84 protein-coding genes, 6 tRNA genes, 2 rRNA genes, 1 pseudogene and 1 riboswitch are annotated in these 95,467 nt (G+C 39.1%); of the genes and pseudogenes, 35 read left to right on the top strand and 58 right to left on the bottom strand.

What is annotated here, in order from left to right; all coding sequences use genetic code 11:
• Nucleotides 1–476: 476 nt before the first annotated feature.
• Nucleotides 477–959 carry an RNA-binding protein gene (locus tag A6E03_RS07690; RefSeq protein ID WP_065593324.1) on the top strand — a complete coding sequence of 161 codons (483 nt, stop codon included), beginning with the start codon at nucleotides 477–479 and terminating at the stop codon, nucleotides 957–959.
• Here A6E03_RS07690 and murI read toward each other — a convergent pair.
• The 3 genes from murI to A6E03_RS07675 form a co-directional block, all read right to left on the bottom strand.
• A complete protein-coding gene (murI, locus tag A6E03_RS07685) occupies nucleotides 922–1,710 on the bottom strand; it encodes a glutamate racemase (protein ID WP_065593323.1) in 789 nt (262 codons plus the stop codon). The two genes, A6E03_RS07690 and murI, sit on opposite strands and share 38 nt — an antisense overlap.
• 65 nt (nucleotides 1,711–1,775) lie before the next feature.
• Nucleotides 1,776–2,447, bottom strand: a complete 672-nt coding sequence (locus tag A6E03_RS07680; RefSeq protein ID WP_065593322.1) for an ATPase — start codon at nucleotides 2,445–2,447, stop codon at nucleotides 1,776–1,778.
• Between the two features lie 57 nt (nucleotides 2,448–2,504).
• The gene (locus tag A6E03_RS07675; RefSeq protein ID WP_065600549.1) at nucleotides 2,505–4,349 is read right to left on the bottom strand and encodes a TonB-dependent receptor domain-containing protein; all 1,845 of its coding nucleotides are present in this window, start codon (nucleotides 4,347–4,349) and stop codon (nucleotides 2,505–2,507) included.
• A 45-nt stretch (nucleotides 4,350–4,394) separates the two neighbouring features.
• Nucleotides 4,395–4,620: riboswitch (cobalamin riboswitch) on the bottom strand.
• A 148-nt stretch (nucleotides 4,621–4,768) separates the two neighbouring features.
• On the opposite strand from A6E03_RS07675, the gene trmA reads away from it, so the two are divergent.
• Nucleotides 4,769–5,875 carry a tRNA (uridine(54)-C5)-methyltransferase TrmA gene (gene trmA, locus A6E03_RS07670; protein WP_065600547.1) on the top strand — a complete coding sequence of 369 codons (1,107 nt, stop codon included), beginning with the start codon at nucleotides 4,769–4,771 and terminating at the stop codon, nucleotides 5,873–5,875.
• 97 nt (nucleotides 5,876–5,972) lie between these two features.
• Here trmA and A6E03_RS07665 read toward each other — a convergent pair whose 3' ends face one another.
• Nucleotides 5,973–6,347 carry a YijD family membrane protein gene (locus A6E03_RS07665; RefSeq protein ID WP_065600546.1) on the bottom strand — a complete coding sequence of 125 codons (375 nt, stop codon included), beginning with the start codon at nucleotides 6,345–6,347 and terminating at the stop codon, nucleotides 5,973–5,975.
• Nucleotides 6,348–6,405: 58 nt separating this feature from the next.
• Nucleotides 6,406–7,077 carry an HTH-type transcriptional repressor FabR gene (fabR, locus tag A6E03_RS07660; protein ID WP_083201851.1) on the bottom strand — a complete coding sequence of 224 codons (672 nt, stop codon included), beginning with the start codon at nucleotides 7,075–7,077 and terminating at the stop codon, nucleotides 6,406–6,408.
• A gap of 233 nt (nucleotides 7,078–7,310) precedes the next feature.
• Between fabR and sthA the strand changes: the two genes are divergently transcribed.
• Nucleotides 7,311–8,726 (top strand): Si-specific NAD(P)(+) transhydrogenase, encoded by a 1,416-nt coding sequence (gene sthA, locus A6E03_RS07655; protein ID WP_065600545.1) that lies wholly within the window; start codon nucleotides 7,311–7,313, stop codon nucleotides 8,724–8,726.
• 210 nt (nucleotides 8,727–8,936) lie between these two features.
• Here sthA and A6E03_RS07650 read toward each other — a convergent pair.
• The 3 genes and pseudogenes from A6E03_RS07650 to lexA form a co-directional block, all read right to left on the bottom strand.
• A pseudogene (locus A6E03_RS07650) lies at nucleotides 8,937–9,406 on the bottom strand (MATE family efflux transporter); the annotation flags it as partial.
• A 161-nt stretch (nucleotides 9,407–9,567) separates the two neighbouring features.
• Nucleotides 9,568–10,362 carry a class I SAM-dependent methyltransferase gene (locus tag A6E03_RS07645; protein WP_065593317.1) on the bottom strand — a complete coding sequence of 265 codons (795 nt, stop codon included), beginning with the start codon at nucleotides 10,360–10,362 and terminating at the stop codon, nucleotides 9,568–9,570.
• A 138-nt stretch (nucleotides 10,363–10,500) separates the two neighbouring features.
• Nucleotides 10,501–11,121, bottom strand: coding sequence for a transcriptional repressor LexA (lexA, locus tag A6E03_RS07640; RefSeq protein WP_065593316.1), 621 nt, complete (start codon nucleotides 11,119–11,121; stop codon nucleotides 10,501–10,503).
• Between the two features lie 241 nt (nucleotides 11,122–11,362).
• Here lexA and plsB point away from each other — a divergent pair, with 241 nt between their 5' ends.
• Entirely contained in the window at nucleotides 11,363–13,786 is a 2,424-nt protein-coding gene (gene plsB / locus A6E03_RS07635; protein ID WP_065593315.1) for a glycerol-3-phosphate 1-O-acyltransferase PlsB, read from the top strand.
• An 82-nt stretch (nucleotides 13,787–13,868) separates the two neighbouring features.
• Here plsB and ubiA read toward each other — a convergent pair whose 3' ends face one another.
• Together ubiA and A6E03_RS07625 are read right to left on the bottom strand one after the other, a co-directional pair.
• Nucleotides 13,869–14,726, bottom strand: a complete 858-nt coding sequence (ubiA, locus tag A6E03_RS07630) for a 4-hydroxybenzoate octaprenyltransferase (protein ID WP_065593314.1) — start codon at nucleotides 14,724–14,726, stop codon at nucleotides 13,869–13,871.
• A complete protein-coding gene (locus A6E03_RS07625; RefSeq protein WP_065593313.1) occupies nucleotides 14,726–15,265 on the bottom strand; it encodes a chorismate lyase in 540 nt (179 codons plus the stop codon). The genes ubiA and A6E03_RS07625 overlap by 1 nt, the downstream gene beginning before the upstream one ends.
• A 121-nt stretch (nucleotides 15,266–15,386) precedes the next feature.
• Between A6E03_RS07625 and A6E03_RS07620 the strand changes: the two genes are divergently transcribed.
• Nucleotides 15,387–15,797, top strand: a complete 411-nt coding sequence (locus A6E03_RS07620; protein ID WP_065593312.1) for a flagellar basal body-associated protein FliL — start codon at nucleotides 15,387–15,389, stop codon at nucleotides 15,795–15,797.
• A gap of 68 nt (nucleotides 15,798–15,865) precedes the next feature.
• Here the strand turns inward: A6E03_RS07620 and glpG are convergent, their stop codons facing one another.
• The 6 genes from glpG to ftsY all read right to left on the bottom strand — a co-directional run bounded on the left by glpG (nucleotide 15,866) and on the right by ftsY (nucleotide 21,404).
• Entirely contained in the window at nucleotides 15,866–16,699 is an 834-nt protein-coding gene (gene glpG, locus A6E03_RS07615) for a rhomboid family intramembrane serine protease GlpG (protein WP_065593311.1), read from the bottom strand.
• Between the two features lie 9 nt (nucleotides 16,700–16,708).
• The gene (glpE, locus tag A6E03_RS07610; RefSeq protein ID WP_065593310.1) at nucleotides 16,709–17,029 is read right to left on the bottom strand and encodes a thiosulfate sulfurtransferase GlpE; all 321 of its coding nucleotides are present in this window, start codon (nucleotides 17,027–17,029) and stop codon (nucleotides 16,709–16,711) included.
• Between the two features lie 423 nt (nucleotides 17,030–17,452).
• Complete coding sequence (gene rpoH, locus A6E03_RS07605; RefSeq protein WP_065593309.1) at nucleotides 17,453–18,313, bottom strand: RNA polymerase sigma factor RpoH; 861 nt, start codon at nucleotides 18,311–18,313, stop codon at nucleotides 17,453–17,455.
• A 219-nt stretch (nucleotides 18,314–18,532) separates the two neighbouring features.
• A complete protein-coding gene (ftsX, locus tag A6E03_RS07600; RefSeq protein ID WP_065600543.1) occupies nucleotides 18,533–19,486 on the bottom strand; it encodes a permease-like cell division protein FtsX in 954 nt (317 codons plus the stop codon).
• Complete coding sequence (ftsE, locus tag A6E03_RS07595) at nucleotides 19,479–20,147, bottom strand: cell division ATP-binding protein FtsE (protein ID WP_060993993.1); 669 nt, start codon at nucleotides 20,145–20,147, stop codon at nucleotides 19,479–19,481. The genes ftsX and ftsE overlap by 8 nt, the downstream gene beginning before the upstream one ends.
• A gap of 3 nt (nucleotides 20,148–20,150) precedes the next feature.
• On the bottom strand, nucleotides 20,151–21,404 hold the full coding sequence (gene ftsY / locus A6E03_RS07590; protein ID WP_065593307.1) for a signal recognition particle-docking protein FtsY: 1,254 nt from the start codon (nucleotides 21,402–21,404) through the stop codon (nucleotides 20,151–20,153).
• A gap of 70 nt (nucleotides 21,405–21,474) precedes the next feature.
• On the opposite strand from ftsY, the gene rsmD reads away from it, so the two are divergent.
• The 3 genes from rsmD (at nucleotide 21,475) to A6E03_RS07575 (ending at nucleotide 23,081) form a co-directional block, all read left to right on the top strand.
• A complete protein-coding gene (rsmD, locus tag A6E03_RS07585; protein ID WP_065593306.1) occupies nucleotides 21,475–22,077 on the top strand; it encodes a 16S rRNA (guanine(966)-N(2))-methyltransferase RsmD in 603 nt (200 codons plus the stop codon).
• Nucleotides 22,078–22,350 carry a DUF1145 domain-containing protein gene (locus A6E03_RS07580; RefSeq protein ID WP_045103140.1) on the top strand — a complete coding sequence of 91 codons (273 nt, stop codon included), beginning with the start codon at nucleotides 22,078–22,080 and terminating at the stop codon, nucleotides 22,348–22,350.
• A gap of 137 nt (nucleotides 22,351–22,487) precedes the next feature.
• The gene (locus A6E03_RS07575; RefSeq protein ID WP_065593305.1) at nucleotides 22,488–23,081 is read left to right on the top strand and encodes a YhgN family NAAT transporter; all 594 of its coding nucleotides are present in this window, start codon (nucleotides 22,488–22,490) and stop codon (nucleotides 23,079–23,081) included.
• A gap of 51 nt (nucleotides 23,082–23,132) precedes the next feature.
• Here the strand turns inward: A6E03_RS07575 and A6E03_RS07570 are convergent, their stop codons facing one another.
• Together A6E03_RS07570 and A6E03_RS07565 are read right to left on the bottom strand one after the other, a co-directional pair.
• Nucleotides 23,133–23,375, bottom strand: a complete 243-nt coding sequence (locus A6E03_RS07570) for a YecH family metal-binding protein (RefSeq protein ID WP_065600542.1) — start codon at nucleotides 23,373–23,375, stop codon at nucleotides 23,133–23,135.
• 842 nt (nucleotides 23,376–24,217) lie between these two features.
• A complete protein-coding gene (locus A6E03_RS07565) occupies nucleotides 24,218–24,583 on the bottom strand; it encodes a DUF4145 domain-containing protein (RefSeq protein ID WP_065593303.1) in 366 nt (121 codons plus the stop codon).
• A gap of 340 nt (nucleotides 24,584–24,923) precedes the next feature.
• Between A6E03_RS07565 and A6E03_RS07560 the strand changes: the two genes are divergently transcribed.
• Both A6E03_RS07560 and recG read left to right on the top strand, forming a co-directional pair.
• The gene (locus tag A6E03_RS07560) at nucleotides 24,924–25,256 is read left to right on the top strand and encodes a DUF2500 domain-containing protein (RefSeq protein ID WP_065593302.1); all 333 of its coding nucleotides are present in this window, start codon (nucleotides 24,924–24,926) and stop codon (nucleotides 25,254–25,256) included.
• 16 nt (nucleotides 25,257–25,272) lie between these two features.
• Nucleotides 25,273–27,354, top strand: a complete 2,082-nt coding sequence (gene recG, locus A6E03_RS07555; RefSeq protein WP_065600541.1) for an ATP-dependent DNA helicase RecG — start codon at nucleotides 25,273–25,275, stop codon at nucleotides 27,352–27,354.
• 77 nt (nucleotides 27,355–27,431) lie between these two features.
• Here recG and nfuA read toward each other — a convergent pair whose 3' ends face one another.
• The 15 genes from nfuA to gspC all read right to left on the bottom strand — a co-directional run bounded on the left by nfuA (nucleotide 27,432) and on the right by gspC (nucleotide 40,905).
• Nucleotides 27,432–28,016: a Fe-S biogenesis protein NfuA gene (gene nfuA / locus A6E03_RS07550; RefSeq protein ID WP_065593300.1), complete on the bottom strand. Its 585-nt coding sequence runs from the start codon at nucleotides 28,014–28,016 to the stop codon at nucleotides 27,432–27,434.
• 118 nt (nucleotides 28,017–28,134) lie between these two features.
• On the bottom strand, nucleotides 28,135–28,953 hold the full coding sequence (gene cysQ, locus A6E03_RS07545) for a 3'(2'),5'-bisphosphate nucleotidase CysQ (RefSeq protein ID WP_065593299.1): 819 nt from the start codon (nucleotides 28,951–28,953) through the stop codon (nucleotides 28,135–28,137).
• Between the two features lie 5 nt (nucleotides 28,954–28,958).
• Complete coding sequence (gene nudE / locus A6E03_RS07540) at nucleotides 28,959–29,510, bottom strand: ADP compounds hydrolase NudE (protein ID WP_065593298.1); 552 nt, start codon at nucleotides 29,508–29,510, stop codon at nucleotides 28,959–28,961.
• Between the two features lie 9 nt (nucleotides 29,511–29,519).
• A complete protein-coding gene (locus A6E03_RS07535; RefSeq protein ID WP_065600540.1) occupies nucleotides 29,520–30,281 on the bottom strand; it encodes a type II secretion system protein N in 762 nt (253 codons plus the stop codon).
• Nucleotides 30,278–30,769, bottom strand: a complete 492-nt coding sequence (locus tag A6E03_RS07530) for a type II secretion system protein M (RefSeq protein WP_065593296.1) — start codon at nucleotides 30,767–30,769, stop codon at nucleotides 30,278–30,280. The genes A6E03_RS07535 and A6E03_RS07530 overlap by 4 nt, the downstream gene beginning before the upstream one ends.
• Entirely contained in the window at nucleotides 30,769–32,049 is a 1,281-nt protein-coding gene (gene gspL / locus A6E03_RS07525; protein WP_141676921.1) for a type II secretion system protein GspL, read from the bottom strand. Before gspL ends, A6E03_RS07530 begins: the two co-directional genes overlap by 1 nt.
• The gene (gspK, locus tag A6E03_RS07520) at nucleotides 32,018–33,046 is read right to left on the bottom strand and encodes a type II secretion system minor pseudopilin GspK (protein WP_065593295.1); all 1,029 of its coding nucleotides are present in this window, start codon (nucleotides 33,044–33,046) and stop codon (nucleotides 32,018–32,020) included. Before gspK ends, gspL begins: the two co-directional genes overlap by 32 nt.
• Entirely contained in the window at nucleotides 33,046–33,714 is a 669-nt protein-coding gene (gene gspJ, locus A6E03_RS07515; RefSeq protein WP_065593294.1) for a type II secretion system minor pseudopilin GspJ, read from the bottom strand. The genes gspK and gspJ overlap by 1 nt, the downstream gene beginning before the upstream one ends.
• On the bottom strand, nucleotides 33,701–34,081 hold the full coding sequence (gspI, locus tag A6E03_RS07510; protein WP_065593293.1) for a type II secretion system minor pseudopilin GspI: 381 nt from the start codon (nucleotides 34,079–34,081) through the stop codon (nucleotides 33,701–33,703). The genes gspJ and gspI overlap by 14 nt, the downstream gene beginning before the upstream one ends.
• On the bottom strand, nucleotides 34,074–34,667 hold the full coding sequence (locus A6E03_RS07505) for a prepilin-type N-terminal cleavage/methylation domain-containing protein (RefSeq protein WP_065600539.1): 594 nt from the start codon (nucleotides 34,665–34,667) through the stop codon (nucleotides 34,074–34,076). Before A6E03_RS07505 ends, gspI begins: the two co-directional genes overlap by 8 nt.
• A 30-nt stretch (nucleotides 34,668–34,697) precedes the next feature.
• Nucleotides 34,698–35,150 carry a type II secretion system major pseudopilin GspG gene (gspG, locus tag A6E03_RS07500; protein ID WP_045103155.1) on the bottom strand — a complete coding sequence of 151 codons (453 nt, stop codon included), beginning with the start codon at nucleotides 35,148–35,150 and terminating at the stop codon, nucleotides 34,698–34,700.
• A gap of 63 nt (nucleotides 35,151–35,213) precedes the next feature.
• The gene (gspF, locus tag A6E03_RS07495; protein WP_065593291.1) at nucleotides 35,214–36,431 is read right to left on the bottom strand and encodes a type II secretion system inner membrane protein GspF; all 1,218 of its coding nucleotides are present in this window, start codon (nucleotides 36,429–36,431) and stop codon (nucleotides 35,214–35,216) included.
• Entirely contained in the window at nucleotides 36,432–37,931 is a 1,500-nt protein-coding gene (gspE, locus tag A6E03_RS07490; protein WP_065593290.1) for a type II secretion system ATPase GspE, read from the bottom strand.
• Nucleotides 37,931–39,964 (bottom strand): type II secretion system secretin GspD, encoded by a 2,034-nt coding sequence (gspD, locus tag A6E03_RS07485; RefSeq protein ID WP_065600538.1) that lies wholly within the window; start codon nucleotides 39,962–39,964, stop codon nucleotides 37,931–37,933. Before gspD ends, gspE begins: the two co-directional genes overlap by 1 nt.
• 32 nt (nucleotides 39,965–39,996) lie before the next feature.
• On the bottom strand, nucleotides 39,997–40,905 hold the full coding sequence (gene gspC, locus A6E03_RS07480; RefSeq protein WP_065600537.1) for a type II secretion system protein GspC: 909 nt from the start codon (nucleotides 40,903–40,905) through the stop codon (nucleotides 39,997–39,999).
• A gap of 278 nt (nucleotides 40,906–41,183) precedes the next feature.
• Between gspC and hslR the strand changes: the two genes are divergently transcribed.
• The 4 genes from hslR (at nucleotide 41,184) to A6E03_RS07460 (ending at nucleotide 46,672) form a co-directional block, all read left to right on the top strand.
• On the top strand, nucleotides 41,184–41,585 hold the full coding sequence (gene hslR, locus A6E03_RS07475) for a ribosome-associated heat shock protein Hsp15 (protein ID WP_065593287.1): 402 nt from the start codon (nucleotides 41,184–41,186) through the stop codon (nucleotides 41,583–41,585).
• A 93-nt stretch (nucleotides 41,586–41,678) separates the two neighbouring features.
• Nucleotides 41,679–42,554, top strand: coding sequence for an Hsp33 family molecular chaperone HslO (hslO, locus tag A6E03_RS07470; RefSeq protein ID WP_065593286.1), 876 nt, complete (start codon nucleotides 41,679–41,681; stop codon nucleotides 42,552–42,554).
• Between the two features lie 344 nt (nucleotides 42,555–42,898).
• Nucleotides 42,899–44,524 carry a phosphoenolpyruvate carboxykinase (ATP) gene (gene pckA, locus A6E03_RS07465; RefSeq protein ID WP_065593285.1) on the top strand — a complete coding sequence of 542 codons (1,626 nt, stop codon included), beginning with the start codon at nucleotides 42,899–42,901 and terminating at the stop codon, nucleotides 44,522–44,524.
• Nucleotides 44,525–44,701: 177 nt separating this feature from the next.
• Nucleotides 44,702–46,672 carry an AsmA family protein gene (locus A6E03_RS07460; protein ID WP_065600536.1) on the top strand — a complete coding sequence of 657 codons (1,971 nt, stop codon included), beginning with the start codon at nucleotides 44,702–44,704 and terminating at the stop codon, nucleotides 46,670–46,672.
• An 83-nt stretch (nucleotides 46,673–46,755) separates the two neighbouring features.
• On the opposite strand, the gene A6E03_RS07455 is transcribed toward A6E03_RS07460, so the two are convergent.
• Nucleotides 46,756–47,973, bottom strand: a complete 1,218-nt coding sequence (locus tag A6E03_RS07455; protein ID WP_065593283.1) for an EAL and HDOD domain-containing protein — start codon at nucleotides 47,971–47,973, stop codon at nucleotides 46,756–46,758.
• A gap of 245 nt (nucleotides 47,974–48,218) precedes the next feature.
• Between A6E03_RS07455 and A6E03_RS07450 the strand changes: the two genes are divergently transcribed.
• On the top strand, nucleotides 48,219–49,184 hold the full coding sequence (locus A6E03_RS07450) for an alpha/beta fold hydrolase (protein WP_065593282.1): 966 nt from the start codon (nucleotides 48,219–48,221) through the stop codon (nucleotides 49,182–49,184).
• Nucleotides 49,185–49,321: 137 nt separating this feature from the next.
• Entirely contained in the window at nucleotides 49,322–50,119 is a 798-nt protein-coding gene (locus A6E03_RS07445; RefSeq protein ID WP_065600535.1) for a Cof-type HAD-IIB family hydrolase, read from the top strand.
• 146 nt (nucleotides 50,120–50,265) lie between these two features.
• Here the strand turns inward: A6E03_RS07445 and xerC are convergent, their stop codons facing one another.
• The 5 genes from xerC to A6E03_RS19800 form a co-directional block, all read right to left on the bottom strand.
• Nucleotides 50,266–51,177: a tyrosine recombinase XerC gene (xerC, locus tag A6E03_RS07440; RefSeq protein WP_065593280.1), complete on the bottom strand. Its 912-nt coding sequence runs from the start codon at nucleotides 51,175–51,177 to the stop codon at nucleotides 50,266–50,268.
• A complete protein-coding gene (locus A6E03_RS07435) occupies nucleotides 51,170–51,871 on the bottom strand; it encodes a DUF484 family protein (protein ID WP_065593279.1) in 702 nt (233 codons plus the stop codon). The genes xerC and A6E03_RS07435 overlap by 8 nt, the downstream gene beginning before the upstream one ends.
• Nucleotides 51,868–52,698 carry a diaminopimelate epimerase gene (dapF, locus tag A6E03_RS07430; protein ID WP_065600534.1) on the bottom strand — a complete coding sequence of 277 codons (831 nt, stop codon included), beginning with the start codon at nucleotides 52,696–52,698 and terminating at the stop codon, nucleotides 51,868–51,870. The genes A6E03_RS07435 and dapF overlap by 4 nt, the downstream gene beginning before the upstream one ends.
• A 78-nt stretch (nucleotides 52,699–52,776) precedes the next feature.
• Nucleotides 52,777–54,030, bottom strand: coding sequence for a diaminopimelate decarboxylase (gene lysA, locus A6E03_RS07425; protein WP_065593277.1), 1,254 nt, complete (start codon nucleotides 54,028–54,030; stop codon nucleotides 52,777–52,779).
• A gap of 68 nt (nucleotides 54,031–54,098) precedes the next feature.
• Nucleotides 54,099–54,218, bottom strand: a complete 120-nt coding sequence (locus tag A6E03_RS19800; RefSeq protein WP_080889821.1) for a lipoprotein — start codon at nucleotides 54,216–54,218, stop codon at nucleotides 54,099–54,101.
• 81 nt (nucleotides 54,219–54,299) lie between these two features.
• Between A6E03_RS19800 and cyaY the strand changes: the two genes are divergently transcribed.
• Together cyaY and A6E03_RS07415 are read left to right on the top strand one after the other, a co-directional pair.
• Complete coding sequence (gene cyaY, locus A6E03_RS07420; protein ID WP_065593276.1) at nucleotides 54,300–54,614, top strand: iron donor protein CyaY; 315 nt, start codon at nucleotides 54,300–54,302, stop codon at nucleotides 54,612–54,614.
• 127 nt (nucleotides 54,615–54,741) lie between these two features.
• A complete protein-coding gene (locus tag A6E03_RS07415) occupies nucleotides 54,742–56,175 on the top strand; it encodes a M48 family metalloprotease (RefSeq protein ID WP_083201850.1) in 1,434 nt (477 codons plus the stop codon).
• A gap of 236 nt (nucleotides 56,176–56,411) precedes the next feature.
• Here the strand turns inward: A6E03_RS07415 and prlC are convergent, their stop codons facing one another.
• Complete coding sequence (gene prlC / locus A6E03_RS07410; protein WP_065600532.1) at nucleotides 56,412–58,454, bottom strand: oligopeptidase A; 2,043 nt, start codon at nucleotides 58,452–58,454, stop codon at nucleotides 56,412–56,414.
• A 152-nt stretch (nucleotides 58,455–58,606) separates the two neighbouring features.
• Between prlC and A6E03_RS07405 the strand changes: the two genes are divergently transcribed.
• Both A6E03_RS07405 and gorA read left to right on the top strand, forming a co-directional pair.
• The gene (locus A6E03_RS07405) at nucleotides 58,607–59,446 is read left to right on the top strand and encodes a 23S rRNA (adenine(2030)-N(6))-methyltransferase RlmJ (protein WP_065593273.1); all 840 of its coding nucleotides are present in this window, start codon (nucleotides 58,607–58,609) and stop codon (nucleotides 59,444–59,446) included.
• A gap of 213 nt (nucleotides 59,447–59,659) precedes the next feature.
• Nucleotides 59,660–61,015 carry a glutathione-disulfide reductase gene (gene gorA, locus A6E03_RS07400; protein ID WP_065600531.1) on the top strand — a complete coding sequence of 452 codons (1,356 nt, stop codon included), beginning with the start codon at nucleotides 59,660–59,662 and terminating at the stop codon, nucleotides 61,013–61,015.
• A gap of 84 nt (nucleotides 61,016–61,099) precedes the next feature.
• On the opposite strand, the gene A6E03_RS07395 is transcribed toward gorA, so the two are convergent.
• Nucleotides 61,100–61,681, bottom strand: a complete 582-nt coding sequence (locus A6E03_RS07395) for a hypothetical protein (RefSeq protein WP_065593271.1) — start codon at nucleotides 61,679–61,681, stop codon at nucleotides 61,100–61,102.
• Between the two features lie 238 nt (nucleotides 61,682–61,919).
• On the opposite strand from A6E03_RS07395, the gene A6E03_RS07390 reads away from it, so the two are divergent.
• The 7 genes from A6E03_RS07390 (at nucleotide 61,920) to A6E03_RS07360 (ending at nucleotide 71,825) form a co-directional block, all read left to right on the top strand.
• Entirely contained in the window at nucleotides 61,920–62,483 is a 564-nt protein-coding gene (locus A6E03_RS07390) for an outer membrane beta-barrel protein (protein ID WP_065593270.1), read from the top strand.
• Between the two features lie 21 nt (nucleotides 62,484–62,504).
• Complete coding sequence (locus A6E03_RS07385; RefSeq protein WP_065593269.1) at nucleotides 62,505–63,842, top strand: serine/threonine-protein kinase; 1,338 nt, start codon at nucleotides 62,505–62,507, stop codon at nucleotides 63,840–63,842.
• Between the two features lie 3 nt (nucleotides 63,843–63,845).
• Nucleotides 63,846–65,282: a chromosome partitioning protein ParA gene (locus A6E03_RS07380; protein WP_065600530.1), complete on the top strand. Its 1,437-nt coding sequence runs from the start codon at nucleotides 63,846–63,848 to the stop codon at nucleotides 65,280–65,282.
• The gene (locus tag A6E03_RS07375) at nucleotides 65,282–65,848 is read left to right on the top strand and encodes an ECF-type sigma factor (RefSeq protein ID WP_065593267.1); all 567 of its coding nucleotides are present in this window, start codon (nucleotides 65,282–65,284) and stop codon (nucleotides 65,846–65,848) included. The genes A6E03_RS07380 and A6E03_RS07375 overlap by 1 nt, the downstream gene beginning before the upstream one ends.
• Before the next feature lie 48 nt (nucleotides 65,849–65,896).
• Nucleotides 65,897–67,501, top strand: coding sequence for a hypothetical protein (locus A6E03_RS07370; RefSeq protein ID WP_065600529.1), 1,605 nt, complete (start codon nucleotides 65,897–65,899; stop codon nucleotides 67,499–67,501).
• 20 nt (nucleotides 67,502–67,521) lie between these two features.
• On the top strand, nucleotides 67,522–69,726 hold the full coding sequence (locus A6E03_RS07365; RefSeq protein WP_065600528.1) for a hypothetical protein: 2,205 nt from the start codon (nucleotides 67,522–67,524) through the stop codon (nucleotides 69,724–69,726).
• Nucleotides 69,727–70,004: 278 nt separating this feature from the next.
• A complete protein-coding gene (locus tag A6E03_RS07360; RefSeq protein ID WP_065600527.1) occupies nucleotides 70,005–71,825 on the top strand; it encodes a hypothetical protein in 1,821 nt (606 codons plus the stop codon).
• Between the two features lie 94 nt (nucleotides 71,826–71,919).
• On the opposite strand, the gene A6E03_RS07355 is transcribed toward A6E03_RS07360, so the two are convergent.
• On the bottom strand, nucleotides 71,920–72,183 hold the full coding sequence (locus tag A6E03_RS07355; protein WP_065593262.1) for a hypothetical protein: 264 nt from the start codon (nucleotides 72,181–72,183) through the stop codon (nucleotides 71,920–71,922).
• On the bottom strand, nucleotides 72,167–73,051 hold the full coding sequence (locus A6E03_RS07350; RefSeq protein WP_065600548.1) for a hypothetical protein: 885 nt from the start codon (nucleotides 73,049–73,051) through the stop codon (nucleotides 72,167–72,169). Before A6E03_RS07350 ends, A6E03_RS07355 begins: the two co-directional genes overlap by 17 nt.
• A gap of 177 nt (nucleotides 73,052–73,228) precedes the next feature.
• Here A6E03_RS07350 and A6E03_RS07345 point away from each other — a divergent pair, with 177 nt between their 5' ends.
• Nucleotides 73,229–75,109, top strand: a complete 1,881-nt coding sequence (locus A6E03_RS07345) for a DUF294 nucleotidyltransferase-like domain-containing protein (RefSeq protein WP_065600526.1) — start codon at nucleotides 73,229–73,231, stop codon at nucleotides 75,107–75,109.
• Between the two features lie 10 nt (nucleotides 75,110–75,119).
• Complete coding sequence (locus A6E03_RS07340) at nucleotides 75,120–75,836, top strand: 3'-5' exonuclease (protein ID WP_065593260.1); 717 nt, start codon at nucleotides 75,120–75,122, stop codon at nucleotides 75,834–75,836.
• Nucleotides 75,837–75,925: 89 nt separating this feature from the next.
• On the opposite strand, the gene A6E03_RS07335 is transcribed toward A6E03_RS07340, so the two are convergent.
• From A6E03_RS07335 to A6E03_RS07290, 10 genes are all read right to left on the bottom strand, one after another.
• Entirely contained in the window at nucleotides 75,926–77,506 is a 1,581-nt protein-coding gene (locus A6E03_RS07335; RefSeq protein WP_065593259.1) for a BCCT family transporter, read from the bottom strand.
• A gap of 239 nt (nucleotides 77,507–77,745) precedes the next feature.
• Nucleotides 77,746–78,687: an ABC transporter permease gene (locus A6E03_RS07330; RefSeq protein ID WP_065593258.1), complete on the bottom strand. Its 942-nt coding sequence runs from the start codon at nucleotides 78,685–78,687 to the stop codon at nucleotides 77,746–77,748.
• Between the two features lie 2 nt (nucleotides 78,688–78,689).
• Entirely contained in the window at nucleotides 78,690–79,667 is a 978-nt protein-coding gene (locus A6E03_RS07325; protein WP_065600525.1) for an ABC transporter permease, read from the bottom strand.
• A 162-nt stretch (nucleotides 79,668–79,829) separates the two neighbouring features.
• The gene (locus tag A6E03_RS07320; RefSeq protein WP_065593256.1) at nucleotides 79,830–81,383 is read right to left on the bottom strand and encodes an ABC transporter substrate-binding protein; all 1,554 of its coding nucleotides are present in this window, start codon (nucleotides 81,381–81,383) and stop codon (nucleotides 79,830–79,832) included.
• Between the two features lie 75 nt (nucleotides 81,384–81,458).
• Nucleotides 81,459–83,162, bottom strand: coding sequence for an ABC transporter ATP-binding protein (locus tag A6E03_RS07315; protein WP_065593255.1), 1,704 nt, complete (start codon nucleotides 83,160–83,162; stop codon nucleotides 81,459–81,461).
• A gap of 546 nt (nucleotides 83,163–83,708) precedes the next feature.
• A tRNA-Pro gene (locus A6E03_RS07310) sits at nucleotides 83,709–83,785 on the bottom strand.
• 70 nt (nucleotides 83,786–83,855) lie between these two features.
• Nucleotides 83,856–83,931: transfer RNA gene (locus A6E03_RS07305), tRNA-His, on the bottom strand.
• A gap of 43 nt (nucleotides 83,932–83,974) precedes the next feature.
• Nucleotides 83,975–84,051, bottom strand: a tRNA-Pro gene (locus A6E03_RS07300).
• An 85-nt stretch (nucleotides 84,052–84,136) separates the two neighbouring features.
• A tRNA-His gene (locus tag A6E03_RS07295) sits at nucleotides 84,137–84,212 on the bottom strand.
• Between the two features lie 45 nt (nucleotides 84,213–84,257).
• Nucleotides 84,258–84,334: transfer RNA gene (locus A6E03_RS07290), tRNA-Arg, on the bottom strand.
• Nucleotides 84,335–84,614: 280 nt separating this feature from the next.
• Here A6E03_RS07290 and A6E03_RS07285 point away from each other — a divergent pair.
• On the top strand, nucleotides 84,615–85,028 hold the full coding sequence (locus tag A6E03_RS07285) for a cytochrome c5 family protein (protein WP_065600524.1): 414 nt from the start codon (nucleotides 84,615–84,617) through the stop codon (nucleotides 85,026–85,028).
• Between the two features lie 73 nt (nucleotides 85,029–85,101).
• On the opposite strand, the gene rep is transcribed toward A6E03_RS07285, so the two are convergent.
• On the bottom strand, nucleotides 85,102–87,117 hold the full coding sequence (gene rep, locus A6E03_RS07280) for a DNA helicase Rep (protein ID WP_065593253.1): 2,016 nt from the start codon (nucleotides 87,115–87,117) through the stop codon (nucleotides 85,102–85,104).
• 187 nt (nucleotides 87,118–87,304) lie between these two features.
• Between rep and A6E03_RS07275 the strand changes: the two genes are divergently transcribed.
• The 4 genes from A6E03_RS07275 (at nucleotide 87,305) to A6E03_RS07260 (ending at nucleotide 92,439) form a co-directional block, all read left to right on the top strand.
• Nucleotides 87,305–87,871, top strand: a complete 567-nt coding sequence (locus tag A6E03_RS07275; protein WP_083190299.1) for a TetR/AcrR family transcriptional regulator — start codon at nucleotides 87,305–87,307, stop codon at nucleotides 87,869–87,871.
• Between the two features lie 18 nt (nucleotides 87,872–87,889).
• The gene (locus A6E03_RS07270; protein WP_065593251.1) at nucleotides 87,890–88,996 is read left to right on the top strand and encodes an efflux RND transporter periplasmic adaptor subunit; all 1,107 of its coding nucleotides are present in this window, start codon (nucleotides 87,890–87,892) and stop codon (nucleotides 88,994–88,996) included.
• Between the two features lie 11 nt (nucleotides 88,997–89,007).
• Nucleotides 89,008–92,079, top strand: coding sequence for a multidrug efflux RND transporter permease subunit (locus A6E03_RS07265; protein ID WP_065593250.1), 3,072 nt, complete (start codon nucleotides 89,008–89,010; stop codon nucleotides 92,077–92,079).
• A 108-nt stretch (nucleotides 92,080–92,187) separates the two neighbouring features.
• Nucleotides 92,188–92,439: an accessory factor UbiK family protein gene (locus A6E03_RS07260; RefSeq protein WP_065593249.1), complete on the top strand. Its 252-nt coding sequence runs from the start codon at nucleotides 92,188–92,190 to the stop codon at nucleotides 92,437–92,439.
• A gap of 81 nt (nucleotides 92,440–92,520) precedes the next feature.
• Here the strand turns inward: A6E03_RS07260 and ilvC are convergent, their stop codons facing one another.
• On the bottom strand, nucleotides 92,521–94,005 hold the full coding sequence (gene ilvC / locus A6E03_RS07255; RefSeq protein WP_065593248.1) for a ketol-acid reductoisomerase: 1,485 nt from the start codon (nucleotides 94,003–94,005) through the stop codon (nucleotides 92,521–92,523).
• A gap of 126 nt (nucleotides 94,006–94,131) precedes the next feature.
• Here ilvC and ilvY point away from each other — a divergent pair, with 126 nt between their 5' ends.
• Nucleotides 94,132–95,016, top strand: a complete 885-nt coding sequence (gene ilvY, locus A6E03_RS07250) for an HTH-type transcriptional activator IlvY (protein ID WP_065593247.1) — start codon at nucleotides 94,132–94,134, stop codon at nucleotides 95,014–95,016.
• Nucleotides 95,017–95,065: 49 nt separating this feature from the next.
• On the opposite strand, the gene rrf (A6E03_RS07245) is transcribed toward ilvY, so the two are convergent.
• From rrf (A6E03_RS07245) to rrf (A6E03_RS07235), 3 genes are all read right to left on the bottom strand, one after another.
• A 5S ribosomal RNA gene (rrf, locus tag A6E03_RS07245) occupies nucleotides 95,066–95,181 on the bottom strand.
• A 17-nt stretch (nucleotides 95,182–95,198) separates the two neighbouring features.
• Nucleotides 95,199–95,275, bottom strand: a tRNA-Thr gene (locus tag A6E03_RS07240).
• Nucleotides 95,276–95,337: 62 nt separating this feature from the next.
• A 5S ribosomal RNA gene (gene rrf / locus A6E03_RS07235) occupies nucleotides 95,338–95,453 on the bottom strand.
• Nucleotides 95,454–95,467 lie beyond the last annotated feature (14 nt).

The following is a 95,467-nucleotide window of genomic DNA, read 5'->3' as shown; positions in this document are numbered from 1 at the left end:
TTTTTGTTTGAATTTACTTCGAGAAGTAAAAGCAAACTAGTGATTATCAACTCACAAGTGCCCACACAGATTGATTTGGTTAAATTGTTAAAGAGCGTTGTCTTTCAACTACTTAGCATTTAAGCTTCATCGTCTCAGGCTGCGTATAATACCGAGCCAGACTTTTAAGTCAAGTGTTATTTAAAACAAAGTTTAAATACTCAAAACTTAATATTCTTCAGGCTTTAACTATTGTTTTTACCTTGGGAATGGATGCGCATTATAGGGAGCTAAAAGTGTTTCGCAAGTACTTTTTCAATATTCCGTCCTAAGTGATTATTTTCTACACAGATCACTTTTTTTCAAACAAAAGCCCTACAAGAAATGAACAATGACTTAATTAGTTGGCAATTGATAAACAATATAAGTAGTATCAATGTGATTTTATTGTTAATTCATCACTTTTTTATTTATTTATTTATTAGACCTTACTTATCATGAAATCTACTAACTCAAATATTGTTATTATTGCTATTGCTGCACTAGGTGCAGGTGCAATGTTGCTATTCCCAACGGTATCTCCCGCTTTTGCTTTCGCTTTCGGCGCAGTAATTACAGGTTTTACATTATTAACCATTAATAAAGACCCAGCTAAGCCAAGTACAAAAATATCTGTTGAAGGTACACCAACAACAGATCAAGCAAGTACAACTCTTTATGTTGGTAACTTGCCTTACCGAGCAAATGAATCAGATGTAAAAGATTTATTTGCTGAATTCGGTGATGTTTTTGCCGTTCGCTTAATGAAAGATAAACGAACAGGTAAAAGAAGAGGCTTTGGTTTTGTTGTTGTTGCAAGTAAAGATACGGATAACGTTATCGAAAACTTAAACAACAACGAATTTGATCAGCGTACACTTAAAGTCCGTATTGCTAATGATCCTAAAACTTCGGGTAATCCAAATATTGAAGAGGACTAAATTCTAGTTCTTTAAATGTTTTATTTAGTGCCTCTTCATTCTTTGTTGAGGCACTACAAAAAACCTCACCTTTCATTACCTCTCTAATTCCCTCATTATTCTCATTTAATAGCTGTTTGACTCTTCTTGCTATCGCCTCACCCGAATCTATAAGAACAACATTCTTATTAAGTACACTTTTGATTTCATTTTTTAAGAATGGGAAATGCGTGCAACCAAGAACGATAGTATCCACCGTTTCTTTCCATGGTAATAAAATGCTCTCTAACTCTTTTAAGTCTACTTTTTTTCCAATCATCTTCTCTTCTGCCATTTCAACTAAACGTGTTGAACCTAATAACTGAACATCGGATATCGGAGCAAAAGATTTAATAAGATCATAAGTGTAGCTGCGCTTTACTGTCGCTGGGGTTGCTAGCAAACCAATTTTCTTAGATACCAACGCCGCAGGTTTAATCGCAGGGACAACACCAACAACTGGAATAGAAAGTTTTTCTCTAAGAGTAGGTAAAACAATTGTACTTGCGGTATTGCACGCGATAACAACGATATCAATAGGAAAGAGACTGCATAGTTGAGCGATGATGTGTGTTGTACGCTCTATCAATACAGATTCAGTTAACTCACCATATGGAAATGCTGCGTTATCGAATGCATAAATATACTTTTCTGAGGGTAATTGTTGTTGGATCTCTTTATATACAGATAATCCACCGACGCCTGAATCAAAAATTAAAATGTGTTTTGGCATAACTAAAACCACAGACTCTATTTAAATCGATATGAGAACTTAAGGGCCTTATCATACCGCTTGCACTATTTTTGTAAAATAGAAGCGCTATAACGTAAATGAGTAAAACGATCTTTTTCATCAATCTTAAGATCTAATAATTGAATTGCTCCTTTAAAACAAGGCGCTTGGATAACTAAAGTATGAAACTCACCGTCCTCACCGCATGGATCTACTTTCTTAGGTAATTCTATTAATAGCTCTTTGGTATATTCTCTACCGCAAAAATAATTACTTAGCTGAGTGCCATCAGTTGTAACTAAAATTGTTCTGATCCCACAAGAAATGATTTCATTTGCCAAATCATAACTAGATTGTCCGACAAGTGGAAAAACACACTCCCAACCGGCTTCTTCTATATAGCTTTTTCGATATTCAACAATCCCATTACAGAACATATCGCCAAAGGCTACTGCATCAAACTCAATTCCACATTCCTTTAAACCAGTGACGACTAAACTTTGATATTCATTATTGGCAGGGAACACGGTAGGCAATTCAATCGTAATTAAAGGCAGATCCGCCAAGTCAGCTTGCATTTGAACAACTGAAATAGGCGTGACTTGAAAAGGGACTTCATTTGCTACATGAGTTGTATATAAAGCAACAACTTCATATTCAGGATTATTAAGCAGACGGATAAGTGTTAGTGTTGAGTCCTTGCCAGAAGACCAACTGATGATAACTTTCTTTTTCATATATACCTCAGAAAAGAAAAAACCGCCGATGAATGGCGGTTTAAGTAAATGTATAACTTAGAATTTATATGTTGCCGTTCCATAATAACTACGTTCTTGTGTATTATAACCACCCGCAGTTTCATATTCCTCATTAAACATATTAGCAATTCGAGCGCTTACCGAAAAAGAGTCCGTTATAAAATAAGTTCCAGCAAGGTCAAAAAGTGAATACGAATCAAGCATATCACCACCAGAATAATCTAAGCGTTCACCTTGATATAAATAACTCAAATCAAATAGGAAATCATTAATTGCATATGAACTATTCCATTTTCCACTCTTTTTTGCTCTTCGTGCTAAAACCTCACCAGTTTCTTCATTTTTAGGATCCATCCAATCAAAACTCACTTGATGGAAAATTGGTCCTGTATCAAAACTACTGGATATTTCTATTCCTTCAATTGTTGCTTTATCTACATTCTCACTAGGTTTGCCATAAGCAATTAAATCTGTAATTTTATTTTTATATGCAGCTAAACGAACAGTAGCTAACGAATAATCAACAATAAGTGCAACTTCCATATTTTCTGATTGTTCTGGCTTTAAATTTGGGTTGCCACTATCGCCATAAATAGGGTTAGTTGAATAAAGATCATTAAATGTAGGAGCTCTAAATGCAGTTCCTGAATTAAAAGTAAGTTTATAATGTTCTATAACTTGGTAGCCAACACCAAATTGCCACGTTGTATTGTTGCCATAACGCTGATTATCATCATTTCTTAAACTAGCTTCCAACTGGAGGTCGTCTTTTTGATAAACTCCCGTTACAAAACCGGCTAAATTTGTTCTTGAGGTTTCATCAAATGTTGCAGCATCTGTTGAATTAGATACATCATCTTTATACCAATCAATACCACCTCCAACATTTAACTCATTGGTTAATTGATAAAAGCTATTCAAATAAATAGAGTCGCGCTGAGTTTCAAAAACAGCATCAGTATAAACACCAGCCCAAGAACTATAAGAATGTTCATCATTATGATCCTGATTAGTTGCCACAACTAATGACGTTACCCATTTATCCGTTTTATATTCATTACTCAAAGCTACATTATAATTCTTACTATCTTTATATGACGCAGCTGGATCATAATCAACTGAACCTTCGCTATAATCAATATTTACTCGGCTAGTAAAAGATTCTGAGAATTTATATGCTAATTCTAAAGATAAATTATTACTTTCAAATCCATCATTATCACTATCTTTACTAGGATCATAATAACTATTCGATTCACTATATGCAGAAAAGCCATCTTCTTTTTCTTGGCTAACTGCTACTTTTACATATAAATTATCATTTACTTTTGTACTTGTTACTGCACTTAGTTGTTGATATTGATTAGAACCAAAACCACCACTAATTTCTGTATATTCATCCGTTGTTGATGTGATTATATTAATTACACCACCAATAGCATCTGCACCATAAATAGCAGTACGAGGCCCTCTAATATACTCAACTCTTTCTACACCATTTAATGAAATAGCATTAATAGCAGCAACGCCTGAAGTTGCACTACCTAATCTCACCCCATTCATTAAAATAAGTACATGATCAGATTCTGTTCCACGAATAAATAAACTCGTTTTCTGACCATAACCACCATTTTTTCCAATTTGAACACCTGGCAGTCGACGTAGTACTTCATCAAGAGATTTAGCTTGCATCGCTTCAATTTCTTCTTTAGTGACCACTTCTACTGGCGCAATTACATCTTTAGTCGACTGCTCAAATCGATTAGCAGTAACAACCATTATTTCATCAGTTTCAGTTGTGGTATTTTGAGCTAATACAGGGGAAGTATAGGCGTGAGAAAGCAGCGACACTATTGCAGTCGCAAGGGCAGTTTTTTTCATTTCCATTGTTTCCTAAAATCGCGTTAAGTCCATATAGCAATACCTCATGTATTGCATATTGCTGGCAGGTCTTCGGACTTGAGAGCAGTTAGCCTACGGTACTCACTTCCCATTTTTTATCTCTACATCCATTGATAAAGAAAAATAATAGTGTGGTTCATGTACCTTCGTTCTCTCTTACCGCTGCGCGTCAGTTCTGGATTTTCACCAGATTCCCTTTTCAGGCTATTCTCAAAGATGAAAGTAGCGCACCAACATGGGCGAAATAGTAATGGCGTGCGTTATATTTGTCTAGGTTTATGCGCTTAATATTCCAACACTGAACCAATTAGTTTCGGCCAATAACACACAAAGACTGGACAACAGATCTCTATCGCATAAAATCGGCGCTCTTATTTTGAGCAGCGTGAGGCAAGACAATGACACAATCCGTCATGAACCCAGAAAATTATCAAGTACAACTAGATGAAAAAGCAGAAACACTGTCTGCAATATTTTCTGAATTCGACGTTCCTGAACTGGAAGTCTTTTCTTCTCCTGCTGAAAACTACCGTATGCGAGCAGAGTTTCGAATTTGGCATGAAGGTGACGACATGTATTACGTCATGTTCGATCAAAAAACAAAAGAGAAATACCGTGTAGATTATTTCTTACCTGCCACTCGTCTTATTAATGACTTAATGCCACTTCTTGCCGAAGCAGTAAAAGAAAGTAAAACATTGCGTTATAAAATGTTCCAAGTGGATTTTTTATCAACTTTAAGCGGTGAGATTTTAGTTTCTATGCTTTATCACCGTCAATTGGATGATGCATGGAAAGAAGAAGCAAAAGCACTGAAACAACGCTTAAATGATGAAGGCTTCAACTTAAATCTTATTGGTCGTGCTCGTAAGATGAAAATCGTACTAGACCAAGAGTTTGTAATTGAAAAACTTAAAGTAAACGATGACATCCTGACTTATAAGCAAGTTGAAAACAGTTTTACTCAACCTAACGGTGTTGTTGCACAAAAAATGTTGGAGTGGGCGGTAGACTGTACTCAAAACAGTCAAGGTGATTTATTAGAACTTTACTGTGGTAATGGTAACTTTTCTTTAGCCTTAGCTAAAAACTTTGACCGTGTACTAGCAACTGAACTAGCAAAACCCTCTGTTGAATCTGCGCAATACAATATTGCAGCAAACAATATTGATAATGTTCAAATTATACGTATGTCAGCAGAAGACTTTACCGATGCAATGGAAGGTAAACGTGAATTTAGACGTTTAAAAGATCAAAATGTTGATTTAAAAAGCTATAACTGTAATACCATTTTTGTCGATCCACCACGTTCTGGTATGGATGAAGGCACTTGTAAAATGGTGCAAGGTTACGAGCGTATTATGTACATCTCTTGTAATCCAGAAACGCTAAAAGAAAACCTGGAAATTTTAAGCAAAACACATAACATTACTCGTTTTGCTCTTTTTGACCAATTCCCATATACACATCACATGGAAGCAGGTGTGTTTTTAGAAAGAAAATAATACTCAAAAATTAAGAACATAAAAAAGGCCCAGAACATTATATTCTGAGCCTTTTTTTTAATTCTAGTATTAATTCATTTTATCCAAATATGAATAATTAAAGCTCTGTGACTTCTTCTTTCTTTTTCAAGACGCCCATTTTAATCCCAATCCAAAGCAATAACCCTAATGCCACCATAATTGAGAAGAAATTTGAGCCAATTTCAGGATATTGTGCTTTTACAAAAGCAGAATGTCCAAACAAACCAACAAAGAAACAAGCAACCGCTATCAATGATGTATCTTCAGTTTCTGGCTGACGTAGATATTCTTGATATAAACCTTGAGCAGCAAGAACCAATGCAATAATAGGAAAAATTGAAAATGCAATTTCAGTTACCGTAAATCCAACCCATACAGCATTTAAACAAAGACCTGTCACCACTGATAGCACTAATGTTTTACGTTCATTCCTACTGTTTTCATGTGTCATGTTTATCACCTCTTTATAGACATTGATTCACTGTGACCAATGCATCTACATTCTATTTCTAATTTTCTTTTCGATACAAGTAAGCACCTTTCGAAAGCATCCGTAATTGGAATATCAACCGTCTTGAAAGTTCTTCTCTATGAGGAGCATCAAGATCCAATGCTTCCGCTCCTGAACTAAAGACCAAAGTTACCGATGCCTCAGCTTGAACTGATGCTTCTTCACGAGCAACACCTGTTGTGGCAATTAAATATTCAGTTAGTTCCGCTACAAAATGTTGAATTTCTCTTGCTACAGCAGCTCGAAATGCGGGTGATGTTCCTGAACGTTCACGTAATAACAATCGAAATACGTTCGGACTACCTTCAATAAATTCCATGAAAGTTTCCACCGATGTGCGGATAACGCTTCCTTCTACCACAATACGCTGTCTAGCTTGGCGCATTAATTGACGTAAGATTAATCCTCCTTCATCAACTAAAGTTAAGCCCAATTCATCCATATCTTTAAAATGACGATAAAATGAGGTTGGTGCAATACCGGCTTCTCGAGTCACTTCTCGTAAGCTTAAACTCGTAAAACCTCTTTCAGCACATAATAGGCAAAAAGCAGAATCAATGATGGTTCGACGTGTTCTTTCTTTTTGCTGTGCTCGCACACCTTTTGTTGTTACTGGTCGCTTTACTTCTGATACGGCATTAAGATCATCCGCTTCAAATTCAGGATACATATTTTTTACCGTATATTTTACAATTTAATTAAATGGGTATCACAAACTTTCGCTTACCCACATTATGGATTTCTACCGTGCGATGTAAATAATGAAATCCATAATCATCCAGATTTCCATAAACAACGTGATCCTCTCCACTCTATCTTACTCACTTGATTTACCAAACGAATGAAAAGGTTAATATGGTTAGCTAGCAATGTTGCGAGATTGATAATAATAAGGCACCAATAATGACTAACTCAACCCCTACACATTCAACCCACTTTGATGCCATCGTAATAGGGAGTGGTCCAGGGGGGGAAGGGGCAGCTATGGGATTAACCAAAGCAAACCTAAATGTGGCCATTATTGAAAGAGAGCCAAGTGTTGGTGGAGGTTGTACCCACTGGGGAACCATTCCATCCAAAGCACTGCGTCATGCTGTTAGCCGTATTATCGAGTTTAACTCCAATCCTCTTTACTGTAAGAATAATACCAGTCTTCATTCTACTTTTTCGGATATTTTAGGGCATGCAAAAAGTGTTATAGATAAACAAACTAGAATGAGACAAGGATTTTATGACCGTAACCAATGCTCACTCATTTTTGGTGAAGCCAGTTTTGTTGAAAAAAATACTATCGCAGTAAAAGCAAAAGACGGCTCAATAGAAACCTACACCGCAGATAGGTTCATTATCGCAACGGGTTCTCGTCCCTACCGCCCTGCTGGTGTTAACTTCAACCATAGCCGCGTTTATGATAGTGACTCAATTTTGTCATTAAAGCATGACCCACGCCATATCATTATTTATGGAGCAGGGGTTATTGGTAGTGAGTACGCGTCTATCTTTAGAGGGTTAGGTGTGAAAGTTGACTTAGTGAATACTCGCGATCGTTTACTCTCCTTTTTAGACAATGAAATGTCTGACGCCCTCTCTTATCATTTTTGGAATAGCGGGATCGTTACCCGTAATGACGAAACCTTTGAAAAGATTGAAGCCAGTGATGACGGTATTGTGATGCACCTTGAGTCTGGTAAAAAAATGAAAGCCGACTGCATCTTATTTGCCAATGGTAGAACGGGCAACACAGACAAATTAAATCTATCCGCGGTTGGGCTAGAAGCCGATTCCCGTGGACAACTTAAAGTTAATGGCAACTACCAAACCCTAGTTGATCACATTTATGCGGTTGGTGATGTTATTGGTTACCCTAGCCTTGCAAGTGCCGCTTATGACCAAGGACGTTTCACCGCTCAAGCCATTACTAAAGGAAAAGCAGAGGCTCAATTAATTGATCATATCCCTACAGGTATTTATACCATCCCTGAAATTAGCTCTGTAGGAAAAACAGAACAAGAACTAACAGCAGCAAAAGTACCATATGAAGTTGGAAGAGCCTCCTTCAAACATTTAGCTCGCGCTCAAATTGCGGGAATGGATATTGGCAGTTTAAAAATCCTTTTCCATCGTGAAACCAAAGAAATTTTAGGCATACATTGCTTTGGTGAACGTGCTGCTGAAATAATTCATATCGGTCAAGCCATTATGGAACAAAAAGGCGAAGCTAATACTATTGAGTACTTTGCCAATACTACATTCAACTATCCAACAATGGCTGAAGCCTATCGTGTTGCGGCTCTAAACGGATTAAACCGACTCTTTTAAATCAAAAAATAGAGCTATATACATCAGAAGATAACAAAAGGGATTAAGCATGACTTAATCCCTTTTTAGTTTAACTATCAATACAATAAAGCATTTGGCCTATGATAGGAAAATTGCTTTTTTCCATTGAATAGAAAAGGTAATCGCTGAACTAACGCCACGCATCGCCACAAACATTGAATTTCTCATCTCAGAACCTTTTGTTGCCCCTACAAAAATACCATCTAGCAAGAAGCACCACATAGAGACTAATGGCATTGCTACTAGCCACATAGGGTAACGCGCATTTTGCGTTCCGAGTAACCAGCCCATGATGACAAAATTACTCAACGCAGCTGGCGCACTCCATATACGAATAGAAAAATATTGATCTGCATATAACTTAACTTCTGGTGTTGCATCACTGAAAGAAAAAATAGCATAAGAGAGAGATTGATGAAAAAGAAGTAAAACAAATGAAAAACACAGAGCTAAGAAAATGCCCTGAGAAAAAGTCTGACTCAACATGGTTTTATTCTCAGCACCATACACCTGAGCTGATAATCCAGTCGTCGCCATACGTAGAAAACCTAGCAGCCAAAATGTCACACTGATCATCGTGCCGCCAACAGCAACACCACCTAAATACCACGCATGATCTAAATGCCCAATAACGGTATGGTGATATTTGAAAGAACCATCGGAATAGCTAACGCCAGAACTTGCCGATGCAAAGAGATATTTCTTAATTATTTCCACATTGGAGCGTACCGATTGAAAAAAGTAACAACAGTATTATTTTCTTTCGATCCTAAACCTTTGCACAATTGAATTTTTTAATAAGACAATTGTTATAACACCATTACCAATTCATATAGATCAACAGCGGTGTGACTCGATGTTTAAACAAAGGAAATTTAGCTAGCCATCGTTGCCATACTTTCCATCTTCCGCAGTCATACTCTATTGGTGATTTTACTGAGAAACTATCTATCCACGGTAACCACCCTGTGAAATGTTGTTTAGGTAGATGTAATCCATGCTTATATTCAATACAACCAAGCTTTTTGCCTATCATAGTATTACAACGATCACCCGCTACCACGAATAACGCTTCAGCATGATGAAAACGACGACCTAATAACTGTATAAATTTAGCTAATTGTATTTCATTACATTCTAGTAAGGCGTGCTCACAGACAATCATTAAAGGCACTTCATTAGGAACTGGGAGATTATCGACCCAACTCTCTTCCATCGCAGAGCCACAGCGTAAATAATAACGTTCATTGGTATGAAATAGCTTTTGACGCCAAAGAAGGTTTTCATTGATATCTAATTCAAGCCAATGACATCGACCATTATCCAAACGATAAAATCGAGTATCTAATCCAGCGCCAACATTAACGACCCAACCAGACGGATGGCGTTTAAGAAATTGCGATACTTGTTGGTCACATTGAACTGTCAGAGTAGCGTGTAATAATTGCTTTTGATCGATATCTCCAGAGAGACATTCAGAAGAAAGGTGGCAATGTCGACATGCCGCAGCAGCGATAGGATCATAAATTAATCCATTATCGATCATACTTTCGCGGCTTCTCAACCAAAGAGGCTGAAGTAGGCGGGAAGGAACTTTATGGCCGATCTGTGTCATTATCATCTCCTATGAAAGAGATTTAATGATAATGACTATCATTACCACTTGTAAAGCGCTATTTCATCTCAACAAGCGATAATGACAATTTAATAATAACTTCCTAAGCAGTAACCCAGGCTGTTATCTAAGTTTAGATTACATCCATGTCGTGCTACGGATAACGCCGACAGCAAGACCTTCAATACTTAAACTTTGTGATGTTAAATCCACTTCAATTGGAGCAAACTCTTCATTCTCTGCATGAAGAAAAACCATAGAGCCTTTTCGCTCTAAGCGTTTTACTGTCACATCATCATCTACCCTAGCGACAACAACTTGCCCATCACGAACATCTTGTGTTTTATGCACTGCGAGTAAATCACCATCCATAATACCAATGTTTTTCATGCTCTCACCGTTTACTCGTAACAAGAAATCGGCTTGTGGTTTAAACATTCCAGGGTCAACTTGATAATGGCTCTCTACATGCTCTTGAGCTAGAATCGGTTCACCCGCAGCTACTTGACCAATCAGGGGCACACCAAGATTTTCATCTTCCGCTTCTTGTAAAAGAATACGAATACCTCGAGAGGCGCCGGGAATAATCTCGATAACCTGCTTACGAGCCAACGCTTTTAAGTGCTCTTCTGCCGCATTCGCTGAGCGAAACCCCAACTCACGAGCAATCTCTGCGCGTGTCGGTGGCATTCCAGTGTCATCAATTTTTGCTTTGATTAGCTCAAAGACTTCTTGCTGTCTTGCCGTTAGTGGCTTCATAACTCACCTGTTTGTTTATACAGTTAACTGTGAGTATATACAGCTGTGCTATGCTTTGAAAGACCTACTGATTAAAAATAAGACAAAGTGAGCCTCTTTTCTGTCATATTAATCGTACTATTGGAGATTCTGTGTTCATTTCTATTAAAAGGTTTGACCAGTTCTGCTATTCTTGCCAACAAATTGTAAGCATCTATATATAACCGACTGCTCGGTACATAACTAAGGCGTTATTGTCATTATGTCTACAGGACAAACTATTTATCACTCTTTGCTAAAGTTACCCTTATCGGTAATGGTGAAGAGTAGCTCGATTCCATCGAATCCAATTGAAGACCTTAAGATAGATCTTGAGCGTCCAATTATTTATGCACTGCCATTTCGCTCACATGTTGATTTGCTAACATTACAAAAAAGCGCATTAGAATTAGGACTGCCCGATCCTCTTTCACCACTTGAAATGGACGGTGTTGAATACCCTCGCTATGTATTCACCTCTATTGGCCCAAAGATATTTGAAACAGATGATGATCTTCCACAGGAATCACTAGATTTATTTAAAGTGGTATTGAAATACCACGCAGATAATCCAAGTGTAGATTTCCAATTAATTCCAACATCTATCTTATGGGGAAGAAGACCTGGCAAAGAAGGGACAAATAACCCTCATTTAATGCCTCTTAACGCACCTCAAAAATTCATTACACTAATTAAAGCTGGCCGTGATTCAACTGTGCGTATTAGCCCTGTAGTGTCTTTACGTTACATGGCAGATAACCATGGGGCAGATGAAGCCATTGCTCATAAACTGGCTCGTGTGGCAAAGATTCACTTCTCTCGCCAAAAGTTAGCAGCGTCAGGGCCTAACCTTCCTAATCGCCAAGCACTCTTTAATCGCTTATTAAAATCTCAAGCTATTGAAAAAGTGATTTTAGAAGAAGCAAAAATACGAAATGTAGACGTAGAAAAAGTACGTAAAGAAGCCATGGGGATCATGGAAGAAATCGCGACTAACTTTTCTTATTCACTTATCAAGAATGGTAACCGCTTACTCAAATGGTTATGGAATCGTTTATACCAAGGTTTAAACATCAATAATGCAGCAACGGTACGTAAACTGGCACAAGAAGGCCATGAAATTGTTTACGTTCCCTGTCACCGTAGCCATATGGATTACCTATTACTGTCTTATGTGCTTTATCATGAAGGATTAGTGCCACCACACATTGCCGCAGGTATTAACTTAAACTTCTTCCCTGCTGGACCAATTTTCCGTCGTGGCGGTGCTTTCTTTATTCGTCGTAGCTTTAAAGGCAACCGTCTGTATTCAACGATCTTCCGTGAGTATTTAGCAGAGCTATTTGCTAAAGGGTATTCAGTAGAATATTTCAGCGAAGGTGGGCGTTCACGCACAGGTCGCTTATTAGAAGCAAAAACCGGTATGTTAGCAATGACAGTGCAAGCAATGTTACGTGGCTTAAATCGCCCAGTAACACTCGTACCTGTATATATCGGCTACGAACACGTAATGGAAGTAACGACTTACGCTAAAGAACTGCAAGGTAAGCGCAAAGAAAAAGAAAATGCAGGACAAGTACTACGCACTATTCGTAAACTGCGTAACTTTGGCAAAGGCTATGTAAACTTTGGTGAACCGATTTCTTTAAATCATTACTTAAATGAGCACGCGCCTAATTGGTCTGAATCAATCAATCCAATTGAGCCACAAAAGCCAGAGTGGATGATCCCTGTTGTTAATGGCATCGCAAATAAGATGATGACACATATAAATGATGCGGCAGCAGCCAATGCATTAACCTTATGTGCAACCGCTTTACTTGCTGCTCGTCAGCGCGCATTAAGTAAGGAAGATCTAACAGAACAACTCGATTGCTACTTACAACTGCTGCGTAATATTCCTTATTCAAAAACAGCAACTGTTCCAGCAGAAAGTGCAGATGAATTATTAAAACACGCCATTGCTCTTGATAAATTTGTTATTGAGAAAGATACATTAGGGGAAATTATTTCATTGGATAGAAACCAATCTATCCTAATGACCTATTACCGTAATAACATTATTCATCTATTTGCATTGCCATCATTAATCGCAAAATTAGTGGTTCAATCTCGATCTATTTCTGTAGATAATCTCCAAAAGCAGATTCAAACAATCTACCCGTTCTTAAAAGCAGAATTATTTCTGCATTATGGTCAAGATGAGTTAGCCGATGTAGTGAATCTACATATTGAGGAATTAGTACGTCAAAAGTTAATCGTAAAAGAAAATAACCTTTTACAGCTTAACGCTACCAATATTCTTAAACTTCACTTATTAGCTCATACTATTTCAGAAACTCTGCAGCGTTACGCTATTGCACTTACGCATCTGCAAGCCTCTCCTGAATTAGATAAAAGTGAATTAGAAGAACAAAGCCAAATAATGGCTCAACGTCTAAGTCGTCTACATGGCATCAATGCACCTGAGTTCTTTGACAAAGGTGTTTTTGGTATTTTGTTTAATAGCTTAAAAACAGAAGGCTACTTGGATAGCGACGGTAACGCAGTACTAGAGAAAGTGGCGCCATTCGCACACGATATATCGAAACTATTAACGCCAGAGATTAAGCTAACAATCCAAGCGGTTATGAATAAAGACGATTAAATATCTTTTAAATACAAAAAAGCCAGTATGACATTTCTTATTGAAAGTATCATACTGGCTTTTATTTTATCAATTAAGGTATCTAAATCAGCACACTGGCACTAATTGCAGCAAAGACTAAACCACCCACATAATTATTATTTAAGAACGCCTTAAAGCACGCCTCTCTTTCTCTGCCTTTAATTAACCATTGTTGATAAACAAAAAAACCTGCGGCTGCCAATACTCCCCAGTAATACATACTTGAAAGCGCTAACTCAGAGCCAAGAACAATCAATAACGCCAATACACTTAATTGCAGTAGGCCTACGATGAGCTTATCGAACCGACCAAATAATATCGCTGTCGATTTAATCCCAATCTTAAGGTCATCATCTCTATCCACCATGGCATACTGGGTATCATAGGCAATAGTCCACAACGCATTTATCACAAACAACAACCAGGCTTCAGGTGGCACTTGATTAGATTCTGCTGCGTACGCCATTGGGATAGCCCAACTAAATGCGAGCCCTAAAACAAATTGAGGTAAGTAAGTCACTCGTTTCATGAAAGGGTAAGCAACCGCAAGAACTATCCCTATCCCAGAAAGCATAATCGTTAAAGTATTCATGGTTAATACTAATAAAAATGAACACACCACTAAAACAGCAAAAAGCGTTAATGCTTCTTTTGATGAGATTAATCCAGAAGGTAGTGGACGATTAGCGGTACGTTTTACATGACCATCCACTTTGCGATCAGCAAAATCATTAATTACACACCCAGCAGAGCGCATAAATAAAACACCCAATACAAATACAATCAGCACATGCCAATCAGGTAACCCATCTGCCGCTAAAAACAATGCCCACAATGTTGGCCATAAAAGCAATAAAGAACCGATAGGACGATTCATTCGAGTTAATTGCCAAAACGCTTGTGCTTTTGACGTGGTCATTATTCAACTTCCTTTGAGTAAATAGGCGCATTAGGTAAAAATAATTCCGCCACCAACATAGGTTTTTCATTCATCCATAAACGAGAACGTCGAGCAAATAGCATTCCTTTCTCTGTTTCAATCTTTCCGACTTGTAGCTTGTCTCTGTGTGCACTTAGAGCACTAAACACGGTAATACCTAATGGTACGTGACCTTGACGAGTTAAATCATGCGGCTGGTCTTGAAGCGATGATAACGGGATCAACGTTCTACCATATACCCACGATTGTTGATCTCCCTTTAGAATAACTTTTCGACGCAAACACACTTCATTACCCAGAAGTTCTAATTCTACTTCCGTTAATGTTTCTGGATTCACATGTGTATTATCTAATACCGATACAGACAACAATTGGCAATGTTGCTCTAGACGGCGTGATAATGAATCTAATCCAAGCAGCCAGTATTGCTGCCATTCATTATGACACTCAAAGGTATCGGCATCTTGCCACCATACTTTTTTAAGTACCGAGGCACACCAAGAATTGATCTCTGACATATTCTCTATAACATCTCTCACATATATCAATTATATTGAGAGATTACGGTTAATTTTTTCTCACAACGGCCGACTATTGTAACAAGTAATATAATAAATTGACTGACGAATGGATTAGAAAATGACAAAGAAATCATTATTTGTAGGGTTGCTGCTAATTATTAGCCAACTTTTTTCCCCTGCGGTTTTGGCAGCGGAAGACTCGACACCTCAAATGGGCTACTTTACTTTAGCCCCAGACCTAACAACAAACTTTGTTACTAAAGGGAAAAAACTCGGCTACATTCAAATTCGAGTCGATATCCTAGTGGCCGATAGCCGCGATTTACCTAGCTTAGAGCACCATAATCCACAAATTAGAAATTCATTAGTTGACGTTCTAGGCCAACAACCAGAGCAACGAATTAAATCACTAGCGGGACGAGAAGAAATAAGAAAAGAATGTTTAACTGCAATCAATGAAATCCTTTTAACTGAAACAGGAAAAACCTTAGCGGTAGATTTACTTTTTACTAAGTACATATATCAATAACATTCTGTTCAATTCAAAAAAAGGAGCCTGGTATTTCTACCTAGCTCCTTTTTTGTATAAAAATATAACTACGCTTTTTTAAATTTGCTATCAATCAGAGCAATAACACACCCTGAAACTAAACCAACAAGATGTGCAGTATTCGCTATCGCCATAAAAGGTTGAGCATAACCTAGAATAATCCACGCTAGCATAAAACCAACTATAGGCTTAGAGACTGAAATCCCTTTCTTAGGTGATAACCAACCAATAAACCAAGAATACCCTAATAAGGCATATACAACGCCAGATAGCCCGCCAAAGTTTGCACCGTCTATCCAATATTGTCCTAACCCAGAAAACAACGCTGAAAATAAAAATAACTGCACTAATTTAGTTCGACCTAAGCGCAGTTCAATATCTCCACCTAACTGCCACCACCACAATAAGTTAAAAATAATATGCATCGCCGAAAAATGAAGTAGCGCATGAGAGAACCAACGCCATATCTCTATACTTTGCGATGGGCTAGCCGGAAAATGCAATGCTTGAAAAATCGAATTATTCCATCCCAACTGCTGTAGAGCAAAAATGACAATACAAATAGCCATGATGAATAAAGTAAAAGCGCCTGCTTTGGCTTTAATCATCTTCATCAGATCAGGAGAACCATAAGTAAATTTAGCGGTGCGAGTCTCTGCCATCTCCCATGATGCTGATTGATATTTTTTGTCATTAGGGTTACTTAAAAAAGCCTGTAACTCTGATTCAACTTCTAATAAATACGTATCATCAGACACAACCCATAAAGCAAACTGACCTTCACCCTCAGGCATCATACGAATATCGATTTGGCGCGAAGCCATGTAATCAATAAACGCTTGCCCTGCTCTTGGATTAGATAATGCCATTAATCTCTGCATATAATTTTATTACTCCACAGGTAAGCCCGCTTTATGCCAACCTTCAAATCCACCATCCACACTATACACTTCATCATAACCCTGATTAATCAAGTATTGCGCAGCGCCTTGACTACTGTGACCGTGATAACACATCACTAATACAGGCTGTTCAAAATCAACGCTATTCATCAACTCAACAATTGTATCGTTAGTTAAATGAAAAGCACGATCTACATGTCCACGGTTAAATGATTGAGGATCTCTTATATCAACAATCACGGCGTTGAGATCGTGATTCATTAACTTCGCTTGTGCGTCTTCTACTGATATATGTTGAAATTGTTCCATCTTAGGCTTTTCTCTCAATTTTTTATTTATTGTACTCTCGATTAACCACAAGAAAAACACAGAGTATGTAAGGGTTAAGCAAAGTTATTCACAGGGTTATTATCCACACCATTTATAGCGACAAATTTAACTGTTCATTTTTTAACCCCCTGTGGAAAAGCTTGTGGATTACGTTGATAAAGTGTTTTTTTAATTTTAGATCCACAACATGTAGTAAAGATCCTTTTTAATGTGTGGATATAAATAAACCTCCCAAGCCCCCATATCATCTGGCTTTTCGTCTTTTTATATAAGATCTAAACAGATAACACCCTGCTTATACACAAGAATTGAATTTCTAATATATCGAACTTCGATCTAAAATTCAGATAAAAAAAAGGCTGACCTCTTTCGAGATCAGCCTTTCTATAGAATTAGAGTTAACTAAAAAACATCACCAACCGCATCTTTTAGTTTTTTCATTGCATTTTTTTCAAGTTGACGAATACGTTCCGCAGAAACTTGGTAAGTGTCTGCTAATTCTTGTAAAGTCACCTTCTCATCAGTTAACCAACGAGATTGTACGATATGCTGACTACGATCATCTAGGGTAGCAATTGCATTCGCTAAACGATTATTTGTGTAATCTTCCCAGTTATCTTCTTCTAAAGAATGAGCAACGTCTGATTGCTTATCCTCTAAGTAATAAACTGGCGCAGTAAATGCCATATCTCGATCATCATCTTCTGCTGGTGCTTCAAACGTAGAATCTTGTGCAGCAAGACGAGATTCCATCTCTCTCACCTCAGAAGGCGCAACACCAAGATCTCTAGCAACCGCTTCAACTTCGCCGTTATTAAACCAGCCAAGACGTTTTTTATTCTTTCTTAAGTTAAAAAACAGTTTACGCTGTGCTTTTGTTGTCGCTACTTTCACTATGCGCCAATTTCTCAGTACATACTCATGAATTTCAGCTTTAATCCAATGCACAGCAAAAGAAACCAAACGTACACCCACTTCTGGGTTAAACCGTTTTACTGCTTTCATTAGGCCAACGTTACCTTCTTGGATAAGATCCGCTAAAGGTAGGCCATAACCTGAATAACCACGGGCTACATGCACGACGAAACGAAGGTGAGATAAAATAAGCTCTTTAGCTGCTTCTATTTCTTCTTTATAGTGTAAACGCTCAGCCAGTTCACGCTCTTCTGTTACCGTTAGCATCGGATAACTATTAACAGATCTCAGATAGCTGTCTACACTATCCTGTGAAATAGCAGCCATTGAATACATCTCTTTCGACATTCAAATCCCCATTTATATCTAGGTATTACTTAACTTAACCCTGCAATGATGTACTTAAAATAAACAGACTGCAAGTGAAAGGCGGGAAATTATCCACACTTTATAGACTAATTTCTGTTAAGTAAGTTCAGCTTTTAACAAAATGAATACAAAAAAACCGTTAATTCAATGAATTAACGGTTCATAAGATCTTAGTTAGCGTAGATACGATCATTGAAACTAAACAGGTTCAATCTCTTTCAGATGTCGTAATACGGATATACGAGCGGCAAGTAAGCCCAGAAATGACGATAACATTAATAGCAGCAAGCTTTCATCCCAAGTTAACCCAATCAATCTAAATACACTGTCATAAAGTACGGCTACATTATCAACCGCACCATTTAACGTGATTGTGATAATAGCGGTTAATAGCCAAGCAACAAAGCCACCTAATAAACCAAACCACATCCCTGTATATAAGTATGGGCGTAGAATAAAAGTATTCGTTGCACCCACTAACTTCATGACTTGGATTTCATCTTTTTGCTCTAATACATTAAAGCGTAATGTATTACCCACAATTAAGAAGACCGCTACAAACATTAAGATTGCAAGCGTAGTAGCTACAACCACCGCAACATGCTTAATCGCATCTAATCTTGCCAACCAATCATCATCTAAACGCACTTCATTAACATAAGATTGTAATTTCAAACGACTCACAAGCTGATTTACTTGCTCAGTACTTTGCCACTCTGTTTTTGGAGAAACAATCAATACCGCAGGTAAAGGGTTACTGTCTAACAATGTTAATGCTTGCTCAAACCCAGAATGTTCACTCAGCTCTTTTAACCCCTCTTGTGGAGAGATGTATTGAACTGCGTCGATTTCTTTCCAACCTTCAAGCTCCGACTTTAATGCTTGAACCTTAGACTCAGGCACTTCTTGTTGTAAATACAAGCTCACCTGTGAAGGCGCTTGCCATTTCGAAGCGACAATAGTTAGGTTTTTACCGACTAAATACATGCTTGATGGCAAAGTTAATGACATTGCAATAACAGCAAGAGTCAGTAAATTACCTAATGGGCGACGCAGCAACTCTTGAAAAGACAGTTTTGCTTGTTTCTTATGAGTCGCCCAAAAACCATCGCTTGACGATCCTTGGGTATTTTTTGGTTTACGTTTAGCCATGATCAGAAACCTCACGTAAACACCCTTGGTGTAAATCAAAACGACGGTATTTATTGCCACCAATTAACGACAAATCATGCGACGCCATTAATACACTGACTCCAACTCGATTAAACTCAGCAAATAAATTAAATACTTGGCGAGATAACTGAGGATCCAAATTACCGGTAGGCTCATCGGCCAACAATAACATGGGTTTATTTACCACCGCTCGTGCAATACCGACACGCTGTTGCTCACCACCAGATAGCTGCATTGGATAACTTTTTGCTTTATCTAACAGTCCAGTTTTATCTAACGCAGCAGAAACACGGCGTTTAATATCATTTTCACGAACGGATTCAACACGCATTGGTAATGCTACATTATCAAACACGGTTCGGTTCATTAATAATTTATGATCTTGAAATACAATCCCGATGTTACGACGTAAAAAAGGGATGTCTTGATTAGAGATCTTAGTAATGTCATGGCCATTAAATAAAATCTTACCATCACTCGGACGCTCAATAGCACAGATCAATTTCAGCAAGGTACTTTTACCTGCACCTGAATGACCACTTAAAAAAGCCATCTCACCTCTATTAAGGTGAAAATTTACTTTTTGTAATGCTGGGCGACCACCTCGATAGGCTTTTGATACTTGCTGAAATCGAATCACGCGTTATTCCTCACGACTAAACAGTGCATCAATAAAATCTTGCGCCACAAATGGACGTAAATCATCGATACCTTCACCAACACCAATATAACGAATTGGGATCTGAAATTGATCGGCAATAGAGAAGATAACGCCACCTTTTGCTGTGCCGTCTAATTTAGTCAACGTAATACCGGTTACTGGCGCAACATCACTAAATAATTTGGCTTGGCTAATGGCATTTTGTCCCGTACCAGCATCAAGCGTTAACATCACTTCATGCGGCGCTGTTGGGTCAATCTTCTGCATTACACGAACGATTTTACGCAATTCTTCCATTAAATTGCTCTTATTTTGGAGACGACCCGCAGTATCTGCAATTACAACGTCTACTTTTCGAGCTTTTGCCGCTTCAATTGCATCATAAATCACCGAAGCACTGTCTGCTCCCGTGTGTTGTGCAATAACAGGAACATCGTTACGTTGACCCCATACTTGAAGTTGCTCAACCGCAGCAGCACGGAATGTATCACCCGCCGCTAAAATGACTGATTTCCCGTCATTCTGGAATTGCTTTGCTAACTTACCAATTGTCGTTGTTTTACCAACGCCATTAACCCCAACCATTAAAATAACGTGAGGCATATTCTTTTCATCAATTTCTAATGGTTTTTCAACTTTAACTAAAATCTCAGCCATTTCTTCTTTTAATAGGCCATATAAAGCTTCACCATCTTTTAAATCACGTTTGCTTGCTTTTTCCGTTAAGCTATTAATGATTTTAACCGTGGTATCCATGCCCACATCAGCAATCAATAACTGTTCTTCTAATTCTTCAAATAGATCGTCATCTATTTTTTTACCACTGAATAAACCAAAGAAACCCGCACCAATATTTTCTTTAGTACGTTGTAAGCTGCGTTTTAGTCGAGCAAAAAAACTTTCTGTTGGCTTTTCTTGCACTTCTTCTATTACAGACTCAGTTTTTAATTCAACAAGTGGCTCTTCAACTTGTTGTTCTTCTACTTTATCAGCGTCTTCTTCAGATATATCATCAATAACGTTATCGTTATTTTCTGTTGCATCTTCATTCGCTTTACGCTGTTCAAGTTCAGTGTCTTCCACTACACTCTCTGTGGCGCTATCTTCTATAGATGGGGCTTGAGAAAGTGTATCGGTATTTTCTACTGATTGTTGCTCTACGGTTGGTTGCTCGGCTTTTTCTTCATCACCAAAACCTAACCAAGACAATAATCCGCGTTTCTTTTTGCCTGTCATTGGGAAATCCTAGAATTAAATTGGTACCATTTTCTCGTATACTATCACTTTCTGAGCGGTCAAAAAATCTATGCTTAAACGTAAACAACATTCATCTCGCACTTCTGGCACAAATGGTCGCTCTGGAAGCATTCGTATTATCAGCGGACGCTGGCGTGGACGCAAACTTCCAGTACATGACGCTGAAGGATTAAGACCAACAACTGACCGAGTAAAAGAAACGGTTTTTAACTGGTTGGCTCTTGATATTCCTCGCGCTCGCTGCCTAGATCTTTTTTCTGGCAGTGGTAGCTTAGGTTTTGAAGCGGCGTCTCGTGGTGCAGAAAAAGTCGTCATGCTTGAATTAAACAAACAAGCTCATGCTCAATTAAAACAAAATGCAGATAGTTTAAAAGCAGATAATATTGAACTTCATCATACTGATGCCCTTATTTTTTTAGATAAACCTGCAAGCCCATTTGATGTCGTTTTTATTGATCCTCCATTTAGAAAAGATTTATTAGAAGCAACGCTAACAAAATTAGAAAGCAATGGATGGCTAGCGGCAAATGCAATGATATACATTGAAGCAGAAAAAGAACTCGGATCTTTACCTGTACCTGCTCATTGGCGCTTACATCGAGATAAAACAGCAGGACAAGTCACCTTTAAATTATATGAAAGAGAGGAATAGATGAAAGGATTGATCATTCTAACCAAAATAGCGCTGGGGTGTGTTTGGTTAATATTATTACTTAACTTATTTATGCCGTTCCCAGGTAAAGGAGCAATTGCACTTTATATTCTAACGGCCTTCTTATTTATGATGCATGGATTACAAATGCTTATCTTTATCGGTGCTTTTGGCGATAAAATTTCAATGAGTCGATGGGAAAAATGGTCCATTCTTATCTTTGGTGTTTTTGCCCTGCTTGATATTAGAAAAAAACACATGATGGATAAATAACACTCTCATAAAAATTCAATTAAGGAGCAGATATTGCTCCTTTTTTACGCCTCGTTCACCTGCTTTCCTCCTATTTCAATTAATTATCTATGTTATGCTCTCATTTTATTTTACGACTTTAATCTTGGTACTCATTTATGGAAACTCTTTCTGCAGCAGTCATGCTTTTTCTGATCATGGATCCAATGGGTAACTTACCTGTTTTCACTTCTATTCTTAAACACGTAGAGAAAAAAAGAAGACGTATTATTTTAATTCGAGAACTTCTTATTGCTCTTGCCATTATGATGGCTTTTCTTTTTATGGGAGAGCAGATACTCAATTTCCTAAGCTTGAAAAAAGAAGCCGTTTCTATTTCAGGTGCGATTATTCTATTTTTGATTGGTTTAAAAATGATTTTCCCGCCAGAAGGGGGATTAGGTGCGAGCTTAGGTGCAGGGGATGAACCTTTAATTGTTCCTCTGGCAATACCTATGATTGCCGGTCCTTCTATTCTTGCTACTTTATTACTACTTGCTCACCAAGAGCCTGACCGCATGATTGATTGGAGCCTAGCACTCATCGGAGCTTGGTCTGTCACGACGGTTATTTTAATGTTCTCAGAGTTATTCCAACGAATTGTCGGCGAAAAAGGCCTCGCAGCCATTGAAAGGCTTATGGGTATGCTGTTACTGATGATTTCGGTACAAATGTTCTTAGATGGTATTACAAGCTACTTCACACACGTTTAATCCCTAGTTTGAAAAAAAGGCCGCATTTATGCGGCCTTTTTTGTATTCATACTAATGGTTACACATGCGATCAGGGTTTGCAGTTAAACCCGACTCAACTTCCACAACCTTTCTTTTCGATAATAGAAATTCAAGCAATTTATTTAAGCTTAAATCGTGTTGGCTGCAAGTATGGAAACATACATCGCTGCCAAACTCTGTTTCTATTTTATCTTCTAACGCTAAACGAGAAAGAGGCTCAGGTGCTTCTAATAGGAGGTTTAGAACGACATGACCATGAATATCTTGCTTCATACTTTATTCTTCTTTAAAAAACGAAATCATAGAATAACAAAAAATAAATGAGTCCTTATGATCAACCTCATTCACTTACACACTTATGCGTAATTATCCAAGAAGGGCGACTTACCCCACCAGGCTGACTCAACACAATAAAATCACAAACAGATAAGAAACAGGTTACTTATCAAACAGCAAAGAAACCCTCAGAAAATCAAATCAAATCCAATTAAATCAACCACATAAAAACAAACAAAAAACATTTAATCAAAATAATGTATAAAAAAACGCCTTCAACATTTAATGTTTAAGTAAGATATTTCATGTTTTAAGGCCCAATGACACAATACACAGTAAAAAATAAGATATATCAATCTTATAAAAAACATAAAAACCAAGATAGAAGAGCACAGAGAAGATAAAGCCCGAAACAACACTAAAACTATACGCTTAATTAATAAACCATAAAAAACGGCTAAAAAACCATTTAAATCAACACTTTAAATGAGATTAACATAATAAACACACAATAAACCACAATAACAACAGACAAAAGAACACCTTAACCCTCTATAAAAATGCTACTTTTGTCATGTAAAAGTTATTTTTTTAAGCTTTTGACGCCCCAGGTATTGATCAACAACCAAAAATGATGGTATTCTATTTACCAAGCAATGAGTGAAGACATTAAAGGAGAATAGTAATGATTACTTCATCGCAAAAACAAGGACTTATGATGATCGCAGTAGTTGTTGGACTAATGACCCTTCCAATGATGTACTAACTGCATTCAAATAAGTTTATATAAAAAAACGGACGCTAAGGCGTCCGTTTTTTTATATTCAAAATACATAAATTTAAAATAAATGCTTAATATTATCCCAGTGAATCAGATAGATAGCTGCAGAAGCCAACGTTGATACTAAAACAATACCAGCGACAAGCTTCCATAAAAAACGACTCGCTCTTGGTGTTAAGATATCGTTCATTTCAATACACGTCGCTTTGAAGTCAGACTTATCTTCTAACTTATAGCCTTCTTCATGCACTACCTTATTTCTCATAGTTGCAATAAAGCGTAGTTTTCCAATCACCCCATGAGGTAAACGTTCCTCACAGCTAGTGATAAGTTGGTGAAGTCCCTTTCCTTCCGCGTGATAATGCGTCTTTAATAAAGATTCAATTTTTCGACTTTGTTTTACAACAAGATCAATATCAGACATATCACTCTCCTAATCTTTAATTCTGAATATCTCTTTCTACTTTATACCACTCTAACGGCTATTTCTCTTCCTCAACCTAAGAGGATATTTAAATTGCTGCATAAAATAATAGGAGATAATACATCAACAGTATTCGAGCCAGATCCCAGTTCGGGCTTGATTTTTTTTATGTCAAAAAAATATCGATAAAATAACCTGAAAACCCGCACAAACTGAACAAATACTCCTTATCTATCGATAAAGAAAAGTTAAAATGTTCAATAGTAAAAAATGACGAATTTTCACCCTATATTCTTCGTTCTAAGTTCATATACACATACTAGCAAGTTTAAGGAAAATCATGCCCGTTACTTATATTATTATTCTTCTCGTATTTATTTTAATCGCCGCTGTATTGTTCCAACGTTTTCAAACTAAGTTTATTTTGGGTGATAACGCGCCTGAAATGAAAGTAGAAGTCACTATCCTAGATAAACAAATAGTAGAAATACCAGATACCAAACCTGGTGAAGAAGATCAAGAGTTTTGGATTTACGTGCAGAAAGGTAAATTTGGACCAAAAAGAGAATTTGAAATAGGCGTTCACTATTTTCATGCTCTAAATCCTGGAGATAAAGGTATACTGACTTATCAAGGACGTAAATTTCATCACTTTGCTTTAAAGCGGGATTAACTCTAGGAAAATAACTATGACCAGCACAATGCTTTCTGCTATTCCATTAACCTCTCTTTCTGGTGTTGGAGCCAAAGTAGCAGAAAAGCTCGAAAAAATTGGGTTGGTCACGATTCAAGACTTACTATTTCATCTTCCTCTTCGCTATGAAGACAGAACTCGTGTTTACCCAATGGCGCGAGTTCATTCTGGTTTATTTGCTGCTGTTCAAGGCAAGGTGATGTCTTGTGATATGCAATTTGGCAAACGAAAAATGCTGTTGGTCAAAATCAGCGATGGCAATGGAACCATCACTTTACGTTTTTTTAATTTTAATGCTGGAATGAAGAACAGTTTCAATGAAGGAAAACTGATTCATGCCTATGGCGAAATTAAGCGTGGCGGAAGTGGTTTAGAGATTGTTCACCCAGAATATCAATTCCACACCCCCTCTAAATCTTTAGATATAGAAGCCACATTAACGCCCGTCTATCCAACAACCGATGGTCTGCGTCAAAACATACTACGCAGTTTGACAGACCAAGCGTTAGAATTATTAGATAAAGCCGCAGTGACTGAACTATTACCCCAAGGTTTATATAACAACCAAATTACACTAAACCAAGCTCTGCATATTATTCACCGCCCAGATCCTTCCATTAATCTAGATGCCTTTGATGAAGGAAAGCACCCTGCACAACAGCGTTTAATTATGGAAGAGTTGTTGGCTCAAAATCTTTCAATGCTTTCAGTTCGCAGTAAAGGCCAACAAGAAAATGCCTTACCACTGGCAACAATGACCGATTTAAAACACAAGTTATTAGCCCAATTACCTTTCACGCCTACCGGAGCTCAACAACGTGTTGTAGCAGAAATAGAGCGAGACCTAGCCAAACCACACCCAATGATGCGTTTAGTTCAGGGGGATGTTGGTTCAGGTAAAACCTTAGTTGCCGCATTAGCAGCCGTACAAGCAATTGAACATGGTTATCAAGTCGCCTTAATGGCACCAACCGAATTATTAGCAGAACAACACGCGGTCAATTTTAGTCATTGGTTTGAAAGCATGGGTATTCCTGTCGGCTGGTTAGCTGGAAAACTAACAGGCAAAGCAAAAGAGAAAGAATTAGTTCGCATTGCCAGTGGTGAAGCAAAAATGATAGTGGGTACTCACGCACTTTTTCAACAACACGTTGAGTTCCACCACCTTGCTTTAGTGATTATTGATGAACAACACCGCTTTGGGGTCGACCAACGTCTAGAGCTACGAGAGAAAGGCGAAAAAGACGGAGCTTACCCACACCAGTTAATCATGACAGCAACGCCAATTCCAAGAACCTTAGCCATGACGGCGTATGCTGATCTAGAAACATCAGTGATTGATGAGCTACCTCCTGGTCGAACACCAATTCAAACTATCGCGTTACCTGATACAAGACGGGATGAAATCGTCAATAAAGTAAGAAACGCCTGTGTGAATGATGGACGACAAGCGTACTGGGTTTGCACTCTAATCGATGACTCCGAAGTTCTTGAAGCCCAAGCCGCCTCAGATACCGCAGACGCCTTACGACTACAGCTACCAGAACTAAATATTGGTTTGGTTCATGGCCGAATGAAATCAAAAGAAAAACAACAGATCATGCAGGAGTTTAAAGAAGGCAAACTGCATTTGTTAGTAGCCACTACGGTTATTGAAGTAGGTGTTGACGTACCCAACTCAAGTTTAATTATCATAGAAAACCCTGAGCGTCTTGGTTTAGCCCAATTGCATCAATTACGTGGTCGTGTGGGGCGAGGTACCGTTGCTAGCCATTGTGTTCTTTTGTATCACTCTCCGCTGTCCAAAACAGCTCAAAAGCGCTTAAGTGTTTTACGTGAAAGCAATGATGGCTTTGTGATTGCTCAACGAGATTTAGAGATCCGAGGGCCGGGTGAATTACTGGGGACAAAACAGACCGGATTGGCTGATTTTAAAATTGCAGATTTGGTTCGAGACCAACATTTAATTCCAGAAGTGCAACGTATTGCTCGTCACTTACACGATAATTACCCTCGTAATTCAAAAGCCATTATTTTACGCTGGTTAGGAGAACGTGACATTTACTCAAATGCGTAAATACCATTGACTAAATCGCAGACACAAAAAAGGTGAGTACTTGCTCACCTTTTTAATGCATTGATTTAATTAGACTCTTAGTAGTAAGAGTGCTCACCACGATCATGCTCGGTTAAATCTTTAACTGCTGTCAATTCACCTTCAAATTGAACAAGTAGTTCTTTTTCGATGCCTTCTTTTAGAGTCACATCTACCATTGAACAACCATTACAACCACCACCAAACTGAACGATAGCAATGCCAGCTTCTGTGATTTCCATCAGGCTAACATGACCACCATGACCAGCAAGCTGTGGGTTAACTTGAGTTTGAATTGCGTATTCAACACGCTCAAACAAAGGTGCGTCATCGTTTACTTTACGCATTTTTGCGTTTGGTGCTTTCAACGTTAATTGAGAGCCCATTTTATCAGTAACGTAATCAATGTCAGCATCTTCAAGAAAAGGTAAGCTTAACTCATCAACATACGCTGATAAATTTTCAAATTTCAGCTCAGTATCATTCGCTTCTATTGCTTCTGGTGGGCAATAAGATACGCCACACTCTGCGTTTTGTGTTCCTGGATTAACCACGAATACACGAATGTTTGTCCCTTCTGGCTGCTGTGCTAGAAGTTTTGCAAAATGCTCTTGGGCACTTTCAGTAATATTGATTGAAGACACAAGTAATACCCGACTAAATTAGTATGATTAAGGATTGTACTCTGAAAAAGAATAATTTTCGAGTAGCGTTCTCAAATTATAGCAATCTTAATGATCAATTAATCAAGATTAGATCGAATTATCTACACGTTAGAATTTTATTCCACGGTAAATTTTCATCACCTAATACGATAAAATTTGGATTTTCTAGGGATTCTCTTTCATTATAAGAAAGCGGTTCAAGCTCTGTTGATAAGATACGACCACCCGCTTCTTGAACAATGCATTGTGTTGCCGCAGTATCCCACTCACCCGTAGGGCCTAAACGTAAATAACAATCGACAGCCCCTTCTGCAACAAGACACGCTTTTAATGCAGCAGACCCTAAAGGAACTAAATCGTAATTCCATTCAGGACTCATGCAACGCGTAATATTATTGATGTCTTGGCGACGGCTGATAGCAATGGCGATTTGTTGTTTTTCTTCTTCATGCTTAAGTGTGCTAATACGAACGCTTTCATCCATATCTGGAATTTTCCATGCGCCTTTGCCTTCATAAGCGTAATACGTCACACCAGAAACAGGACCATAAACCACCCCCATTACCGGACGGTTATTTTCAACCAACGCAATAATTGTCGCAAAATCACCACTACGAGCAATAAATTCTTGAGTTCCATCGAGTGGGTCAACCAACCAATAACGTTCCCACTGAGCTCGTTGTTCTAGTGATATTTCAGCATCTTCTTCTGACAAAATAGGAATGTCTGGTGTTAATTGAGAAAGCTTTTCCACAATTAACTTATGAGCAGCCAAATCAGCACTGGTTACAGGTGTATTATCTGCTTTAGTAAACTCTTCAAAATTCCCTTTTTCATAAATATCAAGAATAAGCTGCCCAGATGCTCGAGCAATATTGATCACCTCAGGAAGTAGGTGGGAAAGCGTTGAATTCATCAATATCACTCCTTTTCTAAAAATTGTTGAGCAAGTAACAGTGCACTAATGCACCTCGCTTCTGAAAAATCAAGATGGTGCAGTAGCTCTGATGCTTGCGCTAGGGGCCAGCGAACAATATCTAACGGTTCTGGCTCATCCCCTTCAAGTTGCTCTGGATATAAGCCTTGAGCAACAAATAACGTCATCTTACTTGAAAAATACGACGGTGCTAATACCAACTCTTTTAATTGAGTTAACGTCTCGGCACCAAAGCCAATTTCTTCTTTAAGCTCTCGATTTGCCGCTTCTGACGGTGTTTCACCAGAGTCGATTAATCCCTTAGGAAAACCTAACTCGTAGCTTTCTGTACCCACCGCATATTCTCGAACTAATAACAGGTCACCTTGTTCGGTTACAGGAACCATCATCACGGCATGACGCCCACTCGGTTTCATTCTTTCGTAGGTTCGTTCAACCCCATTAGAAAAGCGTAAATCTACCGATTCAATACAAAACAACTTTGATTGTGCTTCAACGCGTTTATCTAAAATTGTCGGCAATTGTTTTTTAGCCATTGTATTTCCTTACAGACGTCCTGAATAAGTTACTTTATATTGCCCTTTTGAATCCGGCTTGCCTAGCCATTTAAGCTGACTTCTTAAACTAGAAGGGAAGTTTGCCTCAGGTTTGAACCATCCATTCACCTGGTAAGAACGGTTAGGATTCAATACCACATTAAACTGACTTGCTACATCATCTGATGCTTGTTTACTGATCAAGGTGACTTTGTTATCTACACAAGTTACCTCTGCTATTGCCGTTTTAGGGTCAATATTACCCAGTGGCGAAATAATTTTCCCACCAGACCAGACCACTTCACCGCTCGCCTGCTTACACCATGGTTGGCCTTGCTGGAAATACTTAACACTGACCTCTGCTTGGCCCTGTAAAGACACAGGCAATGCCATTGGTAATCGATTCATCACATTAGAGACAGGAAAAGAAACCACCATATTTTCGGCGTAGGCCCCCATTGAAACACTGTAGCCAACAACACCTTTGCCACGTAATTCCAATTCACTACCGCGCCCAAAGCGCACAGAAAATACCGCGTGTCCTTTTAAAATAGCAAATGGATCAATCTGCCACTGAACTTGACCATAGTTTACTCTTTGCCAAGAAAGAGAATCCACCTGCCCTTTCCAAGGCGTGCCAGATAACCCAGTAAGTGTTAGCGCCCTAACTTTTGGGGCTTGTTCAACCACCCATTGAATAGGGATATGCAATAAAGCACTAAACGTAAAAAACGTAGAGAATATCGTCGCGATCAATAATTTAAATTTCATGATGCCTCTCGACTTAATTGCAGACGGTTCACTTCCACCACCCCTTCAATATCGGTTTTATTTAAATCTAAAAACTGAACATTGATGCCTTGAGAGTCTCGTAAGTACGCTAACCAATTTACCAAAGTATTAAACGGAAGTGGTTTAACCCATACTTGCATTTGCTCACCACGAGGTTGCATACGGATCAATTCAATCTTAAATTGGCGAGTACTGCTTGGTATTACCTGATTCATTGGTCGAATGGCTGTCTGAGAAGTCGACGATGCCCCTCCTCTTAATGTCACAATCGTATCGGCTTTCTTTTGTACCCACGTTAATAAGCTTCGCTCGCTATTAATTCGGTTTTGAGCAATTTCAGCGCGATCATTTAACGGCTTAATTCCACCCCAATATAATGCAGCAATCACTAACGCTATGCTGCCCCCACCAACCAAAACTCGTTCACGTGGTGAGATACTTTGCCACCAGGTCATTAAGGCTTTCATTATTTTCTCCTAATAATAATCGCACCAAACACTTGGCCTTGATTTTTATTTAATTGACCTTGCTCGACATCAAACTTGGTATTTAACTCTGACGTTAATTGCTCAAAATATGGAAAATCTGATGCGCTGGCTTGTAGGCGTAATTCATCACGTTTTCCATCAAATTTTAAACTCTGCAACTTCACTTGGGGTACTTTTATTAAATATGGCGTCAACTCAGACATCCACGCTAATAAGTCATCCCCACCAGAACCACCTTGTAAGCGTGATTCTTCATTTTTCATTTGAGATTTCAAATAACTCACGGTTGGAATTTTACGTTTACCTGGAAATACATCTCTGAAAATACGTTCGCTTTCTGCTCGTAATGCTAAGCTGTGTTGTTCCAGTTTTTGAACTTCCGAAATATGTTGTGCAACAAAGGCCACCATAACCAAACCAAAAGCCAAAATTACTTTTTGCCAAATTCGCCAATGCTTTCGCCATGACGATTGAGGACGATAACGAGCACAAAGCAGGTTAACTTTTGACGTTAACGCACCTTCCGCTAATAACTGCATAACTAACTCTGGCGTCTCTTGAATATGCTTTGTGTTTTCAATTTCAAGCGAACAAGGAGAATAACTATGAAGCGCATAACATGACACATCATCAACGTCATCACTTTCCTCTTGCTCTTCTTCCTTCTCTTCTTGAACAACAATACCATCAGCAGTTTGAACCGCATGTTTAACCAAACCATCCAACAGCATTGATAGCCATTCAGGTTCAGCGATAGCACCTTGATATTCACCATAGCGTAATAACCATTGTTGATTCAGCTCAACCATAGCGACGCCATCTTGATGAGAAGGTAATGACAATACATCGGGAATGAAACGTTTAGTCTGAATTCCTGCATCCGTCAGCAAAGAGACCCATCTTTCCATTTTTTGATGTTCTACAACCGCGACTTGCGCTGTTTTGTTGTTTTTTTTCAAAATCACAATGTGTAGGTCATCTACATCTTGTGCTAAATCATCTTCAATTATAAAAGGCAGCATAGAAGGAAACTGCCGAGCAGCCCCTTCAGGAATAATGACTTCACGCAATAAGATGTCGCTACTTGGTAGCAACACCGACACACTGCGTTGAACACTGTATTGCGTTAGTGACTCTAACGTTTCAGAAGAATTTAACTCCCCTGATGCAATCACTTCTTTATTTTCTGGTGACCAGACTATCCATTGAATGGGATCTGACGACTGACTATTCAGCCTTATTATCAGATGTTCGCTCATTCATTCCTCCATATTGGCGACGGATAACGTTCACCACTTTTTTATCACTGCTATGCAATAAAGAACGCACACGTACGCGCGAATCTTCTACTAATACTTGAGCATCTAACTCAAAAAATTGACTATCTACTGATAAGTAAACCTTTGCTTCTTGCTTTATTTTTTCATCCACTTGACTGATTTCTGATTCTGCTAAAAAGTCATCCACACTGTCCCAACCATCAAAAGGTCGATTTTCTAATACTTCTTGTGCATCACTATCACTTAAATTTGGGGAGAATAACGCCACTAATATTTTTGCCTGTTCTGGTTGTATCGTATTTACATTCAAATACCAATTCGCACTTGGTATTGCACATACAAAAGGAGACACCGCCATAAACACGTCTGCTGTCACACCATTAATGGCTCGTAATTCACTGACATCGGCAATCCAGCCGTTTGGCGCTAAATACGCAGGCTTAAACGATTGATAAGTACTGTCTTCAACCCCTGTAGCGGAACGAACAACATCATCTTCATCCATGAACTCCCAACTAGAATCGGCAATCACTTCAGCTAAATAATTCTCAACGTCAACAGACTCTAATAAATTAATCCAAACCTTGACCAAAAATGGACGCTGAGAAGGATCGGTTTGTGGTTCTATATTACTTAGTGCATTTAAATTAAAACAAGCTTGCTTATCTCTAACGCTACCTAACGCTTCACCATAATCAAGTGGGTAAGTGGTTTCTTCTGTTGCCCACATTTGACTCAGATTAATGGTGTCGCCATCTTTGTATGCTTCTTCTATTCCTGCTTTGGCTAACGCTTCAACACCAATAGAGTACCAATAGGCTTGTTGATGATTTATTTGGTTTTCAGCGCGGTGAAACTGAATAAATAAACGCTCTGACATTTGAGCCGCAATGGTTGCCATAATAGCCAACAACAATAAGACGACAATTAATGCGACGCCTTTCTGTTTTCTCTGCGTTTTAGTGCGTATTGTCATTACCCACCACTCTTAGAGTCATCATCACTCTGACCACTTTGATCCAATTTATAACCAGAAGTAAGATAAATGCGTTCGACGTCTCCATAATCTTTAAACGTAACCATTACCTTTGTAGCTTGAGGGAGTTGATCTTTTATTTCCCAGTTCTTCTGCCATTTTTTACCATCATAAAATTCAAATTTCAGCTCATCAATACCATCAATTAATGGCGTTACTACTGGCTTCTGGCCTACAGGAGTATCAGGGTAGCGCCACCATAATCGTTCAAGTTTATTTTCAACCACTCGATAACCCACTTTAGTAATTTCACCACGTGGGAAAGCTTGCTGTGGATTTTTCCATCCTAAACGAACAAATAAAATACCTTGAGATTCAGAATCCAATAAATATTCACCCGCTAAAAGAAGTTTCTCGTCAGCCTTTTCTCCGTTGATTCTGAATTGGCGAGCAACCATTTGCCGAAAATCATTATCTAAAAAAACCAAACTGCGTTGTAAGGATTTAATACGGTTACTTTTTTCTAATGACTGTTCATTACTACGCTGAACTTGATTTACCACTTGATAGGCTGAAAAGCTTAAGGTAGCAAATACTGAGATAGCCACCATCACTTCTATAAGAGTAAAACCGCGCGACTTTTTACGAGTTGAATTACGGCGCAACATAGGTTCTTACCGTTAATAATGATGATTTTTGATCTTTGGTTGTTGCGACAGAGACATCAACCGACTTTAAAATATCGGACGTTGTTTTTACTGGTGCAATCGTCCAATACCATGTTCGTCCTGCCAATTCTGTTTCCCCTTTTTTAATTGAGGTCGGCGGTTTATCTAACATCATTAGTGCCATTTGGTTATCAACCACCATAGAAGCGAATGTTTTTTCTTCTAAATAACTTAACGTATTAATGTGCTGAGTCACAGAGCGAAGTACACTCAATGCTGCGGTAGCAAAAATAGCCAACGCAACCAAAACCTCAAGCAAAGTCATGCCCTTATTTACGGTTCGATAACTTGATGAGCAATTAGTCATCAACGCTTTCTCCTGGTTTTATTAATGCAATCAAACCAGATTCATCGACGTTAATCTCCCACGTTTTATTCTTTAGATTACCGCGCTCATTCGCTGGTAGAAAACGAACGATCACTGGGGTGACTTCCCCACTAGATAACACCATCACTTGAGGAGGCTTAGGTTTTTTCTTTTCTTCAACGTCAGCGAACATTTCCTCATCAAACAAAGATCCTGGTTCAAATAAACGGTCATCATCGGCCCATGCAGAACCACCAAGTTCCATCTCAAAAGCGATGTCCTCTTCCATTTTTACTTCGGTAAAAAAGCGGCTTTTCTCAAGAGGCTGCCAGCCATCTACTGTTAATGTCATAAAGCGATATTCTTGTCGCTCTTGATTAAAGTAGATGCCGTAATCCATCCCGTTGAGTAAAGCGTCTTCATTAAGAAGTTGCACTAATTGATAAAAACGTGAGGCCTGCTCTTCAAGTTGATCGTCGCTACTTTCAGGCAAACTCATGATAACCGCCATCGAACTCACCGACAGCAGCACCAGTACCAACATAATTTCGATTAGGGTAAACCCAACCTCACGTTTTATTTTCATCGTTGCTCTTATCTAAATTAAGCTTGTGACTTATTGAAAGTCTTGCATGTTCCAGTTACCAATATCAGCATTCGCACCTTCACCGCCTTCTTGACCATCTGCACCTAAAGAGAAGATATCAATCGTGCCATTGTCGCCAGGGCTTAAGTATTGATATTCATTGCCCCACGGATCATTAGGTAGACGACGAATATAACCGTCTGCACGGTAATTACGAGGCTCGGGCGTTGCTGATGGCTTAGATACTAACGCTTCTAACCCTTGATCTGTTGATGGGTACACGCTGTTATCTAGCTTGTACATATCTAATGAGTTTTCTAGTGCCACAATATCGGTGATCGCTTTTTGTTGATCGGCCTTCTCTTTGTTACCCAGTAAGTTTGGAACAACTAAGCTCGCTAACACACCAAGAATAACGATAACAACCATGACTTCTAAAAGAGTAAAGCCGCCTTGTTTACGTTGAGCTGAATTGACTTGCATGGAATAACTCCTAACGTTAAAAATTCATATATAAATAAAAGGAAAAATAGATAGCAGTGAATGCTACCCAACCAAATTGTTTAATTCGATAATTGGCATCAAGGTCGCAACAACAATGAAGAGTACAATCCCTGCCATGAAAACAATAAGTAATGGTTCAAAAATACCTAATGCCATATTCACTAATGATTCAAAATCACGATCTTGATTATCAGCCGAGCGCGTTAGCATTTGCTCTAACTCACCACTTTGTTCACCACTGGCAATCATATGCAGCATCATTGGTGGAAACAGTTTTGTTTGCTCAAGCGAAATTCGTAAACTCGCCCCTTCACGAACATTATCCGCCGCCTCTAACACTTGTTGCTTAAAATACTTATTACTCATTACGTCTGCGGCTACTTTCATCCCATCCAGTAATGGAATCGCACTTGAAGTACAGATGGATAAGGTTCGAGCAAAACGAGAGGTATTTAAACCACGAACCACCTTACCAATAACAGGAAGTCGTAAAATCTTCTTATCCCACGCCAAGCGTAGATGAGGCTTAGTGAGTAACCACTTCACACCAACAATCACCACCACAACAGCAACGACAACCAAAAGTCCCCAATGAACAACAAAATTACTGGCGGCTAATAATATTTCCGTTACGGTTGGTAACCCTTGTCCCATTTGCACAAACTGATCGACAATTTTAGGAACGACAGTAGCAAGTAAAAAGGAGATAACCGCTATCGCTATTAACGTCAGCATGATCGGGTAAATCATCGCTTGTTGTAATTTGCTGCGCATCTTTTGGCGATTCTCAGCATAATCAGCTAACCGATTTAATACCGTATCCAAATGACCTGACTTTTCACCTGCAGCAACCATAGAACAGAATAGATCATCAAACACATGAGGATATTCACCAAAGCTTTCAGCCAATGGATAACCTTCTATCACTTTGGATCGAACGCCCATCATCATGCTACGAATGTGTGCTTTTTCACCTTGTTCTGCAACGGCTTTTAAACACTCCTCTAGGGGCATACCCGCTTGAACTAAAGTGGCCAATTGACGAGTAATTAATGACAAATCATTGACACTAATACCCCGTTTAAAACTTAAACCTTGAGAGGAACTTTTCTGCTGCTTCGATTTAGTTTCAATCACTTCAACAGGAATAAGCCCTTGCTCTTTTAGGCGTTGACGAACTTGGCGACCATTATCACCTTCCATTACGCCTTTTTTCTGTTTGCCATTTTTTTCGAGGGCTTTGTATTCAAATGCTGCCATTTACCCTTCCCGAGTGACTCGCATCACCTCTTCTAGCGTCGTAATACCTTGTTGAACTTTTAATAAACCATCCTGCTGAATACCACGTGTATTTTTACGCACTTCTTTTTCAATTTCTTGTTCACCGGCTTCTTTGTGAATCAGTTCTTGTACCTTCTCATTCACAACCAGTAATTCATGAATACCAGTACGGCCACGATAACCTTTACCATTACAATGCTCACAACCCGCCGGTTTATATAGCACTAAGTCGTCCGATGGCAATAAAGAAAACAGTTTCTTTTGCTGCTCATCGGCTTGGTAAGGGCTTTTGCATTCCTTACATAGAGTACGAACTAAACGCTGGGCAAGAACACCCAATAAAGAAGAGGAAATTAAGAAAGGTTCTATTCCCATATCTCGAAGACGTGTAATCGCACCAACAGCGGTATTGGTGTGAAGAGTCGACATAACAAGGTGACCCGTTAATGACGCTTGAACAGCAATTTCTGCGGTTTCTAAATCTCGAATTTCACCAATCATCACCACATCAGGATCTTGACGAAGAATGGCACGCAACCCACGAGCAAACGTCATGTCTACTTTTGGGTTTACTTGAGTTTGTCCAATGCCATCAATATCAAATTCGATTGGGTCTTCAACCGTTAATATATTAGATTGAGTACTGTCTAATTCACCTAACCCTGCATATAAGGTGGTTGATTTACCAGAACCTGTTGGACCCGTCACCAAAATAATGCCATGAGGACGTTTGATGATATGTTGGAAGTTTTGGTGGTTTTGCGCTTCCATCCCTAAACTGTTTAAGTCTAGACGTGTTGCGTTCTTATCGAGCAAACGCATTACCACACGTTCCCCATGAGAAGACGGCATAGTAGAAACACGAACATCAACCGCTCGACCACCAATGCGTAACGAAATACGACCATCTTGTGGCACACGCTTTTCCGCAATATCTAATTTAGACATGACTTTTACACGCGAGACCAATAACGGCGCAAGTTTACGACTAGGGCTTAATACATCACGTAACACGCCATCAACACGGAAACGGATCGACAATATTTTTTCAAACGTTTCAATATGGATATCCGACGCACCTTCTTTGATCGCTTCACCTAACATGGCGTTGATCAATTTAATGATGGGAGCATCATCTTCTGATTCTAATAAATCATCATTATCTGGTAACTCTTCTGCTAATGAGAAGAAATCATCATTATCAGCCCCTATGTCTTCCATCAATTGCTGCGCTTCTGATGAATTACGTTGGTACACTTGAGTGACTTTGGTATCAAACTCATCTTTAGTTAATTGTATTAATGAAAAGCTAGCCTTACATACTCGGCGAATTTCACACAAAACAATCGGCGATGGTGTGATTGCATAATACAGTACCCACCCTTCAGAGCTGGCCTCAATAACAACCGAATGCCTTTTTGCAAACGAAAAAGGCAAGCGTAAAACGGCTGTAGAGTTAGGAAATAGCATATCTGCCATTATTTATCCTTCTTCTCATCATCAAGCAGATCAAAGAAAGCTTGGATCTCTGCTGGATGCTGCACATCAGCCCCAAACTTAGGAAGCACCGGTATATTGGCATCATCCATTAATTTCAGTCCTTTCTCTGCGTTATACAGTTGCTCTGCACGAATGTAATTATATTTACGCTGGGTAATACCATCCGCCGTCATGCCATCACGAATAATGGTTGGCTTGATAAATACCATTAGGTTTTTCTTCTCAACCTGAGTACTGGTTGACTTAAATAAATACCCTAAAATTGGAATGTCGCCTAGGAAAGGGACTTTCGATTCACTTTCCATTGCACGTTCATCAATCAAACCACCCAGAACTAGCATCTTGCCATCTTCAACCATGACTGATGTATTTAGCTGACGCTTAGCAAAACGCACATCCACCGCGCCATTGGCACCCAATACGTTAGAGACTTCTTGTTCGATATCTAAACGAACCGAGTTACCTTCGTTAATTTGTGGTACCACTTTAAGTTTGATACCCACTTCTTTACGATCAACCGTTTGGAATGGGTTTTCATTATTTGAGCCAGAGGTTGATCCGGTTAATACCGGCACTTCTTCACCAACGATGAATGACGCTTCGCCATTATCCATAACCGTGATACTTGGTGACGATAGAATATTGGAATTTGAATCAGTAGACACTGCGGTTACCAATGCAGCCCAATCCCCCATCATGACACTAACCGCCGCACCTTGAACGCCACCAAGCGCAGAAGCTAACGCGGTATAGTCTCCATTTTCTGTTGTCGTTTCATTACGTAAAAAATTATTATTCTCATCATAAACAGCGGTCGTAGTGGTTGTATCTTTAGCTTCTTCCAAACCAACCATGGTGGCACCAATCGATGCGCCAGTATTGCTGTATTGGATCATGGCACCCGTTTCGAGGTTACCCCATTGTACGCCAAGGTTTACGCCATCTCCTTCCGACAGCTCAACAATTAACGCTTCAATTAAGACTTGTGCACGACGAATATCTAACTGAGCAATGACATCTTTGATTGCACGCATAACATCTGGCGGCGCAGTGATCACTAACGCATTGGTATCAGCGTGAGCTGAGATCATCACATCACTACGGTTACTTGAACTTCCTTTTTGAGAGCCTCCCTTGCTTGCGGTTAAATTATCAGAAACCCCTTTTAATACATCAACCAACTCTTCGGCTTTAGCGTAGCGTAAATAGACAACTTGGTTATTTCCTTTTGTTGCCATTTCAACATCAAGTTGTTTTATCAATTTTTTAAGGCGTTGACGTACTTTTGGGTCACCCGAAATCAAAATAGAATTTGTACGTTCATCTGCAACCAATTTAGGCTGTAAAAATGCGGGGGTGTTTTTAGCATCTGTCGCTTTATTTAAGGCATCAACAATACGTACCATTTCAGCGGCTGACGCATTTTTTAAATCAACCACTTCAACTTCTTTATCACCCGCTTGGTCTACACGCTCAATAATTTCAGCAAGACGATTCACTACCGCAGCACGACCGGTGATCATAATAATATTCGCGGGGTCATAATGAACGACGTTACCCGCACCCGCATTATCATTTAGCTGACGTAATAGAGGAGAAAGTTCACGAACCGACACATTACGAACCGCGATAACACGCGTAATAACAGCATCACCGGTAATTTTATCTTTAGCACCCAACACTGGTACTGCCGATGTTTTTGCGTCTTTATCTTTAATAACTTTTAAAATGCCGCTGTCCATTTCAACAACAGCATAACCATATACTTCAAGTACGCTTAAAAAGAATTGGTAATATTGCTCTTCATTTAAAAGATCATAACTACGGACATCTACTTTTCCTCGAACTGACGGATCAACAATAATGGTCTTTTCCAAATTTCGACCAACAATGTTAATGAACTCTTGAATATCCGTGCCTTTAAAGCTGGCACTAAAGTCATTTGCGATAGCCGATGTCCACATCATGCTACCCGCAAGTAATAAGGCTCCCTTGCCCATCCACTTTTTCACAGTACACCCTTACTCATTTTTTCATCTACCAGCTATAAACCGATAAAAATGTCATGTAGTTGTCCGTCACGTTGAACGGTTAAATTAAGCTCTGTCATTTCTGACATATTTTTCCACAATGTGCCCATTGCAGCAGGATCCGTTAAATCAATCCCATTTAAATTTTTTGCAATATCACCAGGCTTCAAACCTACCGAATCAAATAACTTTCGGTCTTTACCTGGGTTCACTCGATAACCTTCTATTTTTCCATCATTACTGACTTGAGAAAGACGAATGTACTTCAAAACAGATTGCGGATTCTTCGCCATTTCTTGACGAATAGTATCTAACTCATTTTGATCTGAATGTTGACGATTATTCCCTAATACCGTACCTGAGCTGCCTGTACGATTTGGTTCTATTGAAATTTTTGTGTATTCAATTCCTTCCAGCATTAACGTTTCATCACGGCCATTATTTGCAATAATAATGCGATCTACGCTAATGGCTTTCACTGTTGCTCTTGTGCCATCAATGGTTTCATCAATACCATAAGTGTTCTGTTTTCCTCGATTTCCGATCACCGCTAAGCTCAATTTAGGATTAGAACTCGCGACCACACCTGATAATGTCAGATTAAGCTTGGTTTTAGGTGCATCTTTTACTTCAACAGCCTTCGGCTGCTCTATGGTTTTTTCAGCATTAAACTGCCCAAACACTTGACCATTTAATAAACCAGATAAAGAATCATCATTATTTTTCTTTGATGAGGCATTGATAGCGACGGTTTTTGGTGACCATTGAGAAACAGAGGTTTGTGGAGCCAGCATCGACCAAAAAAGAGAGCCACAAATCCACGCGAGACAAGCCACCAAAACAACGGTTACCCCTTTCGATATTGCAGACTGATATATTGACCAATATTGAGAAATTTTTTCGATTTTCATATTAGCTATCATTAGGTACTGTTCTTCCTTTTCTGTCTCACAGAGCAATTAAACATTTGATGTATTTATGAATTATAAAATAACCAGTCATAATTTCCGCAAATGATTCTAATTTCTTAAATTACTAGAATACACATCACGTAATTGATGAAGATAACCGTGTATTAGAGCATTATTTCTCATTAATGACTCTACTTGCTTATCAATTTTGATTAATTCCCCCCAAAAGATTGAAAAAAAAAATCCTGACTCCATCTTAATAAGCAGAGATAAGACATTAGGTACCCATAATGAGTTCAAAATCCAATACTAGCGATGGTATCAGACTCGATAAATGGCTTTGGGCGGCTCGTTTTTACAAGACTCGTTCTATTGCTCGTAATATGGTTGATGGCGGGAAAGTTCATTATAATGGACAACGAACCAAACCAAGCAAATTAATTGATCTTGGTGCTGAAGTTAAACTTCGCCAGGGCAATAACGAAGAAATTGTCGTGATCATCGAGATCCTTTCAGATCAACGCCGTGGCGCTCCTGTTGCACAAACGCTTTACAAAGAAACATCAAACAGTATCAAACAACGTGAAGAAAATGCGAAATTACGCAAACTCAATTCACTTGGCAGCCCACACCCTGATAAACGTCCAGATAAGAAACAACGACGTGACATAATGAAGTTTAAGCAGCAATAAATCCGCTCTTTCTGTTTCACCCCTTATTTATATTGGCTGTTGTCGCTATACTAGAGCGACAACAACCCTCTAATACAATTGCTGGAGTATTTCATGGCAAATAACACATTGCATCGCTACCTATTTGAAGATTTATCTGTTCGTGGTGAACTGGTTCAATTAGACGATGCTTACCAACAAATTATTTCTAGCAAGGAATACCCAAAAGCAGTACAAAACCTTTTGGGTGAGCTATTAGTTGCAACCACACTATTAACTGCAACATTAAAATTTGAAGGCTCAATTACGCTTCAACTTCAAGGTGACGGTCCTGTTTCTCTTGTTGTCATTAATGGCGATAATGATCAAAAAGTTCGTGGTGTTGCTCGCTTTGATGGCGAAATTGCTGATGATGCCACACTGCACCAATTAATGGGTAAAGGTTACCTAGTTATTACTATCGCGCCAAAAGACGGTGAACGTTACCAAGGTGTTGTTGCACTTGACGGTAAAGATTTAGCCGCGTGTTTTGAAGGTTACTTTGAGCGTTCTGAACAATTAAAAACTCGCTTATGGTTACGTCTGGGTGAATTTGAAGGCAAACCTCATGCTGCTGGTATGCTTCTACAAATTATGCCAGATGGCACCGGTTCAGCAGATGACTTCGAGCACTTAGAACAACTGACTGATACGATCAAAAACGAAGAGCTATTTGGCCTAGAAGCGGAAGACGTTCTGTACCGTTTATACAACCAAGATAAAGTACAACTGTTTGAACCTCAAACGGTTGAGTTTTTCTGTGGCTGTTCTCGTGAACGCAGCGCGGGTGCAATCGTAACGATTGATCGTGCTGAAGTTGACGATATTATAAAAACAGAAGGTAAGGTTTCTCTGCACTGTGACTATTGTGGTACAAGCTACAATTTTGACAGCATCGATGTCGCTAATATTTTTGAAGAAGCAACAAAAGGTAATGATACCGTTCATTAATTCTTCATACAGAATAAGTTCTTTATATTGTTTTAAAGCCAGCCATTAGGTTGGCTTTTTTTATACCTTTTTTTGATATGAAGCACATTTTAAATCGACTTATCCACACTTAATTTTGGTCAAATAATAATCAATTGCATCTAGCGCAATTGATTTCATTAAGAGTAGAATAGACATGTTTCTGTTTTGTGATGGTGATTAAATAACCTGTACTATTTTGTGGTTATTTCATGATATGACTCCCTGTTTTAATTTACCGCGTTGGTAGCATGGGTAGCAGTAAACAATATTAAAAAATAATTAAAATATTAAAAATCCCTACAAAATTCCTTTAAGGAGCACCTATGACTGTAATGGAACACAACAAGGCTGCACAACTTGATCTTACTCAATATGGCCTAACTGGCGTTACCGATATTCTCCGTAACCCAAGCTATGACCAGTTGTTTGAAGAAGAGACTCGCCCTGACCTAGAAGGTTATGAGCGTGGTGTTATGACTGAGCTTGGCTCAGTTTCGGTAGATACTGGTATTTTTACGGGTCGTTCTCCAAAAGACAAATACATCGTAAAAGATGAAACAACCAAAGATACACTTTGGTGGTCTGATCAAGGTAAAAACGACAATAAAGCCATCACTCCTGCTATTTGGGATGATCTAAAAGCCTTAGTCACAGAACAACTCTCAGGTAAGCGTCTATTTGTTATTGATGGTTACTGTGGTGCAAACCCTGATACTCGTTTATGCGTCCGTGTCATTACAGAAGTGGCATGGCAAGCGCACTTTGTAAAAAATATGTTCATTCGCCCAACAGAAGCAGAATTAGAAAGTTTTGAACCTGATTTTGTTGTCATGAACGGCGCGAAAGCGACAAACCCTAATTACGAAGCACAAGGTTTAAACTCTGAAAACTTTGTTGCCTTCAACCTAACTGAACGTGTTCAAATCATTGGTGGTACTTGGTACGGCGGTGAAATGAAAAAAGGCATGTTCGCAATGATGAACTATCTTCTACCACTGAAAGGCATTGCTTCTATGCACTGCTCTGCAAACGTGGGTAAAGAAGGTGATGTCGCTGTATTCTTTGGTTTATCTGGTACCGGTAAAACAACCCTTTCAACCGATCCAAAACGTCAACTGATTGGCGATGATGAACACGGTTGGGATGATGACGGTATCTTCAATTTTGAAGGCGGCTGTTACGCAAAAACAATTCGTCTATCTAAAGAAGCAGAACCTGATATCTACAATGCAATCCGTCGTGATGCACTACTAGAAAATGTCACCGTTCGTAACGATGGCACGATTGATTTTAATGATGGCTCAAAAACAGAAAACACTCGCGTTTCTTACCCGATTCATCATATAGATAATATCGTTAAGCCAGTATCAAAAGCAGGTCATGCAAATAAAGTCATTTTCTTAACGGCTGATGCATTTGGTGTCCTACCTCCTGTAGCGAAACTGACTCCAGAACAAACTAAGTACCACTTCTTATCAGGCTTTACGGCAAAATTAGCAGGTACAGAACGTGGTATTACAGAACCAACACCAACATTCTCTGCAGCCTTTGGCGCGGCGTTCTTAACGCTACACCCAACTCAATATGCAGAAGTGTTAGTAAAACGTATGGAAGCGGTTGGCGCAGAAGCGTATATCGTCAATACTGGTTGGAACGGTACAGGCAAACGTATCTCTATCCAAGACACTCGTGCGATCATTGATGCGATTTTAGATGGCTCAATTGATCACGCTGAAACGAAAAATATTCCTGTGTTTAACTTTGAAGTACCAACCTCACTTCCTGGTGTTGATAAATCAATCCTAGACCCTCGCGATACTTATACTGACCCTCTACAGTGGGATAGCAAAGCAGAGGATCTTGCACAACGCTTCATCAAAAACTTTGCTCAATACACAGATAATGACGAAGGTAAGGCGCTAGTTAAAGCAGGCCCTCAACTTGACTAACCCAAGTTAATACCTCGATAAATTCAAGCCCTTCGGTAACGAAGGGCTTTTTTTATTCCTTTGATTCTCGTCTGGCTTTCAAAACAGTGATTACCTTTGAGTAAAACATTACAATAGCTTGATTGAACCTCACTTTTAATCCACTCTTTCTATTCTTATTTCTTTCTGGAGTTAACAATGTATACCATGCTGAAAAGCCTTGGTTGGTTTATCACTTTCTGCCTACTACTTGTGGTCGCATTTTTATCCCTTTTGCATACCCCTTATGCTCAGCCATTGTTAAATCCACTCGTTGAAAAATTATCGGATCAAACAATCTCTTTTGGTAAACTTAATTACTCAATTCAAGATCCTTTGCATCTTACGCTGTCAGAAATCACTATCCACACAGAGAATCAATTGCTCATACAACATGTCGATTTTTGGTTGTCTCAGCACCCTATACAGCAACATAAATTGGCGTTTGATAGCATCAAAATTGATGGGTTAAGTTTACAAAATGGATTACCAAAGACGGAGCATCTCGATTGGATTTCGATTGATCAATTAAGCATCTCTAATTTAGATTTTGCCAATGACGATCTGGTTATTCGCGACGCCCAAGCCCAGCTCACCAATTGGTCTGTTGAAAAAGAAAAAACATTGCCATTTGAAGGCGACTTCCAATTTTCGACTCAACAATTATATTGGCAAGGCGAAGCGCTTGATGATGTATTGATCGATGGCTACTACAGCGAAGATTACACGGCACTACATGGCATATCGCTCACTTGGCGTGATAGCACCATCACCGCTCAAGCTGAACTCAAAGAGAATAGATTATGGGTGATCCCTCAATTCACGCTGCGAAAATTTAATTTAGAGTCTGACAATGCCGACATTATTGGTAAGCCATTAGCGTGGCTTGGTGAACAACATTTCACTTACCAATTTGAACGAATTGATCTTTTAGATATTAATATTGAGCTTCCTCAGTTCTCAGTAAACAATTTAAGTTTGTCTGCTGAGAACGTACTACTGCCTTATCATTTATGGCAACAAAGTAATGCTAATATTTCTTTTAATGCCGATAGCTTGGTATGGAATGAACACCTCATTGAGAAACCTATTTTCAACCTAATGCTCAATGGTAAAGAGGCAAACATCTCAACGCTTTCTTTTGATATTTTTGATGGTAATGTTCAACTTGAAGGTAAAATATCCCCTACCGAAATAAACTTAAAGTCCCTAACATTAAGCCAAATAAAATGGCTACTTAGCGAAAAAGAAGTCTCCACTATTCAACAATACATCAAGCGACTTGAACAAGTTAACATCGCGGATCTGGACATTAATAACATTCAGCTGATTCAACTTGATAATGGACATCCCTACCAAGTTTCAGGAGTAAACGTTGAAGGTCGCGATCTCGATTTATTACGCTATTACCAATGGGGATTATGGGATGGAAAACTGTCTTTTAGTGCCTCTAACGCCAGCTTTAATTACCTATTAAGTCAGCAGGTATTGATAGAGATGAACGCTGAAAATGGGTTATGGACAATAGAACGGGCACTCTTTCCTTTGGCAGAAGGACTTGTTGGATTAAATGGCAGTATTTATTTAACTCAAGATAGCCAGCCTTGGCAATTAGAAGCTTATGGTGATGGTTTACCAATCAGTTACCTCACCGCTTTCTTCCCAAATACCATCCCCTTAGAAGGTGTGGCTGAATTCAACTTAAATGCGAATGGTCTTGCGGCTAATCGAGACAGTTTTAATTACAGCTTTAATGGTGAGTTAGCGATTATTCCAAGAGAGATGACAACCACCAAAACAGCGCAAGAATTATGGCAATTAAAATTAGGGTTAATGCCCGATAATGAACACCTTGAACCATCGCAACAAGAAAAAATCATTAATACAAAAGTACCACTAAGAACCTACCCTATTCAGGTTGATCCGATTAAAATAACGGCAAATAGAGGGCGAATTTCAATTGCACCAATAAATATTATTGGTGATGCCTTTAATTTCAATATTGAAGGGGATTACGATTTGGTCAATCCAGAAAAAGCGCAAACCGTGACTTCAATAACTCAGCAATGCCATCAATTAGTACAAAAACTGTTTTCCAAAGAAGTTCAGATCATTAACTATTGTCAGTAATAGTTATTACTGACATCAAACAAAAAGCCCCATCAACAGATCGCTGTTGATGGGGCTTTTATATTTTATAAGAAATAATCATTCTATTTCATCAAAATGCCTTGATACCAAGCTTCAGCCTCTTGATATGTTTTTTCTACCGTCTTAGGAGAAAAACCAAGTAATCGGCTGTTTTTATCAATAAGATCCCAGTCACCAGACTTAATGCTTTCATATAACTCTAACATTGACCCAAGTAAACCCACACGAAGTAGGATCGCTTGTTCAATTTCGTCCGTTAATGACAACTGCTCTAAAACATCATCTAATTTACGATCAAGCAGAGCATCAAGTAGGGAAAATAAACCCACAATAAAAGCTTGTTGTCCTGGCGTTCCATTTTGACAACGGCAAATCATTAATTCACAAAAGCGTCCTTTTATTAAAGACTGCTTATAAAGCTCTTTTGGTTTATTAATTGCGGCATGTGCAGTGGCAACTAAAGTGACAAACAGTTTAATTTGTTCTTCGCCTAAATAAACTAACGCTTGTTTGAATGAAGATATTGGTTTTTCAAGTCGAACAGAGGTTGTATTTACAAACTTAAGAAGCTGATAAGACAAGGATACGTCTTGGGCAATTAATTGCTCAATCCGAGCGAAATTTACCTCTTCACGGCACACTTCCTGAAATAACTGCATCGTTAATACTTCTTCAGGTTTCACGACTCGATTTTTAATAATTTGTGGCTTACTAAAAAAGTAACCTTGATAAAAATGAAAACCCGCGTCAAATGCTTGCTCAAACTCGTTGTAAGTTTCTACGCGCTCAGCTAAATAATGGCGCTTGCAGCCCTCTTTCTTTTTCTTTTTGACATAATCACACGCAACATCAATGCCTAATTGCATAATGTCTAATTTAACAATGTGTGAATACGGTAAAAATCGGTCCCACTCAGGATCCAAACTAAAATCATCTAAAGCAATAATGTAGCCCATTCGATGAAGATGTTTAATTGCACTAAAAAGCTCATCATTAGGAATACAGGTTTCTAATACTTCGACCACTATCTTTCGCTTAGGGAAAGCCGTTGGAATAAGAGAAAGTAAAGATTCTTGAGGAAAATTTATAAAACTACGAGGAGACTCTAATGCAGGGTTAGTTCCCGCCGACATAAAGTTTTCAACTAATAATCGACACGTGGCCTGATTTGCTTCCATCTCAGGAAACGCATTAGTCTCACCATCACGAAAAAGTAACTCATACCCTATCGTTTGTTTTTTTCGATTAAGTATCGGTTGTCGGGCAACGTATGCATACATAACTGGAAAACGGTATCCTGTGAAAATATATAGGTATGATAAACAATCATATCGGCGAATCACTCCAAATCTTGAGTAATTAAAATCAATGCCGACCTACTAAAAAAGCATAGTAGTCTAATCAAATGAGTAAAAAAATGCGCTTGCTTAAGAACTGTGCAAGAACTTACCAAAATATGATACACATTTCATTATTGTTATTATAATAATATGGAACCCGTATTAATAATCATGCTGTGAGCCTAATGAAAAAAGTCATCTTTACCCAAGAAGCAAACTACCTTGAAGCAATAAAAAACAACATCACCCCTTTTTGGGAAAAACGTCAATACGGATTCTTTCAAGGAGAAAAAGAGACCTCTCTTCATTGGATTAGCTTTACTAGCCCTACAAACACCAAAGCTATTATGGTGGTAAATGGACGTATTGAAAGCGTTCATAAATACCAAGAATTATTTTATGACCTGTTTTGCCAAGGGTATGATATTTATTCTTTTGATCACCGTGGGCAAGGTTTATCCGAGCGATTAACAGCAAATAGTGACATCGGCCATATCGAAGATTTTAATGATTATGTTCTCGATCTAAATAACATAACTCAGCACTTAATTACTCCCGAGCATTATCAAGATTGCTATTTACTCGCCCACTCTATGGGGGGAGCTATTGCAACCCAATATGTTGAAACTCATCCACATCCATATTCAGCACTCGCATTAAGCGCACCAATGCACGGTATTCATATACAACCTTGGTTAAAACCAATAGCGGGTCCAATTAGCCATTATTTGAGCCGCTGGGCTTCACAACCGTCCTATGCATTGGGCCAAGAACCTTATCATGCAAAACCTTTTCTAAATAACACGCTGACTCACAGTGAAGTTCGTTACCAGTGGTTTAGAGAATTATACGACTCAAAACCTGAACTTCAAATTGGTGGCCCAAGTAATCATTGGGTAAACCAAAGCTTAAAAGGCTCAAAGCGATGCATTAAACAAGCAGCATCTTGTGTTATCCCAACCTTGTTATTGCAGGGAGAAAATGATCGTATTGTCGATAATAATGCGCACATCGCCTTTCAAAAAAAAGCAGCCAATTGCCAACTCATCACTATTAAAGAGGCAAAGCATGAACTTCTATTTGAATCCGACGTGTGTCGAAATCAAGCCCTGACCGAGATCTTAGCTTTCTTTTCTCAACATAATAAATAATTAAAAACGTGACGATCCACTAAAGAAAAAAGAGGAAGGTCAATATTATTATCTTTACCCTCTTTTTTCCTTATAAAGTCACGTAAACTGACCTCAGTTGACTTCGAGTCTATTCTTTTCTTTTCCTCTGAGGCTTTATGATTACTATTGTTGCATCTGATCTTGACGGCACACTGCTTACTCCAGAACACAAAATTGCTGATTTCACTAAAAAAACACTTAATAAACTGCACCAACAAGAATTAACCTTTATTTTTGCGACTGGTCGCCACCACATTGATGTGGGCAATATTCGCAATGATGTGGGTATCCCTGCTTACATGATCACCTCTAATGGTGCTCGTGTTCATGATATTGATGACAATCTTATTTATAGCAAGAATGTTCCTGAAGCCTTAATTCCTCAAGTTATCGACCTGTTAAAGCATGATGAAAAGCTGTCTATTCATATGTACTCAGACGACAAATGGTTCTTGAACCAAGAAGATGAGAAGCTAAAAGAATTTCATGATAATGGGTTCACTTACACTTTATTTGATGTGAATAATCCGCCAGTAGAAAACATGGCGAAAATATTCATCACCATGCCTGAACATGAATATTTAGTTCAATATGAAGACCAATTAAAAGCACAGTTTGGTGACCAACTCATGGTGGCATTCTCTACACCTTGGTGTTTAGAAGTGATGGCCTCAGAAGTATCTAAAGGCGCAGCGTTAGAAGCGGTTGCTAAATTATTAGGTAAGACATTAGAAAACTGCATCGCGTTTGGTGATGGCATGAATGATTATGAAATGTTAAGCATGGCAGGTAAAGGGATCGTGATGGGCACATCGCATGAGAAAGTAAAAAAAGCCCTGCCAAATAATGAAGTTATCGGCTCATCTGCCGACGAAGCCGTTGCTCATTACTTAGAAAACTTACTGCTAAAATAAGCTTATTGACTGATTGGCCCATCATAGGCCAAATGGTTAACTACTGTTTAAAAACAAACAGTTAATATAAAAAAGTAGCGAACATAAAAAAGCCAGATGCGTAGTTATACTCATCTGGCTTTTTCTATTTTCATCCGGTCACTTTGTTATTTTTTCTTCGCCCTTGGGTGGGCTTTGTCATACGCTTGAGCAAGATGTTGAAAATCTAAATGGGTGTATATTTGAGTCGTAGAAATATTTTGATGGCCCAGTAACTCTTGTACTGCACGTAAATTACCACTCGATTCAAGCATGTGTGTAGCAAAAGAGTGACGCAATTTATGCGGGCTAATATGACTATTTACCCCTTGCTTCATTCCCCATTCCGCCATTCGTTTTTGCACATTTCGATGCGAAATACGAACGCCCAATTTAGAGACAAATAACCCTTTTTCTTCCGGTTTTGCCAATTGGTTTCGTACTTGTAGCCAATGACCTAACCACTCTTTCGCCTGACCAGAAAACGGAACTTTACGCTCTTTATCCCCTTTACCGATGACGCGCAGTTCGCCTTGACGTAATTGAATATCACGAACGTCAATCCCGACGAGTTCAGCCAAACGTAAACCTGCACCATACATCAACTCCATCATCGCTCGGTCTCGAATTGATAATGGGTCATCTCCATTTACTTCTAGTAATTGCCCCATTTCATCCACATCAATATTTTTCGGTAATGGACGAGATTTACGAGGCGCAGATACCCCTTTAGCAGGATTTGCCGTTAATACGTTACGGAATACAAGAAAATCAAAAAAACTGCGTAATGAAGATAATCGAGTCGATAGACTGCTCGCTTTTAACCCTGAGCGCATCCCTTTACTGGTAATTTGGCGAACCCAGCCCGCATCAACATCTTGCCAAGACTCCACACCAAGTTCGACTAATTGCTCTGCGATGGTAGTGAGTTGGCGCTTATAGCTACGCTGAGTATAAATACTTAAGCCTTTTTCATTACGTAAGAATTCATAAAAAGCATCAAGGTGTTTTGAATATTGAAGTGGAAGTGCATCACTCATGAGAAGTTTTCGACCATTGCATTAATAAATAATGGAACACACTAACCAGCTGTTCTAAAAATAGCGTATCCATATTCGGTTCAAAGTGCCCGCCATCACGACTAGCAAATGCCATGATCCCAACAGGCTTAGATTGCCCTAATGGAAGAATAGCAAATGAACCCAATTGGGTACTTGATTGGTTTAGCCCATCATAGGCCAATAAGTTATCACGCTCAGCTTGACGCAAGCGTCCTAAATAGGCGGAATGCCCATTCAAAAACTTTTTGGTGAAATTATCGAGTGCGATTTTATTAATATTATATTTAGGGTGAGAGTGATCAATAATTTTAATGTGCGCAGTTAAATTAAGAGACAGTGCTTTTTGTTCAATGATTTTTGCCGCTTGAGAAAACCCCTCGCAAGCCAACAGTTGTTTTTGTACATTTGAAAAATCATGAAATAAACGATCATTCTTTGCTGCAAGCGACATGAGCTGAGTAATTTCTTCTTCTAAATCACCAATGCGCTCACGTAATTTACTGACTTGCACTTCAACCAAAGAAACCACGCCTCGTTCAGGCGTGTCTACTTTTATTCGTCCAAGTAATTCTGGATGCTGCTGAAAAAAATCAGGATGGTCCATCAAAAATTGAGCCACAATATCTTCAGTTAGCTGAGTGGATTGCGGCTCGATTGGTGTTACGCCATTCATATAGATAATTGACCATCATAAACATGTGTTGCGGGACCGGTCATAAACAATGGGTAACCTGGGCCTTTCCATGAAATTTGTAAATAACCACCAGGTAAAGATACCTTAACGTCTTCCCCTAATAGTTCTTGCATGATACCGACAGCAACCGCACCACACGCGCCACTTCCACACGCTTGAGTTTCACCAGCGCCGCGTTCATAAACACGTAATTTCACTTCATTTGGTGACACGATTTCCATAAAGCCAGCATTCACACGCTCAGGAAAACGCTCATGACCTTCCACTAACGGGCCGTATTTATCAACGTCATAATTATCAACATCATCCACGACAGTGACACAATGTGGGTTGCCCATACTAACGACACCACAAAACAGTGTTTTATCATCGGCACGTAGTAAATACGTTTTCTCAGCTTGTGTTGCTTTAAATGGAATTTTATTTGGTTCAAATACAGGTTCACCCATGTTCACTGTAATTTGATCATCATCTTCCACTTTTAACGTCATTTTGCCTTTTTTAGTACTAACCGAAATACTGATTTTATTGGTTAGGCCTTTCATTCTGACGAAACGTGCAAAACAGCGAGCGCCATTACCACATTGCTCTACTTCTGTGCCATCAGAGTTAAAAATACGGTAGTGAAAATCAGTTTCAGGATCATAGGGAGCTTCAACCACCAATAGCTGATCAAAACCAATACCACGATTACGATCCGCTAGGCGACGAATTAAATCTGGTGAAAAGAAAATATTTTGAGTTAAGCAGTCAACCACCATAAAGTCATTGCCAAGCCCGTGCATTTTAGAAAAATGAAAGTGCATAGTTGTTCTTCTTTTTTATATTTTAGGTTGAATACCAAAAGAGCAAGTAACGTTAAGCTGCTTGCTCTTTAATTTAAGTTAGTTTGGTAAGATGGATTCTAGTTCCCATAAAGAACTTAACTCTTCTCGTTTACGAACAAGATGAACTTGGTCCCCATCGACCATTATTTCTGCTGCGCGAGTGCGCGTATTATAGTTTGATGACATAACAAAACCATAGGCTCCAGATGAACGAACTGCAAGCAAGTCATCAGCTTCGAGAACTAGATCACGATCTTTACCTAAGAAGTCACCGGTTTCGCAAATAGGCCCAACTAAATCATAGCTTTGCGCTTCACCTTCACGAGGTGCCACTGGCACGATATCTTGCCACGCTTGATATAATGCAGGACGCATCAAGTCATTCATTGCCGCATCAATAATGGCAAAGTTTTTATGCTCTGTGTGCTTCAAGAATTCAACTTTAGTGACCAAGATACCGGCATTTGCTGCAATTGCACGACCCGGTTCAAAAATCAATTCAAGATCTTCACGACCCACTAAACGACTTAATAACGCCGTTGCGTATTCTGATGGTTGCGGTGGTAATTCATCACGATAAACCACTCCTAAACCACCACCCACATCAAGGTGACGAATATTGACACCTTGTGCTTTTAAGTCATCAATCAAGGCAAGAAGACGATCAGTGGCATCAATGAATGGCGTAATATCCGTTAACTGAGAACCGATATGACAATCAATACCTTGGATATCTAAGTTCGATAGGGTTTGTGCAAATTTGTATACTTCAGGTGCACGATCAAACGCGATACCAAATTTATTATCACGCAAACCCGTTGAAATATATGGGTGTGTTTTTGCATCGACATCAGGATTAATTCGCAATGATATAGGTGCAACAACACCCATTTCAGCAGCCACGGTATTTAAGCGTTCAAGCTCTGGTTCCGACTCAACATTAAAACATTTAATATTAAGTTCTAATGCACGACGCATTTCCACAGCCGTTTTACCAACGCCAGAAAACACCACTTTTGTCGGATCGCCACCAGCGGCTACAACACGCTCAAGTTCACCTTGAGACACAATATCAAAGCCTGAACCTAAACGGGCAAGTGCATTTAACACACCGATATTTGAGTTCGCTTTTACGGCGTAACACACAAGATGAGGTTGTTCACCTACCGAGCTATCAAATGCATTCCAGTGGCGCTCTAATGTCGCGCGAGAATATACATATAATGGCGTGCCATACTGCTCTGCTAATTGTGCAACCGGTAACTCTTCAGCCCAAAGTTGTCCATCATCCTTATAATTGAAATAATCCAATGTCGTCTTCCTTGTCTAGTTCAGTGCTTATTAGTCAGTGATTATTAAATACACTGACTACAAATAAATTATTCTGCTACTTCTGTTTTTGGTGCGTCATCTGCAGGCATGTACAACGAACCCGTTTGACCACAACCTGCCAGTGTTAAGGCACTCAATAGCATTAACGCCATCACTCTTTTTTGCATAAGATTTTACCATTAGTGTTAATATCTGGTTATGCTCTCTATAATCGCACCACAGCCAAGAAAAGCAATAGGATAAATAAGATGAATAACACTGAATTTCACGAGTTAGTCGATGCAAAACTGCAATTAATCGAAGATATGATTGATGAATCTGGTGCCGATATTGAGCCAGTAATCACGGGTAACGTTTTAACACTAGAATTTGAAAACCGCAGCCAAGTCGTGATCAACAAACAAGAACCAATGCACGAGATCTGGTTAGCGTCAAAATCTGGCGGCTTCCACTTCGCTTATACTGATGAGAAATGGACATGCTCTAAAACAGGCATGGAATTTATCGAAATGGTAAAAGAAGAGTGCCAAAAGCACGCAGATGAAGATATTGAGTGGGCTTAACCATTAATGTATTTCAAGCTCCCTTGATTCATTCAAAGGAGCTTATTCGCCTCTTCCCAATACAAAATATCAATATCTTGCTACGTTAAAAAAATCGTTTCTAATTATTCTCAACAAAGGAGTGCTGATGAATAAGACACACGCCCTACTTAAAATAAGTGCTTCTGCACTACTCGCGTTCTCTCTTTCTGGTTGTTCAGTAAGCCCAAATTACGACAAATCGGTCGGTGAAAAAAACTCACTGGTTATTGAGCAACAAATGGGGTTATACAACAATGAATCACTCGATCAATACGTAAAACAAGTCGGGGCTCGTTTAGTTTCTAATCTTGACTCTCCTCAATTTGATTTTAAATTTGAAGTCGTTGATGATCCTGTACCCAATGCATTCGCACTGCCAGGAGGATATATTTATATCTCTCGTGGCTTATTAAATCTGATGAACAGCGAAGATGAACTCGCTTGCGTATTAGCCCATGAAATTATTCATGTAACGGAAAGGCATTCAATACAGCAAATGAAACGCAGCATTCTGCCTGGGATAACCCAATTGCCCGGCAACATTGTCGGAAGTGTCATCAATGAAGATTTAGGCAATTTAATTAATACTCCCTTCGCTTTTAGCAGTAGCCTTTTAATGGCGAATTACAGCCGTTCTCACGAAACAGAATCTGATGATCTCGGTGTCGCATTAGCCGCAAAGGCGGGTTATGACCCAATGGCAATGGGCGTAATTTTAACGCGTCTAAATCACGCGGTAGAGTTTGAAACACAAAAAGAAACAGAAAAAAGCTACTTTGATAGCCACCCTTACACTCCGGAACGCGTAAGCCATGTTGATCACTCTGCTAGTATATTAACTGCCGCTTCATTGCCGCCTATTCATTCTAACTTTCTTAATTACCTCAATGGGTTAGTTGTTGGTAACAATCCAGAAAACGGTACATTTACTGATTCTCTTTTCTTGCAGCCTACGATGGGCTTCACCATTAATTTCCCTAAAGATTGGCAAACGGTTAACCAACCTCAAGTCGTTGCTGCCATTAATGACACGCAAGATGGATTCGTTGCTCTCTCTGTTTCTGAGCCAGAATATACCGCAGAACAAACCGCGCATCGATTCAGTCAATATTTAGAACAAAAATACAATTACGCAGCTCAAGTCAACACCATCGATTTACCGTGGGGAGCAAGCATGTATAACGTGCAATTGATTGATGATAGTGCGGATAAAAAGGCATTTATCAATCAATATTGGTTAGATTTTAATGACATGACTTATCAGGTTTTAACGTTAAGTACTGATAATAATAAAGATGAAATAACGTCATCTGCGACATCACTGCAACCGATAACCAACCAGCAAATTGCGACTATCACTCAGCAAGAAATAAGGGTTGTAACCGCTCGTAATGGTGAGAACTTAAATACATTAACCAAACGTAATGACTCCCAGTTATCGGCTGAAGGGGTTGCGGTATGGAATGGTTTAAAAGGAAATGCGCCATTACAACAAGATCAAAAAGTAAAAATCGTCGTCACTCAACCTTATAAAAAATAATACCAATCACAGTAAGTCAGTGACCAGAAATAGCGAAGGAAAAATGCTTGAAAACAAGGCGGAGTTTTCTGATAAGTAGTTATTCTACAATCAAAAATTCCAACGCAGTTATCGAGCATTTTAACAAGCTAGGATGAACAATTATTTACTACGATTGGTATAAATATATCGATATAAAAAAAGGGCCTCAATATCATATTGAGACCCTTTTATTTTTCGTTGTTATAACGGCTTAATTACGCACCAATACCCGCATGACGTAACATGGCATCCACTTGTGGCTCACGACCACGGAAGCGTTTGAATAACTCCATAGGCTCTTCACTGCCACCCATTTCAAGAATATTATTCAAGAAACTTTGGCCTGTTTCTGTATTAAAAATGCCTTCTTCTTCAAAACGCGAGAACGCATCTGCTGATAATACTTCTGCCCATAGGTAGCTGTAATAACCCGCACCATAACCGCCTGCAAAAATATGACTAAAGCTATGAGAGAAACGGTTCCACTCAACACTTGGTAATACCGCTACTTTCGCTTTTACTTCAGCTAGCGTTTCTAATACTTTTGCACCTAGATCAGGATCGTAGTTTGTGTGCAAAGTGAAGTCGAACATGCCAAATTCTAACTGACGCAAAATAAACATCGCTGATTGGAAGTTTTTTGCCGCCAGCATTTTATCTAGCATCTCTTTTGGTAGCGGCTCACTCGTTTCATAGTGACCAGAAATAAACGCCAACGCTTCTTCTTCATAACACCAGTTTTCTAAAAACTGACTTGGCAATTCAACCGCATCCCAAGGCACGCCATTGATACCAGACACTGACGCCACATCAATTTGCGTTAGCATGTGGTGAATACCGTGACCAAATTCGTGGAATAAAGTAACCACTTCATCATGAGTAAATAGTGCTGGCTTACCACCAACAGGCTTACTGAAGTTACACGTTAGGTACGCCACTGGCGTTTGCAGTTCGCCATTTTCAGTTAAACGACGAACACGACATTCATCCATCCATGCGCCACCACGTTTGTGTTCACGCGCGTATAAATCTAAATAGAAGCTGCCACGTAAGGTGTTGGTTGAATCGAAGATATCAAAGAAACGCACTGATTCATGCCATACATCAACGCCTTCACGCTCTACCACTGTCATACCAAACACACGATTTAATACTTCAAATAGGCCAGAGACGGCTTTTGATTCTGGGAAGTAAGGGCGTAGCTCTTCATCAGATATTTGATATAGCTTTTGTTTTAATTTTTCAGAGTAATACGTTACATCCCACAGATCCAACTCATCAATATCAAATTCTTCTTTTACAAAGGCTTTTAGCTCTTGTACTTCACGCTCACCTTGTGGTTTCGCTTTCGCTGCTAAGTCATTTAAAAAACCAAGCACTTGCGTTGGGCTTTCCGCCATTTTGGTTGCTAATGATTTTTCACTGTACGAAGAGAAACCCAGTAGGCGTGATACTTCATGACGAAGTTGCAGCTCTTCAGAAATTAAATCGGTGTTATCCCACTTTCCTGCATTTGGACCGCGATCCGATGCGCGAGTCACGAACGCTTCGTAAATTTCACGACGCAGTGGTTTATTATCAGCATAAGTCATTACTGGAATGTACGATGGCATTTCTAGTGTCAGTAACCAACCGTCCAACTCTTTTGCTTCGGCTGCGGCTTTTGCGGCGGCCATTGCAGATTCTGGCAAACCTGATAATTCCGCTTCATCGGTAATGTGTTTTGACCAACCCATGGTTGCATCAAGTACATTGTTGCTGAAGTTTGAGCTTAATTCTGACGTACGCTTACTGATATCACCGTAGCGTTTTTGTTGATCCGCCGGTAAGCCAATGCCTGATAATTCAAAATCACGCAGCTCATCAACAATTGTTTTTTGTTGAGCTTGAGACAGCGTTGCAAACGCGTCACTCTGTTTAATTGATTTATACGCCTCGTACAGTCCTTTATTTTGACCAACCCATGTTCCGTACTCAGATAACGCAGGTAAACACGCTTCATACGCTTCACGCAATGCTTCACTGTTTTGCACTGAGTTCAAATGGCTCACTGGTGACCAAATGCGACTTAGGCGGTCATCGGTTTCTGCTAGAGGGATAATAATGCTCTCCCAACTTGGCGCAGCATCAGAGGCTAATACTTCTTCCACTTTAGCGCGACAATCTGCAATGGCTTGTTCTACCGCAGACTGAATGTGTTCAGGCTTAATTTGAGAAAACAGTGGTAAATCAGTAAAGGTAAGTAACGGATTAGACATATTCATTCCTTTTCTATTTTTCATTTTTAGGATCGGCTTATCCCTTAAAGATGGTGCTTAATGGATAAAATTTCAATGGCTGATGCAAGAGTACACACATTGAGCTATAAACTTGGGTATAATCATAAGATTCCAATAGTGAGAGTTCATCCATGCTAAGTTATCGTCACAGTTTTCATGCAGGCAACCATGCCGATGTAGTTAAACACATTGTTCAAAGCCTTATCCTTAATTCATTAACTCAAAAAGATAAGCCATTTGTTTATCACGACACCCATTCAGGGGTTGGCCGTTACGATTTAACGCATGAATGGTCTGAAAAAACAGGTGAATACAAACAAGGTATCGAACGTATTTGGGATAAAACAGACATTCCAGAAGAAATTACCAGCTACCTTGATGCCGTAAAAGCATTAAACGAAGACGGTGAATTACGCTATTACCCAGGTTCTCCATGTGTTGGTCGCGCGCATATCCGTTGCTATGACCGCATGGTATTAACCGAACTTCACCCATCAGATTACCCATTACTTGAACAAGAATTTGATCGTGATCGCCAAGTGTCTATTTATAAAGAAGACGGCTTTGCACGATTAAAAGCAAGTCTTCCACCAAGAGAGCGCAGAGGATTAGTCTTAATCGACCCACCTTATGAGCTTGCAAAAGAATACTACGACGTAGTTAACGCCATTGGCCAAAGCCACAAGCGTTGGGCTACAGGTATTTATGCGATTTGGTATCCTGTGGTTAATCGTTGTGACATCGACGATATGATCAAAGGCCTTAAAAAATTAGATATCCGTAACATTCTGCAAATTGAGTTAGGTGTTTCTGCGGATACTAACGAGCGTGGCATGACCGCATCTGGCATGATCGTCATTAATCCACCGTGGAAATTAGAAAGCCAAATGAATACGATTTTGCCTTTCTTAAAAGAAGCAATTGCACCTGCAACTGGTCACTTTAAAGTAGAGTGGATTGTTCCAGAATAAAAAAATAAGGGTTCAGGCCGGTCGCAAGCTCCCTTAAAGGATTCAGGAAAAAAGATAGCATTTGCTCAGTTTTATCTCCTTCCTGAAACCTGCAAGCGAAGCGATCTGAATTCTCATCGCTTTTGAAACCTCGTAGGCCTTGAAAAAGAAAAATTTGGTCGCATTTCATACATAGTATGTAATAAGAATTAAAAAATTATTGGAGAGAAAGTAATGGCTACGCATTTTGATTATATCTGTATCGGTGGTGGTTCTGGCGGTATCGCATCAGCAAACCGTGCGGCTATGCACGGCGCAAAAGTTGCTCTTATTGAAGCGCAAGAGCTTGGCGGCACGTGTGTAAACGTGGGCTGTGTTCCTAAAAAAGTAATGTGGCACGGTGCTCAAGTTGCTGAAGCGATTAATTTATACGCTGAAGATTACGGCTTTGATGTTGAACTGAAAAAATTCAATTGGAGCAAAATGGTTGAAAACCGCCAAGCGTACATTGGTCGTATTCACGAATCTTACGATCGCGTTCTTGGTAACAATAAAATAAACGTAATTAAAGGCTTCGCTAAGTTTGTTGATGCAAACACTGTTGAAGTAAATGGCGAACATTACACAGCCGATCATATTCTTATTGCTGTTGGTGGTCGTCCAACCATCCCTAATGTCCCAGGTGCAGAATACGGTATTGATTCAAATGGTTTCTTTGAGATCACTGAACAACCAAAACGCGTTGCGATTATTGGTGCTGGTTACATTGCGGTAGAGATTGCTGGCGTTCTTCACTCTCTAGGCACAGAAACTCATTTATTCGTTCGTAAAGAATCTCCACTACGTAGCTTTGACCCAATGATCATCGATACGTTAGTTGAAGTAATGAACACAGAAGGCCCAACCCTTCATACTCATTCTGTACCAAAAGAAGTAGTAAAAGAAGCCGATGGCAGCCTAACGCTTCACCTAGAAAACGGTGAAAGCCAAAACGTTGATACCCTAATTTGGGCGATTGGTCGTCACCCAGCGACTGATGCTATCAACCTAGAAAAAACAGGCGTTGCTACTAACGATCGCGGTTACATCAAAGTTGATGAATACCAATCAACTAACGTAAAAGGCATCTACTGTGTTGGCGACATCATGGAAGGTGGCATCGAGCTAACACCTATCGCAGTTAAAGCGGGTCGTTTATTGTCTGAGCGTCTATTCAACGGTCAAACAAACGCAAAAATGGACTACACATTAGTTCCTACGGTTGTGTTTAGTCACCCACCGATTGGTACGATTGGTCTTACTGAACAAGAAGCTGATGAGCAATACGGCAAAGACAACGTAAAAGTGTACACATCAGGCTTCACGGCTATGTACACCGCCGTTACTAAGCATCGTCAACCTTGTAAAATGAAACTGGTTTGTGCGGGCGAAGATGAAAAAGTGGTTGGCCTACACGGTATCGGTTTCACCGTTGATGAAATGATCCAAGGTTTTGCAGTAGCAATGAAGATGGGCGCAACTAAGGCTGATTTCGATGCCGTTGTGGCTATCCACCCAACAGGTTCTGAAGAATTTGTAACGATGAGATAGTCTATTTTTAGACTGTTTTAACGATAAAAACGCCGCCAATAGTTAATATTGGCGGCGTTTTTGTTCTCTAATTTGTATTTAAATTTAATGCGAGTGATGATGATGACCACAACCACAAGTCGGTGCAGCGATCACACTTTGTAGGGGATGAAACTCCATTTTTTCTTGCAGAGCTTCTGGTGTTAGTGAATTAATTAACTGCATGTTTTCCATATTTACGACATCTACATCGCTTAATGCACGTTGCGCTTTGGTCACTTCAATGAATTGACAGCTCAATGCTTCTGGCAACGTAAACTCACGAATCGCACACAATAAATTGGTTGCAGTATCTACCGCTATCATAGAAACAGATAGAGCTTTATCTTCTGTCAGTGTGAAGTAATCTTCAGGAATAGCGGCTGAGTTTAATTGCATTTCAAATGCTAGATCACCAAAACTAACCACAACCAAACAACCCCCATTATCAGAGGTAATGACACCAAGTTGCGCACCGGTTTGGCCTAACATCGCTTGTTCATCAGCGGTGATATTAGCAAGACCGACATAAAGCATATTTGGTAAGTCATTACGGAACAACTCAAGCATTGCGCCATCACCTTCTTGGAACGGGTGATCTGTAAACGTTTGTCCAACTTGAAATTGCGGAGTGTTGTGTTCAGCCATAATGATTACCTTCTATGCATTAACTCGATTTGATGAGACTAAGTGTAAGCTTTATTTGAAAAATGACTATCCCAGTAAAAAGAAAATGACTATTACGTTAGTGTAATAATGAAAGTAACACTCTAAAAATAAAGAAGTTATTCTACCCCTCAACTTTCATACAATATAGCCACCTTTAAATTGACTTACAGGCCTAAACATATAGAATGCGCCAAATTTATAAATATGCATTCCCCCAATGAATAAGTCAGCCTCTCGACTAACCACTCTCCTTATTGGATTATTAAGCACATATACTTATGCAAATGACATAGGCCATCTTTACTTTGGTGCCGATCTTAGCATCAGTAATGAAACCAAATTAGATGGATTTTCAAGTCCCCTTAATGAAACATCAGAGATTGGTTATAACGCCCATGTAGGTTACCTCTTTAATATACATAAGCTGGTCAAGTTAGGCATTGAAGCTGAATATCGACAACTTGGGGAAAATAACTATTTACATGAAATGATTGTCGAAAGTTCAGCGGTCTTTGTAAATCTAAAACCTAAATTTGTTAATTCAGAGACTCTACTTTATTCGGCTATATTATTAGGTGTTGGCAAAGTAGATTCTAATTTTAAAACCTATGACGCTGAAGTAAGCCACGTTAATACAGGGTTTCAGTATGGCATTGAAGTTGGTTATGATTTTAAATCAGGACTTTCTACCTACCTAGGCTATAAAGAACTAAAAACCGATATAGAACACATTGAATTAATTAGCACAGGTACTTATGCAGGAATGAGCTACTCATTTTAATATTATAATAAGAATATACACATGGCACTAGGTAGCACTACAACTGAAATTTTCTATCAGTTAATGGATTATAATCCTGCACAAAAGCAGGATTATTTACAGCAACTTAAAATCACAAACCTTGCACTATACCAAGAGATATTACCTCTTCTTGAGCATGAAGAATCCGATCAAATTGCTGAACTGTTTCAATTTACCATCCAAAAAACAGATCTTAATGATTGGGATTTTAGCCATCAAATAATTGATAAATACAAACTTACTAATGAATTGGGTCGTGGCGGTATGGGAGTGGTTTATTCTGCGCATCGTGCAGATGATACCTTCGAGCAAGAATTAGCTATTAAATTCATTCAGCCTATATTAAATAACGTATTAAGTAAGCACGCTCTTTTTGAAGAAGCGCAATTATTAGCTCGCCTGAATCATCCTTACATTGCCAAAGTGTTTGATGGTGGGCGATATGAAGAATACGTTTATGTGGTCATGGAAAAAATTCATGGCCACACCTTAGATAGTTATCTTATTAGCGAAGCGCCCTCAAAAAAACAAAAATTGGTGCTTTTTCAACATATTTGTGAAGCGATTGAACATGCTCATCAACATCAAGTATTACACGCGGATTTAAAGCCTGAAAATATTTTAATTGATGGACAACGAACACCAAAATTAATCGATTTTAATTTAACGCAAAAAGTTCAACATCAAGTGAGTACGAACATGAATGTACTTGCTTACAGTAAGGAATACGCTAGTCCAGAACAAAAAGCAGGTGACTATTTAACACAACAGAGTGACATTTACTCAATGGGTAAAATTTTAACCTTGTTGTTTCCGAATGAAATGCCTAATTCTGACATTTTTGCCGTACAACAAAAATCAACCCAAACCGAGCCAAGCGAACGCTATATTTCTGTACTTGAACTGCGTCAAGAGATAACCCGAATAATAGAATATCGGCCACTAACAAGTAAAAAAAACACGCCATTGTATACATTACGCTGCTTGATAAAACGTCGACCATTACAATCATTATTGGCAAGTGCATTAATCATATTAAGCCTCAGTTTTTCTATTGTATTGGTCTTACAAAACCAAAAATTAGAACAAGAAAAACAAATTGCAGAAAATATGATGTATGAAGTGACTCGTTTACTGTTTCATGCGAAAGGAACAAGATCGGCGCAAGTTACTGTAGGGTCAATCTTAGAGCTGACTCGTCGCCGAATTCTTTCAAATCCCGACTTACCGACCCATATCAAACAAAAAATGTTGTTGGCGATGATGACTCCTGCACCCAAAAGATCCATAGAAAATAGCCAAACCAAACCACATAATGCGTCATATTTAGAAGAATAAACCATGAAAAAAATGAAATGGATTCCACTTATACTATTAAGTATCACGACTGTCAGTCACGCCAATTCGGAAGTAAAAACGGGCTTTTTTATTGACTCCCCTGTTACTGGGCTCTATTACGAAACCAGTTCAAATCTCTCAGGTGTCACTAATAAAGGCGCTTTTGATTACCGCTCGGGTGATGTGGTGCATTTTTTCCTTGGTAAGAATAATTCTGGTTATTTAATTAGTACACTGTCTGCTCAAGAGGTGATCACCCCAACCCTAGCTAGCACGACACCAAGTAAAAGCATCAACCTTACCCGTTTATTGCTCTCATTAGACAGCACACCAAATAACCGTGACGAGATCATCTTAGCTAGCCAAGCCTTATCCGATACCGCATTTCAACAACAATTAAAAAATATTGATCTCTCTACGCTTGACCAGTCTGCACAACAATTAGATTTAGACCTCGTTTCTATCAAAGACGCGGTACATCACCTTAATCAAAGTCAAAGCTATATTGAAAAAAACTTCACCTCTAACGAAGTGATTTATCGCCCTTTAAATAAGCAGTTAGTCTCTGTTTATATTCAAAAACAAGACTGGAGAGGCCGTCGTTGCTATTACGACTTAAAATACAAAGATCACCCTAAATACTCACCACCATTAGGAAGAATAGAGTATTCGATCGGGACAGAATACCTCACACAATATCCAAGTATTGGAGATTACTTTAAAGGTTGTCAGTTAATAAAAGAAAAAGCCTTATCTTATGATCAAATCCCAATCCAAAAAGCTTTAGGTTGGGGAGGCCTTATTGCTTGTTCCGTCTCAGGTTGCACTCGTAGCGACCTGAATGGATTTAGTGTTGAGAATCGCCAAGATGAAGACAGTTGGAAGTATCGTTCTGTTGCTATGAACTTTGATCCTGAAACCCAACTATACATGAGTAAAACACAAGGATTAGGAAAGAATGAACATATTCAATACCTAAATAAAGGTGAGTCATTTGGTTTTGTTTATGAAAAGACAAAAGGAAGTACTATCGCCTTCGAAGGTGTTTGGCAGCAGACTCAATATGAAGGAGAAAAAATAACGCAATCTTGTCTACTGATTGAAAATAAAAGAATACTGACCACCCAATCAAAAAAAGAAATTTGTTCTACGAATAAAACGTCATATACAAACGACGTAACCGAGCGGTATGGGGATATGTGGTGGGTACAAAACCCAGAACCTTATGCCGAATTAGAACAAATGAATTTACTTGTTCGTTGGCATGAAAAAGGAAAAAAACCACAGTACACCTCCTGGGAATACCTTCCTGCCGGTGCGACATGGGATAAAGGCTTACTTTATCGCTACCAACAAGAGAAGCACAGATACCCTAATGGGTCAGAAGAGATGAATACTTTCCGGATCTCCGAGTTTAGAAAAATAACAGGACGAACATAATGACAAACTCATCAGAATTAACTCAAATAATTCATCAATGGCAATCAGGTAATAAAGGGGCAGAAAACCAATTATATCAATTTGCTTATCTACACCTACGCCACATTGCCAAAGAAGAACGTTTACGTATTGCTGAAAAATACGGTGACAATAATAATGTAATCAATGACAGCATGAACAGCACCACCGCTTTAATTCATGATGCTTACATCAAGTTGTCTCATTCTGACCTGGAAGATATAAGCTCAAAGCGTGAGTTTTTTCTCATGGCCGCTAAAATTATGCGTCAAATTCTGATCGATAATGCGCGCACTTTACAAGCAAAAAAACGCCAAAAGACCACCACTATAGAACAAGATAATGACCGTTTTGAGTTATTTGTCATCATGGATAAAGTGCTAGATACCTTTAGTGTTCGATATCCTCGTCAATCGAATGTCATCAAACTCAAATATTTAATGGGCTTACAAAACAAAGAAATTTGTTCACTCTTAGAGTGTAGCGCCAGTTTGATTGAAAAGGACCTCAAATTCTCTCGTTGTTGGTTACAGTCAAGAATGGCATAAACCCATTACTTTTCTCTTGTCGCCCCTCTTACTTTTTAGGTCTTTAAAATGGCTGTTCGTTTTTCATTATCGTCTATCTATTGGGTTAGTTTTGCCATTATTTCACTCACAAGCGGCTGTTTTTTTTATATGGATCCGACGTCAAGCACAGAAAAAAAACAAACGACCAATACAATTAAAAACGAAGAGAATCATACAGATAAAACAAAAACAACCAACTGGCCTATGATAGGCCAAATGCATTCAAGCTCTGATGGGATAATTACAAAAAAGAAAGAACAACAAACATCAATACTACTGCCTATAGCTATCTCTACAAATAAAAACAATGAGGCAGAGGTGCCTCTAGCCTCGTTTTTAAGTGATGCTCACTCATCAATTGCATTCTCAACACCATTAGAAAATAAACAATTTTTTTCACAGAAAAATCAAAAACCAGAGATAAATAAAAATATACAACAACGCCTTCAAGAACACTTAAACCATTGGGAGTTCACTGAATCAACACCTGTGAATTATGTATTTAATTTTCACGGATTATTTATCGATGCTGAGAGCGACTTTATAACTACTCGTGTGACTTTTTTCTCTGAGGGCTTACGTCTCAAAAACCGAGGGGCGCTGCTCATTACTGGAATACCAAAACCAAGTGAGCAGCCAAGCACACTTATTATCTCCGCCAGAGATGAGCAACATGGCGATAATGAAGACGCTTGGGTGCACGCTAGTTTTGATCTTCCAACACTCGGTGACGCTCCAATCACAGAGAAAAAACATCCTCTCTTAGACCAAATATGGTACCGATTAGAAAGTAGTTATCTCTTTTTAGATGAAGGATTTGAGTATGAGACGGTTTATTGTGAAGCCTTTAAATTTATCAATGACCAAGCCTATTATGCCAAAAGTACAACTAAGCAAACCTGCCCTGATGATGCGCAATTACAGCAAATTGGTACCTATCATTTAGAAGGTCAGACGTTGGTTGTGATCAGTAATCGATCGGTATTTGATACCAATCTAATTTGGGATATCAAACATTCATACCTCTCAACAAAGGGGAAAGGAGAGAGCCACTTAGCCACCGTGTCCAGCGGTAAACATGTTGAGACATATACGCTATTAAAAGACAAAACAGCAATGGAGAGTCGTTTAAATATCACTACCGGGCAGGAGCAATATCAAATGGAAAAATTTGAATACCTCTTACCTGTACGGAATAGCCAGGATGCAACCATACAAAATAAATACACTTATTTACCGGTAACCGCTGGCATTTACATTTTTGATAATAGGAAAATTGATTCACTTTATTATCAATCTGATTCGGATTTAAACATTAACTCTCAAACCCATGATATGCGATGCGAAGACATCACCTATTTTTATCAAAGCTCCACGATGGGTGGCCCAGGTGAATTCAGTGAGATCATTTCCACATCCTTAGATGACCGCAATGGCAGTCCGATTGAATGTGAAATGAGAACTGACACGAGCATCAATAAGACATTTGTTTATCTCGATTTAGATTACGATGACTACCATGAATTTGTAGAAGGAGAAGTCTACAGCTACGTTCTCAAGCCAAAACCTGAATACGCTCATATGGTGGAAGAGCTTAAATTAAATTTGATTTATCACGACCCAAATAAATAAGACTAATAATAGAGACACTCATGATAAAAAAACGCATTCTTTCCGTTACTATTCTTTTCGCCTTAACAGGGTGTAACGATGACCTATTGCTTGATACTGCACATCAAACCGTGCCAGCAATGCCAAACGCCATTATTTTTGATGATATAAACCATGATGGCATGCAAAGCACGGATTCAGAGCCAACACTAACCACAACGGACATGAAAGGTAAATTTCGCTTACCGTCAACCACCAAGCTAACGGGAGATCTCGCCGTTAAATCGCAAGATAATACGTTGGTTTTACGCACCCCTAACAACGAAAAAATCATCTCATCTCTGACTGATTTAGTGGTAATTGAGATGAATAAAGAGAGAAATCAGGCAAGAACAACCAAAGAAGAAGTGATACTAAAGCAAAACGCAATAAATAAGGTTGAATCAGAATTAGGGATCACAAACACAGAAAAAAGCCCCCTTTTCTCCCACTTTATCAATGAACAAAATACTGTACTCACAGATACCGCAGAGTATTTAACTGCGACTAAAATCAGTGACCCAATAGCCTATGAAAAGAACTCATTACTTATTGCATCAACCGCAAGTCAGTTAGCCAATAATCCTATTAAGTGCAGCATCGCAGAACAAACCTTGAGTGTAACGGCCAAAGGAGAGCGAGTATGTAATGCATCCATAACCATAAACCCTAGTCTTGCGGCCTATTTACAACAAAGTTTACCAAGCCCACTAAAGGGCACCGCTTTTGACGGGTTTGAAGCTTCTCTTTTCGATTTATTTAATAACGATATCGACCTCGGTAACAGCAGTAACGCATCGCCAATCACCCTTTATAGCCCAACCTTATCGGCGACAGGTATTACTGCAAGTATTCTATGGGGTAGCAACCTTAAATTATCACCGACGAACCTAGTTTCAGGTGGAGGAAAACACCTTATCATCTTAACTATGGATGACATTGGGCTTAATTTAGGCACGATTGATAACCCTAAAAATAGCTATGAAACCGTGTCCACGACCAGCGTCACGTTTGAATTAACTATTCTTCAAGATAATAATAACCTCAGTGTTAATATAGAGAAACACGCGCAACTGCAAACTAAGATTAATCAGTGGGATCTCTCTGTTGATGAGCCGTTTCGTACCACCCTACTATTAAACTCATTATTTAATAATCCGACAGATACCTTTAGCCATGTTGAGTTAAAGCGCATTGATATTAGCGGGCTTCAGTCTTTTGATCAAAATACCTCATCAATGACGATTGAGGGCACGCCTTTATATGCGGCCGAAGCAGGAAAAACGCTAATAATTTCTGGTGTAGATAAGCAAGGTGACCATGTAGATGCCATTTTTACGCTTCCAGAAGTTAAATCTAATTACTTACCACCAACAATAACTAACGGTGCCGACCTTGAAGATCGCTTTATTTATATCAAGCCCATAGAATCATTAAGAGATGAATCAGGTAATCACCTTGGAGCTGGTGTGGTGTGTGAGATCCGCTACTTTAACTCTACGGATTCAAGCCTCTATTCTTATGCTCGTATTTTAGAGAGTTATAGCCAATGCCCTGTTTTTTCTGAAAGCACTATCCCAAGTGAAAGTAATGGGTTTGAGAATTATGGTCAATATACGCGAGATCAGCCCTCAAACCGCATTACTTTTGAGCTAGAAGAGGATGGTGAATTTATGACAATAACTTATCAAGCCCAAGAGATAACCATTAATGATGAGTCACATTTACTAATGCATAACAGCGAAAGCATGGGTGATGAAAGCATGTATAGCTTGTATACGGGGTATTTATCAACCGAGATAATTAATTCGTTGCTCGCTAAGCCAGTAGATACTGACGTAACAAGTCAGATTGCTTTTTTAGATAATAACAACCAGCCACAATTATTAAGTGTCACTGCCTCTATGCCATCTCGAGTTGAAGCAGGAGAAGCAGGCAGTGCCGATGCTAATTTAATTTTACATAATATGACATGTGACCAAGCGACCAGTATCTATTCATTTACCGCTGACTATTCCATTATGGGAAATCCAATGATGTGGGACTTAGAGACTACATATGAAGATAAAGGCAGTGATTGCCATGTGGATTTTTCAAGCCAATCACGACTCTCTTCTGCGATTCATACTTTATATGGTGAAGTCAATACACCGTACGCGGCTAAATATGAGGAAATTTCTTTTAGTTTTAATAACTTAAAAGATTAACTTACTGTATTTCATAAAAACACTATAAAGCCCCGATACCATATCGGGGTTTGCTTTTCCCCTTTACCTACCTGCCGATACCTTCTCAATTAACCTTCAATTATCTTAAGAAGAAAATTTTTAATAATTTTTACGGTTTTTTTTCCATTTTCCGTATCTTGAAATCAGAGCCTGCCAAGCGTAAAACACGCGCATAAATAAAAAGTCAATTATATGGCTTATTCATATTATTAAAGATGAGAATTGGCTAGTTCTCGTCTTAAAAGGGATTCTTGAAAATGAAAAAAATAAGTTTACTTGCAGCGTCAGTGGCATTCGCGTTAATGGGCTGTGGTGGTTCAGATGGAGATTCAAATCATAATTCGAATGATGGCTCTACTGGCACAGATACAACAAAAGCACAAAAACCAAGCATTGCAGTACCAACAAAAGGCAAATTTATTGATGCTAAGGTTATTGGATTAGATTACGTTTCTGGTAGTACTTCTGGGCAAACAGATGCAACTGGTGGCTACACGATTGACCCAAGCAATCCTGAAGTGTCTTTCTACCTTGGTGGTCAATACGGTTTATTTGTTGGTTCAGTTTCTGGTCGTCACATCACAACCCCATTTGAAGCAGCAGGCACACATCAACGCGCAGTAAACTTAGCGAGACTGTTACTAACGATTGGTGAAGGGACAAGTACTTTAATTAACTCAGGGCAAGCAGAACTGATTACTGCAATAACGTTACCTACAGATTTCTCTGCTGCCGCTGATAAATTAAAAATAGCAATGCTTGATAATGAAGACTCTCTCCAAGAGATTGCAACTGCTTTAGGTAAAGGACCATTAGTAACAGAAAAAGATGCCACAACACACATGGAAGCATCATTAGCAAATATTGAGCGTGGTTCTGCTGTTAACCTGTCTCATTGGTCTCGTGGTTCAAACTGGACATTTGTAGAACGTAGTTCGTCATTACTAGAAACAGCTGGTAATGATCCTGAAGTATTGTCTTCTGTTATTCATTTAGATACCACTAACGAAGCTGCACAGTTTGATGAAACATCAAGCATGATTCTTACATTAAACCAAGATAATCCGATTATCCGTACGGGCAGTAACGATACCTCAATGAGTGGCAGTGATGCTGCTAAGTATTTAACTTGTATGAAGACCGGCGGTGAATATTCTGAGCGCGAAGTAGAGGGCGAAGTAGAGGGCGAAAAGTACAAAGTTGGGTTCTGTGATGAAGATAGAATTGTAAACATTCACAGTGACTATCAACATTATTCCGACTATAACCAGCATTATCAGTATGATTTTACTAACCCAACAACAATTAAAACAGCAGATGAAAGCATGCCTTGGGCTGACCTAGCAGAAATGGGCGGTGCATTTGAGTGTATGGCAGCAAGTAACTGTTCTGAACAGTCTCTAAGCAAGTTCGAAACAGTGATACGAGACGATAATACCGACGGCTACTATGGCGACGATCCAAAATGGCAAAAAGAAGTGTTATCTGGTTCTTACGACCCTATCACGGATGTTTATACCCAAAGTCGTCGTAAAATAGATCTTGAACCAGTAGCAGAGAATGGCACAATTGAACCTGAGGATGCGGAAACATACGAATATGCGCACATCAGCGAATCTATTGTTTTTCTATATCCAGTAGAAGCACCAGGCCAAGATCGTTATGTTGATTTCATTGGTACATGGGAAGCTCGTGAATTATGTGGTAACGATGTTGCTATTGCTAAAATGACATTCACAACAGCTGGCTTAACAATGACAGGTGAAGAGTGTAATCGTATTGACAGCGTTGAAACAATTTCTAATATGGAAACTGAAACCTACGCATATAAAGATCTACCTAAAGATTTATGGTGGTTTGGTACAAATGCTGCTGGCGACTCAAAAGCAACCCTTGATCAACTAAACAGCACCGTTCGTTGGAATGATAGAGAGCCTGAAGATGATGCAGATAGCATCAAAATCAACCGCTTCACTTACATCCCTGCTGGCGTAAACTGGGATAAAGGCTTGCTGATTCGTGATACGTTAGATTCAAACGGCGATAAATTATCGACCATCACAATGAAGAAGATTTAGTAATTATTAATCTCATTGCATAGCCCTAAAACAAAAACCCCGGTAATCACCGGGGTTTCTTTTATCTACAAACTCAAATTTTTAAAAACCATGTTTACCCACGCGGCTTAAACTCCAACACTGACGCCTTCTGTCCGTCATTCACATCTTTAGGATTATTAATTACAATTAAATCTAATGCTCTACCTGTTGGGCTTAATAAAGCCAATTCTTCTTTGTTTTCATCTTCTAAACAAATATTTAATGAAATATCTGATAGCGCTTTTACACCAAACTCTTCTTCTAGGGTTTCTAATGCTTCTTGTAAATTCTCCGCCAGAGACTTACTGTCCCAACGACCTTTAAATTGGATTTCCAACGACTTTATCCTCTGTTTTTTTCGTACACACCACATTCAACATCGATGTGTTTTTTAATTTTCTAACTGCGCCATCCTTAAAGAGTCCAATAGTATTAGCCCCCCAATAAGGTAGTTGCATTGGCCATTTATCTTTCGTCATTATCGTTGAATCAATCAATATTTTCCATTTCTCTTTAGTCAATAACTCCATGTCTATTTTCTGACAAACGGTTTGAGCATTTTGTGCCGTAGCTCTGAGCCAAGGGATTTTATTTTCCATGTAAAAACCTTCATTTCCATTATCAATGAACGGCACAGCAAAATGAACTTGATTAATGATGGTTGCTTTACGGATCGTAATCGGATCGGGTTGTGGTTCGATTGCTTCTTCAGCGACTGCATCTGACTTAACAACAGTAGAAAGATCAACTTCACGTAATCCTGACTGTTTAAACAATCGCTGATTTTGTAATGCTGTGAGCTCTTTACTCGCAATAGAGTAATCAAGATAAGGACCAATTAAGCAGCGGTTAACTCCCTCTTCTTTTTTCATATTAATGGGTGCATCTACCGCTCGATGTATTTGTTCAATCGCATCTTTGGTTAACGTTTTTTTAAACAAACCACATTGAATCCAATATTCACTGCCCCCTGCTTGCTGCTTTACTGGTTTTCGTCCCCATAACCCTTCACCGATCGGGCAAGATTCAGACAAGACATACCCTTCATTTCGATTTTCTTCTTTAGGAAAACAAACCGCTGACAATATACCTTTATTTAAGGCCACATGTTCTGTCGCTTTTTCACTCGCAGATACACTTGTTATCGTTGCGATACTACCGAGAACTCCTAATGTTATTACCGTTTTTTTTATTAATTTAGTCACTAGACTTCCCCAAGCAAGTTTTAACAATATTATCAGCATAACAAAAGTTCAGTTTCAGATCCGAGAACCGATTTCCAATGCCTTAATATCACTCAATTTAATAGAATTAAAATAGCTATCCATAAGGCGATAAACTAAAATTATAGTCTATCCTCCTTTATTTACGTTGAGTGACACATGGAAGTTGAACTGTTAGAAATCCAACATTTTTTATCACAATACCCTCCGTTCAGTTTATTACCAGAAGAGGCGATAAAAGAAGCAGCCGAAAGCGTTGAAATTTCATACTATCGTGCAGAAAGTATGGTCATTGGATTTGGTGATGAGATTAAAGATCTCTACATGGTCCGCAGTGGTGTCATTGAAGTTTATCGTCGTAATGGCGAGCTCTATAACCGACTAGATGAAGGCAGTATTTTTGGACAAATGGGCTTATTAATGAATAATAAAGTTCGTTTCCCAGCCAAAGCTCTCAATGATTCTCTTCTGTATTGTATCCCTGAATCTGTATTTGATGATTATTGTGAACGTTATGATGAATTTTCAGATTTTGTTGAAGTGGAAGACGCCACTCGTCTAAAGCAAGCGGTAGAAAGTAATCATGATGATGCGAATGATTTAACCACCTCGAAAGTGAAAACATTATTGACTCGTGAAGCGGTAATGATCACAAAATATGAAACGATTCAATCAGCGGCTAAAACAATGGCTGAAGAGAATGTTTCTGCGGTTTTAATTACCGACCCTGAAATCGATACTGATGAAGAAGATAACGACTTTGTAGGTATTATTACCGACCGAGATTTATGTACAAAGGTACTTGCCTGCGGATTAGATTTCGAAACTCCGGTTTCTGAAGTTATGTCGACAGAGCTTATTTCACTCGATCACAACGCCTATGTATTTGAAGCGATGCTGATGATGCTGCGCTACAACGTGCATCATCTTCCTGTTCTTCGCAACAAACAACCAATCGGGGTTCTTGAGGTTTCTGACATCGTACGTTACGAATCTCAAAATAGTCTGTTGTTTGTAAGCAGTATCTTCCAACAGCAAACCATCGAAGATTTAGTCATTCTTTCAAGCCAACTAAAAGACTGCTTTCTTCGGATGGTTAATGAAGACGCTAACTCTCACATGGTGGGAAGTGCGATGTCTGAAATTGGTCGCAGCTTCAAACAACGTTTATTAGAACTTGCAGAAGAAGAGCTTGGCCAACCGCCTGTGCCTTATTGTTTCTTAGCATTAGGGTCAATGGCTCGCGATGAACAACTGATTGTTACTGATCAAGATAACGCGATTATTTTAGATAATGACTACAATGAAGCAGAACACGGTGATTATTTTAAAGCCTTATCTGCTTTTGTTTGTGATGGATTAGCCGCGTGTGGCTATACTTATTGTACTGGCGATATCATGGCAACCAATCCTGAATGGCGTAAAACCCAATCGGAATGGGAAGAATGCTTTGCTGATTGGATTGATAATCCAGATCCTCAAGCATTATTAAACAGCTCTATCTTCTTCGATTTAAATGGCGTTTATGGCCGTACTAAGTGGGCTGAACAACTGAATGGCTTTATTGTTCGTCGTGCGAAAAAGAACAATCGTTTCCTTGCTTGTCTTGCGAGAAATGGCCTCCGCCGAACGCCACCACTTGGGTTCTTTAAAGATTTTGTGATGGAAAAAGACGGCCGTCATAATAATTCAATTAACTTAAAACGTCGCGGTACGGCACCACTTGCTGATCTCATCCGTGTTCATGCATTGGCGATAGGATCTCAGGCTCAAAATTCATTTGAACGCTTAGACGATATTATCGAAGCGGGGATTTTACCTAAATCAAAAGGCAGCGATCTCCATCATGCAATGGAATTAATTTCATTAGTTCGCTTACGCCACCAAGCCTTAGACGTAGAAGCAGGAATTGAGCCTGACAATAATATTGAGCCTGAAAATATGTCTGATTTTGAACGCCGAAATTTAAAAGATGCGTTCCAAGTACTGAGTAACGCGCAGAATTTCCTTAAGTTCCGCTATAGCGCCAACAAATTTTAAGGGGTGAATGATGATATCGAACATTCAACAAGAAATTCTCAATTGGCCAGCTTTCTTTACTCATAAGTTTGAGTCCAGTAAAGATAAACGTCTTCAAAAATTTTATCAAACGGGTACTTACGAAGAAGAAACACCACTCAAAGATATTGAGTTTGTTGCTTTAGATTTTGAAACCACAGGATTAGATGCTAATCAAAACAGCATCATTAGTATTGGTTTAGTTCCTTTTACTTTGGAGCGTATTCGTTGTCGTGAATCGCAACATTGGTTTGTTAAAGCACAAGATAGCCTAGAAGAAAACTCTGTCGTTATTCACGGTATCACTCATTCAGATTTACAGGGTGCCCCTGATTTACGTCGTATTTTAGAGAAAGTATTGGATGCATTGGCAGGGAAAGTGGTCGTGGTTCATTATCGTAAAATCGAGCGTGACTTCTTTGATATCAACTTGCGTAATCTTATTGGCGAAGGGATTGTTTTTCCTGTCGTCGATACGATGCAGATCGAAGGTGATTACCAACAAGAGCAATCTAAAGGGTTAATAAATTGGATTAAAGGAAAACGCCCAGAATCAATTCGATTAGCCAACAGTCGATTACGTTATGGTTTACCGGCCTATCCTCCTCATCATGCTCTCACTGATGCAATTGCAACCGCTGAATTATTTCAAGCCCAAGTTCGTCATCATTTCTCAGAAAATGATCCGATTAGAAGGCTATGGCAATAACAATTAAATAGATGTTTAAATAATATAAATACAAAAAAGCCGATGAAGATTATCTCTCATCGGCTTTTTATTGTTTATTCACTTAAGAATTAAGAACGGTTATGTTTCTCTGTTCTCATGCCCATAAGCAAACTGACACACATCACTAATAGAATAATGGTAAACGGCAGTGCGGTAGAAATAGCACCCGCTTGAAGCGCTTCAACCGCTTGTGTTCCACCAACCCATAGTAGAGCAACGGCAATTGCTCCTTCCATAAACGCCCAAAAAACACGTTGTGGAATTGGCGCATCAACTTTACCACCAGCGGTAATACTATCGATAACCAATGAACCAGAATCTGATGAGGTAATAAAGAACACCAATACCAGCACAACAGCAATCAACGAAAGAATGTTACCCATAGGCAATGCATCAAACATTTGGAACATTGCTAGAGAAGCGTCAGTTAACCCTTCAGAACCAAGTGTTCCTACATTATTAATGACTTGATCAATCGCTACACCACCAAATGTCGACATCCAAAGCACAGTAAAGACCGTTGGTACGACTAATACAGCAATCAAGAATTCACGAACGGTACGACCGCGAGAAACACGAGCGATAAACATACCAACAAATGGAGACCATGAAATCCACCACGCCCAATAAGTCACTGTCCAACCGTGCATCCACGCTTGATCCCCACGACCATGTGGATTACTCAATGGAATTATATTTTCAATATAACCCATTATAGTGGTTGGAATTGTCCCCATTGATACAGAGAACGAAACCAAAGCAACAAAAGCAACCAATACAATCGCAATGATCATATTAATATTACTGATAATTTTTACACCACCATCAATACCGCGCATTACCGAAACAACCGCAAGTAAAGTAACAATGAAAATAATCGCAACTTGTAAACCTAAGCCACCTTCAATACCAAATACGTGCTGGAAGCCACTTGCTGCTTGTTGGGCACCAAGACCTAAAGAGGTAGCAAGACCAAATAAAGTCGCTAGAACCGCAAGAATATCAACAATATGACCTGGCCATCCCCATGTACGATCTCCTAAAATTGGATAGAAGATTGAACGCATAGAAAGCGGTAAGCCTTTATTGTAAGAAAAGAACGCTAGTGATAAGGCAACAACACCATAAATAGCCCATGGGTGAATACCCCAATGGAACATGGTCGCACCAAGTGCTAATTGTCTTGCTTCTGGAGTATAAGCTTCCACACCTAATGGAGTTTCAAACCAACCGGTAAAGTAAGCAACAGGTTCTGCAACCCCCCAGAACATAAGACCGATACCCATACCGGCAGCAAATAACATCGCAATCCAAGAGATCATCGAGTAATCAGGTTTGGCTTTATCACCACCAAGACGGATCTTACCAAATGGAGAGACAATCAATGCTAAACAAAAAACAACAAAGATGTTCGCAGACCACATAAACAAACCATCAAATGCATTGATAATTTGTGACTTTAAATCATTTAAAACTGTTTTCGCGGTTTCTGGATCCGTCACTGCAACTGCAATTAAGAAGAGTGCAATTAAACCAGCACTAATACCGAAGACGGTATTATGAATATCCAATCCCCATTTTTGAACGTTATCCTGTCCAACAGTATAATCCGTATTATCTATACTGTACTTGTCCTTATTTCTACTCATTATTCCTCACTTCGAGCCTTAGCTCTCTGTTTTGGTTTAATTCAAATACTCGCTTTAAAATATTTAAACACACCCTATGATCCTAACAACTGAGCAAATTATTACCAGTAAAAGCGGTAAATTAGCCGATAAAACAACAAAACAAGCCAAATACTCGCCTTTGTAAGACATTGTTCATGTTTTACAGATAAAAAAAAAGCGATGAACTAAATCATCGCTTTTCTGCTTATTTTAACATATTAACCTTTATAAATTTTCGGGTTAAATACGTCTCTCAGCCAATCTCCAAGTAGATTAATGACCAAAACTAAAGTAACTAATACCAAACCAGGAAAAGCCGTGATCCACCATGAACCAGAGAAAATATAGTTAAAACCAATACTGATTAATGAACCTAGTGAGGGTTGATCTACCGGTAGGCCTAAACCTAGGAAAGATAACGCTGCTTCTGACATAATCGCATTGGCAATTTGAACCGTTGAGATAACCAAAATAGGAGATAAACAGTTAGGTAAAATATGACGGAACATGATTCTTGGAGAACGGAATCCCATCACTTTTGCTGCCTCAACGTATTCTTTTTTCTTTTCAGCCAATACTGATGCTCTAATAGTACGCGCATATTGCGGCCATTCAGCAATACCAATAATCACAACCAACATGATCACCGCATACTGACTAAAGAATTCGGTTCCAAAACTGGCTTTAAAAATGGCTGAAACAATAATCGCAACCATCATGGTTGAGAATGATAACTGCACATCCGCAAAGCGCATTAAGAAGCTATCAATTCGTCCACCGAAATACCCTGCAGAAAGACCAATAACGATACCGAGAGTCAGCTGTACTGCTACCGCTAGAAAACCAATCGTCAATGACAGTCGAGACCCATAAAGGATAGTCGATAAAACATCACGACCTTGGTCATCTGTACCTAGAAGGAAACGCTCATCTCCCTCTTCCATCCAAGATGGCGGTAGCTCCGAGTCCATAATATCAATAGAACTTAAATCGTATGGATTGGTTGGCGCTAGAACGGGTGACAGTAGCGCCCCCAATACAAAGACTACAAAAACAGCAAAGCTAAACATTGCTACTTTGTCACGTAAGAAGTAGTACAAGAAATCCGATGATTTAAATCGTTCCCAACGCGTTGGAACGTGGTTAGTTGTCGTGTTCATGATTACGATCCTTTGCCTGTAATATCTACTGTGGGGTTAATTAATCCATATAACAAATCGACAATCGTATTGGTTACGACGAAGATCAAACCTACAAAGATAACGTAAGCCGTAATCAAAGGTGTATCTACACGGTTAATCGCTTCTAAAAATAAGAAACCCGTTCCCGGCCATTGAAAGACCGTTTCAGTCAAAATGGTATAAGCCACCATCGTACCGATTTGAACCCCACCCACTGTTAATACTGGTAACATGGTATTTTTAAGCGCATGTTGATAATAAATTTTGTTTGTTGCGATGCCTTTTGCCTTTGCAAACTTGATGTATTCAGAACTCAGTACTTCGATCATTTCTGAGCGAACCAAACGAATAAATAAAGGCAACATAATTGAAGCAAGAGAAACACATGGCAATACTAAGTGCGCTAAACCATCAATAGTAAAGAATCCTGATTCCCAACCGAGTAAATTATAAGTCTCTCCTCGCCCATAAGACGGTAACCAATTTAACTCAATAGAAAATACATACATCAGCATGATTGCGGTTAAGAAGACTGGAATAGAAATACCAACACTACTAAACGCCATGATCGCTTTGGTAAAAAAACTTTTGGGATGAATCGCAGAATACACACCAAGAGGTATCGATAAACAAATAATGATTAACGCCGCACCCAACACTAATTCCAGTGTCGCTACGAGTTTATCAAGAATGACCTCAACCGCTGGTTTTTTAAAAAAGTAAGAGGTGCCCAAGTCACCTTGAACTGCATTAGTAATGAAACGAGTATACTTTGTGACGAATGGATCATTTAATCCAAGATCATCTCTCAGAGCTTGACGCTCTGCTTCTGAAACTGATTGTCCAACCAATTCACGTAACGGGTCACCCAAGTTATCTTGAATGGAAAACGCAACCAGACTGATCACAAACATCACTATCAGAGCCTGAAACAGGCGCTTGACCAGAAACGTAAACATCCCTTGTCCCCTTAATCTATCCTAAGAATGACATGATAATTATCATGCCGAATACCTACTAACTCGCATTAGCTTAGGAGGTATAACACTTTTTTATTGTAATTTAGTACAAAGAAAGGTTGCTTTGATTCATTCAAAGCAACCTAATTTATTACTTAGTATTTACTCAACAACTAAATCACCAAAGTATGGGTATTCCATTGAGTTAACAATTGGTTGAATATTGATGTTTGATTTTGCGCCCCATGCAAGATTCTGCCAATGCAAAGGAACAAATGCCGCGTCGTTATACAACGTATCTTCTACTGTTTTCAGCATTTCACTGCGTTTTGCAGGATCCGTTTCTACGTTTGCCGCTTCAATTAGACTGTCAACTTCAGGGTTTGAATAGTGACCACAGTTATACTGACCTTTACCTGTTTCTTCATTACGAGTCATCGTTAAGAACTCAGTAAGGTTCGCTGAATCTTCAGTATCTGAGTGCCAACCGATCATCATCATATCCGCTGAACATAAATCAAATTCTGGCCAATATTGTGCTTTTGGCAACGTTTTAAGATCCACTTTGATGCCGATCTTAGACAACATTGCTGCCGCTGCTTGAGCGATTTTTGCATCATTAACATAACGGTTATTTGGCGCCATCATGCTAAGTTTGAAACCATCTTCGTAACCCGCTTCTTTCATCAACTCTTTTGCTTTTTTAAGATCATAACGTGGAACTAAATCAGCGTCATAACCAGAATAACCAGGAGGAGATTGCTGACCTGCAGCAGTAGCAAAGCCTTTCATGATTTTCTTAACTATACCTTCGTTATTGATTGCATGAACGATAGCTTGACGAACACGTACATCTTTTAATGCTTCGTTACTTGTTTGATTCATTTGGAATGAAATTAGACGAGTACCTGGCAATGTAACTAAATCGATGCCCTTCGTATTTTTCACTCGCTTATGATCATTCGGTGCCACAGGTGCGATAACGTCTACGTCACCAGAAAGAAGTGCAGCAACACGTGTGGCATTTTCTTTAATTGGAACCAAAGTCAGCTCATCGACGTTACCTGGAGAATTTTTATCCCAGTAACCATCAAAGCGATCAAAAACAACTTTTACGCCTTGTTCACGAGATTTAACAACAAATGGACCAGTACCTGAGATGTGCGTTGAAGCAAATGAATTACCGTGTTTTACGATTTCACCTTTCTCTTTACCATCTTCAGTTTTACCTGTGTAGAACTTACTGTCCATAGGGAAAAGGTAAGTCGCGGTTTGCAAAACTAGTGGATAAGCACCTTTAGAAACAAGTTCTACCGTGTAATCATCAATTTTTACTAATTTTTCGTACGGTGCGAAAATCGCTTTAAAATCCGCAGAATCTTTAAGGCGATTAAATGTCCATACCACATCATCTGCAGTCATTGTGTTGCCAGAATGGAACTTAACGCCTTTACGTAACGTAAAACGGAACGTTTTGTCATCGACACGTTCCCATTTTTCTGCCAAACGAGGTTCAAAGTCGAACTCTTGCGTATAACGAACTAGGGGATCAAACACCATGTGGGACAGTTGCAATGTACCGCCTGATAGTTGCTCATGTGGGTCAAGAGATACTGGGTCAGCATCATAAGCTACCGTAATATCTGCAGCAGCAGCACTAAAGCTTAGGCCAGCAGCCATAATCGCGATCGCTAATTTAGTCTTAATGGTTTTCATTGCATAACTCCTTATGCGGGAATCAATCCCTAGTTTGTTGTATTTTTATTTATTATTAGACGGTTTTCACCGTTGTTACCCTTCTCTTAACCCTTTAAATTCAGGCATAAGAGAAATTAATTTTTTGCTGTATTCGTGCTGTGGATTCGTATATAGGTTTTCTGTCGGGGCAACTTCAAGCAATTTCCCCATTTGCATTACACCTACACGATCACACATCTGACGAATAACGGGTAAATCGTGGCTGATAAACAACATGGTTAAATTTAACTCATCTTGTAAATCTTTTAATAAGTTGAGGATTTGCGCTTGAACCGATACATCCAAAGCAGACGTTGGCTCATCACAAATTAATAGACGAGGGCGAGTAGCAAGTGCTCGCGCAATTGAAATTCGTTGACGCTGACCACCAGAAAATTCATGCGGGTACTTCAATGCAGCCATTCGGCCTAGACCGACATGATCCAAAAGATCATTAACGATCTGTTGCGTTTCTGATTCTGAACGCGTTAATTTATGAAAACGAATCGGTTCTGCGATGATATCGAAGATTTTCATACGTGGATTCATTGAGGTATATGGATTTTGAAATACCATCTGCATTTGACGACGCATTGGACGACGTTCTTTTTCAGATTTAAGCGCAGTAAGATCAATCCCTTCAAAGGAAATTGAACCTGAATTTGGCGGGTATAAACCCGTGATAATACGTGCAATAGTTGATTTGCCAGAACCAGACTCACCAACCAGACCAAAGGTTTCCCCTTCATGGATTTCAAAGCTAACATTATCTGAAGCTTGAACATATTCTCGACGACTTTCAAACATAGAGTCTTTCGTCACAAAGCGAAGGCTTACATTATCGACTTTTAACAATGGACCGGAATATTCACGCTGATCTTGGCTTTGTCCTAACCAATGTGTTTTTACATCAATAGATTCATGCTCTACCGCTTCTTCGATATAACTCACTAAAGGAAAGCGTTCTAACTTAATATCTGAACGAGGCACTGCGGATATCAAACTACGTGTGTATGAATGATCAGGGTCGCCCAATACTTTTTCTGTCTTACCAAACTCAACTAAATCACCACGGAACATTACGGCAACTTTATCGGTAACGTTAGACACAACACCCATATCATGAGTAACCAACATGCAGCCTACGTTTTTCTTAACGCAGAGATCTCGGATAAGACTTAATATTTGATCTTGAATTGATACATCCAATGCTGTTGTTGGTTCATCTGCAATAATTAAATCGGGCTCACCCGCTAACGCTATCGCAATAACAACACGCTGACGCATACCACCTGAAAACTGATGTGGATACTGTTTAAGGCGGTTTTCAGGCTGTGGTATACCAACTTGATTCATAAGAGACAAGGCACGTTCATAGGCCTCTTCTGATGATACTTTCAAATTAGCATGAATGGTTTCTATGATTTGTTGTTCAACAGTAAATAGAGGATTTAGAGATGTCATAGGATCTTGGAAAATAAACCCTATTTTAGAACCTCTCACTTTTCGCATCGCTTCTGTAGATAGGCCTGAAATCTTCTCTCCATCTAAAAATACCTCTCCGCTGGCGATAACACCGGGAGGGCTTAATAAATCGATAACAGCATTACCAACGGTTGATTTCCCCGCGCCTGACTCACCAACAACACCAACGATCTCACCACGTTCAATTGAAAGCGACAATGATTTTACTGCGGCATGAACGCCATGGCGAGATGGGTATTCGATACGTAAATCTTTAACTTCTAAAAGTGACATTATCAGACTCCGACTACTCAGCAGCATCCTGCCCTGTCTGCACATTGATTCCATTCGAAACAGTAATAAATACTGTAACTTGATTAGGACACCAATGTAGTCAATTATTCACAAAAAGGCAACAATTAAAGAGTATAAAACCAATATATGCCAATATAATGAATAAATAATCAATAACAGCTAGTTATTACAACATCAAAAACTAGTAAAAAAACCAAAAAAAACATACAGTTAATGACAATGAAGTAAATAAGAGCTTTATGTGTAAAATTTACAAGATTAGATAAATAACCATGAAAAAATTAACATTTAAAATGAATTTTTAATCGGCATAATAGAATAAAGTTAGTGCTTTATGTTGATTTAATAAGAGAAGTTCAGCGTATGATATTAAAATAGGGATAAATGAAAGCAGGTAACGCTCAAAGGAAAATATAAAATTTGAGAAGAAGACACGACTTAAAATATCGGTTTTGTGATGAAGGTTGGAATAATATAAAGCAGAAATGAAAAAAGCCTCGTCATTTCTGACGAGGCTTTTAAATGTGGTCGGTGAAGAGGGATTCGAACCCCCGACCCTCTGGTCCCAAACCAGATGCGCTACCAAGCTGCGCTATTCACCGATTTTTTATTTGATTCTTGGGGTATAACTTGAATCAAAAGGGAAACTGTTTTTACAGTTACCAAAATTAATGGGGTGGCTAACGAGATTCGAACTCGCGACCACCGGAATCACAATCCAGGGCTCTACCAACTGAGCTATAGCCACCACTAATTTTTTTATATAACCGCTATTGCGATTATTGAAATAGTGGTCGGTGAAGAGGGATTCGAACCCCCGACCCTCTGGTCCCAAACCAGATGCGCTACCAAGCTGCGCTATTCACCGACGAATTTCGTTTCGATTCTTGGGATGTTTCTTGAATCAAAACTGGAAACCTGTATTTACTAAGTAAACTTGGTTACCAAAATAATGGGGTGGCTAACGAGATTCGAACTCGCGACCACCGGAATCACAATCCAGGGCTCTACCAACTGAGCTATAGCCACCACTACTTTATTACGTTTTTCTGTGCCTTTAATTTCTATTCCGGATGGCACGCCCGAAAGGATTTGAACCTTCGACCTTTGGCTCCGGAGGCCAACGCTCTATCCAACTGAGCTACGGGCGTATACCCTATCGGCGGAGAGGAATAATACGGATATGGGTGTCCTTCGTCTAGTGTTTTTTTTACTTTTTTTATCGTTTGGTCTCTTTTTCGACAATTTATGCCTGTTTATCCTCATTTTCTTTAAACTAAGTGGTTTATTGCAACAATTTAAGCAGATATACTCACCCAATATTTACATGAAGTTAACGCGACTATTTTGTTAAGTTCGCTTTTCTGCTCGGTAAATACAATAAAATTAGCTTAAGCCAATAATAATAACTGGGAGTGTAAAGTGAGCTTTATGGAAAAATCTATTCGTAACATCATTATTGCAACAATCGCTGCATTAACTTTTTCAACTACCTCTTTTGCAGCAAGTAACTCTGACGATGCGATAACTGAGCGAATTAAGCCTGTTGGACAAGTTTACCTAGCAAGTGATGTTCCTGTTGTTGTTGTTGTGGAACCGACAGGGCCGAGAACGGGTGAGCAAGTGTATAAAACTTTCTGTACTGCCTGCCACTCAACTGGGGCTGCTGGGGCACCAAAAACTCAAAACGCAGCAGACTGGGCTCCTCGCATAGCAAAAGGGATGGATGTATTAAAGGAGCATGCTCTTAATGGCTTTAACGCTATGCCTGCTCGTGGGACTTGTATGAATTGTACTGATGATGAAGTTGTAGATGCTATTAACTATCTAGTTAAAGGGTTATAAATAAATCCTGATCTAATTCAAATCGACAAGTTAATAAAAAATGCCCACAGCAAAATAGTTGTGGGCATTTTTATTACTTTTTGAGCATGGCTCTAAGGTTAGCTATATTACTTTTTCCTCTTTCCATCCTCTCATCTTGAGAAAGTTTTGGCTTTTTCATTTCCCAATCTAGATCGTCATGGGGAAGCTCTTCAAGAAAACGACTTGGCTCTGGACGAATTAACTCTCCATATTGACGACGCTCTTTACATAGAGTAAACGTCAGTTCTTTTTGTGCTCGCGTTATTCCTACGTAAGCTAAGCGTCGTTCTTCATCAACATTATCTTCATCAATGCTCACTTGGTGAGGTAAAATGCCTTCTTCCACTCCGATTAGATAAACATAAGGGAACTCAAGTCCTTTAGAGGCATGCAGAGTCATTAATTGAACTTGATCTGCCCCATCTGCATCTTCACTACGCTCCATCATGTCTCGTAGGGTTAAACGTTGAACAACTTCTTTTAATGTCTTTTCTTCATTATCGTAATTATCACCTTCTAAATCAGCAACAATCCACGAATAAAGATCAGAGACGTTTTTCATTCTCATCTCTGCTGCTTTTGCGCTAGTAGATGTCTCGTACAACCAATCTTCATAGTGAATATCTTTCACAAGAGAGCGTACCGCTTCAACGGTATTACCACGTTCTGCATTTTCAGAAATAGAAACAATCCAATGGCTGAAACGACGCAACGACTCCAGCCCCCTTCCAGATAACGTTTGCTCTAATCCCATTTCAAAACTGGCTTCAAACAAGCTCTTTCCACGCATATTGGCGTATGTGCCTAGCTTTTCTAAAGTCACAGGACCAATTTCACGACGAGGCGTATTCACAACTCGTAAAAAGGCATTGTCATCATCAGGGTTTGTTAGCAGACGTAAATACGCCATGATATCTTTAATTTCAGATCGAGAGAAAAAAGAGGTCCCACCTGAAATTTTATAAGGAACCCTATTTTGCACTAAGGATTTCTCAATCAAGCGGGATTGATGATTACCACGATATAACACAGCATAATCTTTATAATCAGTTCGATTTAAGAATCGATGCCCAATGATTTCACCCACCACTCGTTGAGCTTCATGCTCATCATCTTTTGCTGTGAGTACTTTTATCTGCTCCCCATCAGGGATTTCTGAAAAAAGACGTTTTTCAAATACGTGAGGGTTATTAGCAATAAGTATGTTAGCCGCTCGTAGAATTCGGCTGGTCGAACGGTAATTTTGCTCCAGCTTAATCACTCGTAAATTTGGATAATCTTCATTTAATAGCACTAAGTTTTGAGGCTTGGCACCACGCCACGAATAGATAGATTGATCATCATCTCCTACAACCGTTAAGCGCCCTCTCTCTCCGACTAATAACTTCACCAATTCATACTGACTGGTGTTGGTATCTTGATACTCATCCACAAGTAAATAGCGGATCTTCATTTGCCAGCGTTCACGAACCTCTTGATTGGTTCGAAGCAGTAATACTGGTAATGATATAAGATCATCAAAATCAAGCGCGTTATAGGCTTTCATTTGCGTTAAATACATTTCATAGCAAAAAGCAAATAATTGGTCTTGCTCCGAACGAGCAAAACCTTTTACTTGCGCAGGGGTTAGCATGTCATTTTTCCAATTGGAAATACTGCTTAACAACTGGCGCAATAAATCTTTATCACCATCAATCTGCTTTTCTGTGAGCTCTTTTAATAAAGCCAATTGGTCTTGATCATCAAATAAAGAAAAACCGGCTTTCAGCCCAAGCACTTTATATTCTCGTCGAATAATATCTAAACCTAACGAGTGAAAAGTAGAGACCATTAACCCTCGTGATTCCTGCTTATTTAACGTTTGTCCGACACGCTCTCTCATTTCTCGCGCAGCTTTATTGGTAAACGTTACCGCGGCAATGTTTCTTGCCTTATAGCCACACGTCTGAACGAGGTAAGCTATTTTATTTGTGATTACACGGGTTTTACCTGACCCTGCACCAGCCAATACTAAACATGGCCCAGAGACAAATTTTACTGCCTCATCTTGCTGTGGATTAAGTCTCATGAATCACCTATAAAATCGATAATGAATTATTTGCGTCTATAATAAAGCGGTCGACTTGGGAATACCATGTAAACAATCAATGAAAAAATGTGATCTTTACGTTTCTTGACACAAAAATAGATTACATTTTATTCGCCGTGCCCTAAAATAATGAATGAACGTTCATTCATTTCATAAGGACCAATTTATGAAAGAAAAGCGGCGGCTTATTTTAGAGTCAGCAGAAATGTTACTTGCTAGAGATGGCTTCCATGGCTTATCTATGCAAAAAGTAGCGAATCAAGCAGGCGTTGCCGCAGGTACGATTTATCGCTACTTCGATGATAAAGAAGCGTTAATTCAAGAAATTAAGTTCAATATTCTGAACCGTGTTGCTTGTGCTATTCAAGCTGATGTGTGCGATACCGACCCATTGAAAGTTCGCTTTCGTACCATGTGGTTAAACATTTGGCACTTTGCTATTTCAGAAAAGAATACTTTTTTGAATCGTAATCAATACGACTCTCTCCCTTCTACTGATCTGGTGAAATTTAAGGAATTAGAGGAAAAAATGTTTGCCCAAGTAAATCAACTCTTTGTCGATGGACTTGAACAAGGTGTATTTAAACCTCTTAGCGTAGAAATATTAACTGGCCTTAGTTTAGAAGCGAGTGTTTGTTTAGCTCGAAAACATGCTCAAGGTTTTTTTACTTTAACAAACGATGATCTCGATGCGGCAATTGAAGCCAGTTGGGACGCTATTATTAAACACTAATTTGGAGTTCTAATCAGAATGAAAAAGTGGACTTTCTTTATGTTACTTCTTGCCCTACTTCTTTTCGGTAGTGTGATTGGTTTTAACATGTTTAAACAACAAAAAATCGCTGAATATATGGCTAACCGACCTGAGCCTGAGTTTCCGGTGACAGTTGAAACTATTAGTTCATCTCATTGGACTCCAACAATTGACGCGATTGGTTTTATTGAACCAAACCAAGGTGTAACACTAACTACTGAAGTTAACGGTATTATCGATAAGATCTCGTTTGATTCTGGCAGCCAAGTGAAAAAAGGGCAGTTACTGATTTCTCTTGATTCTAAAGTAGAGAAAGCCAATTTAAAAAGTACTCAAGCTCGCCTACCAGCTGCGGAAGCAAAATATAAGCGTTATAAAGGCTTGTACAAAAAAGGGTCTATTTCTAAAGAATCGTACGATGAAGCGGAAGCAAATTACTTCTCTCTTGCTGCTGATATTGAAGGCATGAAGGCATCAATTGAGCGTCGTGAAATTAAAGCACCGTTCTCTGGTGTTGTAGGTATTCGTAATGTGTATCTTGGTCAATACTTACAACCAAGTACTGATATCGTACGTTTAGAAGATACTAGTATCATGCGTTTACGCTTTACTGTTCCTCAAACAGATATCTCTCGTATCAATATTGGTCAAGAAATTGATATTAGCGTCGATTCATACCCTAACGATATCTTCAAAGGATCGATTAGTGCGATTGAACCTGCGGTAAACATTCAAAGCGGTCTAATTCAAGTTCAAGCTGATATCCCTAATAATGGCGGAAAGCTACGTAGTGGTATGTTTGCTCAAGCAGATATCATCTTACCGACATTAGAGAACCAAGTTGTTATCCCACAAACAGCAATTACCTACACTCTTTATGGTGATAATGTTTACATCGTAACTGAAAAAGACGGTGTTAAGCGTGTTCAACAGCATGTTGTGAAAGTTGGTGAGCGTTCAGAAGCTATTGCTCACATTCTTGACGGTGTTAAAGCTGGCGATGTCGTTGTTACATCTGGCCAAGTACGCTTAAGTAATGATGCCAAAGTACGTATCGTGGAAAGCGATGCAACAACACCACCAGCTGAAACACCAATGCTGTAATCGGAGGAACTATGCGCTTTACTGATGTTTTCATTAAACGTCCAGTTTTAGCGGTATCAATCAGCTTTTTGATTGCTTTGCTTGGTATCCAAGCTATCTTCAAAATGCAGGTTCGTGAATACCCTGAAATGACGAATACCGTTGTAACGGTAACAACAAGCTATTATGGTGCGAGTGCTGATCTTATCCAAGGTTTCATTACTCAACCCTTAGAGCAAGCGGTGGCTCAGGCCGATAATATAGATTTCATGACGTCACAATCTGTAATGGGTCAATCAACCATTACTGTAACGATGAAATTGAATACAGACCCCAATGCCGCATTATCTGACATACTAGCTAAGACTAACTCTGTTCGATCACAACTTCCAAAAGAAGCAGAAGATCCAACCGTTACCATGTCAACAGGTTCAACCACTGCGGTACTTTATATTGGCTTCACAAGTGATGAACTTGTATCAAGTCAAATTACCGACTACCTAGAACGAGTGGTTAACCCACAACTATTTACCGTTAATGGTGTTTCAAAAATCGACCTTTATGGTGGTATGAAATACGCACTACGTATTTGGTTAGATCCTGCCCGTATGGCGGCAATAAACATGACCGCGACGGATGTTATGGGTGTATTAAATGCCAATAACTTCCAATCAGCAGCAGGTCAAGCAACCGGTGAGTTCGTTCTTTATAATGGTAGCGCAAACACACAAGTTTCTAATGTAGAGGAACTTGAACGTTTAGTTATTAAAACAGAGGATGGTGAAGTCGTTCGCCTAAGCGATATTGCTAAAGTATCTCTAGAAAAAAGTCACGATGTATACCGTGCAAGTGCAAATGGTAAAGAAGCCGTTGTTGCCGCAATCAATGCCGCACCAAGTGCTAACCCTATTAACATTGCAGCAGATGTTTTGGCGCTTTTGCCTCAACTAGAAAAAAACCTTCCTACAAACATCAAAATGAACATCATGTATGATTCTACGATTGCGATTAACGAATCAATTCATGAAGTTATTAAAACAATTATCGAAGCGGCAGTCATCGTACTTATCGTTATCACGTTGTTCTTGGGCTCATTCCGAGCTGTAATCATTCCCATTGTGACTATCCCATTATCACTTGTTGGTGTGGCAATGGTTATGCAGGCGATGGGTTTCTCATGGAACTTGATGACTCTACTCGCGATGGTACTCGCCATTGGCTTGGTAGTAGATGATGCAATCGTTGTACTAGAAAACGTAGATAGGCACGTTAAGCTTGGGGAGACTCCATTTAGGGCCGCGATTATTGGTACGCGTGAAATCGCAATACCTGTAATTGCAATGACTCTAACATTGGGTGCTGTGTATGCTCCTATCGCTATGATGGGTGGTATTACTGGTTCATTGTTTAAAGAGTTTGCTTTAACGCTCGCGGGTTCTGTATTCGTTTCTGGTATCGTCGCACTAACACTATCTCCTATGATGTGTTCTAAGATGCTTAAAGCAAATGAGGTTCCAAGCAAATTTGAAAGTACGGTTCATCATTTTCTTGATGGTATGACAAACAAATATGAACGAATTCTTGGCTCGGTAATGCAACACCGTCCAGTAATAATTGCGTTTGCTGTTATCGTTTTTGCTAGCCTACCATTACTCTTTAAGTTCATTCCAAGTGAACTTGCTCCTTCGGAAGACAAAGGGGTAGTAATGCTTATGGGTACAGGTACATCTAACGCTAACTTAGATTACCTACAAAATACGATGAATGATGTAAATACAATCCTTTCAGACCAACCTGAAATTGCATTTGCTCAAGTATTTACAGGTGTACCTAACTCAAACCAAGCATTTGGTATCGCTTCAATGGTTCCTTGGAGTGAACGAGAAGCAAGTCAAGCCGAGGTAACAGCTCGTGTTGGTAAATTAGTTCAAGATGTACCTGGTATGGCTGTTACTGCATTCCAAATGCCTGAACTTCCTGGTGCAGGTTCTGGCTTACCAATCCAGTTTGTAATTACAACACCAAACAGCTTTGAGAGCTTATTCCAAATAGCTACCGAAGTATTAACTGATGTTAAAGGAAGCCCTCTATTTGTTTATTCTGATATCGATTTAAACTTTGATTCTGCGACAATGAAAATCAACATCGATAAAGATAAAGCAGGCGCTTATGGCGTAACCATGCAAGATATTGGTATTACGTTAAGCACAATGATGGCTGATGGTTATGTAAACCGTATCGATCTAAATGGACGTTCTTATGAGGTTATCCCTCAAGTCGAACGTAAATACCGCCTAAACCCTGAATCAATGAATAATTATTATGTTCGTTCGATCAGTGGTGAAGCTGTACCATTAGGTAGCTTAATCTCAATTAATGTAATTGCCGAACCGAGATCATTGCCTCATTTCAACCAATTAAACTCTGCAACCGTTGGTGCTGTACCTGCGCCAGGAGTTGCTATGGGCGACGCTATCACTTGGTTTGAAGATATTGCAAACACAACACTACCAAGTGGATATAATCATGATTACATGGGTGAAGCCCGTCAATATGTGACTGAAGGTAGCGCACTATATGCAACCTTTGGTTTAGCATTAGCGATCATCTTCTTAGTTCTTGCGATTCAATTTGAATCTATTCGAGATCCATTAGTAATCATGGTATCTGTTCCGCTAGCAATTTGTGGTGCTTTAATCGCTCTTGCTTGGGGCGCGGCAACAATGAATATCTACTCTCAAGTTGGTTTGATAACGCTTGTAGGCTTAATTACTAAGCATGGTATTCTTATTTGTGAAGTGGCAAAAGAAGAACAACTCCATCACCTCAAGAATCGTATGGAAGCCGTAACCGAAGCTGCTAAAGTTCGTCTACGTCCAATCCTAATGACGACGGCTGCGATGATTGCAGGTCTTGTTCCTCTAATGTATGCAAGTGGTGCTGGTGCGGCTCAACGCTTTAGTATTGGTATTGTAATCGTAGCTGGTCTAGCGATTGGTACGTTATTCACACTGTTCGTACTACCTGTAATTTATAGTTACTTAGCAAGTGAGCACAAACCATTACCTGTTTTTGAAGAAGGTAAAGAGATTAAAGAATCTTAATGGTCAATTGATATTAAAGGCTACTTCGGTAGCCTTTTTTTTATTTCGATAGCGACAATTGGCAAGGCTTTACTTAGAATAAAGAAAATATTCAATTAAGGGTAAATGATGTTTGATCCAAAGAAATTAGAACAAGTAGCAAAACAAATTCATGACTCAATGCCGCAACCAGTAAAAGAACTAGGTAGCGATGTTGAGCAAAAAGTTCGCCAAGTTATCCAAGGCCAATTAAATAAGCTCGATGTTGTAGGTAGAGAAGAATTTGATGTTCAAACTCAAGTTCTGTTACGCACTCGCCAAAAAATCACGGCGATGGAACAAAAACTGGCTGAATTAGAAAAAAAACTATCAGAAAAGTAATTCGATAGAATCATAATTTACGCATAAAAAAATGGCTTAACCATCACTGGTTAAGCCATTTTTATATTCATTTGGAATTAATTAGCCACCAACTGCAATACGCTTCATATCACTCATATAGCTACGTAGCTCTTCACCGATATATTCTACTGGATGGTTACGAATTGCTTCATTAACAGCGATTAACGTTGCATTATCAACTTGATTTGATGTTTCACCTAAACCACGACCAATTACGTTAGTCTCAACTGATGGCATAAACTTCTCACGAAGTAGTGGCGTTGCTACATTAGCAAATAAATAATTACCATATTCAGCCGTATCAGAAATTACTACATTCATTTCATACAAGCGCTTACGAGCAACTGTATTTGCAATTAGTGGTAGCTCATGCAGTGATTCGTAGTATGCAGACTCGTCAACAATACCTGATGAAGTCATTGCTTCAAAGGCTAATTCAACACCAGCACGAACCATAGCAACAAGTAGAATACCGTTATCGAAATATTCTTGCTCTGAAATCTCTACGTCTGACTCAGGGTAATTTTCAAATGCAGTTTGACCTGTCTCTTCACGCCAACCTAATAGGTTCACATCATCATTAGCCCAATCAGCCATCATTGTACGAGAAAATTCACCTTGAATAATGTCATCCATATGTTTGTTGTATAGGGGACGCATTAACTCTTTTAGCTCTTCAGATAGTTCGAACGCCTTTACTTTTGCAGGGTTAGATAGGCGATCCATCATGTGAGTAACACCACCAAATTTAAGTGCTTCAGTAATCGTTTCCCAACCAAATTGTAGCAATTTACCTGCATAACCAGGCTCAATACCATCAGCGATCATCTTCTCATAAGAGACAATTGAACCCGCTTGTAACATGCCACATAAGATAGTTTGCTCACCCATTAAGTCAGATTTCACTTCAGCGACAAAAGAAGACTCAAGACAACCAGCTCTGTGGCCACCTGTACCCGCAGCCCATGCCTTTGCAATATCCCAACCTTCACCTTTTGGATCATTTTCAGGGTGAACAGCAATCAATGTAGGTACACCAAAACCACGCTTATATTCTTCACGTACTTCTGTACCAGGACACTTAGGCGCAACCATAACAACCGTTATATCTTTACGGATCTGCATCCCTTCTTCTACAACATTAAAGCCGTGAGAATAACCTAGCGCTGCACCTTCTTTCATTAGCGGCATTACAGTTTCAACAACATTTGTATGTTGCTTATCTGGCGTTAAGTTAACAACAAGATCTGCTTGAGGAATTAGTTTTTCATAGCTTGCAACTTCAAAGCCATTTTCTTTGGCATTTTTATATGACTGACGCTGTTCATCAATCGCTGCTTGGCGTAGTGCATATGCTACATCTAAGCCTGAGTCACGCATATTAAGACCTTGATTAAGACCTTGAGCACCACAACCTACAATAACCACCTTCTTTCCTTTAAGGTAATCAGCTTCTGTTGCAAATTCCTCACGGTCCATAAAGCGACAACGACCAAGTTGATCCAACTGCTCGCGTAAATTCAGTGTGTTAAAGTAATTAGCCATGATAAAACTCCATAAATATCATTTAATCCATTAGGATGATCTTGTGTATAAAAAGATAATAACGAAAGATTAACATTGTCAAAAGTGATATATTAGCAACACATGATTGCAATATAGGCAACATAAATGAACATAAAACTTCTACAAACTTTCCTACATCTTTGTGAAAGTCATAGCTTTACTCAAACATCAAAAGCGATGCACTTAAGCCCTTCAGCTTTAAGCCGACAAATTCAAAAATTAGAAGATGACGTTGGGCATCCATTATTTATTAGAGATAATCGAAGTGTTGAACTAACAACAGCAGCTAAGCAACTTATACCTATAGCCTTAAATATATGTGCGGAATGGAGTGGTTACAAAGCAAATTCTAATACCGTTAATAATACACTTAAGGGGCAGCTTAATTTATTTTGTTCAGTAACGGCAAGCTACAGTCATTTACCTCAATTATTAAACGATTTTAAAGTTAACTATCCCCACATAGATATTAAACTATCTACTGGTGATCCTGCTCAAGCGATCAATAAGATTGAAACATCAGAAGTAGATATTGCAATATCAGCTCTTCCAGAAACCCTATCAAATAAACTCGCCTTTGAAATTATCAGCGAAATACCACTATCAATCATAGCTCCAATTGGTAACAATCACTTCATCAGTGAAATTAATAAAGAAAATAAAAATTGGAAGTCATTGCCTTTTATTTTGCCTGAGTCTGGGACTGCGAGGAATAGAGCAAATCAATGGTTTAAGGAGCAGAAAATTAAGCCCACAATTTACGCTCAAGTATCAGGACATGAAGCAATTGTGAGTATGGTGGCGTTAGGTTGCGGTATAGGTATTGCTCCAGACGTGGTAATTAATAACAGTCCAGTAAAAGATAAAGTTCAACGCCTAAACATATCACCTATAGCTCCATTTAAATTAGGGTTATGCTGTAAAAAATCAAAACTAAATGACTCTGTTATTCAGGCTCTTTGGCAAGTTGCAGAAAATACTTTTATTTAATGATTAAAACGAAAAAAGGCTTCCCAATGGGAAGCCTTTTAAAATTCAAGCCTAGCGATGTCCTACTCTCACATGGGGAGACCCCACACTACCATCGGCGCTATTACGTTTCACTTCTGAGTTCGGCATGGGATCAGGTGGGTCCATAATGCTATGGTCGCTAAACAAAATCTGTCAGTAAATGGTGCTGATACCCAGACTCGAACTGGGGACCTCACCCTTACCAAGGGTGCGCTCTACCGGGCTGAGCTATATCAGCAATAACTATTTACTTTTGTAATGGAAAAAAAGCCATCCTTTGGATGGCTTATTCAAATTCAAGCCTGGCGATGTCCTACTCTCACATGGGGAGACCCCACACTACCATCGGCGCTATTACGTTTCACTTCTGAGTTCGGCATGGGATCAGGTGGGTCCATAACGCTATGGTCGCCAAGCAAATTCTTTCTAT

The organism is Aliivibrio sp. 1S128, assembly GCF_001691065.1.
In the GTDB taxonomy this organism is placed as follows: Bacteria; Pseudomonadota; Gammaproteobacteria; order Enterobacterales; family Vibrionaceae; genus Aliivibrio.
Note: the sequence above shows the minus strand (reverse complement) of the source record. Positions and strands in the feature narration are given on the sequence as shown.

What these genes read in the sequence shown, in the direction of transcription:
- dapF (WP_065600534.1), bottom strand. Translation starts at nt 52,698, where the DNA reads ATGCACTTTCATTTTTCTAAAATGCACGGGCTTGGCAATGACTTTATG.
- glpE (WP_065593310.1), bottom strand. Translation starts at nt 17,029, where the DNA reads ATGGAACAATTTCAACATATATCAGTAGAAGACGCACAAGCGAAGTTA.
- A6E03_RS07325 (WP_065600525.1), bottom strand. Translation starts at nt 79,667, where the DNA reads ATGTTTACGTTTCTGGTCAAGCGCCTGTTTCAGGCTCTGATAGTGATG.
- A6E03_RS07275 (WP_083190299.1), top strand. Translation starts at nt 87,305, where the DNA reads ATGAAAGAAAAGCGGCGGCTTATTTTAGAGTCAGCAGAAATGTTACTT.
- A6E03_RS07565 (WP_065593303.1), bottom strand. Translation starts at nt 24,583, where the DNA reads ATGTCTGATATTGATCTTGTTGTAAAACAAAGTCGAAAAATTGAATCT.
- gorA (WP_065600531.1), top strand. Translation starts at nt 59,660, where the DNA reads ATGGCTACGCATTTTGATTATATCTGTATCGGTGGTGGTTCTGGCGGT.
- A6E03_RS07445 (WP_065600535.1), top strand. Translation starts at nt 49,322, where the DNA reads ATGATTACTATTGTTGCATCTGATCTTGACGGCACACTGCTTACTCCA.
- A6E03_RS07370 (WP_065600529.1), top strand. Translation starts at nt 65,897, where the DNA reads ATGGCTGTTCGTTTTTCATTATCGTCTATCTATTGGGTTAGTTTTGCC.
- A6E03_RS07260 (WP_065593249.1), top strand. Translation starts at nt 92,188, where the DNA reads ATGTTTGATCCAAAGAAATTAGAACAAGTAGCAAAACAAATTCATGAC.
- A6E03_RS07320 (WP_065593256.1), bottom strand. Translation starts at nt 81,383, where the DNA reads ATGAAAACCATTAAGACTAAATTAGCGATCGCGATTATGGCTGCTGGC.
- gspI (WP_065593293.1), bottom strand. Translation starts at nt 34,081, where the DNA reads ATGACTAATTGCTCATCAAGTTATCGAACCGTAAATAAGGGCATGACT.
- A6E03_RS07535 (WP_065600540.1), bottom strand. Translation starts at nt 30,281, where the DNA reads ATGAAATTTAAATTATTGATCGCGACGATATTCTCTACGTTTTTTACG.
- A6E03_RS07385 (WP_065593269.1), top strand. Translation starts at nt 62,505, where the DNA reads ATGGCACTAGGTAGCACTACAACTGAAATTTTCTATCAGTTAATGGAT.
- nudE (WP_065593298.1), bottom strand. Translation starts at nt 29,510, where the DNA reads ATGGCTAAAAAACAATTGCCGACAATTTTAGATAAACGCGTTGAAGCA.
- gspK (WP_065593295.1), bottom strand. Translation starts at nt 33,046, where the DNA reads ATGACAATACGCACTAAAACGCAGAGAAAACAGAAAGGCGTCGCATTA.
- A6E03_RS07505 (WP_065600539.1), bottom strand. Translation starts at nt 34,667, where the DNA reads ATGAAAATAAAACGTGAGGTTGGGTTTACCCTAATCGAAATTATGTTG.
- A6E03_RS07265 (WP_065593250.1), top strand. Translation starts at nt 89,008, where the DNA reads ATGCGCTTTACTGATGTTTTCATTAAACGTCCAGTTTTAGCGGTATCA.
- gspF (WP_065593291.1), bottom strand. Translation starts at nt 36,431, where the DNA reads ATGGCAGCATTTGAATACAAAGCCCTCGAAAAAAATGGCAAACAGAAA.
- A6E03_RS07560 (WP_065593302.1), top strand. Translation starts at nt 24,924, where the DNA reads ATGCCCGTTACTTATATTATTATTCTTCTCGTATTTATTTTAATCGCC.
- ftsX (WP_065600543.1), bottom strand. Translation starts at nt 19,486, where the DNA reads ATGGCTAAACGTAAACCAAAAAATACCCAAGGATCGTCAAGCGATGGT.
- A6E03_RS07665 (WP_065600546.1), bottom strand. Translation starts at nt 6,347, where the DNA reads ATGACACATGAAAACAGTAGGAATGAACGTAAAACATTAGTGCTATCA.
- A6E03_RS07645 (WP_065593317.1), bottom strand. Translation starts at nt 10,362, where the DNA reads ATGACACAGATCGGCCATAAAGTTCCTTCCCGCCTACTTCAGCCTCTT.
- fabR (WP_083201851.1), bottom strand. Translation starts at nt 7,077, where the DNA reads ATGTATCCTGAATTTGAAGCGGATGATCTTAATGCCGTATCAGAAGTA.
- prlC (WP_065600532.1), bottom strand. Translation starts at nt 58,454, where the DNA reads ATGTCTAATCCGTTACTTACCTTTACTGATTTACCACTGTTTTCTCAA.
- A6E03_RS07285 (WP_065600524.1), top strand. Translation starts at nt 84,615, where the DNA reads ATGGAAAAATCTATTCGTAACATCATTATTGCAACAATCGCTGCATTA.
- A6E03_RS07335 (WP_065593259.1), bottom strand. Translation starts at nt 77,506, where the DNA reads ATGAGTAGAAATAAGGACAAGTACAGTATAGATAATACGGATTATACT.
- murI (WP_065593323.1), bottom strand. Translation starts at nt 1,710, where the DNA reads ATGCCAAAACACATTTTAATTTTTGATTCAGGCGTCGGTGGATTATCT.
- recG (WP_065600541.1), top strand. Translation starts at nt 25,273, where the DNA reads ATGACCAGCACAATGCTTTCTGCTATTCCATTAACCTCTCTTTCTGGT.
- ilvC (WP_065593248.1), bottom strand. Translation starts at nt 94,005, where the DNA reads ATGGCTAATTACTTTAACACACTGAATTTACGCGAGCAGTTGGATCAA.
- ftsY (WP_065593307.1), bottom strand. Translation starts at nt 21,404, where the DNA reads ATGACAGGCAAAAAGAAACGCGGATTATTGTCTTGGTTAGGTTTTGGT.
- pckA (WP_065593285.1), top strand. Translation starts at nt 42,899, where the DNA reads ATGACTGTAATGGAACACAACAAGGCTGCACAACTTGATCTTACTCAA.
- A6E03_RS07345 (WP_065600526.1), top strand. Translation starts at nt 73,229, where the DNA reads ATGGAAGTTGAACTGTTAGAAATCCAACATTTTTTATCACAATACCCT.
- rpoH (WP_065593309.1), bottom strand. Translation starts at nt 18,313, where the DNA reads ATGTCGAAAGAGATGTATTCAATGGCTGCTATTTCACAGGATAGTGTA.
- A6E03_RS07680 (WP_065593322.1), bottom strand. Translation starts at nt 2,447, where the DNA reads ATGAAAAAGAAAGTTATCATCAGTTGGTCTTCTGGCAAGGACTCAACA.
- sthA (WP_065600545.1), top strand. Translation starts at nt 7,311, where the DNA reads ATGACTAACTCAACCCCTACACATTCAACCCACTTTGATGCCATCGTA.
- A6E03_RS19800 (WP_080889821.1), bottom strand. Translation starts at nt 54,218, where the DNA reads ATGCAAAAAAGAGTGATGGCGTTAATGCTATTGAGTGCCTTAACACTG.
- A6E03_RS07315 (WP_065593255.1), bottom strand. Translation starts at nt 83,162, where the DNA reads ATGTCACTTTTAGAAGTTAAAGATTTACGTATCGAATACCCATCTCGC.
- A6E03_RS07360 (WP_065600527.1), top strand. Translation starts at nt 70,005, where the DNA reads ATGAAAAAAATAAGTTTACTTGCAGCGTCAGTGGCATTCGCGTTAATG.
- A6E03_RS07530 (WP_065593296.1), bottom strand. Translation starts at nt 30,769, where the DNA reads ATGAAAGCCTTAATGACCTGGTGGCAAAGTATCTCACCACGTGAACGA.
- cysQ (WP_065593299.1), bottom strand. Translation starts at nt 28,953, where the DNA reads ATGAATTCAACGCTTTCCCACCTACTTCCTGAGGTGATCAATATTGCT.
- A6E03_RS07460 (WP_065600536.1), top strand. Translation starts at nt 44,702, where the DNA reads ATGTATACCATGCTGAAAAGCCTTGGTTGGTTTATCACTTTCTGCCTA.
- xerC (WP_065593280.1), bottom strand. Translation starts at nt 51,177, where the DNA reads ATGAGTGATGCACTTCCACTTCAATATTCAAAACACCTTGATGCTTTT.
- rep (WP_065593253.1), bottom strand. Translation starts at nt 87,117, where the DNA reads ATGAGACTTAATCCACAGCAAGATGAGGCAGTAAAATTTGTCTCTGGG.
- A6E03_RS07375 (WP_065593267.1), top strand. Translation starts at nt 65,282, where the DNA reads ATGACAAACTCATCAGAATTAACTCAAATAATTCATCAATGGCAATCA.
- ilvY (WP_065593247.1), top strand. Translation starts at nt 94,132, where the DNA reads ATGAACATAAAACTTCTACAAACTTTCCTACATCTTTGTGAAAGTCAT.
- A6E03_RS07270 (WP_065593251.1), top strand. Translation starts at nt 87,890, where the DNA reads ATGAAAAAGTGGACTTTCTTTATGTTACTTCTTGCCCTACTTCTTTTC.
- A6E03_RS07365 (WP_065600528.1), top strand. Translation starts at nt 67,522, where the DNA reads ATGATAAAAAAACGCATTCTTTCCGTTACTATTCTTTTCGCCTTAACA.
- A6E03_RS07390 (WP_065593270.1), top strand. Translation starts at nt 61,920, where the DNA reads ATGAATAAGTCAGCCTCTCGACTAACCACTCTCCTTATTGGATTATTA.
- A6E03_RS07675 (WP_065600549.1), bottom strand. Translation starts at nt 4,349, where the DNA reads ATGAAAAAAACTGCCCTTGCGACTGCAATAGTGTCGCTGCTTTCTCAC.
- ubiA (WP_065593314.1), bottom strand. Translation starts at nt 14,726, where the DNA reads ATGACCACGTCAAAAGCACAAGCGTTTTGGCAATTAACTCGAATGAAT.
- hslO (WP_065593286.1), top strand. Translation starts at nt 41,679, where the DNA reads ATGGCAAATAACACATTGCATCGCTACCTATTTGAAGATTTATCTGTT.
- A6E03_RS07455 (WP_065593283.1), bottom strand. Translation starts at nt 47,973, where the DNA reads ATGTATGCATACGTTGCCCGACAACCGATACTTAATCGAAAAAAACAA.
- A6E03_RS07415 (WP_083201850.1), top strand. Translation starts at nt 54,742, where the DNA reads ATGAATAAGACACACGCCCTACTTAAAATAAGTGCTTCTGCACTACTC.
- plsB (WP_065593315.1), top strand. Translation starts at nt 11,363, where the DNA reads ATGTCTACAGGACAAACTATTTATCACTCTTTGCTAAAGTTACCCTTA.
- A6E03_RS07620 (WP_065593312.1), top strand. Translation starts at nt 15,387, where the DNA reads ATGACAAAGAAATCATTATTTGTAGGGTTGCTGCTAATTATTAGCCAA.
- A6E03_RS07625 (WP_065593313.1), bottom strand. Translation starts at nt 15,265, where the DNA reads ATGTCAGAGATCAATTCTTGGTGTGCCTCGGTACTTAAAAAAGTATGG.
- gspG (WP_045103155.1), bottom strand. Translation starts at nt 35,150, where the DNA reads ATGCAAGTCAATTCAGCTCAACGTAAACAAGGCGGCTTTACTCTTTTA.
- cyaY (WP_065593276.1), top strand. Translation starts at nt 54,300, where the DNA reads ATGAATAACACTGAATTTCACGAGTTAGTCGATGCAAAACTGCAATTA.
- gspJ (WP_065593294.1), bottom strand. Translation starts at nt 33,714, where the DNA reads ATGTTGCGCCGTAATTCAACTCGTAAAAAGTCGCGCGGTTTTACTCTT.
- A6E03_RS07690 (WP_065593324.1), top strand. Translation starts at nt 477, where the DNA reads ATGAAATCTACTAACTCAAATATTGTTATTATTGCTATTGCTGCACTA.
- A6E03_RS07580 (WP_045103140.1), top strand. Translation starts at nt 22,078, where the DNA reads ATGAAAGGATTGATCATTCTAACCAAAATAGCGCTGGGGTGTGTTTGG.
- glpG (WP_065593311.1), bottom strand. Translation starts at nt 16,699, where the DNA reads ATGCAGAGATTAATGGCATTATCTAATCCAAGAGCAGGGCAAGCGTTT.
- gspC (WP_065600537.1), bottom strand. Translation starts at nt 40,905, where the DNA reads ATGATAGCTAATATGAAAATCGAAAAAATTTCTCAATATTGGTCAATA.
- A6E03_RS07380 (WP_065600530.1), top strand. Translation starts at nt 63,846, where the DNA reads ATGAAAAAAATGAAATGGATTCCACTTATACTATTAAGTATCACGACT.
- A6E03_RS07570 (WP_065600542.1), bottom strand. Translation starts at nt 23,375, where the DNA reads ATGAAGCAAGATATTCATGGTCATGTCGTTCTAAACCTCCTATTAGAA.
- gspE (WP_065593290.1), bottom strand. Translation starts at nt 37,931, where the DNA reads ATGGCAGATATGCTATTTCCTAACTCTACAGCCGTTTTACGCTTGCCT.
- rsmD (WP_065593306.1), top strand. Translation starts at nt 21,475, where the DNA reads ATGCTTAAACGTAAACAACATTCATCTCGCACTTCTGGCACAAATGGT.
- A6E03_RS07435 (WP_065593279.1), bottom strand. Translation starts at nt 51,871, where the DNA reads ATGAATGGCGTAACACCAATCGAGCCGCAATCCACTCAGCTAACTGAA.
- lexA (WP_065593316.1), bottom strand. Translation starts at nt 11,121, where the DNA reads ATGAAGCCACTAACGGCAAGACAGCAAGAAGTCTTTGAGCTAATCAAA.
- A6E03_RS07575 (WP_065593305.1), top strand. Translation starts at nt 22,488, where the DNA reads ATGGAAACTCTTTCTGCAGCAGTCATGCTTTTTCTGATCATGGATCCA.
- hslR (WP_065593287.1), top strand. Translation starts at nt 41,184, where the DNA reads ATGAGTTCAAAATCCAATACTAGCGATGGTATCAGACTCGATAAATGG.
- A6E03_RS07450 (WP_065593282.1), top strand. Translation starts at nt 48,219, where the DNA reads ATGAAAAAAGTCATCTTTACCCAAGAAGCAAACTACCTTGAAGCAATA.
- A6E03_RS07405 (WP_065593273.1), top strand. Translation starts at nt 58,607, where the DNA reads ATGCTAAGTTATCGTCACAGTTTTCATGCAGGCAACCATGCCGATGTA.
- A6E03_RS07395 (WP_065593271.1), bottom strand. Translation starts at nt 61,681, where the DNA reads ATGGCTGAACACAACACTCCGCAATTTCAAGTTGGACAAACGTTTACA.
- gspL (WP_141676921.1), bottom strand. Translation starts at nt 32,049, where the DNA reads ATGAGCGAACATCTGATAATAAGGCTGAATAGTCAGTCGTCAGATCCC.
- A6E03_RS07340 (WP_065593260.1), top strand. Translation starts at nt 75,120, where the DNA reads ATGATATCGAACATTCAACAAGAAATTCTCAATTGGCCAGCTTTCTTT.
- trmA (WP_065600547.1), top strand. Translation starts at nt 4,769, where the DNA reads ATGACACAATCCGTCATGAACCCAGAAAATTATCAAGTACAACTAGAT.
- A6E03_RS07330 (WP_065593258.1), bottom strand. Translation starts at nt 78,687, where the DNA reads ATGAACACGACAACTAACCACGTTCCAACGCGTTGGGAACGATTTAAA.